General features: G+C 64.9%; 106 protein-coding genes, 1 tRNA gene and 1 riboswitch (1 of these 108 only partly in view). Of the genes, 55 read left to right on the top strand and 52 right to left on the bottom strand.

All coding sequences use genetic code 11. From position 1 onward, the window contains the following. Window positions 1-336, bottom strand: partial view of a carbohydrate ABC transporter permease gene (locus ACSU1G_RS28035; protein ID WP_439283835.1) — the 5' end (the start) only. The gene continues 606 nt to the left of window position 1, outside the view; the window shows 336 of its 942 coding nt (coding positions 1-336); its start codon is at window positions 334-336; its stop codon lies off the left edge, out of view. A gap of 163 nt (window positions 337-499) precedes the next feature. Between ACSU1G_RS28035 and ACSU1G_RS28030 the strand changes: the two genes are divergently transcribed. The 3 genes from ACSU1G_RS28030 (at window position 500) to ACSU1G_RS28020 (ending at window position 4,778) form a co-directional block, all read left to right on the top strand. After that, complete coding sequence (locus tag ACSU1G_RS28030) at window positions 500-1,501, top strand: LacI family DNA-binding transcriptional regulator (protein ID WP_439283833.1); 1,002 nt, start codon at window positions 500-502, stop codon at window positions 1,499-1,501. 249 nt (window positions 1,502-1,750) lie between these two features. Next, window positions 1,751-3,070, top strand: coding sequence for an ABC transporter substrate-binding protein (locus ACSU1G_RS28025; protein ID WP_439283831.1), 1,320 nt, complete (start codon window positions 1,751-1,753; stop codon window positions 3,068-3,070). Between the two features lie 70 nt (window positions 3,071-3,140). After that, window positions 3,141-4,778: an MGH1-like glycoside hydrolase domain-containing protein gene (locus tag ACSU1G_RS28020; protein ID WP_439283829.1), complete on the top strand. Its 1,638-nt coding sequence runs from the start codon at window positions 3,141-3,143 to the stop codon at window positions 4,776-4,778. Here the strand turns inward: ACSU1G_RS28020 and ACSU1G_RS28015 are convergent. From ACSU1G_RS28015 to ACSU1G_RS28005, 3 genes are read right to left on the bottom strand one after another with little or no spacing between them, the layout of a single operon-like run. Continuing rightward, the gene (locus tag ACSU1G_RS28015; protein ID WP_439283827.1) at window positions 4,759-5,643 is read right to left on the bottom strand and encodes a glycoside hydrolase family 43 protein; all 885 of its coding nucleotides are present in this window, start codon (window positions 5,641-5,643) and stop codon (window positions 4,759-4,761) included. The two genes, ACSU1G_RS28020 and ACSU1G_RS28015, sit on opposite strands and share 20 nt — an antisense overlap. 26 nt (window positions 5,644-5,669) lie before the next feature. Further along, window positions 5,670-6,719, bottom strand: coding sequence for a M24 family metallopeptidase (locus ACSU1G_RS28010; protein ID WP_439283823.1), 1,050 nt, complete (start codon window positions 6,717-6,719; stop codon window positions 5,670-5,672). 54 nt (window positions 6,720-6,773) lie between these two features. Continuing rightward, entirely contained in the window at window positions 6,774-7,226 is a 453-nt protein-coding gene (locus ACSU1G_RS28005; protein WP_439283822.1) for a flavodoxin family protein, read from the bottom strand. A gap of 125 nt (window positions 7,227-7,351) precedes the next feature. On the opposite strand from ACSU1G_RS28005, the gene ACSU1G_RS28000 reads away from it, so the two are divergent. Then, a complete protein-coding gene (locus ACSU1G_RS28000; RefSeq protein WP_439284010.1) occupies window positions 7,352-8,677 on the top strand; it encodes a short-chain fatty acid transporter in 1,326 nt (441 codons plus the stop codon). A 64-nt stretch (window positions 8,678-8,741) separates the two neighbouring features. Here ACSU1G_RS28000 and ACSU1G_RS27995 read toward each other — a convergent pair whose 3' ends face one another. The 6 genes from ACSU1G_RS27995 to ACSU1G_RS27970 are packed head-to-tail and all read right to left on the bottom strand — an operon-like array spanning window position 8,742 to window position 15,170. Continuing rightward, entirely contained in the window at window positions 8,742-9,566 is an 825-nt protein-coding gene (locus tag ACSU1G_RS27995; protein WP_439283820.1) for an HpcH/HpaI aldolase family protein, read from the bottom strand. Then, window positions 9,551-10,336: a 2-keto-4-pentenoate hydratase gene (locus ACSU1G_RS27990; RefSeq protein ID WP_439283818.1), complete on the bottom strand. Its 786-nt coding sequence runs from the start codon at window positions 10,334-10,336 to the stop codon at window positions 9,551-9,553. Before ACSU1G_RS27990 ends, ACSU1G_RS27995 begins: the two co-directional genes overlap by 16 nt. Window positions 10,337-10,345: 9 nt before the next feature. Continuing rightward, window positions 10,346-11,503 carry a 3,4-dihydroxyphenylacetate 2,3-dioxygenase gene (gene hpaD / locus ACSU1G_RS27985; RefSeq protein ID WP_439283817.1) on the bottom strand — a complete coding sequence of 386 codons (1,158 nt, stop codon included), beginning with the start codon at window positions 11,501-11,503 and terminating at the stop codon, window positions 10,346-10,348. 22 nt (window positions 11,504-11,525) lie between these two features. Next, the gene (gene hpaE / locus ACSU1G_RS27980; RefSeq protein WP_439283815.1) at window positions 11,526-13,022 is read right to left on the bottom strand and encodes a 5-carboxymethyl-2-hydroxymuconate semialdehyde dehydrogenase; all 1,497 of its coding nucleotides are present in this window, start codon (window positions 13,020-13,022) and stop codon (window positions 11,526-11,528) included. A gap of 13 nt (window positions 13,023-13,035) precedes the next feature. Next, window positions 13,036-13,716: a GntR family transcriptional regulator gene (locus ACSU1G_RS27975; RefSeq protein ID WP_439283813.1), complete on the bottom strand. Its 681-nt coding sequence runs from the start codon at window positions 13,714-13,716 to the stop codon at window positions 13,036-13,038. After that, window positions 13,713-15,170 (bottom strand): fumarylacetoacetate hydrolase family protein, encoded by a 1,458-nt coding sequence (locus ACSU1G_RS27970; protein ID WP_439283811.1) that lies wholly within the window; start codon window positions 15,168-15,170, stop codon window positions 13,713-13,715. The genes ACSU1G_RS27975 and ACSU1G_RS27970 overlap by 4 nt, the downstream gene beginning before the upstream one ends. 127 nt (window positions 15,171-15,297) lie before the next feature. On the opposite strand from ACSU1G_RS27970, the gene ACSU1G_RS27965 reads away from it, so the two are divergent. The 8 genes from ACSU1G_RS27965 to ACSU1G_RS27930 all read left to right on the top strand — a co-directional run bounded on the left by ACSU1G_RS27965 (window position 15,298) and on the right by ACSU1G_RS27930 (window position 24,573). Further along, entirely contained in the window at window positions 15,298-16,671 is a 1,374-nt protein-coding gene (locus tag ACSU1G_RS27965) for an MFS transporter (protein ID WP_439283809.1), read from the top strand. Between the two features lie 63 nt (window positions 16,672-16,734). After that, entirely contained in the window at window positions 16,735-18,588 is a 1,854-nt protein-coding gene (locus tag ACSU1G_RS27960) for an FAD-dependent monooxygenase (RefSeq protein ID WP_439283807.1), read from the top strand. A 118-nt stretch (window positions 18,589-18,706) separates the two neighbouring features. After that, window positions 18,707-19,663: an ABC transporter ATP-binding protein gene (locus tag ACSU1G_RS27955; RefSeq protein WP_439283805.1), complete on the top strand. Its 957-nt coding sequence runs from the start codon at window positions 18,707-18,709 to the stop codon at window positions 19,661-19,663. Between the two features lie 2 nt (window positions 19,664-19,665). Continuing rightward, the gene (locus tag ACSU1G_RS27950; protein WP_439283803.1) at window positions 19,666-20,427 is read left to right on the top strand and encodes an ABC transporter permease; all 762 of its coding nucleotides are present in this window, start codon (window positions 19,666-19,668) and stop codon (window positions 20,425-20,427) included. 10 nt (window positions 20,428-20,437) lie between these two features. Then, on the top strand, window positions 20,438-21,619 hold the full coding sequence (locus ACSU1G_RS27945) for a sensor histidine kinase (RefSeq protein WP_439283801.1): 1,182 nt from the start codon (window positions 20,438-20,440) through the stop codon (window positions 21,617-21,619). Continuing rightward, window positions 21,616-22,236 (top strand): response regulator, encoded by a 621-nt coding sequence (locus ACSU1G_RS27940; RefSeq protein WP_439283799.1) that lies wholly within the window; start codon window positions 21,616-21,618, stop codon window positions 22,234-22,236. Before ACSU1G_RS27945 ends, ACSU1G_RS27940 begins: the two co-directional genes overlap by 4 nt. 80 nt (window positions 22,237-22,316) lie before the next feature. Beyond that, window positions 22,317-22,697: a VOC family protein gene (locus ACSU1G_RS27935; RefSeq protein WP_439283797.1), complete on the top strand. Its 381-nt coding sequence runs from the start codon at window positions 22,317-22,319 to the stop codon at window positions 22,695-22,697. Window positions 22,698-22,812: 115 nt separating this feature from the next. Continuing rightward, on the top strand, window positions 22,813-24,573 hold the full coding sequence (locus ACSU1G_RS27930; protein WP_439283795.1) for a Na+/H+ antiporter: 1,761 nt from the start codon (window positions 22,813-22,815) through the stop codon (window positions 24,571-24,573). Between the two features lie 18 nt (window positions 24,574-24,591). On the opposite strand, the gene ACSU1G_RS27925 is transcribed toward ACSU1G_RS27930, so the two are convergent. Next, window positions 24,592-26,325: a thiamine pyrophosphate-binding protein gene (locus tag ACSU1G_RS27925; RefSeq protein WP_439283793.1), complete on the bottom strand. Its 1,734-nt coding sequence runs from the start codon at window positions 26,323-26,325 to the stop codon at window positions 24,592-24,594. A 151-nt stretch (window positions 26,326-26,476) separates the two neighbouring features. Here ACSU1G_RS27925 and ACSU1G_RS27920 point away from each other — a divergent pair, with 151 nt between their 5' ends. After that, window positions 26,477-26,980: a phosphoribosyltransferase gene (locus ACSU1G_RS27920; RefSeq protein ID WP_439283791.1), complete on the top strand. Its 504-nt coding sequence runs from the start codon at window positions 26,477-26,479 to the stop codon at window positions 26,978-26,980. A 50-nt stretch (window positions 26,981-27,030) separates the two neighbouring features. On the opposite strand, the gene ACSU1G_RS27915 is transcribed toward ACSU1G_RS27920, so the two are convergent. Next, window positions 27,031-27,888 (bottom strand): MurR/RpiR family transcriptional regulator, encoded by an 858-nt coding sequence (locus tag ACSU1G_RS27915; RefSeq protein ID WP_439283789.1) that lies wholly within the window; start codon window positions 27,886-27,888, stop codon window positions 27,031-27,033. A gap of 140 nt (window positions 27,889-28,028) precedes the next feature. Here ACSU1G_RS27915 and ACSU1G_RS27910 point away from each other — a divergent pair, with 140 nt between their 5' ends. Next, on the top strand, window positions 28,029-28,925 hold the full coding sequence (locus ACSU1G_RS27910) for an N-acetylglucosamine kinase (RefSeq protein WP_439283787.1): 897 nt from the start codon (window positions 28,029-28,031) through the stop codon (window positions 28,923-28,925). After that, window positions 28,915-29,850 (top strand): N-acetylmuramic acid 6-phosphate etherase, encoded by a 936-nt coding sequence (gene murQ, locus ACSU1G_RS27905; protein ID WP_439283785.1) that lies wholly within the window; start codon window positions 28,915-28,917, stop codon window positions 29,848-29,850. The genes ACSU1G_RS27910 and murQ overlap by 11 nt, the downstream gene beginning before the upstream one ends. Here murQ and ACSU1G_RS27900 read toward each other — a convergent pair. After that, a complete protein-coding gene (locus tag ACSU1G_RS27900) occupies window positions 29,843-30,496 on the bottom strand; it encodes an HAD-IA family hydrolase (protein ID WP_439283783.1) in 654 nt (217 codons plus the stop codon). The two genes, murQ and ACSU1G_RS27900, sit on opposite strands and share 8 nt — an antisense overlap. Before the next feature lie 126 nt (window positions 30,497-30,622). Here ACSU1G_RS27900 and ACSU1G_RS27895 point away from each other — a divergent pair, with 126 nt between their 5' ends. Both ACSU1G_RS27895 and ACSU1G_RS27890 read left to right on the top strand, forming a co-directional pair. Next, window positions 30,623-32,071, top strand: a complete 1,449-nt coding sequence (locus ACSU1G_RS27895) for a glyceraldehyde-3-phosphate dehydrogenase (RefSeq protein WP_439283781.1) — start codon at window positions 30,623-30,625, stop codon at window positions 32,069-32,071. 42 nt (window positions 32,072-32,113) lie between these two features. Next, a complete protein-coding gene (locus ACSU1G_RS27890) occupies window positions 32,114-33,181 on the top strand; it encodes a winged helix DNA-binding domain-containing protein (RefSeq protein ID WP_439283779.1) in 1,068 nt (355 codons plus the stop codon). 93 nt (window positions 33,182-33,274) lie between these two features. On the opposite strand, the gene ACSU1G_RS27885 is transcribed toward ACSU1G_RS27890, so the two are convergent. Continuing rightward, window positions 33,275-34,717 carry a helix-turn-helix domain-containing protein gene (locus ACSU1G_RS27885; RefSeq protein ID WP_439283777.1) on the bottom strand — a complete coding sequence of 481 codons (1,443 nt, stop codon included), beginning with the start codon at window positions 34,715-34,717 and terminating at the stop codon, window positions 33,275-33,277. A 109-nt stretch (window positions 34,718-34,826) separates the two neighbouring features. Between ACSU1G_RS27885 and ACSU1G_RS27880 the strand changes: the two genes are divergently transcribed. Next, complete coding sequence (locus ACSU1G_RS27880; RefSeq protein ID WP_439283775.1) at window positions 34,827-36,692, top strand: phosphoenolpyruvate carboxykinase (GTP); 1,866 nt, start codon at window positions 34,827-34,829, stop codon at window positions 36,690-36,692. Window positions 36,693-36,899: 207 nt separating this feature from the next. On the opposite strand, the gene ACSU1G_RS27875 is transcribed toward ACSU1G_RS27880, so the two are convergent. From ACSU1G_RS27875 to ACSU1G_RS27855, 5 genes are all read right to left on the bottom strand, one after another. Then, window positions 36,900-38,795, bottom strand: a complete 1,896-nt coding sequence (locus ACSU1G_RS27875; protein WP_439283773.1) for an ABC transporter ATP-binding protein — start codon at window positions 38,793-38,795, stop codon at window positions 36,900-36,902. 101 nt (window positions 38,796-38,896) lie between these two features. Further along, complete coding sequence (locus ACSU1G_RS27870) at window positions 38,897-39,565, bottom strand: NADPH-dependent F420 reductase (protein ID WP_439283771.1); 669 nt, start codon at window positions 39,563-39,565, stop codon at window positions 38,897-38,899. An 88-nt stretch (window positions 39,566-39,653) separates the two neighbouring features. Continuing rightward, window positions 39,654-40,160: a hypothetical protein gene (locus tag ACSU1G_RS27865; RefSeq protein WP_439283769.1), complete on the bottom strand. Its 507-nt coding sequence runs from the start codon at window positions 40,158-40,160 to the stop codon at window positions 39,654-39,656. Further along, window positions 40,160-40,354 (bottom strand): hypothetical protein, encoded by a 195-nt coding sequence (locus ACSU1G_RS27860; protein ID WP_439283767.1) that lies wholly within the window; start codon window positions 40,352-40,354, stop codon window positions 40,160-40,162. The genes ACSU1G_RS27865 and ACSU1G_RS27860 overlap by 1 nt, the downstream gene beginning before the upstream one ends. Window positions 40,355-40,381: 27 nt before the next feature. Next, on the bottom strand, window positions 40,382-40,825 hold the full coding sequence (locus ACSU1G_RS27855) for a VOC family protein (RefSeq protein WP_439283765.1): 444 nt from the start codon (window positions 40,823-40,825) through the stop codon (window positions 40,382-40,384). Between the two features lie 122 nt (window positions 40,826-40,947). Here ACSU1G_RS27855 and ACSU1G_RS27850 point away from each other — a divergent pair, with 122 nt between their 5' ends. Further along, window positions 40,948-41,496 carry a CGNR zinc finger domain-containing protein gene (locus ACSU1G_RS27850; RefSeq protein WP_439283763.1) on the top strand — a complete coding sequence of 183 codons (549 nt, stop codon included), beginning with the start codon at window positions 40,948-40,950 and terminating at the stop codon, window positions 41,494-41,496. A gap of 16 nt (window positions 41,497-41,512) precedes the next feature. Here ACSU1G_RS27850 and ACSU1G_RS27845 read toward each other — a convergent pair whose 3' ends face one another. Continuing rightward, window positions 41,513-41,719 (bottom strand): AsnC family protein, encoded by a 207-nt coding sequence (locus tag ACSU1G_RS27845; protein WP_439283761.1) that lies wholly within the window; start codon window positions 41,717-41,719, stop codon window positions 41,513-41,515. 110 nt (window positions 41,720-41,829) lie between these two features. Between ACSU1G_RS27845 and ACSU1G_RS27840 the strand changes: the two genes are divergently transcribed. Genes ACSU1G_RS27840 through ACSU1G_RS27830 form a run of 3 tightly spaced genes read left to right on the top strand, consistent with a single transcriptional unit; the run spans window position 41,830 to window position 43,536 of the window. Beyond that, entirely contained in the window at window positions 41,830-42,093 is a 264-nt protein-coding gene (locus tag ACSU1G_RS27840) for a FitA-like ribbon-helix-helix domain-containing protein (protein ID WP_439283759.1), read from the top strand. After that, window positions 42,087-42,464, top strand: a complete 378-nt coding sequence (locus ACSU1G_RS27835; protein ID WP_439283757.1) for a type II toxin-antitoxin system VapC family toxin — start codon at window positions 42,087-42,089, stop codon at window positions 42,462-42,464. Before ACSU1G_RS27840 ends, ACSU1G_RS27835 begins: the two co-directional genes overlap by 7 nt. A gap of 43 nt (window positions 42,465-42,507) precedes the next feature. Then, window positions 42,508-43,536, top strand: coding sequence for a S66 family peptidase (locus tag ACSU1G_RS27830; protein WP_439283755.1), 1,029 nt, complete (start codon window positions 42,508-42,510; stop codon window positions 43,534-43,536). 2 nt (window positions 43,537-43,538) lie between these two features. Here the strand turns inward: ACSU1G_RS27830 and ACSU1G_RS27825 are convergent, their stop codons facing one another. From ACSU1G_RS27825 to ACSU1G_RS27770, 12 genes are all read right to left on the bottom strand, one after another. Further along, entirely contained in the window at window positions 43,539-44,762 is a 1,224-nt protein-coding gene (locus ACSU1G_RS27825) for an alpha-hydroxy acid oxidase (protein ID WP_439283753.1), read from the bottom strand. Continuing rightward, window positions 44,759-45,484, bottom strand: coding sequence for an ABC transporter ATP-binding protein (locus ACSU1G_RS27820; protein ID WP_439283752.1), 726 nt, complete (start codon window positions 45,482-45,484; stop codon window positions 44,759-44,761). Before ACSU1G_RS27820 ends, ACSU1G_RS27825 begins: the two co-directional genes overlap by 4 nt. Window positions 45,485-45,486: 2 nt before the next feature. Continuing rightward, on the bottom strand, window positions 45,487-47,229 hold the full coding sequence (locus ACSU1G_RS27815) for a branched-chain amino acid ABC transporter ATP-binding protein/permease (protein WP_439283750.1): 1,743 nt from the start codon (window positions 47,227-47,229) through the stop codon (window positions 45,487-45,489). Beyond that, entirely contained in the window at window positions 47,229-48,104 is an 876-nt protein-coding gene (locus ACSU1G_RS27810; protein WP_439283748.1) for a branched-chain amino acid ABC transporter permease, read from the bottom strand. Before ACSU1G_RS27810 ends, ACSU1G_RS27815 begins: the two co-directional genes overlap by 1 nt. A gap of 27 nt (window positions 48,105-48,131) precedes the next feature. Beyond that, window positions 48,132-49,316: an ABC transporter substrate-binding protein gene (locus tag ACSU1G_RS27805; protein WP_439283746.1), complete on the bottom strand. Its 1,185-nt coding sequence runs from the start codon at window positions 49,314-49,316 to the stop codon at window positions 48,132-48,134. 196 nt (window positions 49,317-49,512) lie between these two features. Beyond that, window positions 49,513-49,863: a Fe-S protein gene (locus ACSU1G_RS27800; protein WP_439284009.1), complete on the bottom strand. Its 351-nt coding sequence runs from the start codon at window positions 49,861-49,863 to the stop codon at window positions 49,513-49,515. Between the two features lie 167 nt (window positions 49,864-50,030). Further along, entirely contained in the window at window positions 50,031-50,507 is a 477-nt protein-coding gene (gene ribH, locus ACSU1G_RS27795) for a 6,7-dimethyl-8-ribityllumazine synthase (protein ID WP_439283744.1), read from the bottom strand. Further along, a complete protein-coding gene (gene ribA / locus ACSU1G_RS27790; RefSeq protein WP_439283742.1) occupies window positions 50,504-51,778 on the bottom strand; it encodes a GTP cyclohydrolase II in 1,275 nt (424 codons plus the stop codon). The genes ribH and ribA overlap by 4 nt, the downstream gene beginning before the upstream one ends. Continuing rightward, window positions 51,775-52,404 carry a riboflavin synthase gene (locus ACSU1G_RS27785; RefSeq protein WP_439283740.1) on the bottom strand — a complete coding sequence of 210 codons (630 nt, stop codon included), beginning with the start codon at window positions 52,402-52,404 and terminating at the stop codon, window positions 51,775-51,777. The genes ribA and ACSU1G_RS27785 overlap by 4 nt, the downstream gene beginning before the upstream one ends. Then, the gene (gene ribD / locus ACSU1G_RS27780; protein WP_439283738.1) at window positions 52,404-53,462 is read right to left on the bottom strand and encodes a bifunctional diaminohydroxyphosphoribosylaminopyrimidine deaminase/5-amino-6-(5-phosphoribosylamino)uracil reductase RibD; all 1,059 of its coding nucleotides are present in this window, start codon (window positions 53,460-53,462) and stop codon (window positions 52,404-52,406) included. The genes ACSU1G_RS27785 and ribD overlap by 1 nt, the downstream gene beginning before the upstream one ends. 54 nt (window positions 53,463-53,516) lie before the next feature. After that, a riboswitch (FMN riboswitch) is annotated at window positions 53,517-53,661 on the bottom strand. Window positions 53,662-53,806: 145 nt separating this feature from the next. Then, window positions 53,807-54,670, bottom strand: coding sequence for an Fpg/Nei family DNA glycosylase (locus ACSU1G_RS27775; protein WP_439283736.1), 864 nt, complete (start codon window positions 54,668-54,670; stop codon window positions 53,807-53,809). Window positions 54,671-54,757: 87 nt separating this feature from the next. Then, window positions 54,758-55,765, bottom strand: coding sequence for a LacI family DNA-binding transcriptional regulator (locus tag ACSU1G_RS27770; protein ID WP_439283734.1), 1,008 nt, complete (start codon window positions 55,763-55,765; stop codon window positions 54,758-54,760). 116 nt (window positions 55,766-55,881) lie between these two features. Here ACSU1G_RS27770 and ACSU1G_RS27765 point away from each other — a divergent pair, with 116 nt between their 5' ends. The 4 genes from ACSU1G_RS27765 (at window position 55,882) to ACSU1G_RS27750 (ending at window position 62,039) form a co-directional block, all read left to right on the top strand. After that, entirely contained in the window at window positions 55,882-56,994 is a 1,113-nt protein-coding gene (locus ACSU1G_RS27765) for a carbohydrate ABC transporter permease (RefSeq protein ID WP_439283732.1), read from the top strand. Beyond that, entirely contained in the window at window positions 56,991-57,878 is an 888-nt protein-coding gene (locus ACSU1G_RS27760; protein ID WP_439283731.1) for a carbohydrate ABC transporter permease, read from the top strand. Before ACSU1G_RS27765 ends, ACSU1G_RS27760 begins: the two co-directional genes overlap by 4 nt. Before the next feature lie 85 nt (window positions 57,879-57,963). Next, on the top strand, window positions 57,964-59,337 hold the full coding sequence (locus tag ACSU1G_RS27755; RefSeq protein ID WP_439283730.1) for an extracellular solute-binding protein: 1,374 nt from the start codon (window positions 57,964-57,966) through the stop codon (window positions 59,335-59,337). 83 nt (window positions 59,338-59,420) lie between these two features. Then, window positions 59,421-62,039: a glycoside hydrolase family 2 protein gene (locus ACSU1G_RS27750; protein ID WP_439283726.1), complete on the top strand. Its 2,619-nt coding sequence runs from the start codon at window positions 59,421-59,423 to the stop codon at window positions 62,037-62,039. 6 nt (window positions 62,040-62,045) lie between these two features. On the opposite strand, the gene ACSU1G_RS27745 is transcribed toward ACSU1G_RS27750, so the two are convergent. Both ACSU1G_RS27745 and ACSU1G_RS27740 read right to left on the bottom strand, forming a co-directional pair. Further along, window positions 62,046-62,660, bottom strand: a complete 615-nt coding sequence (locus ACSU1G_RS27745; protein WP_439283724.1) for a TetR family transcriptional regulator — start codon at window positions 62,658-62,660, stop codon at window positions 62,046-62,048. Window positions 62,661-62,732: 72 nt separating this feature from the next. Continuing rightward, the gene (locus tag ACSU1G_RS27740) at window positions 62,733-63,302 is read right to left on the bottom strand and encodes a GNAT family N-acetyltransferase (protein WP_439283722.1); all 570 of its coding nucleotides are present in this window, start codon (window positions 63,300-63,302) and stop codon (window positions 62,733-62,735) included. Between the two features lie 50 nt (window positions 63,303-63,352). On the opposite strand from ACSU1G_RS27740, the gene mfd reads away from it, so the two are divergent. Continuing rightward, on the top strand, window positions 63,353-66,877 hold the full coding sequence (mfd, locus tag ACSU1G_RS27735; RefSeq protein WP_439283720.1) for a transcription-repair coupling factor: 3,525 nt from the start codon (window positions 63,353-63,355) through the stop codon (window positions 66,875-66,877). 24 nt (window positions 66,878-66,901) lie between these two features. Next, complete coding sequence (locus ACSU1G_RS27730; protein ID WP_439283718.1) at window positions 66,902-67,498, top strand: gamma carbonic anhydrase family protein; 597 nt, start codon at window positions 66,902-66,904, stop codon at window positions 67,496-67,498. A gap of 25 nt (window positions 67,499-67,523) precedes the next feature. Here the strand turns inward: ACSU1G_RS27730 and ACSU1G_RS27725 are convergent, their stop codons facing one another. The 3 genes from ACSU1G_RS27725 to ACSU1G_RS27715 form a co-directional block, all read right to left on the bottom strand. Further along, complete coding sequence (locus ACSU1G_RS27725; RefSeq protein WP_439283716.1) at window positions 67,524-68,564, bottom strand: hypothetical protein; 1,041 nt, start codon at window positions 68,562-68,564, stop codon at window positions 67,524-67,526. 240 nt (window positions 68,565-68,804) lie between these two features. Further along, window positions 68,805-70,172, bottom strand: coding sequence for an NADP-specific glutamate dehydrogenase (gdhA, locus tag ACSU1G_RS27720; RefSeq protein WP_439283714.1), 1,368 nt, complete (start codon window positions 70,170-70,172; stop codon window positions 68,805-68,807). Window positions 70,173-70,315: 143 nt separating this feature from the next. Beyond that, window positions 70,316-72,913: a phosphoenolpyruvate carboxylase gene (locus ACSU1G_RS27715; protein WP_439284007.1), complete on the bottom strand. Its 2,598-nt coding sequence runs from the start codon at window positions 72,911-72,913 to the stop codon at window positions 70,316-70,318. 163 nt (window positions 72,914-73,076) lie between these two features. Between ACSU1G_RS27715 and nhaA the strand changes: the two genes are divergently transcribed. The 4 genes from nhaA to ACSU1G_RS27695 all read left to right on the top strand — a co-directional run bounded on the left by nhaA (window position 73,077) and on the right by ACSU1G_RS27695 (window position 77,197). Continuing rightward, a complete protein-coding gene (gene nhaA / locus ACSU1G_RS27710; protein ID WP_439283712.1) occupies window positions 73,077-74,243 on the top strand; it encodes a Na+/H+ antiporter NhaA in 1,167 nt (388 codons plus the stop codon). Between the two features lie 19 nt (window positions 74,244-74,262). Further along, a complete protein-coding gene (locus ACSU1G_RS27705) occupies window positions 74,263-74,904 on the top strand; it encodes a MazG nucleotide pyrophosphohydrolase domain-containing protein (RefSeq protein WP_439283710.1) in 642 nt (213 codons plus the stop codon). Between the two features lie 79 nt (window positions 74,905-74,983). Continuing rightward, a complete protein-coding gene (gene hisS, locus ACSU1G_RS27700) occupies window positions 74,984-76,243 on the top strand; it encodes a histidine--tRNA ligase (RefSeq protein ID WP_439284005.1) in 1,260 nt (419 codons plus the stop codon). A 144-nt stretch (window positions 76,244-76,387) separates the two neighbouring features. Next, window positions 76,388-77,197, top strand: a complete 810-nt coding sequence (locus ACSU1G_RS27695) for an SGNH/GDSL hydrolase family protein (protein ID WP_439283709.1) — start codon at window positions 76,388-76,390, stop codon at window positions 77,195-77,197. Here the strand turns inward: ACSU1G_RS27695 and ACSU1G_RS27690 are convergent. Further along, entirely contained in the window at window positions 77,142-77,684 is a 543-nt protein-coding gene (locus tag ACSU1G_RS27690) for a VOC family protein (RefSeq protein WP_439283707.1), read from the bottom strand. The two genes, ACSU1G_RS27695 and ACSU1G_RS27690, sit on opposite strands and share 56 nt — an antisense overlap. Before the next feature lie 81 nt (window positions 77,685-77,765). On the opposite strand from ACSU1G_RS27690, the gene ACSU1G_RS27685 reads away from it, so the two are divergent. Beyond that, entirely contained in the window at window positions 77,766-78,539 is a 774-nt protein-coding gene (locus ACSU1G_RS27685) for a helix-turn-helix domain-containing protein (RefSeq protein ID WP_439283705.1), read from the top strand. 132 nt (window positions 78,540-78,671) lie between these two features. Here the strand turns inward: ACSU1G_RS27685 and ACSU1G_RS27680 are convergent, their stop codons facing one another. Together ACSU1G_RS27680 and ACSU1G_RS27675 are read right to left on the bottom strand one after the other, a co-directional pair. Continuing rightward, the gene (locus ACSU1G_RS27680) at window positions 78,672-79,898 is read right to left on the bottom strand and encodes an APC family permease (RefSeq protein WP_439283703.1); all 1,227 of its coding nucleotides are present in this window, start codon (window positions 79,896-79,898) and stop codon (window positions 78,672-78,674) included. A gap of 37 nt (window positions 79,899-79,935) precedes the next feature. Beyond that, window positions 79,936-80,409, bottom strand: a complete 474-nt coding sequence (locus tag ACSU1G_RS27675; protein ID WP_439283702.1) for a DUF4442 domain-containing protein — start codon at window positions 80,407-80,409, stop codon at window positions 79,936-79,938. 107 nt (window positions 80,410-80,516) lie between these two features. On the opposite strand from ACSU1G_RS27675, the gene ACSU1G_RS27670 reads away from it, so the two are divergent. The 6 genes from ACSU1G_RS27670 (at window position 80,517) to ACSU1G_RS27645 (ending at window position 84,775) form a co-directional block, all read left to right on the top strand. Then, a complete protein-coding gene (locus ACSU1G_RS27670; protein WP_439283700.1) occupies window positions 80,517-80,867 on the top strand; it encodes a GntR family transcriptional regulator in 351 nt (116 codons plus the stop codon). After that, the gene (locus ACSU1G_RS27665; protein WP_439283698.1) at window positions 80,864-81,907 is read left to right on the top strand and encodes a DUF1648 domain-containing protein; all 1,044 of its coding nucleotides are present in this window, start codon (window positions 80,864-80,866) and stop codon (window positions 81,905-81,907) included. The genes ACSU1G_RS27670 and ACSU1G_RS27665 overlap by 4 nt, the downstream gene beginning before the upstream one ends. Next, window positions 81,904-82,845, top strand: a complete 942-nt coding sequence (locus ACSU1G_RS27660; protein WP_439283696.1) for a lysostaphin resistance A-like protein — start codon at window positions 81,904-81,906, stop codon at window positions 82,843-82,845. Before ACSU1G_RS27665 ends, ACSU1G_RS27660 begins: the two co-directional genes overlap by 4 nt. 63 nt (window positions 82,846-82,908) lie before the next feature. Continuing rightward, a complete protein-coding gene (locus ACSU1G_RS27655) occupies window positions 82,909-83,763 on the top strand; it encodes a hypothetical protein (protein WP_439283694.1) in 855 nt (284 codons plus the stop codon). Window positions 83,764-83,781: 18 nt separating this feature from the next. After that, entirely contained in the window at window positions 83,782-84,450 is a 669-nt protein-coding gene (locus ACSU1G_RS27650; protein ID WP_439283692.1) for an O-methyltransferase, read from the top strand. A gap of 157 nt (window positions 84,451-84,607) precedes the next feature. Then, on the top strand, window positions 84,608-84,775 hold the full coding sequence (locus ACSU1G_RS27645; protein ID WP_439283690.1) for a hypothetical protein: 168 nt from the start codon (window positions 84,608-84,610) through the stop codon (window positions 84,773-84,775). Here the strand turns inward: ACSU1G_RS27645 and ACSU1G_RS27640 are convergent. The 4 genes from ACSU1G_RS27640 to ACSU1G_RS27625 are packed head-to-tail and all read right to left on the bottom strand — an operon-like array spanning window position 84,766 to window position 89,239. Further along, window positions 84,766-85,710, bottom strand: coding sequence for a hypothetical protein (locus ACSU1G_RS27640; protein WP_439283689.1), 945 nt, complete (start codon window positions 85,708-85,710; stop codon window positions 84,766-84,768). The two genes, ACSU1G_RS27645 and ACSU1G_RS27640, sit on opposite strands and share 10 nt — an antisense overlap. Beyond that, on the bottom strand, window positions 85,707-86,477 hold the full coding sequence (locus tag ACSU1G_RS27635; protein ID WP_439283687.1) for an IclR family transcriptional regulator: 771 nt from the start codon (window positions 86,475-86,477) through the stop codon (window positions 85,707-85,709). Before ACSU1G_RS27635 ends, ACSU1G_RS27640 begins: the two co-directional genes overlap by 4 nt. A 4-nt stretch (window positions 86,478-86,481) precedes the next feature. Continuing rightward, window positions 86,482-87,312, bottom strand: a complete 831-nt coding sequence (locus ACSU1G_RS27630; RefSeq protein ID WP_439283685.1) for an NAD-dependent epimerase/dehydratase family protein — start codon at window positions 87,310-87,312, stop codon at window positions 86,482-86,484. After that, window positions 87,305-89,239 carry a DUF6259 domain-containing protein gene (locus tag ACSU1G_RS27625; protein ID WP_439283683.1) on the bottom strand — a complete coding sequence of 645 codons (1,935 nt, stop codon included), beginning with the start codon at window positions 89,237-89,239 and terminating at the stop codon, window positions 87,305-87,307. The genes ACSU1G_RS27630 and ACSU1G_RS27625 overlap by 8 nt, the downstream gene beginning before the upstream one ends. 144 nt (window positions 89,240-89,383) lie before the next feature. Between ACSU1G_RS27625 and ACSU1G_RS27620 the strand changes: the two genes are divergently transcribed. The 10 genes from ACSU1G_RS27620 (at window position 89,384) to ACSU1G_RS27575 (ending at window position 100,998) form a co-directional block, all read left to right on the top strand. Continuing rightward, window positions 89,384-90,691: an enolase C-terminal domain-like protein gene (locus ACSU1G_RS27620; protein ID WP_439283681.1), complete on the top strand. Its 1,308-nt coding sequence runs from the start codon at window positions 89,384-89,386 to the stop codon at window positions 90,689-90,691. A 47-nt stretch (window positions 90,692-90,738) separates the two neighbouring features. Beyond that, a complete protein-coding gene (locus tag ACSU1G_RS27615) occupies window positions 90,739-92,058 on the top strand; it encodes an ABC transporter substrate-binding protein (protein WP_439283679.1) in 1,320 nt (439 codons plus the stop codon). Next, window positions 92,055-92,978 (top strand): carbohydrate ABC transporter permease, encoded by a 924-nt coding sequence (locus ACSU1G_RS27610; RefSeq protein WP_439283677.1) that lies wholly within the window; start codon window positions 92,055-92,057, stop codon window positions 92,976-92,978. The genes ACSU1G_RS27615 and ACSU1G_RS27610 overlap by 4 nt, the downstream gene beginning before the upstream one ends. Then, window positions 92,975-93,781, top strand: coding sequence for a carbohydrate ABC transporter permease (locus tag ACSU1G_RS27605; protein ID WP_439283676.1), 807 nt, complete (start codon window positions 92,975-92,977; stop codon window positions 93,779-93,781). Before ACSU1G_RS27610 ends, ACSU1G_RS27605 begins: the two co-directional genes overlap by 4 nt. Window positions 93,782-93,784: 3 nt before the next feature. Next, window positions 93,785-95,503 (top strand): CocE/NonD family hydrolase, encoded by a 1,719-nt coding sequence (locus ACSU1G_RS27600; protein WP_439283675.1) that lies wholly within the window; start codon window positions 93,785-93,787, stop codon window positions 95,501-95,503. Window positions 95,504-95,623: 120 nt separating this feature from the next. Beyond that, on the top strand, window positions 95,624-96,904 hold the full coding sequence (gene eno / locus ACSU1G_RS27595) for a phosphopyruvate hydratase (RefSeq protein ID WP_439283673.1): 1,281 nt from the start codon (window positions 95,624-95,626) through the stop codon (window positions 96,902-96,904). Between the two features lie 175 nt (window positions 96,905-97,079). Next, on the top strand, window positions 97,080-97,463 hold the full coding sequence (locus tag ACSU1G_RS27590; protein WP_439283672.1) for an FtsB family cell division protein: 384 nt from the start codon (window positions 97,080-97,082) through the stop codon (window positions 97,461-97,463). Between the two features lie 36 nt (window positions 97,464-97,499). Next, window positions 97,500-98,021 carry a DUF501 domain-containing protein gene (locus tag ACSU1G_RS27585; protein ID WP_439283671.1) on the top strand — a complete coding sequence of 174 codons (522 nt, stop codon included), beginning with the start codon at window positions 97,500-97,502 and terminating at the stop codon, window positions 98,019-98,021. Continuing rightward, window positions 98,018-99,364 (top strand): S8 family serine peptidase, encoded by a 1,347-nt coding sequence (locus tag ACSU1G_RS27580; RefSeq protein ID WP_439283670.1) that lies wholly within the window; start codon window positions 98,018-98,020, stop codon window positions 99,362-99,364. Before ACSU1G_RS27585 ends, ACSU1G_RS27580 begins: the two co-directional genes overlap by 4 nt. Window positions 99,365-99,399: 35 nt before the next feature. Beyond that, window positions 99,400-100,998, top strand: a complete 1,599-nt coding sequence (locus ACSU1G_RS27575; protein ID WP_439284003.1) for an NAD(P)/FAD-dependent oxidoreductase — start codon at window positions 99,400-99,402, stop codon at window positions 100,996-100,998. A 97-nt stretch (window positions 100,999-101,095) separates the two neighbouring features. Here the strand turns inward: ACSU1G_RS27575 and ACSU1G_RS27570 are convergent. Further along, window positions 101,096-101,168 (bottom strand) — tRNA-Leu (locus tag ACSU1G_RS27570). 55 nt (window positions 101,169-101,223) lie between these two features. On the opposite strand from ACSU1G_RS27570, the gene ACSU1G_RS27565 reads away from it, so the two are divergent. The 3 genes from ACSU1G_RS27565 to ACSU1G_RS27555 all read left to right on the top strand — a co-directional run bounded on the left by ACSU1G_RS27565 (window position 101,224) and on the right by ACSU1G_RS27555 (window position 104,402). Then, entirely contained in the window at window positions 101,224-102,453 is a 1,230-nt protein-coding gene (locus ACSU1G_RS27565) for an alanine racemase (RefSeq protein ID WP_439283668.1), read from the top strand. Further along, window positions 102,450-103,763 carry a D-arabinono-1,4-lactone oxidase gene (locus tag ACSU1G_RS27560; protein WP_439283666.1) on the top strand — a complete coding sequence of 438 codons (1,314 nt, stop codon included), beginning with the start codon at window positions 102,450-102,452 and terminating at the stop codon, window positions 103,761-103,763. Before ACSU1G_RS27565 ends, ACSU1G_RS27560 begins: the two co-directional genes overlap by 4 nt. A 72-nt stretch (window positions 103,764-103,835) precedes the next feature. Then, the gene (locus ACSU1G_RS27555) at window positions 103,836-104,402 is read left to right on the top strand and encodes a LemA family protein (protein WP_439283664.1); all 567 of its coding nucleotides are present in this window, start codon (window positions 103,836-103,838) and stop codon (window positions 104,400-104,402) included. A gap of 9 nt (window positions 104,403-104,411) precedes the next feature. On the opposite strand, the gene ACSU1G_RS27550 is transcribed toward ACSU1G_RS27555, so the two are convergent. Both ACSU1G_RS27550 and ACSU1G_RS27545 read right to left on the bottom strand, forming a co-directional pair. Beyond that, window positions 104,412-105,299, bottom strand: a complete 888-nt coding sequence (locus ACSU1G_RS27550; protein WP_439283663.1) for a hypothetical protein — start codon at window positions 105,297-105,299, stop codon at window positions 104,412-104,414. Further along, window positions 105,296-106,555 carry a winged helix-turn-helix domain-containing protein gene (locus tag ACSU1G_RS27545; protein ID WP_439283662.1) on the bottom strand — a complete coding sequence of 420 codons (1,260 nt, stop codon included), beginning with the start codon at window positions 106,553-106,555 and terminating at the stop codon, window positions 105,296-105,298. Before ACSU1G_RS27545 ends, ACSU1G_RS27550 begins: the two co-directional genes overlap by 4 nt. Window positions 106,556-106,637: 82 nt before the next feature. On the opposite strand from ACSU1G_RS27545, the gene ACSU1G_RS27540 reads away from it, so the two are divergent. Beyond that, window positions 106,638-107,831, top strand: coding sequence for an AI-2E family transporter (locus ACSU1G_RS27540; protein WP_439283660.1), 1,194 nt, complete (start codon window positions 106,638-106,640; stop codon window positions 107,829-107,831). Further along, window positions 107,828-109,057, top strand: a complete 1,230-nt coding sequence (ilvA, locus tag ACSU1G_RS27535) for a threonine ammonia-lyase (protein ID WP_439283659.1) — start codon at window positions 107,828-107,830, stop codon at window positions 109,055-109,057. The genes ACSU1G_RS27540 and ilvA overlap by 4 nt, the downstream gene beginning before the upstream one ends. Before the next feature lie 101 nt (window positions 109,058-109,158). Here the strand turns inward: ilvA and greA are convergent, their stop codons facing one another. Together greA and ACSU1G_RS27525 are read right to left on the bottom strand one after the other, a co-directional pair. Continuing rightward, on the bottom strand, window positions 109,159-109,647 hold the full coding sequence (gene greA / locus ACSU1G_RS27530) for a transcription elongation factor GreA (protein ID WP_439283658.1): 489 nt from the start codon (window positions 109,645-109,647) through the stop codon (window positions 109,159-109,161). A 95-nt stretch (window positions 109,648-109,742) separates the two neighbouring features. After that, entirely contained in the window at window positions 109,743-110,129 is a 387-nt protein-coding gene (locus tag ACSU1G_RS27525; protein ID WP_439283657.1) for a DUF4307 domain-containing protein, read from the bottom strand. Between the two features lie 71 nt (window positions 110,130-110,200). Between ACSU1G_RS27525 and ACSU1G_RS27520 the strand changes: the two genes are divergently transcribed. Then, entirely contained in the window at window positions 110,201-110,512 is a 312-nt protein-coding gene (locus ACSU1G_RS27520; protein WP_439283655.1) for a hypothetical protein, read from the top strand. Window positions 110,513-110,519: 7 nt separating this feature from the next. Here the strand turns inward: ACSU1G_RS27520 and ACSU1G_RS27515 are convergent, their stop codons facing one another. From ACSU1G_RS27515 to trhA, 3 genes are all read right to left on the bottom strand, one after another. Further along, complete coding sequence (locus ACSU1G_RS27515) at window positions 110,520-111,287, bottom strand: SDR family NAD(P)-dependent oxidoreductase (RefSeq protein WP_439283653.1); 768 nt, start codon at window positions 111,285-111,287, stop codon at window positions 110,520-110,522. Next, window positions 111,287-111,760 carry an S-ribosylhomocysteine lyase gene (locus ACSU1G_RS27510; RefSeq protein ID WP_439283651.1) on the bottom strand — a complete coding sequence of 158 codons (474 nt, stop codon included), beginning with the start codon at window positions 111,758-111,760 and terminating at the stop codon, window positions 111,287-111,289. The genes ACSU1G_RS27515 and ACSU1G_RS27510 overlap by 1 nt, the downstream gene beginning before the upstream one ends. A 114-nt stretch (window positions 111,761-111,874) precedes the next feature. Further along, the gene (gene trhA, locus ACSU1G_RS27505) at window positions 111,875-112,579 is read right to left on the bottom strand and encodes a PAQR family membrane homeostasis protein TrhA (protein WP_439284001.1); all 705 of its coding nucleotides are present in this window, start codon (window positions 112,577-112,579) and stop codon (window positions 111,875-111,877) included. Window positions 112,580-112,725 lie beyond the last annotated feature (146 nt).

The following is a 112,725-nucleotide window of genomic DNA, read 5'->3' as shown; positions in this document are numbered from 1 at the left end:
CAGCATCGCCAACCCGAGTGCGAGTGCGAGCAGCAGCGGGACGCTGACGAATACGTAGACGACCGTGACTCGGAACGAGTTCCAGAATCGGGCGTCGTTGAACATCTCGACGATGTTGTCGAGCCCTGACCAGATCGGTGGCTGCAGCAGGTTGTAGTCGGTGAATGACAGATACAGCGACGCGATGATCGGGCCGATCGTCAACCCCAGCATGCCGATCAGCCACGGCAACAGGAATATCGCCGCAGCCTTGTTGTCCGGGAATTTCTCTTTGAATCGCGCCCCCGGGGCGCGCTGAGTACGCGTTGCTGTGCGTAGCTCTCCGAGACTGCTCACGTGACCTCCTTGTCATGTCCGGTGCCGTAGGGGGTGCCGACAACCCCACTCGAGAAAGCGGTTTCACGAGTGATTCGATTATTGACGTGTCCGTGCCGATTCGTCAAGCCGACGCGGGTATGGTGGCACTGACCGGGCACCTGTCCTGGGCGGAGGGCAGCGAATGACCGCGCAGCGCGCAAGCGTCACGATCGCAGATGTGGCGCGCCTTGCTGGCGTTTCGCCAGCCACAGTCTCCCGTGTGATGAACGGTAGATTTGCAGGGGAACCCGGCGTTGCCGAGCGCGTGCGAAAGGCCGCAGTGGAGCTCGCCTACGCGCCGAGCCCGCTGGCGCGCAGTCTTGCCCTCGGACGCACTCACGCGGTTGCATTCGTCGTACCGGATCTCGCGAACCCCGCCTTTCAGTCGGTGCTGGCTGGGCTGAGTAAGACCGCGGCCCTGGATGGGTATCGGGTGCTGGTGGCTGACTCGGCCGAGTCTCCTGAGGACGAAGCGGCGCTCGCGCTCGAGATTCGCCGCCGCACGGACGCCATCGTGCTCTGTGCGCCCCGGATGCCGGAGGCAGAGCTGACCGCGCTCGCCGCGCAACTGCATCCGCTGGTGCTGATCAACAGATCTGTGCCGGAGATCACGGCGCCATCGTTGTCAATCGACTACCGCGCCGGAATCGTCGAGCTGGCCGAGCACCTCCACGGACTGGGGCATCGTCGTTTCGCCTATGTCTTCGGCCCGGAGGGCAGCGCATCCAACGCCCGCCGCGAGCTGGGGCTCGATGATTTCCAGCGTGCTCACCCTGATGTGACCATCGCGCGGATTCCCGCTGGCGCGAGCTCGGATGATGGTCGCGAGGCGGCCGCCGCTGTGCGTGACAGTCGAGCCACGGCTGCGCTGGCGTTCAACGATCTCGTTGCGATTGGGCTGATCGGTGGGCTGCGAACGCTCGGTCTGAGCGTGCCCGAAGACATCTCGGTGACCGGCTTCGATGACATTCCGCTGGCGCAGTATCTCGCCCCCGCATTGACGACGGCGTCGGTGTCGCACGCCGATCTGGGTGTGCTCGCATGGGGGCGGATGCACGACCTCATTGAGGGTGGGCAGCCCGGTCAGAACGTGGTGTTCCAGCCTCGTGTCGAGGTGCGCGACTCTTCCGGCATTGCTCCCTGAGCTTCTCGCCGACCTCTTGACGGCGGTTCGAGGCGATGCATTCGTCGACGAGATGACGGCTGCGCTGGAGTGATGTCTCTATTTGTTGTCAACTCCGCATAATCGATTGACACACTTCTCGGCGGATGCTAGCTTCACTCGAGAAAGCGGTTTCTCCAGTGATGGATCATCGAGGCGAAAACGCGCTCTGAAAACCCGACAGACGTTCGGCCGCCATGGCAGCGGCCCCAATCCGAAAGAGGCGCAATGATGCGTACTACGCGTTCCCGCGTGGCCATCGGCTCTGCCGCCGTGGCCACGGCACTTGTACTCACCAGCTGCTCTGCAGGGACAGACACCACCGCCACCGGAGGCGGGTTTGATCCCGACGAGGACATCGAGCTCGAGATCTCCTGGTGGGGAGATGACAACCGCGCCACGCTGTTCGGCGAGGTCATCGATCTGTTCGAAGACGAGTACCCGAACATCACGGTGGTGGAGACGCCAGTCGGTTCACCCGATGACCTGTTCAACCGCCTCGCGACCGATTTCGCAGCAGGCGGTGACACTGCCCCCGACGTGTTCGCACTCGGCGGCGCGAAGCCGCAGGAATACGGCGGCCTCGGCGCTCTGCTCGACCTGGCCACAGTCAGTGAGCAGCTGGAAACCAGCAACTATCCGGACTTCTCGCTCACCAATGCACTGGTCGATGACAAGCTGTACGGGCTGCCCACCGGCGGCAACGCGACGGCAGCCTTCATCAACGCCGACATCTTCGAGCAGGCCGGAGTCGAGGTGCCGGCCGACGGGTGGACCTGGGATGACCTGATCGAGGCGTCGAACGCGATCGGCAGCGCAGGTTTGGTCAACGCAGACGGTAAGCCCATCTACGGCATCGACCTGCGCGTCCAGGACATCTTGGGTACCTACGCCGGGCAGGTCAGCGAAGTTGGCATTTACGACTGGGACGGCCAGCTCGGCGTCGATGTCGACGACATCGCCGGTTGGTTCGAGATCGAAAAGCAATTGCTCGAGGGCGGGGCACTACCTGACCCAACGGTCGTAACCGCAAACTGGGCGCTCCCGCCGGACCAGCAGCCGTTCACGCTCGGTCAGGCCGCGGTCACCTTCGGTTACAGCAACCTGATGGGTGTGTACGCCGGCGGCGGAGAAGACGTGCAGATAATGCTGCCGCCGTCCGACACCGACGTCTCCGGCGTGGCACTGTTGCCTTCGGCGTTCTGGTCGATCAACGCGGCGAGCAAGCACCCCGAGGCTGCGGCTCTGCTCGCGAGCTGGTTCCTGAACGAACCCGCCGCTGCCGAGCTCATCCTTGACACCCGCGGTGTGCCGTTCAACCCCGACACCCTCGCGGTGGTCGCTCCACTGCTGAGCGGGCCCAGCCAGGTCGCGGCGGACTACGTCGACGTTGTGCTGACCGAGGGCGTCGTCGCGCCGCCGCAGCCGGCCGGTGGCTCGATCCTGAACGAGCTCGCGCAGCGCATGGAGTCTGAAGTTCTCTTCGGCCGTGCCACTGCTCAGGAGGCGGCGCAACGCTTCATCGATGAGCTGGGGGCAGCACTGCAGTAATCTGCGAATTATCGGGGCGCGGGTGGTGTCTATGCCGCCCGCGCCCCACTGACGTCTTCAGGAGGCGGACATGACAGCGACTGCGCGGGCCGAGGCCCTGCACCGTCTACGCGCGGCAAACCCGATCGATCGTGCCGGGCTTTCGGGCACCCCTCTGGGGGAGGGACTCGAAGCATCCGGCATCCGCTTCGTCGCGATCGGTGGGCCGCTCGAGCAGCGTTGGCATGACGCACTCGCCGATCTCACGCGCTGCATCCGCCCCATCGACGGACCACCGGTACTGAACGAGGGTGGCGTCTACGACGGATGCTGGCTGGAAAGCACCGGCACCATCAACGTCGAGATCCTCGACCGCTTCGCACCGGGCATCGGCCGCGACACACTGCTGCAGTTCGCAGCCCTGCAGCGTGACGACGGGATGATCCCGTACAAGGTGACGCCTTCGGGCGCCGGATTCAGTCAGATCCAAATCGTCACGCCGCTGGCCAGAGTCGTGTGGCGACACTTTCAGCGCACCGGTGATCGCGGTCTGCTGCGCACGATGTATGACGCGATGGTGCGCTACGACGAATGGCTGGCACGTTACCGCGACACCGCGGGCATCGGCGCAGTTGAAGCGTTCTGTGCGTTCGACACCGGACACGATCTCTCGCCTCGGTTCTGGTTCGCCCCCGATCGCGCGTTCCGGGGTGATGCCCGTCAGGTGGATCCGGCCGCATCGGGTGTGCCATACATCGCCCCGGATCTCACAGCGAACGTCGCATGCCAGCGCGCCTACTTGGCGGTGATCGCCGATGAGTTGGGGGAGGACGGCACGCCATGGCGGGACCGCGCATCCGCATCTCTCGACGCGCTCTGGGAACAGTGCTTCGACGAGGTCGACGGGATGTTTTACGACCGGGATCGTTCAGGACGTTTCGTGCGCATCGCATCAGATGTGTTGCTTCGCGTGCTGGCCTGCGAAGTCGGTGACGAGGCTTTCTTCGCAGAAGCTCTGCGCCGTCACCTGATGAACACCCGGCGATTCCTTGCGCATCACGGCTTCACCACGATCGCGATGGATGACCCTCGCTTCGACCACGATTCATCTCGCAATTCCTGGGGTGGCCCGGTGAACTTTCTCGCACAATTGCGCGCGCCAGAGGCATTCGAGCAGCACGGCCATGTGGCCGAGCTCACGTTGACCGCGGGGCCAGTACTGGCAGCGCTTGCGGTCGCCGACCGGTTCCCGCAGTGCCTGGATCCCTGGTCGGGAGACGCGGGCTTCACCGAGGTGTATTCGCCGTCGATCCTGTGGTTCTTGGATGCCGTGGAGCGATACAGCGGGGTGCTGGAGCGATCTGACGGCACGCTGTGGTTCTCGGGATTCGCACCGACGCGGCTGGAACATGCCGCCGCGGCCGAGGCGGTCGGCTATGCGCGCGTCATCCACGATGTCTCCTGGGAGCTCACGGCAGACGACGACTTGGTGGACGTACTCAAGGACGGGCTGCCGGTATTCTCCTTTCCGCGCGGATGGCGGGTCCAGACCGATGCCGCGGGAGAGGTCACGTCGATCATCGGACTCGCCGCACAGCCGGTCGCAGGCGCGCTCGTACTTCCGGCCGGAACTGTTCAGCTCGAGATCGCGCCGAATGAGCGGGTGACGCTCGCGGGCGGTAACGTCATTGGCCGCTCGTCAGTGGAGTTCATTTCGCCGGTGTTCTGAGCCGCAGACCCTCTGGCGTCTCTTCAAGCGGGAAGAAGCGCGCGCGCTCGTCCGGCGTGCGGTTCGGGGTATGCAGGGTCAGCAGCAGCGTGCCGCCTGCATCCGTGAAAATCATTCCGTGCCCGCCGTCGGCCGGCCACAATGGGAGTTCGGACTGCACCCACGGGCCGGCGATACTGCCGGACGTCGACGTCGCCACGCCCATGGCGTAGCCGGCATCGCCAAAGCTCGACCACAGCATCAGCAGACGGCCGTCTGCGGTGCGGTGCATCGAGGGGCCGTCGGTGACGAAGACCTGCGGGAACTCTGGGCGCGGGATACTGCGCGCCCACGGTGCTTCGGAGGCGCGGAACAGCAGTTGGGGTTCGCCGATCGTGGTGCGCAGATCCTCGGTGAGGCGCACGGAATGGATCTCGCCGTCGCCGACGTCCTTCCACTCGTGGCAGAAAACCAGATAGGGGATGCCATCTTCGACGTGCAGCGTGCCGTCAAGGCATTCCCACTCGCGCGGGGTGACCGGTTCGTTCGACCAGGGTTCATACGGCCCCTCCGGATGAACGGCACGCAGAATCTGGGTGCCGCGGCGATATCCTTCCGCGGTGAAGGTTGCAAGCAGGTAGAACGCGCCCTCGTATGGGTGCACCTCGGGAGCCCAGTACTGGGTATGTGACCAGAAGTCCTCGGCGGGACGGAACGCCGGGATCGGCCCGTGCCAGGTTTCCAGGTCGCTGCTGCGATAGGTGTCAAAACCCGTCGCCGGCCCGTTCCAGATGTTCGTGTCGGTGCTGCCGAACAGCCAGTAGTCGCCGGAGGCCTGGTCGTGCAGGACGAACGGGTCTCGGATCTGGATGTCTTCGAGGCGCATGGTGATCTCCGGCGGTCTCAGGAGGGTCAGGTCAGGTCAAGTGCGACGGGGCGCGGGATGCCGCGTACGTCGACGGTCGGCCACGCGGGGTCGGCGGTCAGCACGGTGGGGCCGGCATCATCGATGATCACGGTGTCTTCGAGCTTGGCATGCGGCACCCAGGGGTTCCAGGCGAACGCGCCACCGGAGACCACGCGACCGGCACTGGTGGGGGAGATCTTCGGATCGCGACCCAGATAGCCGGTAGGGCCGCCCTGGTGGTGCGCGCGCCAGGCTGGTTCTTGCGCGCTCCCGAAGCCGTGGGCTTGGTATGCGGAAGCAATGTCGGTCAGCACATCCGCAAAATCACGCCCGGGCCTGGTGGCCGCGAAGATGTCGGCTTCCACCAGACGGAGCCGGCGTTCCTGGTCGCTCTCATGGCCGCGGAATCGTACCCAGCGACTGAAGCTGGCGTGCAGTCCATGACGGACGGCCGTGACGACGACGAGAGCGTGATCCCCGAGTGACGCACCGGTGGGAAGCGGATGCTGCACACCGCCGCGCGCCGATCCAGCGACGAGGATGACTGCGGGCGTCGCTCCCATCGACAGCACGGCGCGGCCGAGCTCCGCGGCGAGTTCGTGCTCTGTCATGTCGGCTGTGCTCGCTCGCAGCGCCGCTGTGACTGCTACTGCGGCATCCTGACCCAGCTGTGCATAGCGCGTGCGCTCGGCGGGAAGCAGCGCTGCGCGTGCCTGGCGCAGCTCATCGGCGATGTCACTGTCGATCAGTGTTCCCTGCGGGGTATCTGCGAGCGATTCGAACCAGGGGATGCGCTGGAACTCGGCCCCGGCGATCTCCTCGGCCTGTAGTCGCTCTGCCTCATTCTCCAGAGCGGTGACGATGGCGGTGCCGTCGCGATGGATGATCGCCGAGCATACCGCGGCGCCTCCGATCGGCACCTGCACCCTGGCGCCGTCGAAGTACCAGGCGAGGTTCTCCGGCCCGGTCAGCAGCATGCGATCGACACCGTGCGCGTCAAGGATCGACGCGAGACGGGCGTGCTTGTGCGGGCGATCGGCAGTCACGGCAGGCATGATGGCATGCTAGCGGAGAAACCGCTTTCACGGGAGCTGTCGCGCTGTGCGAGATTAGATCGTCAGCGTCCAGGCGACGCTCGCACCCAGCTCTTCGGCACGTGCCAGATGCTCGTCGTCGATGTCGCCGGTGAACACCACAGGTGTGGCGGCGAGTCGGAGGCCGTAGCCGGTCGTGATCGACTGCATCGCCCTCTCGGCGCCGGTGGTGTCGTGGCTGCCGTGGATCCAGTAGGAGAAGGGTCGGCCCTTTGTTTGTGCGTGCGTCTCATTGAAAGTGGTATCGAAGAAGTGCTTGAGAGCGCCGGAGATGTACCCGAAGTTCGCCGTCGTGCCGAAAACGACGGCATCCGCGTTGAGCAGATCCTCGGCACTCGCATCGAGAGCGGCGCTTTCGATGATCTCCACGCCTTCGCTCTCTGCGGTGCGGGCACCGCGTAACACCGCCGCGGAGATGGTTCTGAGCCTCGGCGTCGGAGAGTGGTGCACCACCAGCAGACGGGACATAAATCCACCCTAGTTCGCTCCCACGTTGGGTGGGATCCCGTTGCTAAGGTGAAAGCGTATTCGGCTATTGAACGAAGGAGTTCAACGTGTCACAAATCAAAGAAGAGCACCGTTCTCGGGGTGTCATGCGACCGATCAACCGGTTCTTGGAGCGGTGGATCCCCTCCGCCCTGACCTTCGCGATTGTCTTGACACTCATCGTGGCGGTCCTTGCGATGACGCTCACGCAGACCAGTCCCGTCGACGTGGTGAAGGGGTGGGGTGACGGGCTCTCCGGGCTTTTGGCCTTCATGACACAGATGTGTCTGATTCTGTTGCTCGGCTACATGCTCGCCAACACGCGCCCGGTGCAAAAGCTGCTGCGGTGGCTCGCACGGGTGCCCAGCAACGCCGGCTTCGCATACGTCTTCGTGTTCGTCATCGCCGCGATCGCGAGTCTCATCACCTGGGGTCTGGGACTCATCGTCGGCACGCTGCTTGCCCGTGAGATCGCGGTCGAGGCGCGCAAGCGCGGACTGAAAGTGCACTTCCCGTTGCTGGTGGCCTCCGGATACTCGGGCTTCGTCGTCTGGCACATGGGGTACTCGGGTTCCGGTCCGCTGACGGCCGCCACGCCGGACTCCTTCCTCGCGCCGAGTCTCGGCGGTGAGGTGCTGCCGATCACCGAGACGACGTTCTCGACCTGGAACATGCTCGCTGCCCTCGGCGTCATCGTTGTCGTCGCCTTCTTGATGTTCCTCATCCGGCCGAAGAAGAACGATCCGATCTTCGAGCTTCCCGCGAGTGTCGGCTCTGAGGAGACGGATGAGTATGACGATGAAATCGTCACTCCGGCTGACCGCATCGACGCGTCGCGCATTCTGACGACGATTGTCGGCGTGGGGCTGGTCATCTACCTCATCGTGCACTTCGTAGGGGGAGGCACACTCACCCTCGACATCGTGAACTGGTCGTTCCTGGCACTGATCCTGTTGCTGGTGCGCAACCCGTTCGAGCTCATCCATCTCACCAAGAAAGCGGCATCCAACGTCGGTGAGATTCTCCTGCAGTTCCCGCTGTACGCGGGCATTCTCGGCATCATGGCTTCGTCAGGTTTGATTGCACTGTTCTCCGACGCGTTCGTCTCGATCGCCACGCCGACCACGTTCGGCGTGCTGGCCCTGCTCTCAGCTGGCATCGTCAACTTCTTCGTGCCGTCCGGCGGGGGTCAGTTCGCGGTGCAGGGGCCGATCATGCTGGATGCCGCCAACCAGCTCGGCGTCGATCCGGCAATTGCGGTCATGGCGGTGGCCTACGGCGACCAGTGGACCAACATGATCCAGCCGTTCTGGGCGCTGCCGGTGCTGGCGATCGCAGGACTGAAGATGCGCGACATCCTCGGGTATACCTTCATCACGCTGCTGGGTTCCGGTGTCGTGATGGCGCTCGTCCTGTTCCTCGTCAGCCTCTGATGCACAACCACGCCGAGACTGCGACGATTCGCTGCGGTCTCGGCGTGGTCTTGCATCGTGACGATCAGTAGCTGGCGCGCTCGGTGCTTTTCTGTTCGCTAGCCGTGGCGTCCGGTATCCAGTCGGCTGCGAGCTTCTCGGTCGCACGCGCGAGGATCGATACGTCAGCGGCCACGAGGACGAAGGATGCTCCGGCCTCGAGGTAGCGGCGAGCCGTCGCAGGGGCGAACGCGTTCACGCCGACGGGTTTTCCTGCTTCGCGGACCGTCGCGATGGTCTGCTCTACCGCTGCGACGACGTCAGGATGCTCCTGCTGCCCGAGAAGGCCCATGGATGCGGCCAGATCACTGGGGCCGATGAACACGGCATCCACGCCATCGACCTCGGCGATCGCGCGAGCGTTGCGCACCGCGGCATCCGTCTCGATCTGCACAGTGAGTGAGGTGATTTCGTGTGCACGCTGCAGGTAATTCTCGATGCGGTTGAACTGCCCGGCGCGCGCCAGCGCGCTGCCGACGCCGCGGATGCCGCGGGGCGGATAGCGCGTCGCCGCGACAGCAGCCGACGCTTCGTCGGCGGTGTTCACCATCGGCACCAGCAGGTTCTGCGCACCGAGGTCGAGGAACTGCTTGATCAGCGTCGCGTCTGCCGACGGCACCCGCACCACGGGTGTGATCGGGTACGGCGCGACGGCCTGCAGCAGGGCGAGCGTCGATTCCAGGCCGATCGGGCTGTGCTCGCCGTCGATCAGCGTCCAGTCCAGGCCTGATCCGGCGACGATCTCCGCGGCGATCGGGCTGCCGGAGCAGATCCATGCGCCCACCAGCGGCCGAGAAGCATCCGCGAGTCGATCGCGAAACGACGGCGCGGGTTCTAGATGAATCGGCATGTGATCTTTCCCATCGGTCCGTAGTCGCACAGCACGTCATCGCCCTTGGACACCCACATCGGACGGGTGAACGAACCCGCGAGGATGATCTCCCCGGCCTCGAGCCGCGCACCGTGCTGGTGGAACTTGTTCGCGAGCCACGCGACGCCGGTGGCCGGATGTCCGAGGACGCCGGCGGAGACACCGGTCTCCTCGATCTCACCATTGCGGGAGAGCACACCAGGCACCCAGCGCAGGTCGATCTCGTCCGGCCGCTTGTGCACGTCGCCGAGCACCATCGCGCCGTACGCGGCGTTGTCGCTGATCGTATCGACGATCGTGCGTCCCTCGAGCTCGATGTGCGAGTTCAGTACCTCGAGCGCGGGCACGGCATAGTCGATTGCTGCGAGGGCATCATCGAGTGTGCAGTCAGGACCTTCAAGTGGATGCTTCAACACGAAGGCGAGTTCGACCTCGATCCGTACGTTCGAGAAATCATCGAAGCGGATCTCCGCACCCGACGGATACACGGTGTCGTCGAACATGACGCCGTAGTCGGGTTCAGTGATTCCCGTCGCCTGCTGCATTGCCTTCGAGGTGAGTCCGATTTTGCGACCGATGAGCGTGCGCCCGGCTGCGAGGTTCTTGTCACGCCATATGCCCTGAATGGCATAGGAATCCTCGATTGTGGCATCCGGGAACCGCGCCGTGATCCGGGGGATCACTGCGTTGTTCTGCTCGGCTTCAGCGAACTCATCCGCGATCCGCGCGATCACGTCAGGTGACAGCATTCTCACTCCTTAGAGCTGGTGGCCTAGCTTGTACTCACCCTGTTTGTACTCTGGCATCTCTTCGCCCTTGCGAGTGTACGAGAAGCCGTCGGCGCCGATCGTTACCGCCATCTCGCTCGCATCGGTGCGGGCGATAACGGGCTGGGGACTGCCGTCAAGGTCGAGCACAAGGGACGCGTCGGTGTACCAGCTCGGAACGACGGGGTTGCCCCACCAGTCACGGCGTTGGTTGTCATGGACGTCCCAGGTGATGACGGGGTTGTCCGGGTCGCCGGTGTAATAGTCCTGCGTGTAGATCTCCACGCGGTGCCCATCGGGGTCGCGCAGATACAGGTAGAACGCGTTGCTCACACCGTGGCGACCGGGACCTCGCTCGATCGCATCCGATCGGCGGAGCGCGCCGAGCTTGTCGCAGATCGCGAGAATGTTGTGCTTCTCGTGGGTCGCGAACGCGACGTGGTGCATACGCGGGCCGTCACCGCCGGTCGCGGCGGTGTCGTGGACAGTGGGCTTGCGGCGCATCCACGCGGCGTAGACGGTGCCGTCCTCATCCTGGATGTCCTCCGTGACGCGAAATCCGAGGTCTTGGTAGTGGCGGACAGCGCGCGGCACGTCGGGGGTGACCTGGTTGAAGTGGTCCAGGCGTACGAGTTCGCCCGGCGTGTGCAGGTCGTAGCGCCAGGACAGCCGCTCCACGTGTGTGGTCTCGAAGAAGAACTCGTAGGGGAAGCCGAGCGGATCCTCCACGCGCACCGAATCGCCGATGCCCGTGACAAAGCCGTCCGGGCGCCGCTCGACGCGGCATCCGAGCTCGGTGTAGAACTCGACGGCGCGGTCGAGATCCTCCGCGCTGCGCACGCGATACGAGAACGCGGCGACGGCGGCAATCGGACCCTTGCGCAGCACCAGATTGTGGTGGATGAATTCCTCTGTGGAGCGCAGGTAGATCGCCTCGTCGTCCTCAACGGTGACATACAGTCCGAGCACGTCGACGTAGAACTGGCGGGATGCTGCGAGGTCGGTGACCACGAGCTCCATATACGCGCAGCGCAGGATGTCAGGGGGAGTGCTCGTCGGTGTGGCGACGGGGTTGTCAGAGTGAATCGGCGCCTCCTGCGATACGTAGTATCCCGAGGAGGTGAGGGTCATGTCTTCACGGTTGGTCATGTCAGCGTCCTTGCTGGAAGGGTCAGTTCTTGCCGAAGGTGGGGGAGTGTGACTCAGCGAGTGTGATGTGCACGGACTGCTGGTCGGTATAGAAATCGATCGAACGATAGCCGCCCTCGTGGCCGAGACCGGAGGCCTTCACGCCGCCGAACGGGGTGCGGAGGTCGCGCACGTTGTTGCTGTTCAGCCACACCATGCCCGCCTCGAGGTCGCCCGCGAAGTTGTGCGCGCGCTTGAGGTCATTCGTCCAGATGTACGCGGCCAGGCCGTACCTGGTGTTGTTCGCCAGTGCCAGCGCCTCTTCATCGGAAGCGAATGGCGTGATCGCGACCACGGGGCCGAAGATCTCCTCTTGGAAGATTCGCGCGTCGGGTGAGACATCGGCGAATACGGTCGGGGCGACGTAATTACCCGTTTCGAAGCCCTCCGGGCGCCCACCACCGGCGACCAGGCGCGCCTCGGTCTTGCCGATCTCCACGTAGCTCATGACCTTGTCGTAGTGCTCTGGATGCACGAGTGCGCCGACCTCCGTGGTCGGATCGTTCGGCAGTCCGACTTTGACACGCTTCGCTTGAGCCGCGTATTTCTCCACGAACTCCTCGTATATCGACTGCTCGACGAGGATGCGGGAGCCGGCAGTGCAGCGCTCGCCGTTGAGCGAGAATACCCCGAAGATGGTCGCGTCGATCGCGGCATCCAGGTCGGCATCGGCGAAGACGATTGCGGGGGATTTGCCGCCGAGTTCCATCGAGAGACCTTTGAGGAACGGTGCCGCGTTGGCGAAGATCAACTGCCCGGTGCTGCTTTCACCGGTGAAGGAGATCAGCGGCACATCCGGATGCTTGACCAGGGCGTCGCCGGCATCCTCTCCGAGTCCGTTGACAAGGTTGAAGACGCCCTTTGGCAGTCCTGCCTCCTCGAAGATTCCAGCCCACAGGGATGCGGAAAGCGGCGTGAACTCCGCGGGTTTGAGCACGACGGTGTTGCCGGTCGCGAGAGCCGGTCCGAGCTTCCACGACTCGAGCATGAATGGCGTGTTCCATGGCGTGATGAGGCCAGCGACGCCGATCGGCTTGCGGTTGACGTAGTTGATCTGACGTCCGGGCACTTTGAAGGTGTCATCCGCCTGGGCGACGATCAGATCTGCGAAGAAGCGGAAGTTCTCGGCCGCACGGCGTGCCTGACCGAGCGCCTGTGTGATCGGCAGGCCGGAGTCGAAGCTCTCGAGCTCTGCGAGGCGCTGATCGCGCGATTCGACGATGTCGGCGATGCGGTGCAGCACGCGTGAGCGTTCGCGGGGGAGCATCCGCGGCCATGGACCGTCCTGGAACGCGCGCGTGGCGGCGGCGACGGCGAGGTCGATATCGGCCTTCTTGCCTGCGGATGCTGTGGTGTAGTTTTCGTTGGTCACCGGGTCGAGCACGTCGAAGGTGTCGCCGTCGATCGAGTCGACGAACTCGCCATCGATGTAGTGCTGGATGTGATCGGGGAGCTCTGCGGGGATGCGTGAATCAGTCATGGTTCCTCCGGTGTCAGTGGACGTGCATGCCGACGGCTTCGTCGGGGTGCTTCTTCGTGAGGTAGGCGTCAAGGGTGGCTGCGTGGTGCTGGCGCGCAACGCGTTCGATCTCGATGATCGGGGCGCCGTTCTCGATCAGGGCAACGATGTTCTCGTGCTCACGCACCGACTCATGTGCGCGGCCGGGCACGAAGTTGAATGTTGAATCGCGCAGTCGGTTCAGGCGCGCCATCTCGACTGTCACGAGCTCCTGTAGTCGCGGGTTCGGGCACGCGGCGATGAGCGCCGCGTGGAACTGCTGGTTGAGGCGTGTGAACGACGGTGGGTCGAAGTGATCGAGAGTCTCGATCATCTGAGCATTGATCGCGCGGGCGAACTTCAGATCGTCGGCGCTCAGATGGGGGGCGGACATGGCCGTTGCGCTGCCCTCCAGGATGCTGAGTGCCTCCATGCTGTGCCGATACTGGGCATCGTCGACCATCGCGACTCTGGCGCCGACATTGTGCTCGAAGTGCACGAGCCCTTCGGCTTCGAGTTGACGGATCGCCTCACGCACCGGCACGACGCTCATGTCGAGCTCTCCAGCGATCGCGCCAAGGACGAGCCGGTAGCCGGGGGTGTAGGTCTGGCCCGCGATGCGCTCCTTGATCCAGTGGTACGCGCGCTGCGACTTGCTGATGATGACCTGTGTCATGGGCGGCTGCCTTCGTACTTCGCACGCCATTCGGCGTTCATCGGAAACAACCCGTCCAGGCCGTAGCCTTCAGCGACGCGCGCGGCGATCCAGGCATCCTCTGTCTCCTGGGCGAGTGCGGCGTCGGCGACCTGCTCTGCGAGAGCGGCCGGGATGACGATCACGCCGTCTCCGTCGCCGACGATGATGTCGCCGGGCTCGACGGTGGTTCCTCCGCAGGCGACGGCCACGTCGTACTCCCACGGCACGTGCTTGCGTCCGAGCACCGCCGGATGTGCACCGCGCGAGAACACCGGAAGTCCGATCTCGACGACGGTGTCGTAGTCGCGCACGCCGCCGTCCGTGACGATACCGGCCGCTCCCCGCGCCTGCGCGCGCAGAGCCATGATGTCGCCGAGGGTGCCGGAGCCCGATTCGCCTCGGGCCTCGATCACGATGACCTCGCCCTCACCGACTGTGTCGAACGCGCGCTTTTGCGCGTTGTATCCGCCGCCATGAGTCTTGAACAGATCCTCGCGGCCGGGCACGAACCGCAGCGTTTTTGCGGTGCCAACGAGTGTCATGCCGGGCTGGGCCGCGTGCACACCGTCGATGATGCAGGCGTTGATGCCGAGTTTGCGTAGTTGTGCGGAGAGGCCGGCAGTGGGAGCAGCCTCGAGCTTGGCGCGAAGTTCGGGGGAGAGCACGGTGCCGGTCGGTGCGCTGGGGAGGAGCCCAGCGGCCTCCGCCGAACCCCACGCCTCGGTGCGCTGCACGTCGTCGACGGCTGGCATCGATCCGAGCGTCTCGTCGAACGGCACGTCGCCCTGCGTGACGGTGGTAACCAGTCGGCCGGATGTCGGGGCTCCCGGTGCATCTGGGGCATCCACCTCGATCTCGACGACGTCGCCGGGCACGATCACGGAGGATCCGGCCGGGGTGCCAGTGAGGATGACATCGCCGGTCTCGAGGGTGAAGTGCTGGGAGAGGTCGGCCACGAACTGCGCGAGCGGGAAGATGAGCCCGTCCGAAGTGTCGTCCTGGCGGAGCTCGCCGTTGACCCAGGTGCGAACACGGATGCCGGTCGGGTCGATTGCTCGCGCGTCGATCAGGCGCGGGCCGAGCGGCGTGTAGCCGTCGCCGCCCTTGGAGCGGACGTTGGAACCTTTGTCGTTCGCGCGCAGGTCGTAGAGGCCGAGATCATTCGCGGCGGTGACGGATGCGACGTGCGACCAGGCATCCTCGATGCGGACGTGGCGGGCAGGAGTGCCGATGATCAGCGCGATCTCACCTTCGAAGGCGAGGAGCTCGGTACCGGCCGGCCGTTCGACGGTGCCACCGGACGGTGCGATCGAGCTTGCGACCTTGAAGAAATAGGAAGGATGCGCGGGGCGCCGGCCACGCTGATCAGCACGGGACGCGTAACTGAGGTGGATCGCGATGATCTTGCCGGGGCGGGCAATCGAGTCCGTCACGTTGGGCGCCTCCTTGCGTCTGTACGACGCTCTTGTGCGACGTATTCGAAATCGTATATCATCCTGGCAGTGGGTTGCAAGCATGCATCTGCTGCCCGTGACAACGACGTCATCCAAGGAGCATTCAATGACTGATCAGCCCGGCTTCACGCCGACAGGCACCATCGCCAGCGCGGCGGATCGCCGTCGCGTCGTCTTCGCCACAGTCGTCGGAACCACTGTCGAGTGGTACGACTTCTTCATCTACGCAACAGCGGTTGGCCTGGTCTTCGGGCAGCTGTTCTTCTCGTCTCTCGGCACCGATTCCGTGATCCTCGGCTTTGCGACCGTCGGCATCAGCTTCCTGTTCCGGCCCCTTGGCGCCTTCCTCGCCGGTCACTTCGGCGACAAGCTGGGACGCAAGCGAGTGCTGATGTGGACGCTGATCCTGATGGGGGCCGCGACAGCCCTGATCGGCGTCTTGCCGACAGACGAGGTCATCGGCATCGGTGCCCCCATCCTGCTCGTGATCCTGCGCATTCTGCAGGGCATCTCGGCGGGTGGCGAATGGGGCGGCGCCGTCCTGATGGCCGTCGAGCATGCGCCGAAGAAGCGCCGCGGCATCTTCGGTGCCTCGCCGCAGATCGGCGTGCCGCTGGGACTTCTGCTGGCATCCGGTGTCATGGCGATCATGACCGCGATCGCACCCGGGGAGCAATTCCTCGCGTGGGGCTGGCGCATTCCGTTCCTGCTCAGCGTCGTACTGATCCTGGTCGGCTACTACGTGCGTCGCAACGTCGAGGAGAGCCCGGTATTCCTTGAGCTCGCCGAGCGCAAGGAGAAGGCGAAGATGCCGATCGTGCAGCTGTTCCGCAAGCACACGCCGCTCGTCATCATCGCCGCGCTCGTCTTCGCCGGAAACAACGCGATTGGCTACATGACCACCGGCGGCTTCGTCCAGCGCTACGCGACTGCCGAGGACGGACCGATCGCTCTCGAATTCGGACCCGTGCTCTGGGCGGTTACCGGCTCCGCTGTCACCTGGCTGCTGAGCACGCTTCTCGGCGGATGGATCTCCGACAAGATCGGTCGCCGCAATACCTATATCACCGGCTGGGTCCTGCAGCTGGTGGGTGTCTTCCTCCTGTTCCCGCTCGTGAACACGGCAAACGTCTGGCTGTTGTTCCTCGGTCTTGCGATTCTCACGATCGGGCTCGGCTTCACCTATGGTCCGCAGGCGGCGCTGTACACCGAGTTGTTCCCCGCATCCATTCGGTTCTCTGGGGTCTCGATCTCGTACGCGATCGGCGCGATCGTCGGCGGTGCGTTCGCTCCGACGATCGCCGCGGCGATCGTGAAAGCGACCGGCTCGACCGACATGGTGACCTGGTACCTCGCCGGGATGACGGTGATCGGCCTGATCGCCACGTTGCTGCTGCGTGATCGCAGTGGTATCCCGCTCGGTCCTGACCACGAGGAAGAGCAGGCGAAGAGCCCGATCTACGGCTTCGCGAGGGCCTGAATCTCATCAGGGGCGGATGCCTGTGGCATCCGCCCCGTCTCTCGATTTTCTGAAGGAGTTTCGATGCAGTTCCACCACCACGGCTACGTCTCGCAGGACCCACGCATCGTCGAGGCGTCTGGCACCGGGGTCGATCGCCCTGGCGAACTGCCGGATGAGACGGACGTGCTCATTGTCGGCTCCGGCCCCGCTGGCATGCTGTTGGCTGCACAGATGTCGCAGTTTCCGGACATCACCACCCGGGTCATCGAGAAGCGCGATGGCCGCCTCGTGCTCGGCCAGGCCGACGGCATCCAGCCACGCAGCGTCGAGACGTTCCAAGCCTTCGGCTTCGCAGAGCGGATCACGGCCGAGGCGTACAACATCGCCTACATGAACTTCTGGGGACCTGACCCGGAGAACCCTGGCGACATCATTCGCACCACGCGTACCGAGGACTACGGCCTCAAGATCAGTGAGTTCCCGCACCTGATCGTGAACCAGGCCCGCGTGCTGGACTACTTCGCGGAGGCCGCCGCGCACGGCCCTGGACGGATCATTCCGGACTACGGCGTGGAGTTTCTCGGGCTGACGATCACAGACCAGGGTGAGTCCCCGATCGAGGTGCGCGTGCGGGATGCCGCGGGCGAGCGCACCATCCGAGCCAAGTATGTCGTCGGTAGCGATGGCGCGCGCAGCGGCGTGCGCGAGGCGATCGGACGCACCCACGTCGGAGAGTTCTCCGCGCATGCCTGGGGCGTCATGGACGTGCTCGTGAACACCGACTTCCCGGATTGGCGCACCAAGTGCGCGATCAACGCGCAGGCCGGTAACATCCTGCATATTCCGCGCGAGGGCGGCTATCTCAGCCGGGTCTACGTCGATCTGGGTGAGGTCGCCGAGGACGATAACCACCAGGTGCGCCAGACTCCGATTGAGGCGGTCATCGCCAAGGCCAACGAGATCCTGCATCCGTACTCGCTGGATGTGAAGGAGATCGCCTGGTCGAGCGTGTACGAAGTCGGGCACCGCGTCACTGATGGTTTCGACGATGTCGGCGGCGACGTCGATCGTCACCCGCGTGTCTTCCTTACCGGCGATGCCTGCCACACGCACAGCGCCAAGGCAGGGCAGGGGATGAACGTGTCAATGCAGGACGGATTCAACCTGGGTTGGAAGCTCGGATCGGTGCTCACCGGACGCAGCCCCGAGTCGCTGCTGTCGACGTATTCAGCCGAGCGGCAGCCGGTCGCGCAGCAGTTGATCGACTTCGATCGTGAGTGGTCTTCGCTGATGGCGCGTAAACCGGAGGAGATCTCCGACCCGCAGGAGTTGTCGAATTATTATCTGGCCACGGCCGAGTTCCCGTCCGGTTTCATGACGCACTACACGCCGTCGGCGATTACCGGCTCCGATGAACACCAGGCGCTCGCCGCCGGGTTCCCGATCGGGCGGCGCTTCAAGTCGGCCGAGGTGGTTCGGGTGTGCGACGGGAATATCGTGCATCTCGGCCATCACGCCAGGGCCGACGGGCGTTGGCGTGTGTACGCCTTCGCGGATGCCGCGGGGGAGAAGCTCGCGCCGTGGGCGTCGGCCGTCTCGCCGGTCCTCGCCCGGTACACGCCGGCGGACGCCGATGCGGATGCCGTGTTCGACGTGAAGGCGATTTATCAGCAGGCGTTCGAAGACATCGACATTCTTTCGGTGCCGGCACTGTTGCTGCCGAAGACGGGGCCGCTGGGGCTGACCGACTGGGAGAAGGTCTATACCGCGGCTCCCAATGCGTGGTCGAAGACGGACATCTTCTCTGAGCGCGAGCTGTCACGCGATGGCGTCGTCGTGGTCGTGCGCCCAGACCAGTACGTCGCCGCGGTGCTGCCGCTGGAGGCGACGGACGAGCTGGACGCATTCCTGTCGGGGGTGTTCCTCCCCGCCTGACCCGTGCTCCGCCCGTCGCGCTCGGCTGCGAGAAGTCGGTGAGAACGTGACACGTGTCATGTGAACGACGTGACAGCGCCCTCCGGAATCGAGCGGACGCACCAGCCAGGCTGTAAGCATGAGCACAGCACAGGAAACCCTGGCCTCCCCGCGACTCAGCGCCACCGCATCCGACACCGTCATCGCCATCGAAGGGCTGCAGAAGCACTTCGGCGCTGGCGACCGAGCCGTGAAAGCGGTCGACGGCCTGAATCTCAGCATCCGCCGCGGCGAGGTAGTCGCTTTGCTCGGCCCTAACGGTGCGGGAAAGACGACCACGCTCGACATGCTGCTCGGCCTCGCAGACCCCAGCGGCGGCACCGTTTCGGTCTTCGGTGAGCAACCGGCGAAGGCGGCAAAGTCTGGTGCCATCGCTGCAGTGCTACAGACCGGCGGTCTGCTGTCAGACCTCTCTGTCCGCGAGACGGTCGAGGTCATCGCATCCCTGCACGGCCCTGAGGCGCTCGGCCGCGTACCCGAGGTTCTCGCCGCCACCGACTTGGAGCCGCTGGCTCGCCGCCGGATCGCGAAGTGCTCGGGCGGCGAGCAACAGCGTGTGAAGTTCGCACTCGCGCTGGTCGCCGATCCGGACATCCTCGTCTTGGACGAGCCGACCGCAGGCATGGATGTCACCGCCCGTCGACACTTCTGGGACGTCATGCGCGCGGATGCGGATGCCGGGCGCACCATCATCTTCGCAACGCACTACCTCGAAGAGGCCGAGCAGTTCGCCCGCCGCACCGTGGTCATGCACCACGGCCGCATCGTTGCGGATGCCCCTACCGCTCAACTGCGCGCGAACCTCGGCGGGCGCACACTTGCCGCGAACCTTCCGGCGACCGACGCGGATTACCTGGTGCGGACGCTGAATGAGACCGACGGAATCACGGAAGTGCGCGTCGACGGTGAGCGCGTGAGCCTGCGCGCGACGGACTCGGATGCCGCAGCATCCGTTCTCTTGAATTCTGGGGCGCACGATCTAGAGATCGCCGCCCCCACCCTTGAAACCGCCTTCACAGCCCTGACGGAGAACTGATCATGACCATGTCGATCTCACCCACGATGCTGCGTATCGAAGCACTGCGCCAGATTCGCAACCCCTACACACTCGCATTCACGCTCGGGATGCCGGTGGCGATGTACCTGCTGTTCGGCGCGAGCATGTCCTACGGCTCGACGTCCATGGGGCACGGCAACGTCGCGTTCTACGTGATGGTGTCTATGGCCGCATACGGAGGTGCCGTCGCGATGAGCTCGATCACCTCGCTTGCCGCCTCCGAATCGAAGCAGGGCTGGGGCCGGCAGCTGGCGATGACTCCGCTCGGCACAGTGGGGTACGCACTGACGAAACTGGTGACCGCAGTGGCATTCGCGGCGCTCGCTGTGCTGGCGGTCTTCGCCGCTGGAATGCTGACCGGCGCCGAGAGCACTGACGCCTGGCGCTGGGGAGCATCGGCGGGGATCATCCTCGGGCTCGGGCTGATGTACGGCCTGTACGGACTCGGTGTCGGGCTGTTCTTCAATCCCGACACAGCAGCGGCGCTGGCATCCATCTCGATGACGTTCTTCGCGTTCTTCGGCAACGTCTTCATGCCCCTCGATGGCGTGATGCTCGACATCGCCCGCTTCACCCCGCTGTATGGTTTCGTCTCGCTGAGTCGTTGGCCACTCACCGATGGCGCGCTCACGACCGGTCAGTCCGACCCACTGTGGGCGGTCGTGCTGAACATCATCGTGTGGCTCGCGTTGTTCGCTGTACTCGTGGCGGCTGGCATCAAGCGCTCGCGTTCTCGCCGATAGGGTCGAAACCATGACGGATGATGTGACTCAAGGCGCGCGTGAAGCATCAGCGGCGGCCGCGGCCGGTGTCGCGCCTGCCGCGTGGGCGGCGCCATTCAGCCGTCATGACCGTGCCGGCGCAAGCTCACCCTGGGAGCGGTTCGGTTGGGTTATGGCGGCCGTCTGGCTGGTCTTCCTGGTGTATCCAGTGTTGGCGCTGCTGCGCGCGGATGCCGCGCCGGCCTGGATCGTTACTGGTTGGGTCGCGCTGGGTGCTTTTGTCGTGATCTATGTCGCCGGCTTCATGAACGGGATGAGCTTCGGCGGCGGCGGACTGACATCGCCGCCGAAGCCGATTCAATGGGCAGTTTTCGCGTCACTGATTGTCTGCACGGTTCTGACGGTTCCGGCAGTCGGCGGATCGGCATTGAGTTTTCTCCCATTCATCATGTCGTTCGCCTCATACGGACTTACGCGCATCGCACACTGGGTCACCAGCGGTGCAGGTATCGCGGTCACCGCAGCAGTGGTGTTCCTTACTCCAGACGGGATGACCTATCTGACAGTGCTTGCGATCATGGTGCTGCTCGCCGTAGTCAACACCGTTTCGACGACGCTGATCATCCGCTCTGCCGAGGCCGAGAGCCTGGGACTTGAGCTCGCGACGAGCGAGGGGCGCGAGGCTGTCGCTCGCGATGTGCACGACCTGGTCGGTCATTCGCTGACCGTGGTGAGCTTGAAGGCGCAACTCGTCCGCAAGCTCATCGACAGCGACCCGGAGCGTGCCAAGGCTGAGCTGGCCGATATTGAATCTCTCACGGCAGAGGCCATCGCGGGTGTTCGTGCCACGGTCGCGGGCGTGCGCAGCGCGGCACTGATCGAACAAATGACCTCGTGCGGCGACGCGCTGCAGTCCGCTGACGTGGCGATGGAGGTGGAAGGGGATGCTCGCGTGCTCTCACCCGCGCAGTCGTTGACAGCGAGCTGGATCCTCCGTGAGGCGACAACCAACGTGCTACGGCACGCAGGAGCGCAGACGGTGACGGTGCGCATCAAACCGGGCAGCTTCGCCGTGATCGATGACGGACGCGGCTTCGCCGGCGGCGAGGGCAATGGTGTGCGCGGGATGCGCGAGCGCGCGACGATCGGCGGCGCAACGCTCACCGTGCGTTCGGGCGAGACCGGTGGTACTCACGTGGAGGTGGCCTGGTGACCGACGCGAAGCAGATCAGACTGGTGATCGCGGACGATCAAGCGATGCTGCGCGGCGCGCTCGCCGCGTTGCTGGAGCTTGAGGACGATCTCACTGTCGTGGGTGTCGCCGGAGACGGTGAGGCGGCCGTGGAGCTGGTCGCACAGACGGCGCCGGATGTGTGCCTGATGGACATCCAGATGCCCGGTATGGATGGCATCGCGGCGACGCAGGCCGTGCGTGCTGCCAGTGCGCATACACGCGTCCTCATCGTGACGACGTTCGCCAGGCCCGGCTATCTGCGTGCGGCATTGGACGCCGGTGCCAGCGGCTTCGTGGTGAAAGATGCCCCGGTCGAGCAGCTCGCCGATGCCGTGCGACGTGTGCACGCCGGTCTGCGAGTCGTCGATCCGGCGCTTGCCGAGGCGAGTCTGTTCGAGGGAGCGAATCCGCTCAGCGAGCGCGAGCAGCAGGTGCTGCGGCTCGCCGCCGACGGGCGCAGCGCTGCGGCAATCGCATCCGAAGTATTCCTTTCTGCCGGAACGGTGCGCAACAACCTGTCCGCGGCGATTGGCAAAGTTGGAGCGGCCAACCGCGCGCAGGCCGTGCGGATGGCGCAGGACAAGGGCTGGATCTGACGCTGCATCTGTTCGATGTCGGACCCCGCGCGTAACTTTGATGCTGGTCGGGCGACGACGCTCACCAGAAGGAGAACATCATGGATTGGAAAATAGAACTCATCTTTGTGCCGGTCACTGACGTCGACCGCGCGAAAGACTTCTACCTAAAGATCGGTTTCAACGCTGACCACGATCAAACTCCCGTCGAGGGACTGCGCTTCGTTCAGATGACGCCGCCCGGATCAGCCTGCTCGATCGCGTTCGGGACGGGCCTCGGCAACGATCTCGAGCCGGGACAGCAGAACACGATTCAGGTTGTGGTGCCGAACGCTGATGAGGCATTGGCGCAGCTGCGCGAGGCCGACGTCGCGGCTGAGGGTGTCGACGAGCAGGCGTGGGGCCGTTTCGTCACCTTCGACGACCCTGACGGCAACACCTGGACGCTTCAGGAGCTGCCGGACTACAGCGCCTCGAGCTGACCGTCTCGTCGGCGGAAGGCCTTTCGTCGACGGCGGGGTGGGAATACCGTGAGCATGACGGGTGCTGTGTCCTGAGCACGTTGCGCTCGTCTGCGACGGCAGATCGGGTGGCCGCATGGAAGGTCTTGAGATCACGGTCCTGCTCGGGCTGACAATCCTGGCAGGAACGATGCTCGCGCCGCGGGTGCGCCTTGCGCTCCCGCTTGTGCTGGTCATCTTCGGTCTGCTGCTCGGATTCGTGCCGGCGCTACGCGAAGTGCAGTTGCCGCCGGAGACCGTGCTGCTGCTGTTCCTGCCGGTGATGCTGTTCTGGGAGAGCCTCACGACGTCGCTGCGCTCCATCCGGCGGGACTTCCGCTACATCCTGCCGATGAGCACGCTGCTGGTCGTTGCCTCGGCGTTCGCAGTCGCTGGAGTGGCAGTGCTTTTCGGTCTGCCGTGGGAGATCGCCCTCATCCTCGGGGCGGCCGTGGCACCGCCGGATGCGACGGCCGTCGCAGCCCTCGGTCGATTGCTGCCACAGCGTGCATTCATGAAGCTGAAGGCCGAGAGCCTCACGAACGACGGCACCGCGCTCGTGTTGTACGCGATCGCGATATCCCTCGCGGTCGGCGGCAACGTCACACCGCTCATGGTCACCTGGACGGTCGTGGTCTCCTATCTCGGCGGCATCGCTGTCGGGGTGGTGGCCGCTGCGGCTGCCTGGTTGCTGCTGCGGCGAGTGCGTACGACGATCACGATCAACGTGACCATGCTGCTGTTGCCGTTCACCAGTTTCCTGATCGCCGAGATGATCGGGGCCTCCGGGGTGCTCGCTGTGGTGGTCGCGGGACTGATCGCGGCGTACCTCAGCTCGCAGGTCACCACCGCAGCCTCGCGCCGTCAGGCCGAGGCGGCTTGGCCCTTCGGTGTCTTCATCCTCAACGGCGCGCTCTTTGTGCTGATCGGGCTGGAGGTGCAGTGGGTCGTGCACCAGACCTCCTTCCGTATGATCGGATGGCTGACGCTGGCCACGGTGGCTGCCTGGATCACGCTGCTTGTGGTGCGCTTTCTCTTCCAGCTTCTGGCTGTGCCGTTCCAGCTCATCGGCGGAGGCACGGCGCACCCGAGGGGTCTTCGCACTCGCATGCAGATCGTCAGCACCGTCGCCGGAATGCGTGGCGGCGTCTCTCTGGCGATTGCGCTTTCCGTCCCGCTCGCGATGCCCGACGGCTCCGCACTGGTCGGACGCGACGAGATCCTCTTCGTGACCGCCGGCGTGATTTTACTGAGCCTGCTCGTACAGGGGCCACTGCTTCCTGCGGTGGTGCGCTGGGCCGGGTACCCGGTCGATCATGCCCAAGACGAGGAATTCGAGCTCGCCGAACGTGCGATCTCTGGAGCCGCGATGGCCGCACTCGATCAGCTGGCGTCCGAGCACGGAATCAGCGATGAGGTGCGTGATCGAGTTCGCCGCGACGGGTACGAGATGCTCGAATTGGCGAATGCTCGCTCGATGGCCAGGGAGCGCGCGCTCATCGATGCCGAAGTCGGTGCGATGGAAGACCTGCTCGGCGCACCGGATCCGCTCGTCGGTACGTCCGAGGTGCTGGCTGATTCGAGTGGTGGTGTGGGCGGAGTCGTCGGTGACGACGTCGGAGATGGCACGACGTTGCAGATGATCGCCACCTCGACAGACGTCGATATGGCGCAGCGTTCACCACTCACACATCATGAGGAACTCGTCCGACTCAAGCTTGCGGTGCTCGAGCACGAGCGAGTGGTGTTGCGGGAACTGCGCCGCGCAGGCACAGTCGATGATCTCGTCGTTTATCGGATCTCGGCTCGGCTAGATCTCGAGCAGATCCGCATGGAGGGCATCGAGCAGCTCGATTGATGGCTGACCGCGTGCCGATCAGCTGTTCACGCGGATGATCTCCTGCTGGTACGGGGCGACGACGTCGCCGGAGATCCGCAGATCCAGCAGCAGGAAGCATCGGGTCGCGGCGTCCTCTGCAGCCCACGTGCCCAGACGATCGAGGTCTTCGACCGTGCGCACTACGACGCCTTCTGCTCCGACGGCCGCACCGAACGCCGCGAAGTCGACCTCGGGGATACGCATCGGCGCCTGCGCGAGGCCCTTCAGGCCGTACAGATTGACCTCGGCGCTGTAGGCGGCGTCGTTCCAGATCACCGCGCAGCCGTGCCCGGCGGCGGCGCGAACCGCGGATTCGAGATCGGCGATCGCCATGAGCCCTCCGCCGTCGCCCGAGGTGAGCACCACGGTTGACTCCGGGCGCGCCCTGGTCGCGCCGACGACGCTGGGCCAGCCCTGTCCGATCGCCTGGAACGCGGTGCCGATCATCATCATGCGGTCCGGTGCCGCCACCGGCCAGTACATGTTCGCCCAGCCGATGAAGTGCCCGCCGTCGGAGACCACGACGCGGTCATCCGGCAGCAACTCGGCGATGCGTCGCGCCGCCGAGCGGGGGTCGAGCCGTCCGTCCGCGGCGAGGTCGTCGCCTGGTTCGTATGCCCGAGCTGCTCCAACATCGACCCGTTCGCGCCAGCCCCCGTGCACAACTTCGGAGCTCGCATCCGACACGCCGTCTTCCGGCGTGGCCGACCCGGCGTGTCCTGCGGCAGCTCCGAAGTTGTGCTCGGCGGGGGCGGCGGTGAGACGGGCGACCAGTGCGTCGGCCACGACCCGGGCGTCGCCGCGGACGAAACCGCCGACGTGCGCGTGCGTTGCTGCGGGCGTCACATCGACCTGGAACACCCGCGTACCGGGCGCAAACAGCTCGCCGAAGCGCATCGTGAACTGGTTCAGCGAGGCACCGAAGACGACGGCGACATCGGCCTGGCGCACCAGCTCCATCGCACCCTCCGCCCCGAAACCTCCGGTGACTCCGAGGTCATATTCGGATGCCGGGAAGATTCCGCGACCGAGAGCAGTGGATGCCGTGAGCGCACCCGTCGCGTCGGCCAGTGCGCCGAGCGCGTCTCCCGCACCGGCGAGCCAGGCGCCACGACCGGCGAGCAGGAACGGCCGATCGGCTTCGCGCAGCGCCTCGGCGATGTCATCCAGCATCCCCTCGCTGAACTCGCCCTTCGGAATGAGTGGCGCGGGGACACGGGGCGTGGGAGCTGCGGGAACCGGCCCCGCCTCCAGCGCCGCCACGTCGTACGGAATCGCCAGCACGACCGGGACCCGATACGTGAGGGCGTGCTCGATGGCGATGATCGTGGTGGCCGCGGCATCCGTTCGCCCGACGGTATACGTGCGAGCGCCGACGGCCGATGCGAGCGCGATCTGGTCGACATCCCACGGCCGTGGGCCCGACGTCGGCTCATCTCCGACGACAAGTACGAGCGGAATGTGCGCCTGCACCGACTCGGCAAGAGCGGTCAGCGTGTTGGTGAATCCCGCGCCATAGGTGGTGGTGGCCGCCGCGATGCGGCCGGAGGCGCGGTGATGGGCATCGGCGGCGACCACGGCGCCTTGCTCATGGCGCACCGCCGTGAACTCCGCAGAAGTCTGGCGTTCGAGCGCATCGAGGAAATAGGCGTTCCCATTGCCCATCACGCCGAAGACGGCGTCGATGTGCTGGGCGAGAGTGCGGGCCACATGGGCGGAGACAGAGGGCATGGGAGTGCCTTTCGAGACGGTATCGGTGAGGAATTCCGTATGTGTCTCGCGCGGCGCATCCATGCGTCGTCGACGTCGTGCCCTTTTTTCGAGCACCGGTGGCAAACCGGACGCGTCGATCGTACCGCGTGAAAGGGGAGACAATGGAGACATGACAGCTATCGAGCGGGAAACGCTCACCTGGGACGGATTCGGATCAGCAACACGAGACCTTGCTCGGAGAATTCTCGAGAGCGGTTTCCAGACAGAGGTCGTCGTCGCGATCGCTCGCGGTGGATTGTTGCCTGCGGGAGCAATCGCCTACGGGCTGGGTGCCAAGAACTGCGGCGCGATCAACGTCGAGTTCTACACCGGGATCGGAACGGTTCTGGATGCTCCTGAGGTGCTCCCTCCCGAGCTCGACATGGCGTACCTCGACGGCCGACGAGTGCTGCTCGTCGACGATGTCGCCGACTCCGGTCGCACGCTCGCGCTCGCGGTACAGCTGCTCAAGGACAAGGGCGCCGATGTGCGTTCGGTGACGATCTTCACGAAGCCGTCGACGATCATCCAGCCGGACTTCGCCTGGAAGGACACCGACCTCTGGATTGACTTCCCCTGGTCATTCCAGGGCACTGTTCGTGAAGAAGACCTCGGGCTCGCTCCCTCGGCGTGATCGCTGTCGCCGGCACCGTCACACGACGTGCCGGCGCGGAGGCGCAATTTTCAGTCACGCAGCGCGCGGGTGGCCTCGCGAGTGCGCTGCAGTGCGTCGACGGTTTCCGCGAAGCGGCGTTTGGCAACACCCACGAATAGGCAGTCGATCAGTGCCAACTGGGCGATGCGACTGACCATGGCGCCGGCGCGGAATGATGATTCCCGCACCTCGGTGAACAGCGCGTGATCGGCGCCGAGGGCGAGGCGAGAACCCTTTGCCGAGGTGACGGCGATCGTCGAGGCGCCGTTGACGCCTGCGGTGTGCAGAAAGCGCACTGTTTCGTTGGTCGCACCGGAGTGTGAGAATCCGATGGCGACGGTCGGGCCGGCATTGAGGACAGTTGCGGCGATCGCCTCATGTGGGTCTGTGAGCACGTGCGCGTTCCGGCCGACGCGAAGGAGTTTGTGGGCGAGGTCTTCCGCCACGAACTGGCTGGCGCCGATGCCATAGAGAAGGATGCGCTCAGCGCGGTCGATATCGTCGATCGCCGCTTCCAGCACTTCGAAGTCGAGCTGTCCGATGGTCTCCTCGATGGCGAGCAGCTCGAGGGCCGCGAGCTTTGAGACAGCCTCACGCAGGGAGTCGCCGTCGGAGATTTCCGAACCGGAGGCTCCGCGGGTGGGGAACTGGGCGGCTTCCTTGCCGAGTTCCGTGGCGAGCGCCATCCGCAGGGGGGCGTAGCCGCTGAAGCCGATCGCACGGCAGAATCGCACCACGGAGGCAACCGAGGTGCTGCACTCCAGGGCGAGCTCGTTGATCGTCATGTGGATGACGACGGAAGGACTCTCCCGCAGGACTGCCGCAATGCGGGCGAGGGACGGTGGCAACGTCGAAGCGGCGGCTTCGATCGTGGACTGGATGCTCATCCGTGCTCCTTTGATGGTGTGGGATAACAATAAGCCGCTGCCGAGCAGTCGGCGCGGTAAATTCTTTTCATAAAGTCTAACTTGGCTGTAGAGTCTTTTCGAGAAGTGCTGACCAATGTCGTCGATGTGAGAGTTGAGAGATGCCGATCGTGCAGACCACTGTCGCAGTCGATCTCGGTAAATCCCGCTGCAGGGTTGCCGTGATCAGTGCTGAAGGGCGCACCGTGCGCGCGGGGACGGGCTCGCCTGGCCTCGCGACGGGTGACGGCGTCGAGACGTCTCTCGCTGCGATTCTTTCGGTGCTTCCGCCGCGCGGAAGTATCAGCAGACTCGGCGTCGGCGCCGCAGGTGCGTGGACCGCACCAGAATCGGCGGCCGAGCTCGCCCGAAAACTGGTTGAAGCGACCGGCGCCCGTGTCGCGGTGACCTCTGACGTGGTGGCAGCGCATGCCGGTGCGTTGGAAGGCGCACCGGGAACGCTCCTGATCGCGGGCACTGGAGCGGCGGCGCTCGGCGTTGACGCGGATGGCGTACGACTCGTGGACGGGTGGGGCCCGGAACTCGGCGACCTCGGCAGCGGATCGTGGATCGGGCGCGAAGGAGTCCGCGCGACGTTGCGATTCCGGGACGTGCTCGGGGCCGAGACCGCGCTCACCGATTCCGTACGTGCACACATCTCGCCCGCCACTGACGTCATCACCTGGCTCGCAGGCGACGTGCCGACTGCGCGCCAGTTGGCGACCGTCGCACCTCTCGTACTCGATGCTGCCGAGGCAGGGGACAGCGTGGCATCCGAGATCGTCTGGGAAGCGCTCCGTCTGCTCACCGCATCCGCTGTCGCCGCATCCGATGTGCCCGATGTCATCGTCCACGGTGGCCTCACCGATCACTCCTGGTTCCGCAGCGAACTCACGCGCTCACTCACGACAGCCGGCCGCACCGTCGTGCCCGCCGTCGGCGACGCCTTCTCCGGCGCCGCACTTCTCACTTGCCGCACCGACCTGCCCCACGAAAGGTTCGTCCACCGTGCCGAATGACTCATCCCGCCTTGACGCTCTGCTCGAAGTGCTCGCGCAGCTGGACACCGAGGCTGTGACAAGCGAGCGAGGCGATCTCGACCTGCTCGACACGGCAGAGCTGGTGCGGCGGATGAACGCGGAAGACCAGGGGGTGTCGATCGCTGTCGCCGAGCGCGCCGACGAGATCGCACGCGCGGTCGACGGGATCACGCAGCGTTTCCGCCGCGGCGGTCGACTCATCTACATCGGCGCTGGCACCGCGGGGCGCATCGGCGTACTCGACGCCAGCGAATGCCCGCCCACGTTCGGCACCGATCCGTCGATGGTGGTCGGACTGATCGCCGGCGGCGACACGGCGATTCGATCGGCGGTCGAGGATGCCGAAGACGATGCCGATGCCGCCGAGCAGGAACTTCGTGCACTCGGGCTCACCGAGCGTGACACGGTCGTCGGCATCTCGGCATCCGGTCGCACACCATACGTCGTCGGCGGGCTGAGATACGCCCGTGGCATCGGCGCGCTCACCGCAGCCATCGCTTCGAACCACAACTCCGACATCGGAGCGGCAGCGAAGATCGCGATCGAGATCGTCACTGGGCCCGAGTTCATCTCCGGTTCGACGCGGCTGAAGGCAGGAACCGCGCAGAAGCTCGTCGTCAACATGCTCACGACACTGTCGATGATCAAACTCGGCAAGACCTACCGTGGCGTCATGGTCGATCTGGTCGTCACCAATGAGAAGCTGCATGCCCGATCGATTCGCACCGTGATGCAACTCGCCGGTGTCGGCATCGATGACGCGACGCAGGCGCTGCGCTTAGCAGGCGGATCGGTGAAACTCGCACTGCTGACGCTGGCAACCGGTGCCGACGTCGAACGTGCGACGGCCGCGCTGAGCGCCGCGGACGGCATCCTTCGCGAGGCGATCCTCGCGCTCAGCTGATCTGAATCTCGAATCCGCCGGTGCCAGGTGTCGGCGTGATCGTCACATGCGTGAGGTCATCGACGTGATGCGTCGGCGAGAACCGGGGCGCGTGCGCGCCGACGCCGATCACTGTCATGCCGGCCGCCAGACCCGCCTGAATTCCGGCTCCTGAATCCTCAAAGACGACGCAGTCGGCGGGGGCGATACCCAAGACGGATGCTGCGAGCAGGAAGCCCTCCGGATCCGGCTTGCTCTTGGAGACGCTCTCCGCGGTGATCCGCTGCGCGGGGATGTTCAACCCGGCGAAGCTCATCCGTGCGGTCATTAGAGCGACATCTGCGGAGGTGACGATCGCGTGCGGGAGATGCTCGAGCGATTGCAGCAGCTGGGCAGCACCGGGGATTGCGACGACGCCGTCGACGTCCTCGCTCTCGCGCGCGAGCATCTGCACGTTCTCTTCGAGGTTGACCGCGTGGTCGCGCTCCGGCAGCAGGATCGCCATGCTTTGGTGTCCCTGCCGGCCGTGCACAGTTTCCAGCACCGTGTCCCTGTCGAGCCCGTGCGGGGCCGCCCATTCCCACCACAGTCGTTCGACGACGGCCGTGGAATCAACGAGTGTCCCGTCCATGTCGAGAAGTGCGGCGTGCGCGGTGATCGAAGTCATGGCATCAGGCTATCCCGGTCGGCAGTGGGTCATGCGGGCGACTATTCTGGAAGCATCCCCCGATGTTCCACCGGCAATTTGCGCGCCGGACGATCTTCGGCGCGCTTCACACATGCAAGGATGCAGATGAACGATTTCGCAGCGCACCGCGATGACTGGATGGCCAAGGAAGAACTCGCGGAGCGGATGATCCCGCTGATCGGAGCGCTCCGGCGCGAGCACGAAGTGGTGACTTCGTTGCATGGCCACCGTCTGCTCGGGCTCTCGACCACTGGCGTCATCGAAATGCACGAGCGTGTCGCTCAGCTCGGTCACGGACAGCTCGTTCTGGGCGAGACTCTCGCCGTGCTGCAGGCACTGAGCGAAATCGCACCCGGTGCCTCATCGATCGACGTCGCACGCCTGGTGGAAGGCCATGCCGGCAGCGATCAGCCGCTTGACGCGTATCTCCGTGAAGCGCTCGCGCCGGCGATGGGGGCGACACCTGCCGCTCCCACCGACGTCGTGCTGTACGGATTCGGCCGTATCGGCCGCCTGCTGGCACGCATCCTCATCGCCCACACCGGCGGAGGCAGCGGCCTGCGGTTGCGCGCGATCGTGGTGCGTCGAGGGTCGGACGACGACCTCGTCAAACGCGCATCCTTACTGCTGCGTGACTCGGTGCACGGCAGATTCGCCGGTTCCGTCACGGTTGACGAGGATGCCGAGCAGATCATCGCCAACGGCACGCGCATTCAGGTGATCTATTCGGATGATCCCGCCACTGTCGACTACACCGCCCACGGCATCCACGATGCGATCATCGTCGACAACACCGGGCGCTGGCGAGACGAGGAAGGCCTCAGCCGCCACCTGCAGGCGAAGGGTGTCGCTCGTGTGCTGCTCACCGCCCCAGGCAAGGGCGAGTTGAAGAACATCGTGCACGGGATCAACGATTCGACGATCCTCCCCGACGACCGCATTCTTTCGGCTGCATCGTGCACGACAAACGCCATCACACCGGTGCTGAAGGCGATCGACGAGGCTTATGGCATTGTGCGCGGGCATGTCGAGACGGTGCACTCATTCACCAACGACCAGAACCTGATCGACAACTTCCACAAGGGCGACCGCCGTGGACGCTCAGCGGTGCTGAACATGGTGATCGCCGAGACCGGCGCCGCGAAGGCTGTCGCCCGTGCGCTGCCTGAGCTTGCCGGAAAGCTGACCGGCTCTGCGATCCGCGTGCCCACCCCTGATGTCTCGCTCGCAGTGTTGCACCTGACGCTGGAAAACCCGGCCACCAAGGATGAGCTCAACGACTACCTGCGAAGGGTCTCGTTGCACTCGAAGCTGCGTCAGCAGATCGACTATGTCGAGTCTCCGGAGGTCGTCTCCACGGACTTCGTCGGCTCGCACCGCGCGGGCATCGTCGACGGGCTCGCGACGATCGCGAACGACAGCGACGTCGTGTTGTACGTCTGGTACGACAACGAGTACGGATACTCCTGCCAGGTCATCCGTGTGCTCGAGGTCATGGCGGGATCACATCCGGTCGTGCTTCCTCCTCGGCGTGAGGTGACGCTGCGCGCGTAGCGGCATCGCCGGAATGTCGGCGGCACCCGGCAGGATGGGGTGATGGATCCGCATACTCTTCGTGCTGAGCGCTTGCGATCACACCGACTGACGGCCCCGGCGCGTTCTGTGGCGGATGCTGCGCGTCACATGCTTGCGGTTCAGGCACAGGACTTCTGGGCAGGGCGTTGGGCGCTGGCCGCGCGCACCACGGGCGCCCCGACTCTCCGAACAGTCGACCGGCTCTTCACCAGCGGCGTGCTCGTGCGTGCGTGGACGCAGCGCGGCACGCTGCACATCATTCCGGCGGAAGATCTGGCCTGGGTGCTGAGCGTGACGGGGGAGCGGCAGCTGCGGATGGCGGCGCCGCGCTATCGCGAACTTGGGCTCGGAGCCGAAGAGATCGCCACGGTCGAACGCGTCATCCGCGCGGCACTCGACGGCGGCAATGCTCTGACCCGCAGCGAGCTGTTCGCTGTGCTGGAGCAGGCGGGGATCGACCCGGCCAACCAGCGTGGTCTGCACTCCGTGCAAAACCTCGCCTTCCGAGGCATCATCTGCCAGGGGGCTGTCGTCACTCGGCCGGATGCTGTCTCTCGCGAGCAGCGGTTCGTTCTCAATGAGGAACACATCACTCACTCGGCCCGCCCCGAAGACCCGGCAGTTGAGTTCTTCGTTCGCTACATCATCGGCCACGGCCCCGCCACAGCCGAAGACTTCGCATGGTGGGCAGGGCTGACGCTCGGCGCTGCGCGGGCAGCATCCGTAGCGTCCGCCGATGACGATCGCATTCACCAGGTCGAAGACGGACTGTTCACGGCGCGCACGCGTCCGCGGCGCAGTGCACGCGCGGCATCCGTTCTCGCACTCGGATCATTCGAGGAGTTCTACATCTCCTACACCGACCGCACGATCGCCTGCCCGCCCGAGCATCTGGCTGCGATCGGGCCGAGCAAGAACGGCATGGTGCGTCCGATCATCCTTGCTGACGGCGTCGTGGTCGGTACTTGGCGGCATTCCACGGCCGTCGGTCGTCACACCGACATCCCGGTAGCAGAGGTGTTCGCTCAGGTCGCCCCGCCCGAACTCGCTGCGGCGCTCGACCGCTACGCCGCGTTCATCACTCACTGACCACCCCTTGCGAGTGGCCAGTTGTGGCTGTGTTTCCGGCGTGGAACGAGCCACAACTACCCACTCGCAAGGGGTGGAGTGAGGGTTAGGGGATCACTCGGCGGCGTGCTTGGCCAGGAACGCGTACACCTCGTTCTCGTCGACGCCGGGGAAGGAGCCACGGGGGAGCGGCGAGAACATGTGCGTGTGCACACGGGCGCTCGGCCATGCCTTGCTCGACCACTTGTCGGAAAGATCCGGCGCCGGTCGGCGGCAGCAGGCCTCATCCGGACAGGCCGAGACTGCGCGGTCTGCGGTCTCTCGCCCTCGCCACCAGCGGGCATCGTCGAAGGGCACGCCGACGGTGATGGAGTACTCACCGTCGTTCGCAGTTCCGGTCTGCGTCGCACACCAGAAAGTTCCTGACGGAGTGTCGGTGTATTGGTGGCGCTCGGTCGTACGGTTCTGCTGGGTAAACGCGGCCCGCGCCTGGAACTTGCGGCACACCGGCTGGCCTTCGACGGCTCCGGTGACATCCATGGGCAACGGGAGGCCGTCGTTCTCGTAGACGCGCGTGATCGCTCCGGCGTCATCAACGCGCAGGAAGTGCAGCGACATGCCAAGGTGCTCGGTCATCAGGTTCGTCATCCGCATTCCTGCGGCTTCGTGGGTGACGCCGAATGCATCGCGGAAGTCTTCGACGGCGAGGTTGCGATCCTTCTTCGCCTGCTGCAAGAACGCCACACCGGCCGTCTCAGGGATGAGGCAGCACGCGGCGAAGTAGTTGATCTCCAGGCGCTGCTGCAGGAAGTCGGCGTAGTCGGTCGGCGGTGTGTGGCCAAGCAGACGGTGCGCCATCGCCTGCAGCGCCATGGATCGCAGACCATGCCCACCGGGAATGGATGCTGGAGGAAGGTAGATCCGGCTGTTTTCCAGATCTGTGACTGAGCGCGTGGAGTGCGGCAGGTCATTGGCGTAGATGAGTTCAAAGCCGAGTTTCTCGGCCATGATGATCACGGTGCGGTGAGTGAGTGCGCCGCTGACATGCCCCGCCGCCTTCAGTTGCTTCTCGGCGAGTTTTTCGATGTCGCCGATGTAGTTGCTCTGCGCACGCATCCGCAGACGAAGTTCGGTGTTCGCTCGTCGTGCCTCTTCGGGAGTCGCGATGGCCTCGCGTTCGCGCCGCTGCAGTTCACGGTGCAGTCCGAGAACCGACTCGATCGTCTCGTCTGGCATGCCCTTGGACACGCGCACGGGTGAAATTCCGAGTTGGCGGAAAACCGGGCTCGCTTGTGCGCGCTCCAGTTCGATCTCGAGGGCAGCACGGCGATTCGGCGGCTCTCCGGAGATGAGATCGGAGACGTCGGTGCTGGTGGCGTGGGCGATTGCCTGCAGCAGCGAGAGCTTGGGTTCCCGCTTGCCGTTCTCGATGAGACTGAGTTGGGAGCCTGCGACCCCGACCTTCGCGCCGAGCTCATCGAGCGTGAAGCCCTGTGCCACGCGATGGTGACGAATGCGATGACCAAGAGTCGTGAGATGTATGTCGGAGCCGCTCATTCCTTGAGCATAGCGAAAGAAGTGCGTTTCTTTAGACGTTGTTTCGCTGAAAGTATGTGTGTTGTCCGCTGAGAATAGACATAGTCATCACCTCTTCAAGGGAGCAGAAATGGTTATGGTCGACACCTTCACACCCCACGTTCCTGCCGTCGCACCGGCACGCGCTCTGGGTACGGCTCCCGCGTATGACTCGCCAGCCATGGCGGAGCTGATCGCCTGGGTCGAAGAGATCCGCACGCTCACCCAGCCCGAATCGGTGCACTGGGTCGATGGTTCACCGGCCGAGAACGATGCGCTGCTGAGGGGCCTGGTCTCCGAGGGCAAGCTCATCAAGCTGAACCCGGAGTGGCGGCCGGGATCGTACCTCGCGCGTTCGCATCCCAGCGATGTCGCCCGCACAGAGGCGCGCACCTTCATCTCCTCCGAGCGCGAAGACGATGCCGGACCCACGAATAACTGGGCGCCCCCGGCCGAGATGCGCGAGAAGATGACGGAGATCTTCGCCGGCTCGATGCGCGGTCGCACCATGTTCATCGTGCCCTTCTCGATGGGCGCCGTCGGTGGCCCGCTCTCGCACATCGGTGTGCAGATCACCGACAGTGCCTACGCCGTGACATCCATGAGCATCATGACTCGAGTCGGCGACGCCGTCACCCGGCTGATCGCCGAGGGTGCGCCGTGGGTCAAGACTGTTCACTCCGTCGGTGCGCCGCTCGCTCCCGATGAGCAGGACGTCGAATGGCCCTGCAGCGACGAGAAGTACATCGTGCACTTCCCGGACACATTGGAGGTTTACTCCTACGGCTCCGGATACGGCGGCAACGCCATCCTCGCGAAGAAGTGCTTCGCACTGCGCATCGCCTCGGTGATCGCCCGCGACGAGGGATGGCTCGCTGAGCACATGCTGCTCATCCGCGTCATCGACCCGAAGGGCAAGGCCTACCATGTCGCCGCGGCCTTCCCCTCGGCATGCGGCAAGACGAATCTCGCGATGCTGCGTCCGACCATCCCTGGCTGGAAGGTCGAGACCCTCGGCGACGACATCGCGTGGATCCGCCCCGGCGAGGACGGGCGCATGTGGGCCATCAACCCTGAGGCCGGCTTCTTCGGGGTCGCACCCGGCACCGGCGAATCGACCAATGTCACCGCCGTTGAGACGCTCTGGGGAAACACAATCTTCACCAACGTCGCACTGCGCCCGGACGGAGACGTGTGGTGGGAAGGCCTGACCGACGCCGCGCCTGCGCACCTGATCGATTGGGAGGGCAAGGACTGGACGCCCGACTCCGGCCGCCCGGCCGCGCACCCCAACTCACGCTTCACCGTCTCCGCAGCACAGTGCCCGCAGATCTCGGATGACTGGGAAGAAGCCGTCCCGCTCGATGTCATCCTGTTCGGCGGACGCCGCGCGACGAACGTCCCCCTCGTCGTCGAAGCGACCGACTGGACGCACGGCGTCTTCCTTGGCGCGACGATCTCCTCTGAGCGCACCGCCGCGGCGGAGGGCACGCTCGGTGAACTGCGCCGCGATCCGTTCGCGATGCTCCCGTTCTGCGGCTACAACATGGGCGACTACTTCGCCCACTGGCTCAAGGTCGGCCGCCAGCTACGCTTCGATCGCGCTCCGCGCATCTTCCAGGTCAACTGGTTCCGCCGCGGGGATGACGGCCGCTTCCTCTGGCCTGGATTCGGCGATAACTCGCGGGTCATCGACTGGATCATTCGCCGCATCAGCGGTGAGGTGGGCGCCGTCGATAGCGCGATTGGTCGTCTGCCGATCATCGATGACCTCAACCTTGATGGCCTCGACGTCACGCAGAAGGACCTCGATGAGCTGTTCGCCATTGACCCCGATGCCTGGTTGCAGGAGGCGGACTTGACCGAGGAGTTCTTCGACACCTTCGGCGACAAGCTGCCGGCGGCAATGCGCACAGAGCTCGCGTCGCTGCGGTACCGGCTCGCCCGGGTGCAGTAGCCCGCTCACCAAGACCCGCGACGGCGGGATGGCAAGGACATACCCATGGCTGAGTGGTCCCGCCATCCTGTCGGCGCGTATTTTCGGGCGCCCGCGTGCCCCATATGGCTGGGCCTGTCCCGGTCTGCTGACGTTTCGGGGGAATCAGTCAGCAGATCGGGACAGCGCCCGCAGATCGGGCGCCGGTTTCGGGCAGGGCCCCGGATGCTACGCGAGCAGCTGGTGCCGCGCCAAGTCGCGGTACAGCGGCGTGGTTTCGATGAGCTCGGAGTGCGTGCCCTGGCCGACAACTTCACCGTCTTGCAACACGATGATCAGGTCGCTGTCGACGACTGTGGACAGCCGGTGCGCGATCACGATGAGCGTGCGGTCGGTGGCGACCGCGTCGATGGCCTCGCGCATGCGCTGCTCGTTCACCCCGTCGAGTGAAGACGTCGATTCATCCAACAGCAGGATCGGTGCCTCGGTGAGCAGAGCCCGAGCGATCGCGAGACGCTGACGTTCGCCGCCCGAGAGCATCACGCCATCTTCGCCGACTGGCGTCTCGAGACCCAGCGTGCCTCGCTCGAGGACATCGCCGAGGTTCACTGCGCGCAGCACCCGTGCGCAGTCCTCGTCGGTGGCATCGGGGGAAGCAAGACGCAGATTATCGGCGAGCGTACCAGCGAGCGTGGGGGCATCCTGTTCGACGTAGCCGAAGTGGGCGCGTAGCTCGACGCGCGGGTAGGTGCGGATGTCGTGACCGTCGAGGCGAATGGACCCGCCGGTCGGATCGTAGAACCGCTCGATCAGCGACAGGATCGTGCTCTTTCCTGCACCGCTGGGGCCGACCAACGCGATGCGGGACCCTCGGGGGACCTCGAAGGAGACGCCGCGCAGAACGTCGCGGTCGGTGGGCTTCTCAGCATCCGTTTCGCTGACCTTGCGCTCGAGATGCGCGTCTACGAGGACGGTGTGTGCCTCCGTCTCGGCTGCCTCACGCGCGGCGATGACCACGTCGGGGTAGCGGAAGCGAACATCGTGGAAGGTGAGGGCGGCGCCCGACGAATCGACCGGCTCAGGGACAGTGAGCGACGCGGCGATCGCGGCATCCTCCTGGTCTTCGGTGGGAAGATCCAGCACCTCCTGAATGCGGCCGAGCGCGCCCAGCGCCTGATTGACCGAAGTGATGGCACCGAATGTGGTCGCCAGCGGCATGAGCATCATGAAGAGGAACATGACGAAGGTGATCAGGGATGCCACGGTGATGGCGCCGGCGGCGACACGGAATCCGCCCACGCCCAGCACTGCCAGCAACGACAGTTGCAGGGCGACGCCGGAGATCGGCACCACGAGGGCCGAGACCTTCGCGATCTGGACACCGATTCCGTATGCCTCACCGGCGAGTTTCGACACGGAAGCGGTCTCGCGCTCGGTGGCACCGGAGGCGCGCACGGTGCGGATCGATCCGACGGCTCGTTCCACTGCGGACGCCAGTTCTCCGACCTTGACCTGTTGTGCGCTGGAAGCGGAGCGGATGCGTCCGCTCAGGAGCACGACGACGCCCAATGACACCCCGACGACCGCGACGATGATGAGCAACAGGACCGGGTCGATGATGAGCATCGCGATCAGCGCGCCGAGGAACAAGACGCCGCTGCCGACCGCATCCGCGAGTCCCTGCGTGAGTACGGCGTAGAGCAGCGTCGTATCGGTGCCCACACGTGACACGAGATCGCCGGTGCGTCGGGCGTCGAATTCACGAATCGGCAGGTGCAGGATGCGGGCGATGAGCTGCCGGCGGCTGGAGTACACCACCGCGGTGCCCGTGCGCTGCAGCAGATAGTGCTGGTAGCCGGAGATCACGGATGACACGATCACGAAGCCGACGAGCAGCCACACCAGGATTCCCAGAGATCTGTTGGCTTCCACCGACACGATCAGCTGTCCGACCAGCAGCGGCTGCACGAGCGAGGTCGCTGCGCCAATGACACTGAGGATCGCTACGACGATCAGCGTGCGTTTGTGTTCGAAGAGGAACGGAAGAAGCTGACGGAACGTGGCGCGCGGACCAACCTGCGGTGCGCCGCGTCCGCGTCGGCGGCTGGTCGCCGTGCGGGACATACGAGACCTCGATCTGAGAGAGGGGAGTACTACGACCGTACTTGCTGTCTCGCGTTGTTCCTGACAGGTTCCGCGACGAGCGAAGTCCCACTCTCGTTCGCTTAGTGCTGCGTTGCTGACAGGAGGTTGCGGGCGAGGGCGTCGCGGCTCTGTCCTCCCCGAAGCGAGTGGTGCCACACGGGGGTGCCTGGGCCCGATCGCCAGGATTCACGCAGGGGGCTGTTGTCGACCGTGTCGTATCCGAACTGGTCGTAGAGTCCTGTCACGAGCAAAACGGCGTCGGGGTCATCGCTGGAGACCGACAATGCCAGTCGATCGGGCGAACCTGCGGGGCGGGCGAAGCGGAGCAGTGTGGGAGCTTGAATATGGGTGAACGCCTTGGCGATCTTCGACGCCGGCAGGTGCGCCTGGCGTAGCTCGTGCACAGTCTTCTCGCCAGAATCCACAACGGCGAAGTGCCCGTCACGCCAAGGCATGTAGTTGTTGGTGTCGAGCACAATCTTGCCGGCGAGCTCGTCCACAGGCATGTCGTTGACGAGCGTGAGTGGCACGGCGATGATGGCAAAATCGCTTACCGCGGCGGCATCCGAAGCTGTTGCTGCGCGAGCGGACGGCCCCAACTCTGCGATGAGATCGGCCAGGGTCTCCGGTCCGCGGGAGTTGGCGATGACGACTGTATATCCGCTTGCGATGGCTGCGCGGGCGAGCTGGGACCCGACTTCGCCGGCGCCGATGATCCCGATCGTCGTCATGCTGGTCGATTTGTCCATGTGGCAACTTTAAGTCGGTCCAGAGTGGTTAGGGAGGTCCTGTCAGACCCCAGTCTCAGGAGGGCTCTGAGGAGACCGTCAGTGGTGGTCAGTATCCTTCGTAGTCGAAGGCGTAGGGATCCACGTACTCCACGGCGGGGCGCACCTCCATTCCGTTCGAGCTGTCGCCTGAGAAAGCGGTGGGCAAGAACGCGATGCTGGCGACAAGTGCCACGATCGCCAGCGCTGTCCCAGCCAAGATGACGACGGGAGGCATGTCCTTGGAGAGTTCCCCGAAAAGTCGCTTCATCCATCCGCTCCGACCCGCTTCTGGTGCGACGGTGGGGTGTGCGGTGCCGAGGTCCGGCGCGGGAATCGCAGCCGGACCCTTCTTCGCCGGCGCGGCCTCGTCGATGACTGACGCGGCGAGGACATCCACTTGGCGGGGAGTGAGACGTTCGAATGCGTCGATAAGACGCATGTCCAGCGTTCCGTCTGAGTCGCGCAGCGTCACCAGGTACCGGGCAATGGCAGCCCGGTCGATGTCGGTGAGATCCTGATCACTGCTGGCAATGCCCGCGTCTGCTCCTGGCGACGCATCGTCGTCGCGGCGCATCACGACACCCGCGCGATCGTGTAGCTGGCGGCGGCGAGGGCATCCGCCATGTGCTGGGCGTACCAGTGAGCCCACTCCTCGTGGTGCACGCCGCCGAGCACTTCTGCTTCATACACTCCGTGTGCTGCCGCGGCGCCCGTCAAGAGGCCCAGAAACAGGAGTCGGCGTGCCTCGTGGTCGATGTTCATCATCATCTCGCTCTCAGTTCGCGCCTGCTCGACTCAGCGGCCAGGAGCGCGAGTGACGATCTGCTGCAGGATCCACTCATTGCCGTCGGGGTCATTGAATGACGCGAAGGTCGCGTAGCTGTCACCGGCTGTGCTCACACCAGACACGCGGTGCGCACCATCGGCCCAGTGGAAGATGCCGTCCTCGTCGTGCCAGAGATCGCTGATCGGCGCCCCTGCTGCCAGCAGCTCGCGCCGCGCTTCGGCGATGTCCGAGGTGATCAGATGAAGCCCCCGGGCCGACCCAGGCTCGGCAGTTGTGAGGTTGTCTCCGAAGATGATCGACGCCTCTGAAGCGGGGGGAGTTACCTGTACGACCCGCAGGCCGCGGTCGGTGGCGAAGTCTGCGTCGAGCCTGAACCCGAGTCCTTCGTAGAACGCCTTCGAGCGATCGACATCAGCGACGGGCAGTACGACGATTTCAAGCTTGAGTTCCATGATTTCCTCCGTTTGATTAGTGTTACCTGTTTAGGTAGTAACGACAATGACAGAGGCTACGTTACCTGTCAAGGGGGTAACGAAAGTTTGTTGAAAAAGATGTCACCGTCTAGAGTGGTGACATGATTCATTCCTTCCCCTGCGGCGACCCGGCCCTCGACTTCGTCGGAACCTGGCAAGCGCGCCGCAATGAGTCACCGGCGGAAAAGCTGGGTACGCCCGCTGGTCTCGACGCATGGTTCGTCGAGTCGACGCTGGCGCCCGACGGCACGAGTCCCACGGCAGAGGATCTGGCAGCTGCGATCGAACTGCGAGAAGCGATCTATGCGCTCGTTCTGGCACGGCTCGAACGACACGATCTGCCCGAAGACGACATGACCACCGTGAACACGTACGCCGCGCACCCGCCCCTGCTGCGTGTTCTTCATCAGGATGGTCGTTCCAAGGAAGGCACCAGCGCGGCCGCGCTGTCCGAGATCGCTCGAGGTGCGATTGAACTGGTCGGCGGATCAGAAGCAGGGTTGCTTCGAGAGTGCGCTCGCCCTGAATGTACTCAGGTCTACATTGATCGCTCGCGAGGGCAGCGCCGCGAATGGTGCTCCATGAAGACGTGCGGAAGCCGAGTGAAAGTAGCCGCGTACCGCTCCCGGTTGAAGGCCGCCAACGGGTGAAGGTGTGGGCGGGTCGCTAGCTCCGGCCGAACCGGCGATGAGCCGCCTGTTTGCTCACGCCGAGGGCGCTGGCGACTGCCTGCCACGAGTAGCCCGCGTTGCGGGCGCGACGCACCTGTGCTTCCTCGGCGCGGGAGATTTTGCGGCGAAGCTCAGTGAGGCGATGAAGCTCGGCGAGGGGTTCACCCTCCGGGTCGGCGGTGAGCGCGGTGTGTGTACTCATGAAGTCAATCTATGTTGACGTCGATCATTCGTCAAGCAGTGTTGACGCAGATGCGGGTTATCCACAGAATTAGTCACTCGCGCATGTGATCAGCATGCGATGATGGCATTATGTCTCGCATGCTTCAGGTGAGGAATCTTCCCGACGAGGTGCACGCGCGGCTCAAACAGCGCGCGTCAGCTGAGCGCATGAGTTTGTCGGACTACGTCGCCAGACAGCTCACCGAGCTCGTTCGCTATCGGAGCAACGCAGAGATCATCGCTGCATCACGGGCGCGTGCGGCAGCGAGCGGGGAGGCGCTCACGGCCGAACAGATTCTCGCCGCCCGTGACGAGGCTCGCACAGAGCATGACGAGGACGTCTCTGAATGGTGACAGCGGTAGTGCTGGACGCTTCGGCGGCGATCGATGCGAGTCTCGGACGTGGAACCTGGCCGGTGCCGGATTCACTCCACACACATGCAGGTCTCGACATCGAAGTGATGGCAATGCTGCGGCGCAAAGTTCTGCGCAATGAACTGTCGGCGAGCTTCGCCCGCGAGAGCATCGATGTCTTCGCCTCACTCGATGTGGAGCGCCATCCACTGACGCACCTACTTTCTCGGATATGGGCGCTGCGCCATGACATCTCGGCCTACGATGCTGGGTACGTCGCATTAGCCGAAGCGCTCGGCATCCCCCTGCTGACGCTCGATCGGAACCTCGCGAGAACGGCCCAACGCTACTGCGACGTGATCACTCCGTGAGTGGAGCCCGCGACTGACCGACGTCGTCCGGCAGAATGGATCGATGCCGTCAAAGCTCTTTCCCGGTGACCGCGTCGCCATCCTTTCGCCCGCATTCGCTGCCCCCGCCGTTGCGCCTGAGCTGCATGAGCAAGCGATGCGCCGGCTCAGTGAATTCACCGGGTTGATCCCGGTGGAGTATCCGACCACTCGCCAGCTCGGCGCGAGCCCGGAAGCGCGTGCGGCAGACGTCAATGCCGCCTTCGCTGATCCCACGATCCGGGCAATCCTGGCGACAATCGGGGGTGACGATCAGATTCTCGTCGTCCCGCATCTCGACGCTGCGCTTGCGCAGGCCGACCCGAAGCCGTTCCTCGGGTACAGCGACAACACGAACATCCTGAACTGGCTGTGGCGGCTGGGTATCCCGGGCTACTACGGCGGATCGACTGCTGTGCACCTGGGGCCTGGCCCCGCAGTTGATGAGATCCATCTGCGCTCGCTGCGCGCTGCGCTTCTCGAGGGCGGTTCACTCGAGCTGACGGACCCCGGCGAATCAGAAGACGTCGGCCAGCGTTGGGACGACCCGCGCGCACTCACCGAGTACGGCGCCCGTATGCCTACCGGGCCATGGACGTGGTCAGGGCCTGCGGCACATGTCGAAGGGCGAACCTGGGGCGGATGCCTGGAGGTGATCGATGGCTTGGCGTTCGCGGATCGCCTGCCTGCGGCATCCGAACTCGAAGGATCGATCCTGATTCTGGAGACGAGCGAGGAGCGTCCGCCTGCCAGCTGGGTGGCCCGTTGGCTGCGCGGGTTGGGGGAGCGTGGCATCCTCTCGGCGGCTGCCGGTGTGATCTTCGCACGTCCGCCGGTCAGCGACTTCGAGTTCCACCCTTCGGCGGATGAGGCGCAGGCGCTGCGCGACGCGCAACGTGATGTCGTCACCTCCACGGTCGCGCGTTACAACCCGGATGCCGTGGTCTGTGTCGGAGTGCCGTTCGGGCACACTCGTCCGCAGTGGATCGTTCCGTACGGCGGGCGCATCACGCTGGATGGTGCTGCCCGCGCGGTCACCGCCGACTATCGCTGAGCTCAGGTCAGGCGCACGCGCCCACGCAGCTCCGACACGGTCGACACACCGGTCAGCTGCATCGTGCGCACGGCTTCCGCGCGCATGATCTCCAGCATCCGATCGACGCCACGCTCGCCGCCCGCCATCAGCCCGTACAGGTAGGCACGCCCGACCATGCAGGCATCCGCGCCGAGACCGAGCGCGGCGAGTACATCTGCGCCGGACAGGATGCCGGTGTCGAGGAAAACCTGCGCCTTGCCGTCGACGGCAGCAGCCACCTCAGGCAGCAGTCGCAGGGGAGTGGGAGCACGATCGAGTTGCCGCCCGCCGTGGTTGGAGACGACGAGCGCGTCGGCGCCGGCATCCACCACCTGACGGGCATCCTCGACGGACTGGATGCCCTTGACGACGAGCTTTCCCTCCCACTGCTCACGCAACCAGGCGAGATCGGCGAAGCTCAGTGTGGGGTCGAACATCTTCGCGACCAGCTCTGCGACGGTGCCGTCGAACGATCGCAGGCTCGCGAACTCGATCGGATCGGTGGTGAGTACATTGATCCACCAGTTCGGATGCAGCGCGAAGTCCCACATCGTCTTCAGGTTCAGCGACGGCGGGATGGTCAGTCCGTTTCGGGAATCTCGCAGCCGGTTGCCGGCGACGGGGGTGTCGACCGTGAGCACGAGGGTGTTGAAGCCGGATGCCCGCGCCTCCTCGATCAGCTTCAGCGTGCCGTCGCGGTCCTTCCACAGATAGAGCTGGAACCAGTTGTCACCAGGGGCCTCCTGCTGCAGTGCCCGCGGCGAGGTGGTCCCCATCGTCGACAGGCTGTACGGGATGCCTGCGCGCGCAGCCGCACGAGAGACGGCGATCTCGCCCTCGTGGTGCATCATCCGGGTGAAGCCTGTGGGCGCCAAGATCAGAGGGAACGATGCCGGCCGACCGAGGATGGTGGTGGAGGTGTCGACAGCGCCGACATCGCGCAGCACCCGCGGAGAGAACTCGACCGACGCGAAGGCCGACCGTGCACGTCGCACGCTCAGCTCGTCTTCTGCCGCACCGTGCACATAGTCGAACACCGAACGCGGAGTGCGCTGCCTCGCGACGTGGGCGAGGTCCTTTACCGTCAGCGCCGACCGCAGTCTTCTTTCGACAGGATCGAGCACCGGACGACGAAATCCGAGCAGAGGTGCGATCGCGCCCCACGTGGGAATGCGACGACGGATGCGCCGGCGATTCGCGCTCACTTCGTCGTGCCGCCAGTGCCGAGGTAGGCCTGGATGATGTCGTCATCTGCCAGCAGATCGGATGCCGCGCCGGAGCGCACCACTGCACCATTTTGCAAGATGTGTCCCTCGTCTGCGGCCTGCAGCGCCCGCCGGGCGTTCTGTTCGACCAGCAGCACGGTGGCACCGGTGGCGCGGATCTCGGAGATCACCTTGAACACCTCATTCACAATCTTGGGTGCCAGCCCCATAGATGGCTCGTCCATCAAGACCAGGCGGGGCTGCGCGAGCATCGCTCTGGCGATCGCGAGCATCTGCTGCTCTCCACCGGAGAGGGAGCCGGCCGCCAGAGCACGGCGTTCGCCGAGCACCGGGAACCGCTGGTACATCTCATCAATCGCAGAGCCTGCACCACGGCCCACAAAACGGGCGCCCATCTGCAGGTTCTCCGCGATGGTCATAGTTGCCAGAACCTGGCGGCCCTCCGGCACCTGCACCAGGCCGCGAGGAACCAGTTTGTGCGAGCGCGTGCGCGTGATGTCATCGCCGTCGTAAGTGATGGTCCCCGATGTGGGGCGCACCAGACCGGAGATCGCATTGATGATCGACGACTTCCCGGCGCCGTTGGCGCCGACGAGCGTCACGAGCGAGCCGGGTGCGACGTCGAAGGAGACGCCGCGTACGGCCTCGACGCGCCCGTACGAGACGACAAGGTCCTTCACGCTGAGCAGTGATTCAGCCATGGTCATCGACCTCCGTCGGTGCTCGGGGCTTCGCGGGTGGCGTCCGCCTCCGCGGAGGCATCCGTCTCGGCATCCTCGGTGCTTTCAGCAGAGCCGAGATAGGCCTCGATCACGCGCTCGTCCGCGGCGATCTGCTCGGGCGACCCGTCTGCCAGCACCTCACCGAAGTTCAGCACGATGATGTGATCGCAGGTGCCGAGCACCATGCCGACGTTGTGCTCGATGAAGATGATCGTCAGACCGTCTTCGGCGAGCGAGCGGATGAGCGTCGACAGGCCCTCCGCCTCGACATGGTTCATACCGGCGGCGGGCTCGTCAAGAATCAGCAGCGAGGGGTCAGCGGCAAGAGCGCGGGCGATCTCCAGACGGCGCTGATCGCCGTACGACAGGGCTTTCGCTGTGACATCGGCCTTCTCGAGCAGTCCCACCCGGCGCAGGCACCGTGCGGCGTGCTCGAGTGCCAGACGCTCGTCACGACGTGCAGATGGAAGCCAGAGCAAGCGACGCAGGAACGTCGGCTTGGCGACCAGGTGCGCGCCGATGAGAACGTTCTCGAGTGCGGTCAGGCGATTGAACAGCTTGGAATGCTGGAAGGTGCGCGTCACACCGGCCGCGGCGAACTTGTGCACCGGCGTCTTGCCGATCTGCACGCCGAGCACGGTCGCCGTGCCCGCGGACGGCGGAATCAGGCCGCTGATCATGTTGACCAGAGTGGTCTTGCCCGCCCCATTAGGGCCGATCAGGCCGACGACCTCGCCACTGCGCACGGTGAGATCGACGCCGCGGACGGCATGCACCCCGCCGTACTCCTTCGACAGGCCCTTCAGCTCGGCGATGATCTCGCCCGCCACGGGGTGGCTGCGGCCGGTCGCCGGTGCGTCGATATCGAGTGCGCTGATGTCGATGCGTTGCTTGCGGCGCGGGATCAGGCTCGCGATGCCACCCGGCAGGTACAGGATGACGATGAGCAGCAGCAGACCAGACAGGAACGGACGGATCCAGCCCGCCTCAATTCCGATCATGCGCTGGATCTCGGGAAGCAGCGTCTGGAAGCCGCTGCCGAGGATGGGGCCGAAGAAGTTCGCGGTACCACCGACCACCGCAGTGACCAGGCCATCGATCGCGGTATCGAAGGCGAAGTCCTCCGGTGCGATGAGGCGCATGTAGTACGCCCACATGACGCCGTAAAGTCCGGCCAGCACACCAGCGGAGACGAATGCCGTCAGGCGGTGGCCACCGACGTTGATGCCGATCGAGCGGGCGGCGAGCTCGTCTTCACGGATCGCCTCCAGCGCACGACCGTAACGGGAGCGGGTCTGGCGCCAGAACCAGTAGGAAACGATGATCAGCACGATCCAGGCGATCAATGGCGTCATGATCTTGGGTACCGACATGCCCTGCGCGCCGCCGGTCCACTCGGCGTTCAGGATGAAGATGCGCATCGCCTCGGCGAATCCGAGCGTGGCGATCGCGAGGAACACCCCTCGTAGCTTCATCGTCGGCAGGCCCAGGATGAGCGCGGCCAGGGCGCCGACGACCATGCCGACGAACATCGAGAAAAGCAGCGTCGGGATCGGACCCCACTGGGTGGGCGCAGGGGCGATGCTGGCAGCGACGAACGCTGACAGACCCGCGAATCCGGCCTGGGCAAGGCTGAGCTGCCCGGCGATGAGCACCGCGTAGAACGAGAACGCAAAGACACCGTTCATCGCGATGAAGACGAGCGTCGACTCGGTGAAGAACATCAGACTTCACGCACTTTCCGCTTGCCGAACAGCCCCTGTGGCCTGACCAGCAGGATCAGGAACAGCAGCGCGAATGCGATCAGGTCTCGCCAGCTCGATCCGACGTACTGGATCGTGAAGACCTCGGCGATTCCGAGTATCAGTCCACCGACCAGTGCGCCGGGCAAGGATCCCATGCCGCCGACGACGATGACAGCGAGGCCCTTGAGCTCGATCGCCGTTCCCATCCCGAGTTGTGCGCTGTTGACGTTCAGCGCGAACAGCACACCGGCGACCGCGCCGAGCGCGGTCGAGATCGCGAAGGTCATCGATGTCACCCGGTCAACGTTCACGCCGAGCACGCGGGCGGCGGTGGGGTTCTCCGCCACCGCCCGCATCGAGCGGCCCAGCGACGACCGCTTCACCAGAATCGTGAGCGCGATCATCAGACCGAGCGAGACGGCGAGGATCGCAAGCTGCAGGTAGCTTGCGGTCACGCCGCCGATCTCAACGGAGTCGTCCGACACGGTGCCTGCGGGGAAGCGCCGCGTGTTGGGGCCGAAGAAGGCCTGAAGTAGCGCAATCACCATGCCGCCCAGCGCGATCGACGAGATCAAGCCGGCGAAGTGCGCGTCCGGCCGATCTCTGAGTGGCCGGAAGGCCACGCGCTCGATAAGCAGACCCAGGATCCCGCCGAAGAGGAACACAAGGATCAGTACGACGCCGATCGGGAGGTCGAAGGCATCTGTGAGCCAGATCCCGACGAACGCCGAAGCGGCGAACGCAGATGGGTGTGCCAGGTTCAGCCGATCCAGAATGCCGAACACCAGAGTGAATCCGATGGCGAACAGTGCATAGATCGAACCGAGGAACAGGCCGTTGAGCAGTTGCTGCATGGTGCTACCTCAGGGCTAGGGAGTCGGTCAGTTCATGACCGCGAAAGCGCCATCCTTGACGATCTGTACGACCGCAGGGTGCTCGGCGTCGCGGTCAGCGTTGATGGTCAGCGAGCCCAGCGGGGTCGCGAGGTCCTTCACCTGGGTGAGGCCGTCCTGGACATCGGTGCGCTCACCGGAGCAGTTGATGCGGACCGCGTGGTCGATGACCTTCAGACCTGTGTAGGCCTGGGCCGCGAACTGGTCGGGCGCCGAGCCGTACTTCTCCTCGAATGCCGCCATGAAGTCGGTGTTCTCGGGGCTGTCAGATGCCGAGTTCCAGGCAGCGCCGACGATGACGCCTTCCGCAGCGTCGCCGCCATCCGCCATCAGCTGGGGGTTGTTGAAGCCGTTGCCACCGATGATCGGCTGGTCGATGCCGAGCTCGCGGGCCTGGGTGACCAGCGGGATGGCGGCTTCGATGAGAGCCGAGACGACGATCGCGTCGGGCTTGAGCTCCTTCGCGGCCGTCAGCAGGCTGCGGAAGTCGGTGTCGCTGACCGAGAAGGTCAGAGTGTCGAGGATCTCGACGCCCTGATCTTCGAGAGAGGACACCATGACGTCGTAGCCGGACTCGGTGAATGCGTCGTCGTTGCTGTACATCACGACGACCTTTTCCAGGCCGAGCTTTTCGGTGGCAGCCTCGATCGTCTGCGGGATGACCTGGCCCTCGGTGAGCGAGTCGCGGAAGACGAAGTCGCCCTGGGCGGTGATGCCTGCAGCGGTGTTCGAGATAGCAAGTACCGGAAGGCCGGCCTCCTGAGCAACGGGCTGTGCCTGGAACGCGGTGTTGGACAGGGTCGGTCCGATGACGATGCTGGTGCCGTTCCCGGCGAAGCCCTCGAAGACGCTGATGGCCTGACGCGGGTCGGTGCCATCGTCTTCGATGGTGAGGGCGTAGCTGACGCCCTCTTCGGCGTTGAGTTCCTCGACCGCGAGCTCGAGGCCCTTCTGCTGTGACTCGCCGTAGCTGGCCGCACCGCCAGTCAGGCTGAGGGCCGCGCCGACGGGGATGGCCGTGTCGATAACACAGCTGTCGCCGCTGCCGGATCCCGTCAGCGTACCGGCGTCACCACCGGATTCACCGGCCTCACCGCCGTCACTGGCAGCGCAGCCAGCGAGGACGAGGGCGGAAGCAGAAAGGACGACGGCGGTGCGAAGCAGATAGCGCATGAGATTCTCCGAACGTGAGGCGTGGATGGTTAAGCCGCGGATCGGTTCCGTTCCGACGCGTCGGCGGAGCTTCTCGTGAGTTGCAGCGCCTCAGCCTCTGTGATGGGCGCGCGTTACGGCAACGGGTCGATTATAGGAAAGATACAGCGATGGCTGTGAGCGGCCGCGGCCTGTCGTCACGAGCGATGCGCGACTGTTACCAGAGAACAGCGATGCCCGCGTTGACGAGCGTGAGGATGCCAACGAGCCAGAACAGTGCAGGTGCGACGCTACCGGTCTTCTTCTGCTTTGATGTGCCGATGCCGAGCAGTGCGCCGATGATCAGCAGCACGACGAGCTTGACGCCGATCTTGGCGTAGTTCATTTCGCCTTCGATGCCCCACGGCGCAGCAAGGATCAGACCGGCGACTGCCGCGATGCTCAAGCCGATACTCATGAGCCGCGTGAACTCACGCTTCCCGCCGAATGCCTGCACAGCCCAGGCCCCGAAGAGCGTGGCGAAGCCGATGAGGTGGACGAAAACGACGACGTGGCGCAGGGTCTCCATGCCCTCACAATAGGCCTGGCCGCGGATATTCTCCAGCAAGGGGAGACTCACCTGCCAACATCCACGGCACGCCTGCAGGTCCGATGCACGGATGCACGGCGACACGCCGGCGTTTCGCCATACATCCGTTCGATCGCCCTGCAGGTGTGCGGGGCTGTCGGGCCGGTTCAGCCGCGAAGAGTCTTGATGACCAGGGCCGTGCGCAGCGCGGCATCCGCAGCTTCGGCGCCCTTGTCTTCCTTGGACCCTTCGATGCCTGCGCGATCCAGACCCTGCTGCTCATCGTCGAGGGTGAGCACGCCGAAGCCGACCGGCTTGCCGGCATCCAGCGCCACACGGGTGAGCCCGTCGGTCGTCGCTGCTGACACGTACTCGAAGTGTGGGGTGCCCCCGCGGATGATGACACCGAGCGCGACCACGGCATCCGCACCGCCGGCAAACGCGGCCTGGGCGGCGATCGCCAGCTCGAACGACCCCGGCACGCGTACGAGCCGATGCGTTGCGTGTGCGGCGTTGAGAACCCGCTCGGCCCCGGCGATCAAACCGTCAGTGATGACGTCGTGCCAGGTGCCGGCGATGATGACGACATTCAGTCCCGTCGCGTCGATCTGCTCCGCCGCTGTGGGTGCTCCTGCGCCGCTCATGCGTTGTCCTTTCCGAGGGCGAGCGCCGCGGCCAGCTCGGCTTCGCCGATGATGTGCCCCATGCGGTCGCGCTTGGTCTCGAGGTACTGGTGGTTGTTGGGTCCAACGCCGACGATCAGGGGCACCTGCTCGACGACATCGAGGCCGAGTTCGCGCAGCTGGTTCACCTTGTCGGTGTTGTTGGTGAGCAGACGGATCTTCGCGATGCCCAGATCACTGAGGATGCCGGCGGCAGCCGCGTACTCGCGAGCATCTGCCGGCAAGCCGAGGGCGAGGTTCGCATCGACCGTGTCGAGCCCCTCTTCCTGGAGGCTGTATGCGCGCAGCTTATTGATGAGCCCGATGCCTCGACCCTCGTGGCCGCGCATGTAGATCACGACGCCGCCGTTCTTCTCGATCGCCTTGAGCGCGGCGTCCAGCTGCGGGCCGCACTCGCACTTGAGCGATCCGAAGGCTTCACCGGTCAGGCACTCCGAGTGCACGCGCACGAGAGCCGTGTCGTCCAGCTCGCCTGAGACGACGGCGATGTGATCGGTTCCGGTGACGCGGTCCTTGTAAGCGAGGAACCGGAAGGTACCGTGCGAGGTCGGCACCGTGGCATCCGCTCGCAGACTCACACGACGGCGGCCCTCTCGTGACGAGGTCACCGGCGCATCCAATGGGTCGATCTGGTTGAGATGCGCGATCAGCTGTTCGATCGTGATGACCGGCACATTGTCACGCTCGCCCAGTTCGATGAGGCCAGGCATGCGCATCATGCTTCCGTCTTCGGCGACGACCTCGGCGATCGCGCCGACCGGCTGCAGGCCCGCAAGGCGCATCAGGTCCACGGCGGCCTCGGTGTGTCCGCTGCGTTCGCGCACGCCGCCGTCGACGGCGCGCAGAGGCAGCACATGGCCGGGACGGATGAGGCTCGTCGCAGTCGAGGAAGGGTTCGCGAGCACGTTCAGCGTGTGTGCGCGGTCGTGGGCGCTGATGCCGGTCGTGACGCCTTCTGCGGCATCCACGCTCACGGTGTACGCCGTCGAGCGGGCATCTTCGTTCGTCTCCACCATCGGTGGCAGATTCAGCGTGTCGGCCAGGTCGGCTGGCATCGGTGCGCAGATGAAGCCGGATGACCAGCGCACGGTCCAGGCAACCCATTCCGGGGTGGCGAGTTCGGCCGAGAGGATGACGTCGCCCTCGTTCTCTCGGTTCTCATCGTCGGCGACGAGGACCGGACGGCCCGCACGCAGCGATTCGAGAGCTTCTTCGATGGTGGAAAGGCTCATCGCGAGCCTCCTTCCGAGACAGCCCGGAACGCGAGCAGGCGCTCAACGTGACGGGCGACGATGTCAGTTTCAAGATTTACGTGGTCGCCGACGGTGCGGGATCCGAGGGTAGTTGCGGCAAGCGTCTCTGGGATGAGCGAGATCTCGAACCATGCCTCATCGGCTGTGGCAGCACTCACCGCACTGACCGTGAGCGAGGTACCATCGACCGAGATCGATCCCTTGTCGACGACCAGGGGTGCGAGATCTGCGGGCAGCGAGACGCGCAGCACGCTCCACTCGGCGCCTGGTCGAACGTCGATCACGACACCTGTGCCGTCGACGTGGCCCTGCACGATGTGTCCGCCGAGCCGTGCACCTACCGGCATGGCCTTCTCGATGTTGATCTTCGTGCCGATGGATGCCGTGGCGAGAGCCGACACATCGAGCGTCTGCTTCATGACATCGGCGTCGAAAGTGTCTGTCGTCGAGCCGACAACGGTGAGGCACACGCCAGAGACGGCGATCGACTCGCCGTGCACCGCGTCGTGCGCGGCTTTCGGCGCGCGAACGGTGAGGCGCCAGCCGTCACCTGACGGCGCGATGGCGGTGATCTCGCCGATCTCCTCGATGATTCCGGTGAACATCAGCGGACTCCTTCGTTCAGGTCTGGTTCATTCACGTGTGGGTCGTTCTCGCTCATGCGGGCGACGGCGAGCAGATCAGGGCCGAGCGGTACCCATTCTTCGACGGTGAGCCGAAGTGCGCCGTCGATCGTGGGAACCCCGATATCGGTGAGTGCGAGGCGGTCGCCACCCAGCAGCACCGGTGCGATGTACGCGAGCACGCTGTCGGCGAGTCCGGCCGCGAGGAACGCGCTGGCGAGCGTCGGGCCACCCTCGATGAAGACGCGCTGGATGCCGCGGCTCTGAAGATCCGCGACCACCGCGTGGAGGTCACGTTTGTCGTAGAAGAGCGGCTCATGCGGGTGACGGCGCACCGCGGCATCCGCCGGCGTCGTGCGGGAGCCGATGATCACCGGGATCGGCTGGTGTTCGTACAGGGCGTCGCCGTCGCGTGCCGTCAGTGCTGGGTCATCGGCGAGCACGGTTCCGGTGCCGACGACGATCGCGTCCGCTGCTGCTCGGCGGCGGTGGACATCGGCGCGCGCCAGGGGACCGGTGATCCACTGGCTGGTGCCATCGTTTGCGGCGGCGCGCCCGTCGAGGCTCTGCGCCCACTTTACGGTGATGTGCGGGCGGCCCAAACGATGTGCGGTCAGCCAATCGGCGATCACTGCGCGTGCGGTGTCAGACTGCTCACCTGATTCGACTTCGACCCCGGCATTCCGAAGTCGCTCGGCTCCACCGCCAGAGACGACGCCCGGATCATCGAGCGAGTAGATGACGCGCGAGATTCCGGCATCGATGAGCGCGAGAGCGCAGGGACCTGTGCGGCCGGTGTGGTTGCACGGCTCGAGGGTGACGACAGCGGTCGCGCCGCGCGCGGCGCCTTCAGCAAGCTTCGATAAGGCATCGACCTCGGCATGCGGGGTGCCTGCGCCGTGATGCCAGCCTTCGGCGAGGATCTCGCCCGTGGGGGAGAGGATGACGGCGCCGACCTGCGGATTGATGCCTCTGGGGCCACCCGCGGCGAGTTCGAGCGCACGCGTCATCGCGCGGCGTTCCGTCTCGTGCACTGCCATCCGTCGTCCTTAGTTTTTCAACTCCGGGGATGACAGACGGCGCGCTTTTCGCGCATCGTGCTGCCTCCCTTCCGGACTAGCGAGATTTCTCTCGCATCACCGTCGGTCCCGGAATTTCACCGGATCAGCACTTCGGAAAACCGAGGCACTCGCGGACTGTCACCGCCGGTTCGGATTCACACCGACCCCGGAGCACGTTGATGCTCAGTGTACTCAACGCGGTCGCGCGCATTTCATTCCATGTCGGTTCGATCGGAAAACGGAGACGAGTCGGCGTGTCGACGGAGTGTCCGACTGTGGCGCGCCGCCGACACGCCGGACGGTCTCTGTTTTCCGGATGCCGGTCACTTCAGCAGCCGCGACAACCGCCGATCGGCGAGTGGTTTTCCGCCGGTCTGGCACGTCGGGCAATACTCCAATGACCTGTCCGCGAAGAACACGCTGCGCACGGTGTCGCCGCAGACCGGGCACGCCTCGCCGCGGCGAGCGTGCACCTGCATCCCACGCCGCTTGGCATCCTTGAGGTCGGCTGGTGGCTTTCCGGATGCCTCGGCCACAGCATCCGTCAGCGTCAAACGCATCGCAGTGAACAGCCGATCGATCTCGTCATCGCCCAGCGCTGCGGCGATCGCATACGGTGACATCTTGGCGGCGTGCAGAATTTCATCGGAGTAGGCGTTGCCGATGCCGGCGATCACGGACTGGTCGCGCAGGAGGCCCTTGATCTGCGTGCGGCGCCCATCCAACAGTGCAGCGAAGGCGGTCCGGTCGAACGACTCTTCCAGCGGATCAGGGCCCAGCCGAGCGATGCCGGGCACATCCTGAGGGTCACGCACCACATACACGGCGAGCGACTTCTTCGTCCCCGCCTCGGTGAGATCGAATCCGCTGTCGTCATTGAGCGCGATGCGGAGGGCGATCGGTGACTTGCCCGGCTTGATCAGCGTCGTCGGTAGCATCTCGTACCAGCGCAGCCAACCCGCCTTCGCGAGATGGAACACAAGATGAAGGTCCTCGCCGCAGGAGAGAACGATGAATTTGCCGAGACGAGCGGATGTCGTGATCGTTGCCCCGTGCAGCGCGGTGTTCGGCGGATCGTAGGTCTTCAGCGCCGCGATGGCACCGACGCTCGTGCGTGTGATCGTGCGGCCGACCGCGCGCTCGCCGAGGAACGCGACCAGCCCCTGAACTTCCGGCATCTCCGGCATGGATCCATCATGTCACCGGCATCCGACAGGTGGGAAGACCGGCATCCGACAGGTGGGAAGACCGGCATCCGACAGGTGGGAAGGAGGTCAGTCCCGCCCCGAACTCTCCCGCACGATCAGCTCATATCCGATGTCGATGTTCGTCGGCTCGCGAGTGTCATCGTCGAGCAGCGCGAGCAGTGAATCCACGGCCTGGTCGGCGATCGCCTGCTTGTTCGGCGCGATCGTCGTCAGCGACGGTACCGAGAACTCCGCCTCCTGGACATCGTCGATCGAGGCGATTGCGACATCCTCCGGCACGCGCACACCGAGGTCTGCGAAGGCGCGGATCGCACCGAACGCGAGCAGATCGGTGAAGCACACGAGTGCATCGAAGCGGGTGCCGTCTTTCCACGCCTGGGTGATGCCCTCGAGGCCTGCCTGCCTGCCGAAGCGGTCGGTATAAAGCACAAGCGCAGGGTCGAACGGGATTCCGGCATCCTCGAGCGCCTGGCGGTAGCCGCTCAGTCGCAGCCGCGAGCTGCGGTAAACGTCGGAGTGGTAAGCCCCCAGAGTGGCGATGCGACGGTGTCCACGTTCGAGCAGGTGGCGCGTGATGTCAGCGGTCGCCGACACGTTGTCGATCGCGATGTTCGTGTAGCGGGAGCTCGAGATCTGCTCGCCGATCAGCACAGTCGGCACGTTCGGGGGAGTGAGATACAGCTCCTCCTTCTCCATCGTCATCGGCGAGAAGACCAGTCCATCGACGATGTGCGAGCCGAGATCACGCAGCACGCGCACCTCGTTCTCGCGGATGCCGCCGGTCTGGGCGGCGATCACGGTGTAGCCGCGCTTCTGAGCTGCGATCTCGACGAGCTCGCTGAGTTCTGCGAAGTAGGGCTGGGAGAGCTCAGGAACGGCGAAGCCAAGAATGCGAGTGCGCCCCTGCCGCAACCGCCGCGCAGAGATGTTCGGGCGGTAGCCGACTTCTTCGATCGCGGCGAGCACGCGCTGCCTTGTGGTGTCGCGCACGTGCACGAAGTCATTTACGACGTTCGAGACCGTGCGCGGCGAGACGCCAGCCAGCTTGGCTACGTCGTTGAGGCTCGCGCTCATCCGGATCCTTTCTCGGTCACGGTTCGGTCCCATCCTGTCAGAGTCATTTGACAACTCGTATGCAACGTGGCAAAAATGATCCTATTGCAATTTGCAACGTGGCAAAAGGAGTACGGATGGCGAGCCCCTCGACGGTCGAACGCAACAGTCTTCGCCGCGCATCACAGCGCAGCGGCAGTGGACTCAAGTACGGCATCGCCTTTACCGCACCGTTCCTGGTGCTGTATCTGATCTTCGTCATCTACCCCGTGCTGCAAGCGGTGTGGATGAGTTTCCACGACTGGGATCTGCTCGGTGCCACCCGCGACTTCATTGGTCTCGCCAACTTCGAGCGGATGCTGTGGGGCAACGAGATCACGTGGTCGATGACTCACCTCCCCGTGCCCAGAGTTCTACTGCTCATCGCCGCCATCGCGCTGCTGATCAAGCCGCTGCTGCGTCGTCGACTCACCATCGGTGTGGGCCTCGGCGTCGCGGGAATCCTGGCGATCGTCGTGGCGCTCGGCTTCCACCCCGCCGAGGGTGGGTTCTGGTTCGATCCTGAATTCTGGGTCGCGCTGCAGAACACGTTGCTGTTCACCGCAATCTCGGTGCCGCTCATCGCCGGTCTCGGTCTGGTCATGGCGCTCGCACTGCAGGGCAACCGTCGCGGCACCCGCATCTACCAGATGGTGTTCTTCGTGCCGTACATCCTGCCGGTGTCGGTCGTGACGCTGGTGTGGACATACTTCCTCTCGCCGAACCAGGGACTGCTCTCTGCTCTCCTCGAACCTCTCGGCATCGATCCGATCCCGTGGCTCTCCAACCCGAGCACTGCGATGTTCGCCGTCATCGCCACAACCGTGTGGTGGACCGTTGGCTTCAACCTCGTGCTGTTCGCGGCCGGCCTTCAGGATGTCGATCCCGCGCTCTACGAAGCCGCGTCGCTTGACGGTGCCGGCGCCTGGCGCAAGTTCGTGAACATCACTCTTCCCGGCATCAAACACGTGCTGCTGTTGGTCATGGTCATGCAGGTGATCGCGTCGTTCCAGGTGTTCGGACAGGTCAACATCATGACCGGCGGCGGGCCTGGTACCTCGACCTCGGTGCTGATCCAGCACATCTACGAGGCGGGCTTCCGTGACTTCGAACTCGGCTACGGATCGGCGATGTCGCTGTTCCTCTTCGCGGTGATGCTCGTCGTCTCCGTCATCCAGATGCGGACCCTCGGCAAGGACGACAGCAAATGAGCGTGCAGACGATGGCCATGACCGTTCCCGAAACGACGAATCGACCGCCGCGCATCCGCCGTAGCGGCGTCGTGACCGCCTGGTACCACGCCGCGATGATCGTCGCCGCGGTCGTGTGGCTGATTCCGATGCTCTGGATGCTCTCGCTCTCACTGAGCGACAACCAGGCTCTGACCAAAGAGACACAGACGCTGATCCCGCAGGGCTTCACCCTGGAGAACCTGCTCGGGGTGTTCAGCGTCGGCCTCACCAGCCGATGGTTCATCAACAGCGCGATCGTGACGATCTTCACCACGATCCTCACCGTGCTGCTGTGCGCCATGGCAGGCTACGCGTTCGCGCGCTTCACCTTCCGCGGCAAGACAATTGTCTATGCGAGCGTGCTCGCGGGACTCATGATCCCCAAAGAGGCGATGTTCATCCCGCTGTTCACGATGGTGGCGGATGTGGAGATGCACAATACCTACGCGGCGCTGATCCTGCCTCGTATCGCAGCCCCACTCGGGGTGTTCCTGATGACGCAGTTCTTCTCGCAGGTTCCGGCCGAGGTCGAAGAGGCCGCACGCATCGACGGTGCGGGCCCGTGGCGAACCTTCTTCTCGGTCATGCTGCCGTTGGCTCGACCATCCATGATCGCGTTGGCGATCTTCACCTTCGTGCAGACCTGGAACGACTACCTGTGGCCGTTGGTCTCCGCGACGAAGTCGGAGATGTTCACCATCACCACCGGTCTCGCCTCTCTGCAGGGCAACTTCGCACAGGCAACAGAGCTCGGCAGCCTGATGGCGCGTGGCCTGGTCGGTTCGCTTCCGCTGCTGCTGGTGTTCATCTTCTTCCAGAAGCACCTCATCCGAGGAATCTCCATGGCGTCCGGAAGTAAGTGACGCCACCCAGACTCCGGCCATGACGGCCGAACGGCTGCTGCCCAGCGGCCACGGACAACATCGTCCACCCCACGAGAGGAAAACCATGCGAAAGACCAAAACTGCCGTTGCGGCAGCCTCGCTGACGGCAGCGGCGTTGCTGCTCACTGCCTGCGGCACCGGCGCGGATGCCGGATCGGGCGCAGACAACGGCGACCTGAACGACCAGATCGCCGCCGTCACCGCAGAGGAGCTCGACGGCACCACGATCACCATGTCGCGCATGTTCGGCGACTGTGAGGGAACCACCGAGGGCGTCACCGACCCGGCGTTGGCGACCACGGAGTGTGAGGCGATTCAGATCCTCACCAACAAGTTCAACGCCGAGAACGAGAACGGCATCACCGTCGAGCGGCTGGGCGGTACCGACTGGAACTCGTACTACGACGCGTTCAACGCATCCGTCGCCGGTGGCGAGCCCGCGAACATCGCGAACCTGCACGACTACTCGATGTCGGACTACGCCACGCGCGACCAGCTGCTGGCATTCGATCCAGAGGCGCTCGACATCGATATGACAGATGCCACCGAGCAGGCCCAGAAGTCTGTGATGTGGGACGGCTCCACATATGCCGTGCCCTTCGACGCACACGCGCTCGTGATGCACGTGAACACCGATGTGCTCGCTGAGGCGGGCTACATCGGCGAGGATGGCCGCCCTGTGCTGCCGACCAGCCCCGACGAGCTTCTGCAGATGGGCAAGGACGTCAAAGACAAGACGGGCCTGATGCTGTTCTCCGCCGGCTTCGCCAACGACGACATGGCGTGGCGCTTCTTCTACTCGCTGGTGCGCCAGCAGGGCAGCGATGTGCTCTCCGCCGACGGTAGTGCTGAGGTTGACACCGAAGCTGCCGCTGAGGCACTCAACCTGATCAATGACATGCTCGACGCCGGATACATGCACACCGATGCGGACTACGCCGGTTCGATCGATGAGTGGAAGAGCCAGCAGTCGGCGATCCTGCTCAACGGCGTGTGGGCGATCAACGAGTACGCTTCGACGCTTGACTTCGGCTACACGGTCACCGATCTGCCGACAGTGTTCGACGCGCCGGCAGCATGGGCCTCGTCGCACATGTGGGTGCTCCCGCGTCAGAAGGGCGACGACCCGGTGCAGTACCGTGCTGCGCTCGAGTTCGCGAAGTTCCTCTACGACAACACCGCCTCCTGGTCGATCGCAACCGGGCACATCGCCCCGCGCGTCTCGGTCGTCGATTCCGAGGAGTACCTGGCCGCGCCCGAGCGTGCGAACTACACCGAGACAGCACTGACCGGCATCAGCTTCGTGCCGCAGGTCGAAAACTGGACGTCGATCAAGTCGCTCATCCACGCACAGCTGGACGAGGTCTGGTTCAGTGACAAGGACATCGCGGATGCCCTCAGCGAGGCGCAGGCACGCGTCACGCAGGAACTCAAGTAACACAGGAATTCACGTAACACAGCAGTCCCGAGGGGTGGGGTCGAACCCGATCCCACCCCTCAAACTTTCTGGAAGTAGGCCTCATGTCGACCGCCCACCGCGCCGCCGTCAGTCTCGACGGTGCCTGGATCCTGCACCTTCCCGGCGACATAGAAGCCCGAGAGGTTTCGGTGCCGGGAACCTGGACCACCCAGGTTCCTGGTTACGGCGACTCACACGAAAGTGTGCGCTTCGAGCGCACTTTCGAAGCGGCGCCGCTCCAGGGGCAGCGCGTGATTCTGCGCTTCGGCGCAGTGAATCACACAGCCAACGTGCGGGTGAACGGCATCGAGGTCGGATCTCACTCCGGCGCGTGGGAAGCCTTTGAGTTCGACATCACGGACGCCGTCACCGACGGTCGCAACACCGTCGAGGTGACCGTCTCCTATCCACCCCGCTACGGATCAGATGTCGAAGCTGGTTTCCTCGAGCATCCTGTCGGAAAGCAGTCCTGGTACGGCACGACAGCAGGTATCTGGCAGTCGGTGGTACTCGAGGAGCGGCATCCGGCCCACGTGCGTGCGCTGTCGGTGAGAGCGGATGCCGCCAGCGGTGCCATCGCGATCACCGGCGTACTCGCATCCGACGCCGTGGACGGCGCGACCGCGCGAGTGTTGCGTGCTGGTGAGGTCGTTGAGACGGCCGCACTTGATATCAGCGACGGCGAACTGTCCGGTTCAGTGACGGTGGTGGCTCCCGCACTCTGGGACCTAGACGCCCCGAATTTGTACACGGTCGAAGTTTCACTCCAGCACGCAGGAGAAACCATCGACGCGGTCAGCCGCGAGACTGGTTTCCGAAGCTTCCGCACCGATGCGGGACGCTTCTACCTGAATGACCGCGAGATCTATCTGCGCGCCGTGCTCGACCAGGACTATCACCCCGAAGCCAGCTCCGCTCCGGAGGATTTCGCTGCCTGGGAGGGCATGCTGCGCGAGACCAAGGCGCTCGGCTTCAACATGCTGCGCGTGCACATCAAGCGACCCGATCCTCGCTACTACGAGATCGCCGACCGCATGGGCATGCTGGTGTGGACGGAACTGCCCAGTTGGATGACCTGGACACCCGAGACCGCAGCTGACGGCCACGCACTGTTGCGCCGCCTCATCGATGAGGACGGCCACCACCCCAGCATCGTGATCTGGACGATCATGAACGAGTCGTGGGGAATCGATCTCGCCAGTGCCACGCAGCGCGCCTGGCTGCGCGAGGTCTTCGATGACATCGAGCAGCACGCGGCCGGTTCCCTCGTCGTGGACAACTCTGCCTGCGAGCCGAACTTCCATCTGCGCACGCACATCGACGACTTCCACGTATATCGAGGCATCCCCGAGAGCCGCCCGGTGTGGGACGCGAAGATCGCGGACTTCGCCTCGCGGCCAGAGTGGACCTTCTCGCCGCACGGGGATGCCGAGCGCACCGGCGCGGAGCCGCTTGTTCTCAGTGAGTTCGGCAACTGGGCGCTACCTCATGCACTCGACCAGTACGACGCTGATGGCGGCGAGCCGTGGTGGTTCGCGCTCGGTGCTGACTGGGCGTTCGGCGCGGCCGAAGGCACCGGACTGATGTCGCGTTTCCAGGCACTGGGCTTGGGCGCTGCGTTCGGGTCGTGGGATGAGCTTGTCCGTCAGCTGCACCGTGCGCAGCTTGTCGCCAACCGCTACCAGACCACGAGCATCCGCCTGCATGACGACATCAGCGGGTATGTTCTCACGCAACTCAGCGATGTGCAGTGGGAGGCCAACGGCCTGTTCGACATGAACCGCACGCCCAAGCAGTACACGGCGGAGTTCGCGCTGGCTAACGGCGAACATGCCGTGGCATTGCGAGTCGAGGCCTACAGCGTCTACTCCGGTGAGGACCTTGGCCTCACGGTGACATCGCTTCCTTCGCCGGATGGCCTGCCGGCAGACGCCGTGATCCGCATGCGTGTCAACGGCGAGACTGTCGCCGAATTCGCTGTGCCGACAGAGCGCGAAGAGCAGACAATGCGCATTGCTCTGCCCGCCGAGAACGGGCAGAGCCTCGTCGAAGCTGAGTTGCTCGCCGGGGGAGCGCTGCTCGCCAGAGACGCCGCAGACGTGCTCGTCGTCGACCCGACAGCATGGACCGGCGGCGCGGTGCGCGCCGGAGACCGCGAGGTGACCAATTGGCTCGGCGCGCTCGGTGTGCCAGTGACGCGCGATGGCGAGCTGCTCGTCGTGCGCACCTTCACTGCGGAGGCACAACAACACGCGCGCTCCGGTGGGCGAGTGCTGCTGCTGGCCGAGCAGGCGGATGCGCTCGGAAGCGCCTTCGACTACCTGCCATCTGCCCGGCTCACCTCGCGTGCCGGTGACGGCGACTGGGTGCCGCGCACCGAGTGGCTGGACCGCAGTGGAGCATTCGCTGAAGTTCCCGGCGAAACCGTCCTTGGCATCGCCTTTGAAGATGTGCTCGGCGAGTTCGTCATCAGTGGCATCCCCGGCCCGTTGCGCTCGGCCATCGTGCATTCGGCGATCTTCTCCGGATGGTTGCGAGGCGCGGCCACGAGCACGGCGACGGTGCGCTGGAGTCAGGGATCGGTGACGATCAGCACCATGCGCGTGCGCACGGCGTTGGACAAGGCTCCTATTGCACGCTCGGTCGGCCTCGCATTGCTGCGTGCGGCAAACGGTGGATGACGCGCGTCAGACGGCGCTGTGCAACAGCCGAATGCTCGCGGCCCCTACCCGCGTGACAGCGTCCAGGTCTCCGCGCAGGAACGCGATCAGCGAGTTGAGGAAGATCCCGTCAAACAGCGCGTAGGCGGAGCCGGGGTCGATGCCGGGTACCGTGTTCTCGAGTTCGGCGTACCGCTTGACCACGGCCCAGACCATGTCGGTGAGGAGCTGGTCGATTGCGATGATGGTGTCGCGAAAGCCGCTTTCGAAGAGCGATTGGTTGCGCAGGTCGTACCAAAGCCTGTGCATGTCGGTTTCATCGCGAAGCGTGGCTGACATCTCTGTCCCGAAGCGTTCCGCGAGTTCGTCGCCCGTGCGGGCCGTCTCGACGATCTCGTCGTACCGTCTGGCGCACTCTGACTTGTACTGCCAGATCGCCTGGCCGATCAGATCGTCTTTGTCTTCGAAGTAGTAGTGCAGGATACCGAGGGAGAGGCTCGTGTGTGCGGCGACGTCGCGTAGCCCGGTCTGCGCGAAGCCGCGCATCGCGACCGCGGCAAGGGCTGCGTCGGCGAGTTCGTGTCGACGGCGCGCGAACTTGCCCGCCCCCGAGCGCCCAGTATGCACGACAGAGTCGACCATACTTCCTCCAGGGGGGTAAGGGTGGGGGTAGGCGCGATCTTACCCCTGGACGACGAGAAATTCGAGGGGTCCTCAGCCGAGGGGGATCGGCCAATCGACCGGAACGCGCTCGTCCTCGCGCAAAAGTCCGGCCACCCACCCGTCGTCACGGCCGCGTGGGCTGGTGAGCACCTGCCGCATCGTGCCTTCGTAGCGGAAACCGAGGGCACGGGCCGTGCGGGCCGATGGAATGTTCCCGACGACCGCCCGCCAGTTGAGGCGCGCGAGCTTCAGCTCCGCGAACGCCCAGTCGATCACTGCGCGGGAGGCCTCAACCATGAAGCCCTGGCCGCGCGACTCAGCGGTGGCCCAGTAACCCAGATCGGTCGAACCTCCACTGGAGTGCGGTGCGATGTGATGCAGGCCGACCACTCCGACGAGCACCTCATCATGGAAGACGCCCCAGGCTACCTGGCTGTCGTCGGCCCACCACTGAGCGATCAACCCGACGAAGCCTTCGGCGTGCTCACGCGTGTACGGGCTCGGAACGGTAGTCCAACGGGGGATCTCCGGATCCTGGCATGCCGCCGTGATCGCATCGATATCTGCGGCCGTAGGCGCTCGCAGTTCGAGGCGTTCGGTGTGCAGTGTGACCGGCTCCATCACGGCATCCTATGGGAGCCGCTGTCTGAGGTGCGCATTAGACTCTTCAGGTGACTGTTCCGGGGATTCTGCGCGCCTTGGAAAAGGCGACTCTGTACCACGACGCCCTCACCTGGGCGCAGACCGATGCTGACCTTGGACTCGTCGACGGCCTCGATGCCCCGACGATCGCGGGGTTACTCGAGAAACGCACCGCCGCGGGGCATCCCGCATCCATGCTCGTCATCGCGCCGACCGGGCGCCGGGCGGAGTCTCTCGCGGCGGCGCTCGGCTCCTATGTGCCGGATGCCGAAATCCTGAACTTTCCCGCATGGGAGACGCTGCCGCACGAGCGACTGAGTCCGAGCCCCGACACTGTCGGGCGACGCCTTGAGACGCTCCGCCGCATCACGACCTGGGAGGGCCAGCGTCCGCTCGTCGTCGTCGCCTCGGTGCGCGCCGCTCTGCAGCCGATCGCTGGCAACCTCGGCGACACCGCGCCGCTAGAGCTCGTTCTCGGCGACCGCGACTTCGAACTCGAGGATGCCGTCGAACACCTTGTCGAGCGCGCGTACTCGCGCGTCGACATGGTGTCGCGTCGGGGTGAGTTCGCTGTGCGCGGTGGCATCCTCGATGTGTTCCCTCCGACGAGCGAGCATCCGTATCGCGTCGAGTTCTTCGGCGACGAGATCGATCAGATCCGTGCATTCTCGATTGCAGACCAGCGATCTTTGCCCGGTGATATCGACCGGGTCGACCTGCCCGCGACCCGTGAGCTGTTGCTCACCACCGATGTGCGTGATCGTGCGCGCGCGCTGATCGCTGGTTTCCCCGCGATCGCCGGGATGCTGGAGAAGATGGCCGAGGGCATCCCCGTCGAGGGTATGGAATCGCTGCTGCCTGCGGTCTCCGGCCCGTTGAAGTCGCTCGTCGAGTACTTCCCGCCCGGAACGGCCACCGCTCTGGTTGATCCGGAGCGGTCGAGCGCCAGGGCGCAGAGCCTCGGCGACACGAACCGTGAGTTCCTCGATGCCGCGTGGAGCGCAGCCACATCGGGAGCATCCGCGCCGATCGATCTCGGTGCCGGTGACTTCCTCACCGTCGCACGCCTGCGCGAGATCGTCCGCGAGCGCGACGGCGTCTGGTGGCGGTTCAGCCCATTCGCCACGGACGACACGGATGCCGCGAATATCCACTCGTCGATCATTCCGTCCTTTCATGGCAACGTCGACGGCGCGATCGATTTCGTCGCGTCCCGCCTCAGCGACGGCTGGCGCGTGGTCGTCGTCGCCTCCGGTGCGGGGCTCGTGGACCGCGCCAGGGATGTGCTCTCCGACCGAGGCCTCGCCGCTCGTGTCGTCGACACGCTCATCGACGCCCCTGATCCCGGTGTCGTCTCCCTTGTACTCGGCGCGCTCGAATCCGGATTCCAGGTGCCGGAGGCGAAGCTCGCCGTCCTCACCGACAACGAGTTCTACGGCCGCACGATCGGCGGAGACCAGCGAGTCGTCAAGAAGCTCGCCTCGCGTCGCAAGAACGTCGTCGACCCGCTGCAGCTCAAAAACGGCGACCACGTCGTACATGCCACACACGGCATCGCACGCTTCGTCGAGATGACGAAGCGCGAGGTTTCCTCCGGCGGGCGAAACCCCACGAAGACAACCCGCGACTACCTGGTGTTGGAATACGCGCCGTCCAAGCGCGGATTCCCCGGCGACAAACTCTACGTGCCCACAGATCAGCTCGATCTGCTGTCCAAGTACGTTGGCGGAGAGGCGCCCACGCTCTCGAAGATGGGCGGCAGCGACTGGTCTGCGGCGAAGGGCAAAGCACGCCGCGCCGTACGCGACATCGCCGTCGAACTCGTGAAGCTGTACTCGGCGCGCATGTCGGCGAAGGGCCACGCATTCGGGCCTGACACCCCATGGCAGCGAGAGCTGGAAGAGGCATTCCCGTTCGCGGAGACCCCCGACCAGCTGCAGACGATCGACGAGATCAAGGCCGACATGGAAAAGCCGATCCCGATGGATCGGCTGCTGTCCGGAGACGTCGGCTTCGGCAAGACCGAGGTCGCCGTTCGGGCGGCGTTCAAGGCTATTCAGGACGGCAAGCAGGTCGCCATGCTCGTGCCGACCACGCTGCTGGTCAAGCAGCACATCGAGACGTTCACCGAGCGTTTCGCCGGGTTCCCGGTGAAGGTACGCGCGCTGTCGCGCTTCCAGACCGACAAGGATGCCCGCCTCACGCTCGAGGGGCTGCTCGCCGGCTCGGTCGACATGGTCATCGGCACGCACCGGATCCTCACTGATCAGGTCATGTTCAAAGACCTGGGACTGCTCATCATCGACGAGGAGCAGCGCTTCGGCGTCGAGCACAAGGACAAGCTCAAGAAGCTGAAGACGAACGTCGACATTCTTGCCATGAGTGCCACGCCGATCCCGCGCACGCTCGAGATGGCAGTGACCGGCATCCGCGAGATGTCAACGTTGGCGACGCCGCCCGAGGACAGGCATCCGATCCTTTCCTTCGTGGGCCCCCGTAGTGACAAGCAGATGGCCGCGGCGATCAGGCGCGAGATCCTGCGTGAGGGGCAGATCTTCTTTGTGCACAACCGGGTGCAGTCGATTCAGCGGGTGGCTTCGGAGCTTGCTGAGTTGGTACCGGAAGCGCGAATCGCTGTTGCCCACGGGCAGATGGGCGAGCACCAGCTCGAGCAGGTCGTCGACGACTTCTGGGAGCGCAAGTTCGACGTGCTCGTCTCGACGACAATCGTCGAAACTGGCCTCGATATCTCGAACGCGAACACGATCATCATCGACAAGGCTGACAAGTACGGCCTCAGCCAGCTGCATCAGCTGCGTGGACGCGTCGGTCGAGGCCGTGACCGGGCATACGCGTACTTCCTTTACGACGACTCGAAGCCACTCTCGGAGACCGCGGCAGACCGTCTGCAGACGATCGCGGTAAACAACGAGCTTGGTTCGGGTATGCAGGTGGCACTGAAAGACCTCGAGCTGCGCGGCGCGGGCAACATGCTCGGCGGCGAGCAGGCCGGACACATCGCCGGTGTGGGCTTCGACCTCTATCTGCGGATGGTGGGCGAAGCTGTTGCGACCTTCCGTGGTGAGGACGTCGAGACGGGCAATGAACTGCGGATGGAACTGCCGGTGGATGCGCGCATCCCCGAGACTTACATCGACAGCGAGCGCTTGCGCCTTGAGGCCTACCAGAAGCTCTCTGCCGCGGCGACGGCGACCGCGAAGGACGACGCCATCGACCTCGTGATCGAGGAGCTCACCGACCGCTACGGCGCACCGCCGGAAGAGGTCGCCGGTCTGGTCGCGATCGCACGGCTGCGTCGCCGTGCCGCGCGCGCGGGGCTCACCGACGTCGTGGTGATGGGCTCGAACTTGCGTGTGGCGCCCGCACACCTGGCGGACTCGATGCAGGTTCGGCTGCGGCGGCTGTATCCCACGGCGAAACTGGTCGCTGGGGGAGACGCGCTCGTCGTGCCGCTTCCGACTGATGTGAAGATGCTGGAGTGGGTGGCGCAGCTACTGACGGCGTTGTTCCCCGAGCCGGTCGCCACCGCCTGAAACGAGGGGTAGTAGGGTGGCGGCATGTTGTACGAGCACCTCGGGGCTCGGCCCCGGATACATGACACTGCCGTCATCGCACCCACTGCCGTCATCTCCGGAGACGTGGAGATCGGCGCGCACTGCCAGGTGCTGCACGGCGCCGTGATCACGGCGGAGGGTGGTCCGATCACTCTCGGCGAGCACGTGATCGTCATGGAGAACGCCCTCATCCGTGCGACTGCGGCGAATTCCGTGCACATTGGCGATCACACGCTGCTGGGCACGCTGGCGAGCATCGCCGGCGCGACTGTGGGCGAGGAAGTGTTCTTTGCATCGGGGGCACGCGTCTTCAACGGCGCGATCGTCGGTCCGCGCTGCGAGATCCGCGTGAATGCGATCGTTCATCGCCGTGCCGTGTTGCCGGAAGGCACCGTCGTTCCGATCGGCTGGGTGGCAGTGGGCGACCCGGTGCAGTTGCTCTCACCCGATCGAGAAGCGGAGATCTCCGCAGCACAGCCCGAACTCGACTTTCCCGGTCACGTCTTCGGCGTCGATCGTGATACCCCAGATCTCATGGTGCAGCTGACCGAGCGCTACGGGTCATCCCTCGCGCGGCATGCGGACGATCATCCCGCCTGAGACCCGTGCGTGACTCGACTGATGGTCAGCTGGCGCTGAATGACTCACTGGCGAACATAGCCATCACATTCACGATGAACTCCGCCAGTGCGATCGCGGCAGGGCCCAGAAGGAGAACGCCGATGGTGATCCTGCTGCGCACATCCAACGTGTTTCCGGGCAGATGATTGATCCGCACATACGCAAAATTCCGCCACGCGATGATCACGGCAATCAGCCACAGAACGAGGGCAACGAACTCAAATAATGGTGCGGCGAAGTTCAGCGGATTATGGATCCCGATCACGTTGAAGATCACGGCATTGAGAATCTGGACGGCCAACGCGATCACAGTCGCGACCTGAAGTGCCCATGTGCCCGACTGGGATTCCTCCCGTTCGTTGCCTACCCGTGCGCTATCGCGATGCGCGAGCAGACGGATGAGGCCCCAGATTCCGAGGATGATCGGCAACGCAACCGACATGACGATGTCCTTGGCGCGCGTGCCCAGGAGGTCGAAAGCCATCACGTAGAAGGCCGCTGATCCCTCAAGCTCCTGGCTATCCTGCGTCATCCCGCTCGCACCCGTCGAGGCGAGGCCCAGCATGCCGCTGGCGGCGAGGCTGAAACCTGTGACGAGTAGTGCGATGGCCAACGCGTCACGCTTGAGCAGAACGACCATCAACGCCGGCACCAGCACCATCAGGGAGATGACCAGCGTCGCCACAGCGAGGATGAGCAACACCATCTTGAACGAGCCGTCGATCGAGGCCTGCCGCACCGTGGAGATGGGCGCGTACCCGAAGACGAAACCGATGCCGCTCGCGGCGATGCGCAGCCAGAGCCCGTCATGGTGACTGATTGCGAGGGCCGCACCGATGCCCAGGATGGAAAGGCCAAGGATCAGATGGCCCAGCAGCCCGATGCTGAACATCAGGATCATCACGGCGCCGGCCACGACTAAACCGATGATCCGTAGCACTCGGTGTGGTCTGAACGAATTTCCGATCAAACCGGACAATCCGGCGAGCCCTACAAGGTACACCGGGCCGACAAGGATGAGGTCGAGTGAGACCAGCACCGCCATGCCCACGCCAGTAAGCGCGATGCTCAGCGCGAGAATCTGGCTGAGGCGCAATCGTGTCCGCGTGGATTCCATTTGATCCGTCACCTAACTGTTCGTGGAGAAGTCCGGTTCATTCTGACGCGCCACCGCATAGGGATCCTCGCCCGACACCTGTCCGATGAAACGACGGATGCACGAGGAATCCTGAAGATTCCTCGTGCATCCGTCACACGATCGTGCAGGTGTCATCCCGCGAAGGGGTCAGATGACGCCCTGAGCGAGCATGGCCGTGGCGACACGCTGGAAACCGGCGATGTTGGCACCGGCGACGTAGTCACCGGGAGCGCCGTACTTCTCGGCTGCCGTGAACGCGGCGTCGTGGATGTCGGACATGATCTCGCGCAGCTTGTTCTCGCTGTCGCCGAAGGTCCAACGCTGACGCGAGGCGTTCTGGCTCATCTCCAGCGCAGAGGTGGCCACCCCGCCGGCATTCGCAGCCTTACCCGGCGCGAACAGGACGCCCGCCTGCTGGAATGCCTCGACGGCCTCCGGCACACAGGGCATGTTCGCGCCCTCTGACACGGCACGCACGCCGTTCGCGATCAGTGCTTCAGCGTCGGCGAGGCTGACCTCGTTCTGCGTGGCGGAAGGCACTGCGATGTCGACGGCCACGTCCCAGACGCTGCCCCCTTCGACGAATCGTGCACCAGGACGACGGTTCGCGTACTCGACGATGCGGCCGCGCTCGACCTCCTTGATCTGACGGAGCAGTTCGAGGTCGATACCGGCGTCATCGACGACATACCCAGAAGAGTCGGATGCCGTGACGGCAGTCGCACCGAGCTGAGTGGCCTTCTGGATGGCGTAGATCGCGACGTTACCCGAGCCGGAGATGCCGACGCGCTTGCCTTCCAGCGACTCGTTGTGCACGGCGAGCATTTCCTGCGCGAAGAACACTGCGCCGTAACCGGTGGCTTCGGTGCGCACTTCGGCGCCGCCCCATCCGGTGCCCTTGCCGGTGAACATTCCCGACTCGTGGCGGTTGGTGACCTTGCGGTACTGGCCGAAGAGGTAGCCGATCTCGCGTCCACCGACACCGATGTCTCCTGCGGGAACGTCGGTGTGCTCGCCGAGGTGGCGGTACAGCTCGTTCATGAACGACTGGCAGAAGCGCATGACCTCCGCGTCGGAACGGCCGTGCGGGTCGAAGTCCGATCCGCCCTTGCCGCCGCCGATGCCCTGACCGGTGAGCGCGTTCTTAAAGATCTGCTCGAAGCCGAGGAACTTGATGATCGACAGGTTCACCGAAGGGTGAAAGCGCAATCCGCCCTTGTACGGGCCGAGCACGGAGGAGAACTGGATGCGGTAGCCGCGGTTCACGTGCAGCTTGCCTGCGTCATCCACCCACGGCACACGGAACATGATCTGCCGCTCCGGCTCGACCAGTCGCTCCAGGATGCCGCCTTCGACGTACTCCGGGTGCTGCTCGAGCACCGGCGCGATCGAGTGCAGTACCTCGTGCACGGCCTGGTGAAACTCCGGCTCGTACGGGCTGCGGGCGAGCACGGTATCGAAGATGGGCTGCACAGCGTCGGCGAGCGGGTGGAATTCGGGGTGAGTTGTGGTCACGCGGAATGGCTTTCTGAAGAGTATGGCTGAGGGGCGATCGTGTCGCGTGAAGAAGGCGTGCAGGGTCGGGCACGAGTTCTCACTTTACCCCGCAGGATTCTGGGAGATGACACGCGGTGTTTCGACCGAAGATCGGGTGGCGGTTACCCGGTGTTCTGTAGGCCTGCGGCGACACCGCTGACCGACAGCAGCAGCAGGCGACGCTGTTCGTCTTCGGTGCCGGATCCTGCGGCGGCCGGTCCGGCGGAGCGCAGCTCACGAAGAGCGCGCAGCTGCAGCAACGACAACGCATCCACATAGGGGCTGCGCAGCGTCACTGCTCGCTGCAGGATCGGCTTGTTTTCGAGGAGCCCGTTGCCACCGGTGAGGCGGATGACCCATTCCTTTGTGAGGGTGAGCTCATCGAGAACGAGCTGTGCGAGGTCGTCGCGGTCGCCGAGCGCGAGGTAGCGACGGGCGATACGCTCGTCTGTCTTCGCCAGGCTCATCGCGACGTTGTCGATCATGGTGCGCAGCAGGGGCCAGTCGCGGTAGGCCTGGATGAGGAGAGCCTCGTCCCCGACCGCTTCGAGCGCCGTTCCCAGACCGAACCAGCCGGCCAGGTTGATGCGCGCCTGCGTCCATGCGAATACCCACGGGATGGCACGTAGATCTTCCAACGACTCCACGGAGAGTCCTCGGCGGGCAGGGCGCGAGCCCAGGGCCAGCAGGCCGATCTCCTCCAGCGGGGTCACCGTGGCGAACCAGGGCGCAAATCCTTCTGCTTTCACGAGAGAGAAGAAGCGCTCACGCGAGGAGGCATCCATCACGTTCGCGACGTCAGCGAAGCGTGCGGCAGCACCGCTCGTGCGCTCTTCGACACCAGGGGAGGATGCCAGCAGTGTGGCTGCGGCGACCTGATCAATGTGTCGCATGGCGATCGCTGGCTCGCCGTAGCGGGCGAAGATCGTTTCGCCCTGCTCGGTGAGCTTGAAACGTCCGTCGACGGAGTGCGGCGGCTGCGCGAGGATCGCGGAGTTGGCGGGGCCGCCACCGCGACCGAGAGCACCACCACGACCATGGAACTGGGTCAGCTCGATGTCGGCATCCTTCGCCCACAGGGCGATCTTTTCCTGCGCCTCATAGAGCGCGAGTGTCGCGGCGACGGGTCCGACGTCCTTCGACGAGTCGGAGTAGCCGAGCATGACCTCGAAGCGGTTCCCCGTCTCGGCCAGGCGCGCCTGGAACTCCGGGAACGTGATGACCTCGGCGAGGATCCCGGGGGCTGCCTGCAGGTCGGCGAAGGTCTCGAACAGCGGCACGACGTCGAGAGCCGGAACGTTATCGCCGAGCGCGTAGCGAGCGAGACGGTGCACGTTTGCGAGGTCGGCGGCCGATGTCGTGAACGACACGACATAGCGGCCCGCGGCACGCAGGCCATAGGTGCGTTGGATCTCGGCGACCGCGCGGAAGACCTCGAGGACCTCCTCGGTCCGCTCGCTGAGTTCGCCGCCCGCCTCGAGCTCTGCGAGAGCCTCACGATGCACCTGCGAGTGCTGGCGCACCTCGAGCTCGGTGAGGTGGAAACCGTAGGTCTCAACCTGCCAGATCAGATGCTGGATGCCGCCGAATGCGTGGCGCTTCGCACCGGATGCGGCGAGCGATTCCTGCACGGCGCGCAAATCAGAGAGCAGTTCCTCCGGTGCGCCGTATCCGCCTTCCAATCTGAGGCGGGTCTCGGCGACGCGACGCGCGAGGGCCAGCAGCACTCGACGGTGCGGCTCCTCGGGGGAACGTGCGGCGATCTCCGCAGCGGTGGTTTCGTCGGACGCAGAAAATGCCTCCCAGATCGCGGTGACCGTGCTGCTGGGTGGGGTGCCTTCCGCGTCGAGAGTCAGGCCGCGGCCGATGCGATCGATCGCGCGTTCCAGGCCGCGAAGTACGTGGTCGGAGGCAATCTGTGCGGCTTCGCGAGTGACGGATGCCGTGACGAAGGGGTTGCCGTCGCGGTCACCACCGACCCACGAGCCGATCCGTACGAAGGCAGGAACGACCGGGGCGCTCGCGCCGGACTCTTCGCCGCGGAGGGCATCGTCGATACGACGGTAAACGTGCGGGACGGTGGTGAAGAGAGTCTCATCGAACACCGACATGACCGTACGCACCTCGTCGGTGGGCGAGGGCTTACTCGACCGCAGGGGGGCCGTGCGCCAGAGGGTGTCGACTTCTTCCAGCATCCGGCGGTGTGCGCGGTGCTGCTCGGCTCCGCCTTCGCTGGTCGAGTCGTGCTGGGTCAGCAGCTCCGAAAGGCGACGGATGCTGGCGGATACCGCGCGACGGCGGGCCTCGGTGGGGTGTGCCGTGAAGACCGGCTGGAAGCGCAGGCTTTCGAGTCGGCGCTGTGCTTCTTCGTCGCCGACCTCGCGGCGCAGCTGTGCGTACGCAGTGGCGACCGTGTCAACGGCGTCTTCGCGACCGGGCCGGCCGGCCCGCTCACGGAGGATGCGCACGCGCTGGTGTTCCTCGGCGAGGTTCACGAGATGGAAGTAGGAAGTGAACGCACGAGCGACTTCGTCAGCGCGCTGGACCGTGAACGAGTCCGCGATCTCGGTGGCGCGTTCGAACGCGTGAGTGCTCTCTTCGTCGTATGCCTGGATCGTGGCCAGGCGCAGGCGTTCGACGTCTTCAAACAGGCCTGGGCTGCCGCATTCGCGGAGCACCTGGCCGAGAAGGGCGCCGAGCATGCGGACGTCCGCACGCATCTCGTCGGGAATCCCGCGTCCGGCTTCGAAACGGCCGATAACGCGGATGGCCTCTGTGTTGGTGGGCTCGGGGGTCACCATTCGAGGTTATCCCCGGGCAGAGGGGGCTCCTGACCATGTGAAGGCCCGAAATGGTGTGATCGGCGGGCATAGCATGGGGGAGATGTCTGAATCCAGAAACCTTCTGCGCACCCAACAGTTCCCTGCGGTGCTGCTTCTGCTTGCCGCAGCGCTCGGGCTGCTTCTCGCGAACCTGCCGACTTTCGGCCCGATCGACGCGGTACTCGGATTTCACATTGCGATCCCGGGTGTCGGGATTGACCTGTCCGTCGCGCACTGGATCTCAGACGGCCTGCTCGCGATCTTCTTCTTCGTCGTCGCCATGGAGCTGCAGTACGAGCTGACCCGTGGTGAGTTGAATTCCTTCCACAAGGCGCTGCAACCGGCGATTGCTGCTGCCGGTGGTGTGCTCGTCCCGATCGGCATCTACCTGATGATCGCTGGCGGCGACCAGACGGCATCGGGCTGGCCGATTCCGACGGCGACCGATATCGCCTTCGCTCTCGGAGTGCTCGCGGTGTTCGGTAAGGGGCTGCCGCCGGCCGTGCGTGTCTTCCTGCTCGCGCTTGCGATTCTCGACGACATCATCGGCATCATTTTCATCGCGGTGCTTTTCGCACACGACCTGAACTGGCTGTATCTCTTGCTCGCAGTGGTCGGTGTGGCCGTCTTTGCGGTGCTGTCGAGGACGCTGCCGACCAAGCGATCTTGGATCGTCGTGGCGGCGATGATCGTCGTGGGGGTGTTGGTGTGGGGGCTCGTTCTCCTGTCCGGCATCCATGCCACCATCGCGGGCGTGATGTTGGGGCTCGCCATGGCGCAATCGCCGGCGATGCCCACCCGTCACGTTCTCGAGCCTTGGGTGAATGGCGCGATTCTCCCGATTTTCGCGTTCGCTGCGGCGTTCGTCGTCATTCCGGCTCTCGCACCCACGGAGCTGTCTCCGGCATTCTTCGGCATCGCCGTGGCGCTCCCGGTCGGCAAGATCATCGGAATCACCCTGTTCGGCTGGATTGCGATTCGGATCGGATCCCGAGGTCGCAAATCTGAGCTGCGCGTCTTGGATCTGGTCGCGGCAGGAACCCTGGGCGGTATCGGATTCACGGTCTCGCTGCTGCTGGCGAATCTCGCGTTTGCGAACGATGCGGCCACCAAGGACCAGGCGATTCTCGGTGTTCTCGTCGGATCGCTGATCTCTGTGTTGCTGTCGGCAGTCGTCGTGTCGTCGCGTGCGGCGTGGCATCGTCGGGTGACGGCCGCGAGTTCCTGACGGGTCCTGAGGGGGAACGATGACCGATCATCCTGACGCGCTGCGCGAAGCGGCCGAGACCATGCGGGCTGTGCGCGAACGCTGCGTCTGGTCGCAGCAGATCACGCACCGAGACCTCGTGCCGTATCTGATCGAGGAATCGCACGAGGTGATCGACGCCGTCGAGAACGGCACACGAGAAGACCTGCGTGAAGAACTCGGCGATCTACTCTGGCAGGTGCTGTTCCACGCGGCGATCGCCGCTCAAGATCCGGACGATCCGTTCGACATCGACGACGTCGCAGACACTCTCACCGAGAAGATGGTGCGTCGGCATCCGCATGTGTTCGCTGACGCGGTCGCGAACACCCCGGAAGAGGTGCTGGTGCACTGGAACGCGGCCAAGGCCGCCGAGAAGCGTTCACGACTCAGTGTGCTGGACGGCGTGCCGCGTGGGATGCCGGCGCTCGCGCTCGCCCAGAAGCTCGTGGGGCGCGCCGCTTCCGTGATTCCGGCACCTGAATCTGTCGAAGGGGCCGCACCGGCATCCGAAGCCGAACTCGGCGACGCGCTGCTCGCCCTGGCCTCGCACGCCCGAGCCAACGGCTGGGATGCCGAGCGCGCTCTCCGCGAGCGCCTGCGGCTGCTGGAGGGCGAGGTCCGCGCGGCCGAGGTGGGGTGAGGCGTGTTCGGCACGGAACTCGGGCCGGCTCAAGACCTGGAAAGATAGAGCCGTGGCTACTGTGAACCCGCCGCGCGGCATGCGCGACATCCTCCCCGCCGACAAGGCCCGCCGTGAGCGTGTCCTCTCCGTGATCCGTGGACGCTATCGCGCGCATGGCTTCGACGAGATCGAGACGCCGGCGCTGGAGGAATACTCGCGTCTGCACGCAGGCATCGGCGGCGATAACGAGAAGCTGGCCTACAACGTTCTTCGTCGCGGGATGGATGCCGAGGCGATCCGTGCGGGCGCAGATGATGCCGCCGCGCTTTCCGATCTCGGGCTTCGCTATGACCTCACCGTGCCGCTTGCACGGTTCTACGCGAGCAACCGCGGACAGTTGCCGGGTGTGTTCCGTGCGATTCAGATTGGTCCGGTCTGGCGTGCTGAGCGTCCGCAGAAGGGGCGTTATCGCCAGTTCATGCAGTGCGACATCGACATCATTGGGGATGACTCCGCGCGCGCCGAAGCGGAGTTGATGGTCGCCTCGCTCGACGTCGTCGATGCGCTCGGGCTCGAGGGTGCGACGGTGCGCATCAACGACCGCCGCGTGCTCGATTGGATGCTCGACACGTTCGGCTTCACCGAGGAAGAGCGCCCCGGCGTGCTGATCACGATCGACAAGCTCGACAAGATCGGCCCGGACGGAGTTGCGAAAGAGTTGCGGGAGCGGGGCGCAGTCGCATCCGCTGTCGACGCTTTCGAAGCATTCCTGAACCGCCCGCAGACCGACGAGGTCAATCCATTCGGCGAACGGCAGATCCTTAGTGCGCTGCCGGAGAATGCGCCAGACGAGATCGTCGCGCACCTGGTCGGCATTGGCGAGGCCGTTGCCGTGGGCCGGGCGATCGAGGGGGATATCCCGCTGACATTCGATCCTTTCCTCGTCCGCGGCATGGGCTACTACACCGGCACAATCTTCGAACTTACGCATCCGTCCGTTGATTACTCGCTCGGCGGTGGCGGACGCTACGACGGCATGATCGGTCGATTCCTCGGGCAACAGGTCTCTGCGGTCGGCTTCTCCCTCGGATTCGAGCGACTCGTCGACCTCGTTGCCGAAGAGGCCGGCGACGCTGCGCGGGCCGTTGTGCTCGTACACGATGCCGACGTTCCTGTCTCCGAACTCATCGCACACAAGGCTGCGCTCGTTCAGGATGGCGCCCGTGTGCGCTTGGAGCGTCGGACGAAGAACTTCAAGGCGCTTCTTGAACGTTCGGCAGCCGACGGATACACCGGTTTTGCGGCCATTTCGGCGGGCGCGGCAGTGGGCTCCCTGGAGATCAAGCCACTGAGCTGAGCACTTCCATCAGCCGAGTACACCTGTCGGCGAGAATCACACCTGTCGGTTGAAACCAGGAGTTCTGACAGGCATGCGTGAAAATCCACCGACAGGTGTACCGACGTTCATGCCGTGTTCACGGTCGAGCGATCGAATGGGGCCATGACTCGGGTCCGCGTTGCCCTCGTCGTGGGAGCGGCGTTCGCAGCCATCGCGTTCGGAGGACACGCACTGCTCACCCGTCAAGCAGCGATTGCGCGTCGGCGCATTGGCAAGCCGCTCGGCGAGGATTCTCTCGACGCCGACCGAGTGTGGACGCGTTCGCTGAACGGACAGCCGGTGGAGTTGTTGCTGCTCGGCGACTCACTGGCCGCAGGTCTCGGTGCTGAGCATCGAAAAGAGACGCTCGGCGGGCGCATAGCGAAAGCCACAGCCAAGCGGATGCAGCGGCCGGTGCGCCTGCGAACGGTCGCAGTCGTCGGATCGGAGTCATCGGCGCTCGCCAGTCAGATCGATGCTCTTTCCGACGACTACCGCGCCGACGTCGCTGTGATCGTCGTCGGCGGTAATGACGTCACGCACCTGATTCCGCCCTCCGTCGCGGCCGAGCAACTCGAGCAGGCAATCACCCGGCTTCAGGATGCCGGCACTGCCGTCGTGATCGGCACGTGCCCTGACCTCGGCACCCTGCAGCCGGTGCCGCAGCCGCTGCGCGCGCTGCTGTCGCGGATGTCACGACGCCTCGCGCTCGAACAGACGAGAGTCGCGTGGCGCACGGGTGCGGTGCCGGTCGACCTGCGTGAGGCGGTTGGGCCCGCGTTCCGCGAGCAATCCGAGGAGATGTTCAGCCTTGACCGCTTTCACCCCAGTGCGGCCGGTTATCGCCGTACGGCCGAGGCACTGCTGCCGGCGGTGGTTATGGCGCTGGAGTCTGGGCCGCAGCATCTTCAGAAGGCGTTCCTGCAGCGCTGAACGTGGCGGCCCACTGCTCGACGCGCTTGGCGCTCTCTGCCGGCGACAGGTCCTCGACGCGGCTCATCAGAGACCAGCGCACGCCGAAGGGATCGCGGATGCTCGCGAAACGATCGCCTGAGACGAAATCGGATGCCGGTTCGCGCACGTGAGCGCCCGCCGCGACGGCGCGCTCGACGACAGTGTCGACATCGGTGACATAGAGACCGAGCGAGTAGCAGTCGTCGTCGCCCGTGGGTGGCGGCACGAGCTTGTAATCCGGGGTGGGCTCGCCGATCTGGAGCAACCCGAGCCCGAAATCAAGATCTGCATGGACGACGACTCCACCCATCTCTGTGACGTCGATGACCATTGCGCCGAAGACATCGCGGTAGAACTTGACCGCCTCGGCGGCTCCAGGGATCGCGAGAAAAGGGGTCAGAGAAGTCGCGTTGTTCGGGCGACCGTTCGTGGTGTGAGCGCCGGTGAGGCCTGATGTCGTGTTCATGCCTTCACGCTACGGATCGGGGCCTGTGCTGCGCTTGGAGATTCGCGACACGATGTCGGACGCGATGACTATCGTCAGAGGATGATCGATGCGTGGCGGGGAATTCTGTACCCGGCGCGGCTGCCTCAGTTCCATCGACTGTTGCCGCCGGCAGAGGCCGCGGAACTCGTCGAATGGTTCTGGATTCCGGAGTGGAACATCGAACCCGGGCGCACATCGCGTCAGCACGTCGTCGCGTACCCCGCGCTCAACCTCGTGGTGGACGCGGGCGGCGTCGAGCTCACTGGAGCATCCACCCGCGCATCGCATCGCGATCTCACCGGTCGAGGGTGGGCCGTCGGTGCGCTGCTGAAACCGGCAGCCGTTGCCGCTCTCATCGAGGACCCGTCCGCGCTCCGTGACCGCTCGACACGATTCGATGCCCCTGATCTGCACCGTGCTGTGACCCAGGCGATGGATGAGAGCGGAGCTGTAGGTCGAGAACATGCAGCGACGGCTTTCAGCGCGTGGCTCGTCGAGCGTGTCGGTGAGATCGGGCCTGTCGCGCGCCAGGCCAATGAGATGTCTGCTCTGCTGATGACTGACTCCGCGATCACCCGCGCCGAGGACGCCGCAGCGCGGCTGTCGATGTCTGTGCGCACCCTGCAGCGCCTCGCCCATCGGTACGTGGGGTTTCCTCCGGCGGCAATGATTAGGCGCCGACGGTTGCAGGAAGCGGCTCAGCGAGTGAGGGAGCATCCGGAAACAGACCTGTCGACGATCGCCGCAGAGCTCGGCTATGCCGACCATGCCCATCTGACGAACGACTTCTTGGCTGTGCTGGGCATCGCGCCCAGCGCCTACCGCGCGTCTTGACCTCGGTACCGCGGCCTTGCGTGCCTGCACACCTGCACACCTGCAGGGAGATCGTACGGATGCATGGCCATCCCGCGGCGTGTCGCCCTGCGGGTGTGCATCGGCACTGCAAGTGTGCCGGCGGGCGCCAGGTCAGCGGGCCACGCGCAGCCGCAGCATCCGATACGCGACCCCGATAATCACGACTCCTGTGCCGATGAGCGACGCCAGGACCGGCAGCGTGTTCACCAGCACCAGGCAGCCAAGCGCGCCGATGACCGGGACGAATCGCGGGTAGCGGCGGGCCTGGCCGGATTGCCGGAATGCGGAGGCGTTCGCGATCAGATAGTACAGCAGCACGCCGAAAGATGAGAATCCGATCGCATTCCGCAGATCCGCGACGAGCACGATCCCGATGACGATCAGGGCGATGACGATCTCCGCGCGATATGGCACCTGCCAGCGGGGATGGACGACCGCGAGGAAGCGGGGCAGATCGGACTCCCTGGCCATCGCCAGCGTCGTCCGCCCGATTCCGGTGAGCAATGCCAGCAGGGCTCCGAGGGATGCCGCGGCCGCTGCCACCCGCACGACAGGCGCCAGGGCAGACCAGCCAGCGGCATCCACAACCGCCGCCAGCGGCGCGGTGCTCGTCGCCGCATCAGCGCCGAGCGTGAGGATCACGACGATCGCGATCAGGACGTAGACGATCAGAGCTCCGGTGAGGGCAATCGCGATCGCCCGCGGAATGTTTCGTGCGGGGTTGGTCACCTCTTCGCCCATTGTCGCGATGCGGGCGTAGCCGGCGAACGCGAAAAACAGCAGACCCGCGCCCTGCAGCACGCCGTAGAGGGTGAGATCGGGCAGAGGCGCAGGTACGGCGGAGGGCGCGGCGGTGAATCCCGCGGCTGCCACGATGGCCAGACCCAACAGCGAGGCGACGACCAGGATGCGGGTGAGAAGAGCCGTGCGTGTGACGCCAAAGCAGTTCACGGCGGCGAGCGCACCGACGGCGACGATCGCGACCGGGAGTTCCCAGCCTGCAGGAGCGGCATAGGCGGCGAACGTCATCGCCATTGCGGCGCAGCTCGCGACCTTGCCGATCACGAAACACCAGCCGGCAATGAAACCCCACCAGGGGCCGATCTCTGCGCGGGCATAGGCGTAAGTGCCGCCGGCGACCGGATGCACGGCGGCCAGCTGGGCGGAGGATGCCGCGTTGCAGTATGCGACGACAGCGGCGATCGCGAGTGCGATCAGCAGGCCGGAACCGGCGACCTCGATCGCCGGACCCCACACCGAGAAGACGCCGGCGCCGATCATCGAGCCGAGGCCGATGGCGACGGCATCCGTGAGTGTCAGGCGACGAGCGAGTTCCATGCCGTCATCGTGGCACGTGCAGGTGAACGGTTGGTGCTCATGCCTGGCGAGCCGTAGTGACTCGCTTCTTCTCCCGGATGTACACCTCGCGGCGCACCTTCGCTACGACATCGCCGTCGCGGTCGGTGATCTCGGTCTCGAACCACTCCAGTACCTTCGCGCCGCCCTTGGCGCGCTCTCGGAGTTCGGCGGCTTTCTCTGGCGAGACGTGAAAGTGCGCGGTCAACATGCCGCGCCCTGGTTTGATGAACTCGATTTCGCCGCGAGTGTCCCACACGACGTAATCACGGCCGAGCTGGTGCATCACGAGCATGAAGAAGTACGGGTCGGTCATCGCCGACATCGACCCGCCGAACGCAGTTTTCACGAAGTTGCGGGTGATGAGGTTCACATGCAGCTCGACGGTGGCGTGTGTCCAGTCGTGACTGAATCGGCGGATGCGGATGCCGCTGAAGAAGTTCGGAGCCCACAGGCTCATTCCGGTCGCAAGGCGTCGGGGAGTGATCTTCATCTCGCCAGTGTGGCGGAGAGTGCACGTCGTGACAAAGTCGGTGGAGGGTTGTGACAGTTGTTCTAGTTAAACTAGAATTAGTAGAAGTTCGAATGGAAGGGAGAACGATGCTGATCAAGATCGACGTCGAAAGCTCCCGCCCGCTTTTCGAACAGGTCGCCTCCTCCGTGCGCACAGACATCGTGGCTGGGCGCCTGGCCCCGGGTCATCGGCTTCCCTCCGCCCGCGAGCTCGCTGAGGCACTCGAGATCAACCTGCACACCGTGTTGCGTGCCTACCAGCAGCTGCGCGACGAGGGGCTTGTTGATCTTCGCCGGGGGAGAGGCGCTGTCATCTCGGCATCCGCCGCTCCGCTTGCCGAACTCTCACACGACATCATCGCACTCGTATCCCGCGCTGCGGGACTTGGGATTTCACCGAACACTCTCGCCGCTCTCATCAAGGAGACACCCGTATGACTGACGACGTCCGCAGAGCCCGCGCCGCCTTTCTTTGGGTGGGGGTGATCGTGCCTCTGGCGCTCTTTGTGCTGGCCGCTGCCGTGATCATCGCGTGGATGCCGGAACTGCCGGAGCCCATGGCGATCCACTGGGGCTCGGAAGGCGTTGACGGCTTCGCGTCGCAGTGGGGCTACATTGCAGCGAGTATTGGGATCGGCGCTGGTGTGATCATCTTGCTTGCCGCGATCACGGCATTCGCGCATCGCCTGCCGCAGAGCAGCACCAAGCCGGCCGTCGCGCCGTGGTCGGTGACCGCGCGCTTCATGGGTGCGATCAACCTCGGACTCGGCGCAATGATCGCGTTCATCGCGGTAGCGGGCGCGGCACTGCAGCGCGGTCTGTCGGATGCCGCAGACACTCCAGGTATCGGGATCTGGACACTCGTCGGCTTCGGACTGCTCGTCGGCTTCACAGTGCTGGGTTGGTTCCTGCAGCCGAAGTCGCCTCGCGTCTTCGCCCCGAACGGAGCCGCCGCGGAGCGAATTCCGCTCGCTGCCGGAGAGAAACTCGTCTGGGTCGGCACAGCGAATATGAGCCGTATCGGCGTCGTGGTGCTCCTCGCGGCCGTCGCGTTCCTGGCCATCCGGGCCGCGATGCTGATCGCCGAGGGCGACGCCGGTTGGTGGATCTACGGTGTCGCCACGGTCGTGATCGCTCTACTCGTCAGCAGCACACTGACCTTCCGTGTCCGAGTGAACGCCCGCGGCCTGTCGGCACGCTCCTTGCTCGGCTGGCCCCGCACGCAGATTCCGCTGTCTGACATCGAGCGAGTTGAAACTGTCGAAATCGATCCCTTCCGAGAGTTCGGCGGCTGGGGCTGGCGCCTCAGCATGGATGGCCGCCGAGGCATCGTGCTGCGCACAGGTGAAGCCCTGCAGGTCACACAATCCAGCGGACGCGTGTTCGTCGTCACGCTCGACGGGGCATCAGAGGTTGCCGCAGTACTCGAAACGCTCCGCACCGAACCCACTTCTTCGATGAACAAGGAACGCTCATGACTCGCATCCGCCCGATCGCCACAATCGCCTTCGTCGTCCTTGCACTGGGGCTCGCCTGGCTCGTCGCCCTGCCACTGTGGCTGGACAGCGGGCTCATGAACCCGCTGGCCGGAATTCTCATTCCAGTGATGATGTTCACGCCGGCGCTGGCTGTGGTGATTGTCATGCTCGTCTTGCGCCCAGTGCCGAAGGGGGAGCGGCTGCGTTTCCTTGGGATCTGGCCGCTGCGTCCTGCCAAGCGCGTGGTCTGGATGATGGTGCTCGGCCTGTTCGGCCCCATCGTCGTCGTCGCCGCGAGTGTCGCCGTCGCCGCGCTGTGCGGCTGGGTCACCCTCGATCTCGTGCATTTCTCCGGCTTCGCAGAGCAGCTGGCGGCTGGCCTTCCTGCCGGTGTTGAGGCGCCGCCGGCGATCGTCGTCATCCTCTCCCAGCTGATCGCGATTCCGTTCGCTGCCGCGACGATCAATGCCTTCCTCGCTTTCGGTGAAGAGCTCGGGTGGCGTGGATTCCTGCTGCCCGCGCTGCGTCCACTCGGCACCTGGCCGTCGTTGCTCATCAGCGGCGCGGTGTGGGGATTGTGGCACTCGCCGGTCATCCTGCTCGGCTACAACTTCGGTCTCACCGACATCACCGGCGTTCTGCTCATGACAGCAGGATGCGTGGCGTGGGGCGTGCTGCTCGGCTGGCTGCGACTGCGCTCGGCGTCGCTGTGGCCTGCCGTCTTCGCCCACGGTGCAATGAACGCGGCCGGCGCCATGATCTTGTGGTTCTATGCGGCGGGGACGACTTTCGACATGGCACTTGCGGGCCCACTCGGAGTCGCCGGCTGGATCACCTGCGCGATCGTCGCGGTCGTGCTGGTTCTCACCGGGCAGTTCCGTCGTCAGCCGGAACTGGACGGCGCTGTCGGACGGATGCTCTCGGCACCGCGCCGCTGAGAGGCATTCCGCCCGGACCCGCGGGTGACTAGTTTTGGTGACACCGAACTCCGGGAGGTCGCCATGGCACGCACCGCGTCACGCGCATGGCTCGTCGCCTCTGCGATGGTGTCGTTGATGCTGCTCAGTGCCTGTACGCCGTCGCCCGAGCGTAACGCGCCGGATGGCGTGACTGTCTCGCTCGTCCAGGGACGCACGGACATCGCCAGCGGACTCGTGTCGATGCGGGTGCAGAACGACGGTGACGAGACCGTTCGAGTGCTGACGGCCTCGTATCTCGACCCGCGTTTTGCAACGGGTGCGGAATGGGATCGCGCGACCGACATTCCGGCAGGAGCCGCACGGGCACTTCGCGTCGAGGTGCCACCGCCCGACTGCGACGTGGGCATCGAGTCGGCGTCCGGCACGGCACAGCTGACATTCTCGACATCCGAGGGTGAGACGGTCGCCGCCTATGACGTCACCGACCCGTTCGACTTCGTCTCCCCGTACATCGAGGCTGCGTGCTTCGCGAAGCAGCTCAGCGAGACGGCGACCATTGCGCTGGAGGGTGTGATGGTCGAAGCAAATGGCGAGGGCGCCGTGCTCGAGATGCGCGTCACGGCGAATTCTGAGGATGCTGTGGTGCTCGATTCGGTCGACGGCACGGTGCTGCTGGCGCCCGATGGCGGCGACGAGGCCTGGCATCCGCAGGTCACGGTCACGCCGGGAACGTCCGCGTCGGTCGAACTTCGAGTGGTCCCCACCCGGTGCGATCCCCACGCGGTCGTCGAGGACAAAGTCGGCACGCGCTTCCCCGCGTCCATCACGATTCTTTCGAGTACGCCGCGGACCGGTGTGTTCGTGATCGTCGCCGATGACGCCCAACGCGCCGCGCTGTACGGGTACGTCACGGGGCACTGTGGGAACAGCCCCTGACTGGGTAACGTGGGGCTCATGACTGAACCAACGGTGGAGAACTGGCGCCGCGCTGACGAGTTCCTCTCCGACACGCTCGTCGGACACGACCCGGCGCTAGATGCCGCCCTCGCGGCCCAGCGCGCAGCCGGTCTTCCCGACATCGAAGTCGCCCCAGTCAGCGGCAAGCTGCTGAATCTGATCGCTCGGATCAGCGGCGCACGCCGTGTGCTCGAGATTGGCACACTCGGTGGGTACTCGACCATCTGGCTCGCCCGCGCGGTCGGTGAGGGCGGCACTGTGACCACGATCGAAGCAGAGTCGGGAAACGCGGCGATCGCACGGGCCAGCATTGATGCGGCCGGTATCGGCGATCGAGTCGCGATCCGCATCGGTCGCGCCGCAGACGTGCTGCCCACGCTCGAAGGATCCGAGCCGTTCGATCTTGTCTTCATCGACGCTGACAAAGAATCGAACACCATCTACCTCGACTGGGCTGCACGGCTCGGACGCTCTGGTGCTGTGGTCATACTCGACAACATCGGCCGCGAGGGTGAAATCGTGCGTGAGGACACCACCGATCCGCGCGTCATCGGAACGCGAGACGCACTGCGGATGCTGGGGGAGGACTCGCGCTTTGACGCCACAGCTCTCCAGACAGTCGGCATCAAGGGGTGGGATGGCATCGCCATTGCAGTGCTCACGTGAACTGCGGGTGTATTGACGCTTGACATGGAGTGAAATCCGCTCCGATGTGATGCAACGGCGCTCCTTTGAGCGTCGGTGTTTGCTGAGTGCGTCACCCCGTTAGCGTGACTTCTGATCACGGTTAGGCGTTACGGCGCCGCACGGAAGGACACCAAAGATGGCGAATCTCGCAGCAGTCATGCCCGCCCTGGGAACGATCGAAGTCAAGGTCGCGATCGGCGGTGGAGCCGGCAAGGAACGTGCGGTCAGCGCGGTGCTGCGCTCGGGTATGGCCGACGTCATCATCACCGACGTGCGCTCAGTGCAGCTCGCTCTTCAGGACTGACCCTCAGGATCGCGATTCGTGCGACGCTCGGGTGTTAAGCCGGAATCGAACGAGACGGACCACCATGCACTGCCGACTGCGTCGGGCTCCGGGGTGAGCAGGTCATGGCCGGAGGCGAAGGCGTTCGGCGGGCAGGTCTGCGGCTCCAAGGCCAGACCGCGCCGGCGCATCTCGGGATCCGGCACATCACCCGTGAACACCTGGATCCAGCGGAACGCTTCCGACAGCCGCATATGCAGCGCGGTATCGCCGAAGGATGCCGAAACCTCGGCGACGCCATCCGCATTGCGGGTGAGCCCACCGTACGTTCGGCTGAACACCTCGTCGCCGATGCGGCGCGGCGACGCATAGTCGCGCTCGGCATCGACTCCGCGCGCCTCGAGGGGAAGCTTGTTGTGCGGATCTCCGTCGAGGGCGATCCGCGCAGGTACCTGCAGGACCGTCGCGTCCACCGACAAGGCACCACGGAAGTAGGGGTGGAAGCCGATGCCGAGCGGTGCGAGGCGCGACCCGGTATTGCGCCAGGTTGCTGTGCAAGTCAGACCACGCTCTGCACTGACCGCGTACTCGACGGTCAATGCCACCGCGAACGGGTATCCCGGTTCGTCCACGATTGCCGTCGTCCAGGATGCGCAGGACGGCGCCTCGCGATCGCGACGCCATAGGCGGTCGAAGACGAGCCCGTGAATCGCGTGCCCGAGTGACGGCTCGTTCACAGCGAGCCGGTGCTGTTCTCCCACGAAGGAGTACTCCGCACCGCCGACCCGACCGGGCCATGGAGCCAGGACGGCGCCGTGGTGCCCCAGACGAGGATCGTACGACCCCGGGGTCGCGAGCATCTCGATGCCTCGCCAGCGCAGCGAGCGCAGGGTCGCGCCGCGGTCGTCGACCACGGCGGCGTACTCCCCGTTGTGAAGAACGACCTGCGTGCTCATCCCTGCTCGCCGTGACGCATGCCGGACGCCGCGCGCGCGATTCTCCCCGCAGTCAGCCGGGCTTCGCGTCCGAGGTCGGGGATGCGCCCGTTGAGGCGATACTTCGGTCCGTAGATCGAGACGGCTGCCAGCGGGCTTCCCTTACGGTCACGCACGACCGCTGCGAGCCGCTCCACATCATCGGAGCGGGGGATCCACACGTAACCGCGCGACTGGGCGAGATCGATCTCGCGTGCCCAGCTGGTGCGATCGAGACGCACCTCCGGGTGCTCCACATCGGAGTCGGCCAGTTCGTCGATGATGCGGTGCTGCTCGGAGACGGGGAGTGCGAAAAGGATCGCCCGGCCGGCCGCGGTGGCGTACAGCGGTGCGGAGTTACCGACGTGCGGAACCATGCGGAACGGATGCTCGGGATCCACCTGGTCGACGCTCACCGTGTGATTGCGCTGCCGGATCGTGAGGATCACCGCCTCATCGACCTGGTCGCGCAGTTCGAGCAGGTACGGTCGGGCAATCTCGCTGAGGTTGTATTGCGTCTGGAACCCCTTCGAGATGCCCAGAACGCGACCGGTCAGGACGACCTTGCGGCTTTCCACTCGGGCGACGTAACCGATGTCGGCCAGTGTCGTGACGAGTCGCGAGACGGAACTCTTGTCGATCCCGGTCAGCTCACTGAGTTCGGTGATCGTCGCTCCTCCGCGCGACTCGGCGATGGCCTCGAGCAGGCGCATGCCCCGGCTCAAGGCGCGGTGGCGGCTGTCATCCATAGGCTTACTCCTTCGTCAGCGCCTTGGCACGGGCGATATCCTCCCGCATGCCCGATGGGAAGCTCTGGTCCTCCAGGCCGCCCACCTCCTCACCCGCAGCGCGAAATGCATCGGCGAGCTCGAATGAATCGTAGCGGGGAGCGTAGCCGAGTTCGGTGCGTGCCTTGTCGATGCTCAGCCTGCTGAACCGGTTGCCGCTCACCGCGTTGTAGATCTGGAAGCCCTGCGGCGAACCCACCACACGGTGCAGCAGATCGAGCAGGTCCTCCACGGCGACGAAGTCCAGCAGCATCCAGCCGATATCGGGATCGGCGAGTCGCTCAGGTGGCTGGAACGCCCCGATCCGGAGCGCGGTGAACGACATGCCGGTCGTATCGGCGACGAATGCGCCCAGCGCTTCGCCGAAGCACTTCGATACGCCGTAAAGGTCGGCCGGTCGCACCGGATCCGTCTCACGCAGCTGCCGTCCCGCCGGGTAGCCGCTGATGGCATGCACGGAGGAGGCGTAGACGACGTGCTGCACGTCGGTCGCGGTCGCCGCGGACATCAGGTTATAAGTGCCGATGATGTTCGACGGCAACAGGCTCGACCACGGAGCACCAGGGCGCCGTTCGCCGCCCAGATGAACGACGGTATCGACTCCGACGAGCGCAGGCGCGATCTCGTCCAGGTTCGCCAGATCGCCCTCCACTGTGCGACCGAGGGACCTGTGCTCATCGGTGAGGGCACCGGGCAGATCGAACAGGACGAGATCGTACTCGGCGGTGAAGGCGCGCGCGAACCTCGTCGCGATGTTCCCACCGCCCCCAGTGATCAGCACCGTGCGTTCAGCCATCGATGTCTCCCCGCTCGCGCACGATCACACTGTGAGCACTGACAGACAGGCCTTCAAACGCCGCGTCGTGGTCTGCGCGGTTCCACAGCACCTCCAACGCGCCGTCTGGTGCGACATATCGGGCGATCAGGAGATCGGCGTCCCTGACAAGGACGAATCGGCCAGAGTCGAAGTAGCGGCGATGCTGCGCGCGCAGTGCGCTCAGTTCTCCGACCAGGGCGGCGTAGCGCGGGTAGCTCTCGATGTCTTTGCGGGCGCGGTGGATGGCCACGTCGAAGATGAGGTTGTGCACGAACGCGTAGTTGAGCTGATCTTCCCAGCCTTCGCGCTCGTCCTGAATCAACCGGTTCGAGACGATCGGCTCTGGGAAAGCTGTGCGGAACATCGCGGGGAAGGCCTCATCCGTGTACTGGAAGGCGAACCCCCACCCGTGGTGGTAGTCGAGTTCGGCGATCATGCAGTCCGCCATGCCCTCGGAGCCGAGGCTTCGCGCACCCGCCGCGGCGCGAAGGGCGCGAAGCGTCCGTGCGCGGGACTGCGACTCGATCCCGGTGCGCTCGCCGTGCTCGTGGGAGGCGTCGTAGCAGGGCCAGGCGGCCAGATGGTATGCGGTCTGATCGAAGAAGATGGCGTCTGCTCCGAGCGAGGCCTGGGTGCGTGCGACGTCTTCCATCTGCGCTCGCCAGGCCGGTGCGCCGTGACATGCGATGGTGAAGTAGCCGGGGGAGAAATGACGAAGCGTCTGGGACTCGCGCGCGAACTCGTATCCGACGACGTAGTCGAGCCCGTCCGCATTCTTCTTGGCGACCGCCGCACCGTGGTGAGCGGCGAATGCGCTCGTGCGATCGATGAGGTTGCCGTTGGCGTACAGCGAGATGAACCCGCCGCGCGAGCGGATCTCAGCGATGGCCGAGCTGAGCTCCTCGACACCACCGAGCGCGTCGTCCGGCTCGTAGACCGGATACCCCCGGTCGAAGCCGCCCTTCCACCATCCAAAGAGCAGGATGCCGTTGAGCCCGTAGCGCAGACCCTCTTCGAAGAGTCCCACCAGATCGGCATAGCGGTAATTGATCTGTCCGAACTGGTGTCGCAGAATGATGCGCTGCCAGCCGTTGAGATGCTCGGCTCCCTCGTGCGGCCCGGCGTACCAGCTATCGGCCCACGAACGGTACAGCGCGGCGCCGTTGGCCCAATCTCCGTCGAGGCGGCTCAGGAGCACAGGTCCGGCTACCGCACGCTCGCGTCCTGATGGCGTCACGGCTGTCAGCCACAGCTCGCCTTCGTCGCCGCGGGGCGGCACGCCGGCGCTGAGGAGGACGGAACTGAATTCCGGGTCGTGGCGGCCCATGTAGAGGAAGGATCCGTCACTCTGGACGCCATGCCACGGCATGCTCAGCTCGCCGGGGTAGGCGATCGGGCTCCATACCCCGCTGTCGTCGTCGACCATGTATTCCGTGTGCGTGCTGTACAGGCGAGTGCGAGGAGACGACGTCTTTCGGCCCAGGCCCTCTGCGCGGTACAGGGTCTCGTCTTCGGTGGCTGTGCTCGCATCGAGTTCGACGACCGGCAGCGCGATCTCCCGAATCGCGATCCCCGGAGGGGCTTCCGCGAGGGCACGGAACTCGAGCCCGGCGGCGGACTCGGTGATATCGATGACCAGCGACACCGACAGCTGCGCGCCGTCCGCGGTGCGAACACTGTCGTACGAGAGTCGAAGGCCGTCATCGAGGCGGGCGACTGTGCCGCTCTGCTGCTCCGAATGCACGGGCGCGTCGCGCTGGTCGTCATGCACCAGGCTCATCGTCCACAGGCGGCCGCGTGCGGAGGTGAGAAGGCGATCGGCATGCAGCTCTGCATGGCTTGCTGTGGCGTCGACGCGGAGTGTGAGTCCACCCGCGGTCGTTGCCTCGTAGTGAGGGGAGTCCATGCCTGGATCGTAGGATTACAAATGCCAAGTCAGCAAGTGTGTTGCAAATATGGCATGTATACCCGCCGTGGTGCCGGATGCGCATCAAGTTTGCCGGGAGTGAGAACTTTGTCTACCGTGGCGCCAGATGGAGAGGAGCCACTGATGGTCAGCACCGAGCAACCACGTGATCTCGCCCCCGACGAGAGGGAGCGGATCGCGCCGGGCTATACCCAGCGAGATGTCGTACCCGCCGTGCCGTGGGAGAGCGACGGAGGCATCCGCATCACGGGACTGGATGTGTTCATCGTCGCCCCCGACGGCGTCAACCTCGTCATCGTACGCGTGCGCACGGATGTCGACGGTCTCGTCGGGTACGGGTGTGCAACGTTCACCCAGCGAGCGTTCGTCGTCGCAGAAGCGGTGAAGTCGTATCTGGATCCGCTGCTGACCGGGCGCTTCGTCCACGACATCAGCGACATCTGGCAGTCGACGACGGTCGACAGCTACTGGCGCACCGGTCCCGTGCTCAACAGTGCGCTCTCAGGCGTCGACCAGGCGTTGTGGGACATCAAGGGCAAGGTCGCCGGCCTGCCGGTCTGGCAGCTGCTCGGCGGGCGGGTGCGCACGGCCGTCGACACCTACACGCATGCATCAGGGCGTGACGTCGAGGAGCTCTCGGACCAGGTGGAGCAGTGCCTGACAGCCGGCTATCGATACGTCCGGTGCCAGGTCACCGTTCCCGGTACATCCACCTATGGCGCCGCCCTGCACGCTGCGGGCGACGTGTTCTGGGACCCCGATGCCTACGTGCGGATGATCCCCGGGGTTTTCGAGGAACTCACTTCGCGCTTCGGATCGAAAGTCCGCTTCATTCATGACGTTCACGAGCGACTGGCGCCTGCCGACGCGGTGCGGATCGTCAAGGCACTCGAGCCGCACGATCTCTTCTTCATCGAGGATCCAGTGGCCCCGGAGGACATCGCCTGGCTACGCCGCATCAGGGAGACCAGTTCGGCCCCGATTGCGTTCGGCGAGCTGATCTCCAACCCTGCCCAGTACGTGCCGCTGCTGCAGGATCGCCTCATCGACTTCCTGCGTTGCCACGTGTCCGCTATCGGCGGTCTGACTCCGGCGATCAAGCTCGCTGCGCTGGCGGAGGCGTATGGCGTTCGTACGGCATGGCACGGACCGCGAGACGTCTCGCCCGTCGGGCACGCGGCAAACGTCGCCCTCGACGTTGCCTCCCCTGCTTTCGGCATCCATGAGCACTTCGAGTTCTCGGATGCTGCGAAGGAGATCTTCTTCGGCACCCCAGAGACCGTCGGCGGGGCAATCGCCCCGTCGATGTTCCCGGGCCTGGGGATCGACTTCAGCGAACGCGCGGCATCGGCCAGCCCGCCGGTGTCGGCGACGACCAACTGGCACTACAGCCGCGTTCGTCGACGTGACGGCGCCTCTCAGCGTCCGTGACTCCAAGGGTCTGCGTCGCAGACCATCGTAAGGAAAGGAAAGTCGCAATGAAGCGTCCCTTCGTTGTTTTCACTGCAGTCGCAGCCACTGCAGTTCTGCTCGCCGGATGCGGTACCGGCGGTGCAACCGTCACGCCGCAGGATACGGCGGATATCAACACAGACATCGCTGGCGAAGACGTCACCATCACCCTCGCATACGCCAGTGATCCGCCTGCATCTGCTCTGGTGGAGGGCTTCCAGGAGAAGTTCCCCAATGTCACGGTGGACATGGTGCAGACTCCATTCGCCGACTATCAGACCAGTCTGAAGCTGGCGATGGCCTCGGATGACTCGCCAGACCTCGTGCAATACAGTCCTGGGCCGATGCGTTCGATCGTGCCCGCAGGGCTCGTCGAGAAGCTTGAGCCGTACGCAGAGGCTTACGGCTGGCGCGACAAGGTCGCTCCTGGTCTGCTCGGCATGCTCACTTCCAACGAGTCCGCGACCGAGTACGGCTCCGGAAACCTCTACGCCATGCCCGGCGCGATCCAGATGATCGGCGTGTTCTACAACAAGCAGCTCACCGAGGCCGCGGGCGTGACCGACACACCTGAGACGCTTGTAGAGTTCGAGGAGGACCTCGCCGCCGTGCAGAAAAGTGGCGTCGCCAAGAGCGTGGCGGCGATGCCGGCGCTCGGCATCGGCGGCTTCCAGCTCTGGGGCGTGCTCGCGAACGTGCTCGGCGACGTCGAGACCTTCAACGACTGGGTGTACGGCAAGGAGGGAACCTCGTTGCTGAGCGACGAGGGCTTTACCGAGGCGGCAGCAGTCATGGCGCAATGGTCCGAGGCGGGGTACTTCCCGACCGGTGCCGCAGCGATCGACGATGCCACGGCGATCGCCAGCTTCGAGGCCGGGGAGAACGCGTACTACGTCACCGGCAACTGGAACACCGAGGTGTTCGAGTCGGCTCTGGGCGATGACCTCGGCTTCTTCCTCATGCCCGGCACCACCGCCGATGCCCCCGCCGTCGCCACGGCGTCAGGCACGCCGTACGCGATGTCGGCGAAGTCCCAGCACAAGGACGTCGCTGCGGCGTTCCTCGACTACATCTCCAGCGTCGACGCAGCGCCGTACCAACTCAAGGCCGGGCTGCTGCCCGTGACGCCGGACGCCGCACTGGAGCTCAGCCCTGCGGTCGCGGCCATTCAGGAGGGCTACCTCGCCGTCAGTGCCGACAACGGCAGTGCACCGTTCTCGAACTGGGCATCCAGTTCGATGATCGACACGCTCACCTCGGGCTCACAGGGTGTGCTCAACGGCGCCGTCACCCCGCAGGCGTTCGTCGAGTCACTGCAGGCAGACTGGGAGTCGAACCGGCCGTGATCGTCGTACCGAAGGCGGAGGGGCGCGGTCTCGCATCGCGCCCCTCCCGCCGGAGGCCCTCCTCGAGGAGTCTCCGGGCTTATCTCTACATCCTCCCCGCCGCGATCGTCTACATAGGGTTCAGTCTCTGGCCGGCTCTGAACACTGTCTACTACTCACTGCTGAGATGGGACGGCCTCAACGCCGGAGTCTGGATCGGCGCCGACAATTACGTCAATGTCTTCACCGACCCGAAGCTGCTCGGATCCGTGCTGCACAGCTGCGTACTGATCGTCTTCTTCGCATTCATCCCGATCACCATCGGGCTGCTGCTGACCGGGCTTCTGATGGGCAAGGGCACCAAGGGGATGACCGCCTTCCGCGTCATCTACTTCCTCCCACAAGTGGTCCCGCTGGTCGCCGTGGGCGTCACATGGCGGTGGATCTTCTCGGACGAGGGGATCATCAACACCGTGCTTCGCGCCATCGGGCTCGGTGCGCTCGCGCAGCCGTGGCTGGCTGAACCCAGCACGGCCCTCATCGCGATCGGCGTCGTCGGCTCGTGGTGCATGACGGGTCTGTGCATGATGCTCTTCATCTCGGGCGCCCAGAAGATCGACTCGTCGCTGCTCGAGGCAGCCGCGATGGACGGAGCCGGCCCTATGCGCCGTTTCATGGCCGTCGTGCTTCCCGGTCTGCGCGGAGAGATCTCGATCGCGGCAGTGCTGACGACCATCGCCGCACTCGCCAGCTTCGATCTCATCTACGTCACCACGGGCGGCGGTCCCCAGGATGCGACCACAGTTCCCGGTTTGCTCGTGTTCCGACTCGCCTTCAGCTACAACCAGGTCGGCCAGGCTGCCGCGCTCGCCATCGTCCTCACTGTCTTGATCCTCATATTCGTGACCGTCATCCGTCGACTGACAAGGGAGAAGGCATGAAACCCCGCCCCATCGTGCTGGTCTCCCGGCACGTCGTCCTCGTTCTGTTCGCCGTGGCGTTCCTGATTCCCTTCGTCGGCATCGTGATGGCGGCGGTCACCAGCAGCGACCCGGCTGACCCCGGATACACCTTCGAGAACTTCCTCCTGGCCTGGGAGGAAGGCCGATTCTCGCAGCTGTTGGTATCAAGCCTCATCATCGAAGCGCTCGTCGTCCCGGCGACGATCGTGCTGGCGGTGCTGGGCGGATACGGCCTCGCGGTGCTCCTTCCGCCGGGGAACAAATGGATCACAGGCGCATTCGTGATCGGTCTCACGCTCCCGACAGAGCTCGTCGTGATCGCGCTCTACTACAACCTGAGCGCCGCGGGCCTGACCAATAACTACCTCGGCATCGCGTTCGCCGAGATGGCTCTGTTCCTCCCGTTCGGTATCTATTGGATGCACACGCACTTCTCCGGCCTTCCGCGTGAACTCGTCGAATCCGGGCGTATGGATGGTGCCAGCGATCTGAAGGTGCTCACGAGGCTGCTGCTGCCGATCTCGCTCCCGGCGCTGACGACGCTCGCCGTGCTCTTCTTCGTGTGGGCGTGGAACCAGTTTCTCATCGTGCTTGTGCTGATGCAGAGCCCCACCAAACGCACGGCGACGGCGGGCCTCGGCTTCTTCGTCGGCGAGTACTCAACGGACGTGGCGCTGCTCTCCGCGGCATCGCTGATCGTGATCGCTCCTGTCGTGATCGTCTACCTGGTCTTCCAGCGCAGCTTCGTCGAAGGCGTGACCCAGGGCGCAGTGAAGGGATAGGGAATGGGCCAGGCGGGGGAGCAGGAAGCGTTCGCGTTCGGGCGTCACCGATTCGCGTTGCGTGACGGCGTCGAGCTCGACGCTCTCGTCTTCCGCCGCATAGACGACGCAGCGCCGACCCTCGTTCTGCGAACACCCTACGGCGTTGACAATCTCAATGCGATGCCCTCTCCGGACTACCTGTCGCTGCTGCGCGAGGGGTACAACATCGCGTGGGTGGGGTGCCGAGGAACGTTCGGTTCTGACGGTGATTTCGCGGGGATCGCGCTTGAGCAGGAGGACGGGTGGGACACGATCGAGTGGATCGTGTCCCACCCGTGGTCCGACGGGCGCGTGGGCACATTCGGCGGGAGCTACACCGGCTACACGCAGTGGGCCGTTGCCGCCTCCGGGCACCCCGCTGTGCGGGCCATGGCCATTCGCGTCAGCTCGACGGACTGGTATCGCGCACCGTGGTACCACGAAGGTGGGGTACTCAACCACGAGATGGCGACCAAATGGCACTTGACGATGCGTGCCGCCGAGCATCAGCGTGCGCACGAGCGCGACCCAGCGGCTGGGCCGACTCCGGCTGCTGTGCAGGCACAAGTCTCGCGCCTGCTCGATCTTCCTGAAAGTGTGGCCTTGCGCGATCATCCTCTTGTCGCGTCGGACTCTCGCCTGCTCACGGTCATCGATCATCCGCAGCGCGACGATCACTGGCGCACGCTCGACTGCTCGAACGCGTTCGGGCGGATGACGCAACCGGTGCTGATGATCGCCGGATGGTTCGACCATTTCCTCACCGGTCAGCTGGCCGACTTCAGGCGCTACCGCGCGCTGGCCGGATCACCCGAAGCCCGTCGCGGCACCAGGCTCATCATCGGCCCATGGACGCACGGCCCGTTCGAGAACAATTTTCCCGCCGTCGACTTCGGCTCTCACGCAGGATCGGCCGGCGCCGACCTCACGGGCGAGCATGTTCGGCACTTCCGACAATCACTCCCCATCGGCGCATCGATCAGCGGGCCAGAGCAGCCGGTGAAGATCTTCGTGATGGGCATCAATCAGTGGCGGGAGGAGCAGGATTGGCCGCTCCCGGACGCCGTCGACTCGCCCTGGCATCTGTCGCTGGACGGCTCACTCTCGCATGAGCAGTCGAGAGGAGAGGGCGAGCTCGCATTCGATTACGACCCGGGCCGCCCTGTGCCGACTCTCGGGGGCAACTCGACAGGCTCGTACCGGTGGGACGGACCAGTGGACCAGCGCCCGCTTCTGGACCGCGACGACGTGCTCGTGTTCAGCTCAGCACCACTGGAGGTGCCCGTGGAAGTCACCGGACACGTGCGCGCCACTCTGTTCGTGAGTTCGTCAGCTGTCGACACGGACATCACGGTCAAGCTCACCGACATCCACCCTGACGGGCGGGTGCTCAGCGTGTGCGACGGCATCCTGCGTCTGCGACATCGCCATGGCGTCGAGGCGTCCACTCTGCTCGCGCCCGGTGAAGTCTACGAGGTGACCGTCGACATGTCTGCCACCTCACTCGTCTTCCTCGCCGGTCACCGCATCGGCCTGATGATCTCCAGCAGCGATTACCCCCGTTACCAGCGCAATACGAACACCGGCGGCGTCATCGCCGCGGAACCGATCGCTGCGTCGGTCCGCGCTCGTAACAGCATCCACATCGGGCCAAGCAAACGCTCCCGCGTGATTCTGCCCATCGTCCCACCGAGGTCGTGAGGCTTGAGGGGTCGTTCTTCAGGACTGACCCGGCATGTGAACGGTGGATGCCGCGCACTAGACTGGCCGTGGATCGACGACGCTCCACAACCACCTTTTCTCTGAGCAAGGAGCACATACGTGGCACTCATTGAGGCTGTAGGCGCACGCGAGATTCTGGATTCACGCGGCAACCCAACCGTCGAGGTGGAGGTGCTCCTCGACGACGGCATCGTTCAGCGCGCAGCCGTCCCCTCCGGAGCATCCACTGGCGCATTCGAGGCGTACGAGCTTCGCGATGGAGACAAGAGCCGTTACGGCGGCAAGGGTGTCCTGAAGGCAGTCGAGGCTGTCATCGACGAGCTCGGCCCGGCTATCGAGGGTGTTGAAGCCAGCGAACAGCGCATCATCGACGGGATCCTCAACGAGACCGACGGTACCGAGAACAAGCAGCGCACCGGGGCAAACGCCATCCTCGGCGTCAGCCTCGCTGTCGCCAAGGCCGCCGCTGACAGCGCCGACCTGCCGCTGTACCGCTACCTCGGTGGCCCGAACGCGCACGTTCTGCCTGTGCCGCTGTTCAACGTCATCAACGGTGGCGAGCACGCCGACAATGGCATCGACATGCAGGAGTTCTTCATCGCACCGATCGGCGCGGAGAGCTACTCCGAGTCGCTGCGCTGGGGCGTGGAGACCTACCACGTACTGCGTGGCGAGCTGAAGGCTGCCGGCTACGCCACTGGCCTCGGCGACGAGGGTGGCTTCGCTCCCGACCTGCCCAGCAACCGTGAAGGTCTCGAGTTCCTGATCAAAGCAATCGAGAAGGCTGGCTTCACCCCGGGCAAGGACATCGCCCTCGGCCTGGACGTCGCGGCGACCGAGTTCTTCAAGGATGGTGTCTACCGCCTTGACAACAAGAACTGGTCAGGCCCCGAGCTGATCGAGTACTACGTCGGCCTGGTCAACGACTTCCCGATCGTCACGATCGAGGACGCGCTCGCCGAGGACGACTGGGACAACTGGAAGCTCCTCACCGATGCCCTCGGCTCGAAGGTGCAGCTCGTTGGCGATGACCTGTTCGTCACCAACCCGACACGTCTGGCCGACGGCATCAAGCGAGGCGTTGCCAACTCGCTGCTGGTCAAGGTCAACCAGATCGGTACGCTCACCGAGACGTTCGACGCTGTCAGCCTTGCCCAGCGCTCGGGCTACACGGCGATGCTCTCGCACCGTTCAGGCGAGACCGAAGACACCACGATCGCCGACCTTGCTGTCGCAACGAACGCTGGCCAGATCAAGACAGGTGCGCCCGCCCGCAGCGAGCGCGTCGCGAAGTACAACCAGCTTCTGCGCATCGAGGAAGACCTCGCTGAGGCCGCGGTGTTCGCCGGCCGCTCGGCGTTCCCCCGTTTCCAGGGCTGAACACTGACTGCGCAGAGCGACTGAAGAACTGAGACGAGAAGGGGGAGCCATGACGAGACGTCCGGCTTCCCCTTCTCGATCACAGGCTTCTCGAACACAGGCCTCTCGATCACAGGCTTCTCGACCTCAGGTTGACGTTCGGGAATGGGCCTCCGGCATCCGGCTGTCGGGATTCATGGTCATCATGCTCTCGCTCGTCGTGTTGGGTGCATGGGTACTTGTGCCGACGCTGGGCACCTACATCGATCAGCGTCAGAAGATCGCGGCGCTCGAAGCGTCCGTGCAGGTGAGTGCTGGCGAGATCAAGGCGCTCGAGCAGGAGCGCGAGCGCTGGGAAGATCCGGCGTACATCACCACTCAAGCGCGCGAACGCCTGTACTACGTCAAACCGGGGGAAGTGGTCTACCTCGTTGACAATGACCTCGATCCGGCGGCCCTGCCTCAAGAGCAGGCTCCGGTGAGCGATGAGCTCACGCAGACGCCGGCCGATTGGATGCCGCAGCTTCTGCGCACGATCGCAGGCGCAGGTCTCGCCCAGACCGCCAGCGAAGCGCCGTAGGGGTTTCCACAGGATCATCTCCCGTAGGCTTGGATCGTGACGACACCGCCTTTCGACCCTCCCACACCTGCCGAGATCGACGTCGTATCGGCGCAGCTCGGTAGGCAGGCGCGCGGTGTGATCGGTATCGCTGCGCGGTGCGTCTGCGGCAACCCCACGGTCGTCGCCACGAGCCCGCGTCTGCCAGACGGCTCGCCGTTTCCGACGTTCTATTACCTGACTCACCCGGCAGCGACTGCCGCGATGTCGACGCTTGAGGCCACCCTGGTGATGCCTGAGCTCGCAGCCCTCCTTGTAGAGGATGAGACGGTCGCGGCCGCGTATCACGCCGCGCATAAGGCGTACCAGGCAGACCGCGCGCAGTTCGGTGAAGTGCCCGAAATTGACGGCATCTCCGCCGGTGGCATGCCCACACGCGTGAAGTGCCTGCACGCACTTGCCGGCCATGCACTCGCGGCCGGTCCCGGAGTGAACCCGATCGGCGATGCCGCGCTCGAGCGTTCCTCGTGGTCTCCCGAGCGCTGCCAGTGCGATGAGCCAGGGGCAGCGATCGCATGACGCTGATGCGGACGCTGCGTGGCACCGTCGCGATTGCGGCAGTGGCGGCATCCGTCTTGCTCACTGGTGCTGCCGGCACACCTACGCCCGAGCCGTCTCCCACGCCGACACCGACACCGACAGTGGCACCACCACCCGTCGCTGACGACCCGTCCGACCCAGTGCGCGCGAAGGAGTACTGGCTCGACGGCGCTGGTTTCCGCGACGCCTGGTACACGACGCGCGGCAAGGGTGTGACGATCGCGATCATCGACACCGGCGTCGGCAAGGTACCGCTCACCTTCGGTGAAGCTGTCACCGGGGGCATAGACGTCTCCGGAAGCGGCACGCCAGATGGGCGCTCGGCCGTCGGCGCCGTAGACCCCGACCACGGATCCTGGGTCGCCTCGCTCGCGGCAGGCCGAGGCAAAGCCGACGGCACCGGAATGATCGGCGTTGCACCCGAGGCGAATCTGCTCTCGATCTCGGTGGGCTTCGGCGACGCAGCTGTCGTGCCGTTCGTCGAACAGGTGGCAACCGGCATCCGCTGGGCTGTCGACAACGGTGCAGACGTCATCAACATGTCGTTCACGACGAACACGTTGGACTGGGACCAGAGCTGGGACGAGGCGTTCATGTATGCCTACGAGCACGACGTCGTCGTCGTGGTCGCGGCAGGCAACCGCGGTAGCGGCACCTCGGTCGTCGGCGCCCCCGCCACCATTCCCGGTGTGCTCACCGTTGGCGGTGTCGACCAGACCGGCACGGCAAGTCGTGAGGCTTCCACCCAGGGCATCACGATCGGCATCTCGGCACCCAGCGAGGGACTGCTCGGCATCTCCGCTGACGGCACTCTGAAGCCGTGGTGGGACGGCACGAGTGGTGCCGCCCCGATCGTGGCGGGTGCGGCCGCGTTGGTCCGGGCTGCGCACCCAGAGTTGGATGCTGCGAACGTGATCAACCGCATCATCAAGACGGCGATCCAGGTGGAAGAGATCACGGAAGTTCCGGACCCGAACTACGGCTATGGACTTCTGGACGCCTCTGCTGCGGTGTCAGCATCCGTTCCCCTCGTGGACGCGAACCCGATGGGGGATCTCGCGGAGTGGATCCGGCTGTTCCGCCGCGCGGACGCAGAACCGCAGCCAGACCCCGAGATCACACCTGTCGAAGTCGAGGCGCTTCCGGCGGCTGAGCCGCCCACAGAGCCGGGTTCGCCGCTGCTTCCGAGCGCTGAATCTTTGCGATACGGTACCCTGCCGCTCATTGCACTCACTGTGCCTGGTATTCTTGTGGGGCTAGGCGTCACCGCAGCTGCCCGGCTCATCCGATCGGCGCGCAGTAAACGCACGCCAGCAGCCTGACTAGGAGTTATCCCTCTGTGCCTGAGAACAGCACTGTGCCCAAGATTCTGATCGTCGGTGGCGGCTACGCGGGTTTCTATACAGCGTGGAAGCTCGAAAAGCAGCTCCGCAAGCGTGAAGCCGAAGTCACCATGGTCGACCCGCTTCCGTATATGACTTACCTGCCCTTCCTCCCGGAGGTTGCAGCAGGATCGATCGAACCACGGCACGCGGTGGTTGCTACTCGTCGTCACCTCAAGCGTACGAATGTGGTCGCCGCGAAGGTTACCAAGATCGACCACGCGAACAAGGTTGCCACCATCACCCCGGCTGAGGGCGCGGCATACGAGTTCGAGTACGACCAGATCGTCGTCACCGCAGGGTCTGTCTCTCGTACCTTCCCGATCCCCGGCATCGCCGACAACGCGATCGGCATGAAGTCGATCGAAGAGGCCGTCTGGGTTCGTGACAAATTGCTGTCGAACTTCGACAAGGCAGCTGCAATGCCTGCTGGCCCCGAGCGCGAACGACTGCTGACAGTCGTGGTCGTCGGTGGTGGCTTTGCTGGCATCGAGACTTTTGCCGAGCTGCGATCCTTCGCTTCTGCTCTCCTCAAGCGCTACCCGCAGCTCTCCTTCGAGGAGACGCACTTCCACCTCATCGAGGCCATGGGGCGCATCATGCCCGAGGTTTCGCAGCAGACCAGCGAATGGGTCCTCAAGGACCTCGCCAAGCGCGGCGCCAATGTGCATTTGGACACTCAGGTGACCGGAGCTGTCAACGGCGACGTGCAGATCTCCACCGGCGAAGTCATCCCGAGCGACATCATCGTGTGGACGGCCGGAGTCATGGCCAACCCGCAGGTGGTACGTGCCGGCGATCTGCCCACAGAAGAACGCGGTCGCATCCGTGCCGAGGCCACGCTGCGCGTCATCGACGCTGACGGCAAGGTCGTTGAAGGCGCGTGGACCGCGGGTGATGTTTCGGCTGTTCCCGACCTGACCGGCGGCGGCGTCGGCGGCTTCTGCGTTCCGAACGCACAGCACGCCGTGCGCCAGGCCAAGCGTCTCGCCAAGAACCTCATCGCTGTGCTTCGCGGCGAAGAGCCGGTGAACTACGTGCACAAGAACCTCGGCGCTGTCGCAGGCCTCGGCCTCGGTACCGGTGTCTTCCAGTCTGGGAAGTTCGCGCTCAAGGGCTTCCTCGCCTGGATCGCACACCGTGGCTACCACGGGCTGGCCATGCCGACGTGGGAGCGCAAGTTCCGCGTGCTGTGGGGCTGGTGGAACAACCTGTGGCTCGATCGCGACATCGTGAACCTTGAGAAGGTTCAGGAACCGCGTGCGTTCTTCGAGGAGTTCGCTTCGCGTCCGCGCCCGGCATCGGATGCCTCGGCACCTGCGAAGCCTGCTGAGGCCAAGCCTGCGGCCGCGAAGCCCGCTCAGGCCAAGACTGCTGCGGTGAAGGCCGACGAGAAGCCTGCCGAGAAGAAGCCGGTAGCTAAGAAGCCTGCCGCGAAGAAGGCCCCCGCCAAGAAGGTTGTGGCTGACAACGCCGCGGCATCTACGGCGGAGAAGGTCGCACCGGCGAAGAAGGCTCCTGCAAAGAAGGCTCCTGCAAAGAAGCCCGCTGCGAAGACAGCCGCCGCAGAGTAACTTCCAAAACACGCAATCCGCCCTTCCCTGCACACGGGAAGGGCGGATTTTGCGTTCTCGGCGGCGTAAGCCGGTGTAGAGCGGTGTAAGACTGCGGTGCCCCCACTGGGACTCGAACCCAGACTGAAGCGATTTTAAGTCGCCTTCCTCTGCCATTGGGATATGGGGGCGTGCATTCACCAGCCTATCTGCGCAGGAGATCCTGTGACGTCGTAGGGTGGGGGAGTGATCGAGCTCACCGCGACATCGACGTCCGCAGACACCCGTTCCTGGGAGCATCCTGGCCGCTGGTGGCCGCGACTGACGGATGCCACCTCTCATCTTGCGGCGCCCGTCGCCGTCATCGATCTTGATGCGCTTCGGCACAACGCAATGGATCTGCTGGTGCGCTCCGGAGGCATCCCGATCCGCGTCGCATCAAAATCGGTGCGTGTTCGCGGGGTGCTCGACGCGGTGCTGAGGATCCCCGGATACCAGGGCATCCTCTCCTTCTCACTCGCCGAGGCGCTCTGGCTCTGTGAGGCCCACGATGACATCGTGCTCGGCTATCCGACGGTCGATCGCGCGGGCCTTGAGCGACTTGTTCATGACGAGGTCGCGGCGTCACGGATCACGCTGATGGTCGACGACGTGGCGCACCTCGATTTCATCGACAGCATCGCCGCTGCGGGCCAGCGTGAAACGATTCGCGTCGCCATTGATGCTGATGCGTCATGGCGATCGGCGGCGCTCGGGCACATCGGTGTGCGCCGTTCGCCCCTGTTCACCGCTGCCGAGGTCGCCCGCTTCGCTCGGATGATCACGCGGCGTCCCGGCTTTCAGCTGGTCGGTCTGCAGATGTACGAGGCTCAGATCGCCGGTCAGGGCGATAACGGTCCGGACGCGCCGCTCATTCGGATGGTGCAGGCTCGCTCCCGCAGTGAGCTGCGCACGCGCCGCGCCGAGATCGCAGATGCGCTCACCGAGATCGCGCCGCTGGAATTTCTCAACGGCGGTGGTACCGGCTCGCTGGAGTTCACCGGCAGCGATGAGTCGGTCACCGAGGCATCCGCTGGCAGCGGCCTGCTCGGCGGGCATCTGTTCGATGGTTACCGCTCGTTTCGGCCAGCGCCGGCGACCGCGTTCGCCTTTGACGTTGTGCGCCGTCCGACAGAAGACATCGCCACGGTGCTCGGCGGAGGGTGGATTGCCTCCGGCCCCGCCGTCGCCTCGCGACAGCCGTTGGCAGTATGGCCCGAGGGTCTGCGCGCACTGCCCAGAGAAGCGGCGGGCGAAGTGCAGACGCCGTTGCAGGGCGCCGCAGCACGCCATCTGAAGATCGGCGACCGAGTCTGGTTCCGGCACGCCAAGAGTGGTGAGCCCGCCGAGCATATTAATGCGTACCACCTCGTCTCCGGCGCCGAGGTGATCGACGAGCTGCCCACCTATCGCGGCGAAGGAAAGGCTTTTCTGTGACACGACCCGGCGGTACCTGGCAGAACTGGGCCCGCTCGGCCCGCGTCCGACCTGCTCGCATAGAACGTCCGCGCTCACCAGAAGGCGTGCAGCGCGCCGTGCACGCGGCGATCGCGCACAAGCTGCCGATCAAGGCTGTCGGCGCGGGTCACAGCTTCACCGGCATCGCAGTGGCACCCGGTGTGCTGCTGGAGCTTGATGACATGCAGGGACTGGTGTCTGTCGACTCCCCGCGCGCGCGTGTGAAGATGCTCGCCGGCACTCGACTGCATCGAATCCCCGGACTGCTCGCTCCGCATGGGCTCGCGATGCAGAATCTCGGAGACATCGATCGCCAGTCGATATCGGGTGCGATCTCCACGGGAACGCACGGCACGGGTGCGAGGTTCGGGGGACTTGCCACACAGGTGGTCGCGGTGACCCTGATCACAGCCGACGGTGAGTTCCTAGAGATCAACGAGGAGGAGAACGCGGAGCTGCTGCCTGCCGTGGCGCTCGGGCTCGGAGCCCTCGGCATCCTCGTCGATGTCACGCTGCAATGTGTACCGGCGTTCGTGATGCACTCGATCGACGAGCCCGCGCCCATCGAGGATGTGCTGGCGACGTTGGATGAGCGTGTCGCAGCGTCCGATCATTTCGAGTTCTACTGGTTCCCGCACACCGATGTCGCGCTGACGAAGCGGCAGACACGCCTGCCGGAATCGGCCCCGCGCCATCCGCTGCCGCGCGTCGGACGCTGGATCGATGAGACTCTGCTGTCCAACGGCGTGTACCGGGTGGTGTGCGCGGCCGGGCACGTGGTTCCGGCGATCACGCCGCCATTCAGCAGGCTGGCAGTGACGCTCACCGGAGATCGCGATTACACCGACCGTTCACATACGGTGCTGACGCAGAGTCGCACTGTACGGTTCCGTGAGATGGAATACGCCCTGCCTGCGGAGAACGTCGTTCCGGCGTTTCGCGCAGTGCAGAAGCTGATTGCCCAGCGTGGATGGAAGATCGAGTTCCCGATCGAGGTGCGCTTCGCCGCTGCGGATGATCGATGGTTGTCCACTGCGTATGGTCGTGCCAGCGGCTACCTCGCTGTGCACAGATACTGGCGCGCTGACCCGACGGAATATTTTGAGGCCGTCGAGCAGATCTGTCTCGAACACGGTGGGCGCCCGCACTGGGGCAAGCTGCACACGCTGAACGCGGAGCAGTTGCGCGAGCGCTATCCGCGCTTCGATGACTTCGTGACGCTGCGCGACCGGATGGACCCCGAACGCCGGTTTGCGAACCGATATCTCGATCGAATTCTGGGTGCGTGACGCGTCACCCAGTTCACATGCAGACTGCGTGGATAGTATGAAAAGAAATTCGGCTCTAGGGGGTTACGCGCCATGGAATGGCTCATTCCGGTTCTGATTGTCGTTGCAGTACTGGTGCTCATCGGCATCTACTTCTGGGCGACGTATAACTCCCTCGTGCAGCTGAACGTCCGTGTCGACGAGGCCTGGAGCGGCATCACGGTGCAGCTCAAAAGACGAGCCGACCTCATCCCGAACCTCATTGAGACGGTCAAGGGATATGCCTCGCACGAGAAGGCCGTATTCGAGAACGTTACGCGCGCCCGTGCAGAGACCCTGTCCGCGGGCAGCCCCGGTGAGGCAGGCATCGCCGAAGGCCACCTGCAGCAGGCGCTCAAGAGTCTGTTCGCAGTTGCCGAGGCATACCCGCAGCTGCAAGCCAGTCAGAACTTCCTTCAGGTGCAGCATGCCCTCGTCGACACCGAAGACAAGATCCAGGCGGCTCGCCGCTTCTACAACGGCGGCGTGCGCGAGTTGAACACGAAGATCAAGGTCTTCCCGAACAACCTGTTCGCCAGGGGCCTCGGCTTCAACGAGCGGGAATTCTTCGAGGTTGCAGACAGCGCAACGATCGCCGAGCCGCCGCGCGTACAGTTCTAGTTCCGCCCGTCACCACACCGACAGCACGATGTCGTCAGCGGTGAAAGTCACGTCACCGCGCAGCGCCCACGTCAGGGTGCGGTAGGTCAGCGACTTCGCCGAGCCATCGAGCGCTGTGCCGGTGACCGTCGCGACGAGTGCGCCGCCATCTGCGTGGAATGAAGTCGGTGTGAGCGCAATGGCCGGTGTGTGGTCGATGCGGTAACTGATCTCGCTCACCGCACTGAAGTCTGCAGCCCAGGGGATGACCATGCCGCAGGATGCGGGAACGTGTGCAGCGGTTTCCGTGCAGATTTTCAGATAGTCGTCGAGCTGCGCTTGCGCCAGTTCAGTGGCCTCGGGTCGAAGAGTTGCGTGCAGCTCGATCTCCTGTGTGCTCCCGGGCAGAATCTGGAGCGCGGCGTGTGCGTCCAAGAAAGCGGCAGGAACCGCGACGACCGCATACTCGGCCGGTAACAGCGGCACCGCAGAATCGGCCGTCAACGCGGCATCACCGATGCTGACCGGCACGTTGAACTGCACGGTGCCCAGCGCGGACGCGGCATCCGGCACCCATCTGCCGGCCTGGTTGATCATCGTGATCTCGGTGGTGAACTGCTCGTCACCCAGCACGTACGAGACCGTGACGAGCGTCGAGGATTCTTCCTCGGCCGAGGATTCGACGGTGGCCTCGCTGAGATGCGCGCTGGCGGCGACGAAAGCGGATGCGGCCTGCTCTGACGTCTCGACACCGGCGGCCTGCACGGCCTCCAGATCGCCGTCTGCGAGCGCGTGGAAGTATGCCAGGGCCTGGTCCTCAGCGCTGCTGCCGCGCGGCAGCAGAAACCAGACCAGCGCCGCTAGTGCCACGACAGCCGCCGCCGCAGCTGCGACGATCCAGACCGTGCGCCGCTTCATGCGGACTCCCGTGCGTGTACATGGCGTTGCACGCCGCCGCGTGCAACGCGCAAGGCTGCTGCCACGGCCTCCGCCGCGTCTCCCCACCCAGATACCGACACATTCTCCAAGCCCTGCCACGTCGCCGCGAGCGTGAGCTCACGCGCGATCGGCTCGGCGTCGCCGGGGCGAGCCTGCGGCTCCCACCAGGCGGACTGCACCTGCAGCGTGGACGACGCCCGATCAGCCTTGAGATCGACTCGTGCGACGATGCGATCGCCGACGAGTACCGGCAAGGAGTAGTAGCCGTAACGGCGTTTGTGCGCCGGTACGTAGATCTCGATGCGGTAGTCGAGAGCGAATGCGCGCAGCGCCCTCTCCCGGAACCAGACGACAGGGTCGAACGGGGTAAGGATCGCGACGGCATCCACTTGGCGGGGGAGCACAGCGTCTCGGTGCAGCCATGCGGGAACTGGTCGACCGCCTCGCTCCCACCCGCGCACATCCACCGGTTGAAGGTCCCCACTGTCGACGAGCTCGTCGACAGCCTGTCGAACGGCCTTGCGATCGCGGATGCGATAGTAGTCGGCGAGATCGGATTCGGTGGCGACGCCGGTGGATCGTGCCGCGCGGTGCACGAGTTCGCGGATCGCGTCGTCGCGGGGAACCACTCGCTCGCGGGCTTCATCGGGGATTACCTGCTCCTCGAGTGCGTACTGCCGCTCGAACCCGCGGCGGCCGCTGATGGCGACGTCTCCGGTACGCCAGAGGTGCTCGAGCGCGAGCTTCACGTCATCCCAGTCCCACCAGGTGCCACGCTCGCGAGGTGCGTCTGCCCTCAGCTGCGCCGGACGCAACGGCCCACGACCACGCAGCTCGTCCTTGACCCATGCGAGTGTGCGGGCGTTCCGACTCATCCACGACTCCGGATCGGCTTCCCAACGGGAGCGGAACGCGTCCATTCGGAATCGCCAGAGCGCCCAGTCATCGACCGGCACGAAAGTTGCCTCATGGGCGAGGTACTCCACGTAATGGGTGGTGCGAGCCAGGAAGACGCGGTCGAGAAGTGCCGGATCATAGCTGCCAAGGCGCGAGAACAACGGGAGGTAATGGCTGCGTGCGAAGACGTTCACCGAGTCGATCTGCAACACGCCGAGCCGCTCCATCGCCCGGTGCATATGACGCGCCGCCACCGCGGTCGCCGGACGGCGTCGGGTGAATCCCTGGGCAGCAAGAGCAACACGACGAGCCTGTGCGGCGCTGAGGGTATCGGACACCTGGTCAGCGTATCGCCCGGTCCGGACAACGCGACTGCCAGCAGTCACAGCGAGCACTCAGCACCGCCATTAGACTGACGACATGACGGATGAGCAGCGCCCTCGCAAGCGCGATCTTCTGTGGGGTCGTATGCCGACCGAGCGCACGGTCTCGACAGAAGCCGACAACGCTGTGCCTCTCGCTTTGCGGATCACCGCGAGCTACGCCTGGCGACTGCTCCTGGTCGCGGCGGCGGCAGGGGTGATCATCTGGCTGGTCATTCAGCTGAAGCTCCTCGTGATCCCGATACTGATCGGCATCCTCATCACAGCGCTGCTGTGGCCGGCCTTCGATCTGATGTTGCGTAAGCGCTTCCCCCGCTGGCTCGCGATCGTCATCGCCCTGCTCGGAACACTCGCAATCGTGGCCGGGCTGCTCTGGCTTGTCGGTTGGCAGGTCGCTCGCGAATGGCCCTCGGTGCAGGAGAGCACCTTGCGAGCCGTCGACGAGTTCCGGCAATATCTGATGAGCGGCCCGCTGCACCTTTCGGCAGATCAGATTCAGCAGTACATCGACCAGGGCTTCGCGCTGATCCAGCAGCAGGCCGAGCTGCTGTGGTCCGGTGCGCTCGCGATCGGCTCTACGGCCGGGCATGTGGTTATCGGTACTCTGCTGACCGCCTTCGTCCTGATCTGCCTGCTCGCAGACGGCGGTGGCATCTGGCGTTGGACGACGAAGCTGTTCCCGCGCGACGCGCGACCGGCGGTCGACGCCGCGGCACGCAATGGCTGGCGGACGGTTGTCAACTACGCGAAGACTCAGCTGCTGGTCGCCACAATCGACTCGATTGGCATCGGACTCGGTGCGTTTCTCCTCGGCGTCCCCCTGGCGATTCCCGTGGCAGTGCTGGTCTTCCTTGGTGCGTTCATTCCGATCGTTGGTGCGGTGGCCACTGGTGCGGTGGCGGTATTCCTCGCGCTCGTCTACAACGACCCATGGAACGCCTTGTGGATGCTCGTCGTCGTGATCGGCGTGCAGCAACTCGAGGGTCACGTTCTGCAGCCGATCCTGATGGGATCCGCGGTGAAGGTGCATCCGCTCGCCGTGGTTCTGGTAGTCGCCGGCGGTTCGATGGTCGCAGGCATCCCCGGCGCGCTGTTCGCCGTGCCGCTGGCCGCGTTCGTCAACGTTGTTGCCGTCACGATCAGCAGCGGTTCATGGAAGACCGGCAGGCAACCTGCCGGTGATCTGATCTGGAGTACAGTGCCGCGGGAGCGGCGACGGAGGAATACATGAGTGCAGTCCCCAGTCTGGCCGAGTTCGAGGAAGCCGCACGGGGGCTGGCGGGCGTGATCTCCCATACGCCGACGCTGCCGTCCAGGGCGCTGTCTGACATTCTCGGTGAAACCGTCGTACTCAAGATGGAGAACCTTCAGCGCACCGGCTCGTTCAAGATTCGCGGGGCTGCGTACCGACTGTCGCAGCTCACCGAAGAAGAACGCTCCCGGGGTGTGGTCGCGGCATCAGCCGGCAACCACGCCCAGGGCGTGGCACTCGCGGCGCAGGCGCTCGGGATCGCGGCGACGATCTTCATGCCGTTGGGCGTACCCGTACCGAAACTGCTCGCGACTCGTGGCTACGGCGCCGAGGTCGTGCTGGAGGGCGAGACCGTCGCGACGTCTCTGCGACTCGCCGCGGAGTTCGCCGAACGCACTGGCGCGGTGATGATCCATCCCTTCGACCATCGCGACATCGTGATCGGGCAAGGTACGCTCGGCCTCGAGCTGATCGAGGATGCTCCTGATGTCGACACGATCCTCGTCGGCATCGGCGGGGGAGGCCTCATCGCCGGGGTTGCTGCGGCGGTGAAGGCTGCGGCGGCGAAGATCGGCCGCACGGTGCGGATCATCGGTGTGCAGGCAGAGAACGCCGCCGCGATGCCGTTGTCGCTTGCAGCGGGGCATCCGATCGAGATCGTGACGCAGCCGACCATCGCCGATGGCATCCTGGTCTCTCGGCCCGGCGACGTGCCCTTCGAGATCATCAAGGAGCTCGTCGACGAAGTCGTCACAGTGACCGACGATGACATCGCACGGGCGATTCTCATCCTGCTCGAGCAGGCCAAGGTCGTCGCTGAGCCCGCAGGGGCGGTCGGCGTCGCCGCGATCCTCGCCGGGAAGATCTCCGGCACCGGAAAGACCATGGCAGTGCTCTCGGGAGGCAATATCGACCCGCTGCTGCTGCAACGTGTCGTGTCACACGGGCTGGCAGCATCCGGTCGTTATCTGACCATCCGCATCCCGCTGCCTGACCGCCCCGGTCAGCTGGCACGCGTCTCTGAGCTCGTCTCGCAGGCAGGTGCCAACGTGATGGAGGTCATGCACACCAGGCACGGGCAGGGCCTGCAGATCAGCCAGGTGAGCCTGCAGTTGAGTATTGAGACAAGAGGGGCGGAGCACACCGAGCTGACGCTCGACACGCTCCGCCACGCCGGTTACAACCCGGAGGTCATCCCGGATTAATCCCCACGCCCACTCCAGACATCGCTACGCGCTGCCTGGAGCCTCTGGGCGCGTGGCCCCTCTCCGGGCAGACGTGTCGTGTTCGATCCTGGTGCGGGGTGTCAGCCGGAGAAGGTGTCGACCTTCACAACCTCTACCGCGATCGGCTTTCCGCTGGGAGCCTCGTAGCTGGTCTTTGCGCCGACCTTCAGGCCGAGAATGGCCTGGCCCAGGGGGCTGGCTTCGCTGTAGACATCCAGGTCAGTGCCACCGGCGATCTCGCGGCTGCCGAGCAAGAAGGTCTCTTCGCCTCCGGCGACGATAGCCGTGACGACGGTTCCCGGCTCGACGATGCCACGGCTCGCGGGCGCGACGCCGACCTTAGCGGTCTTGAGGAGCTGCTCCAGAGTGCGGATGCGGGCTTCCTGCTTGCCCTGCTCATCCTTTGCAGCGTGGTAGCCGCCGTTCTCCTTGAGGTCGCCTTCTTCGCGAGCCGCTTCAATGCGTTTCGCAATCTCGTCGCGACCGAGCGTGGAGCGCTGCTCGAGCTCGGCGACGAGTCGATCGTAGGCTTCCTGCGTGAGGAACGGTACCTGAGCGTCTGTGGACACAGCGTGCTCCTTTTGTGCGAACGCCCTTCAGGGCGGTGGGGGATATGCCAAGACGCCCCGGCAATGGGCCAGGGCGTCGGTCGTCTTAGGGGATTCTACGCGATCCAGCAGGTGTTCACCAAACCTGTGGTCGCCTCTGACACAGTCGGAACGGTGGTGCTGAGCTGCTGCGTATGGCTGTCGCCGCCTGGGATCTCCACGACCTTCCAGCCGACAACGCCGAACTCCTCATCCAGTGCCTCGACCGCGCAGACGACGTCTTTTCCCTGCGTCGCGCTGACCTGGAAATGCACTGTCACGCTGTGCTCGTCGACCACTTCGTAGCCGAGATCGTTGGCGCCGACGGAGTTCATCGATTGGCTGACGGTCATCCACCCGGCGATGACGACCACGGCCAGTGCGATTACTCCGCCGATGATCCACGGCATTCGCCGTTTGCGGCCGCGACCGTATCGCTTGTCGAGTTCGAGTGCGGTCGTCACGTGGTGGGTCTTTCGGTCGTTAGGCTGGTAGTTCCAGGGTACGCGACCTGCGAATGAGAGGTGGACACTTGATGGTGATCTTCGCTGCAGAGACTCCGATTCCGACGCCGTCGATGACCGTCGACCCGAACTCGGTCACTCCAGGGCCTGCCGGGTTCGCTGTCATCATCATCGTGCTGATTGCCGTCATCTTGCTCATCTGGGACATGAACCGCCGTATCCGCCGTGTGCGTTACCGCGAAGAGGTGCGCGAAGAGCTGGATGCCGAAGAAGCAGCCAACGCCGCCGCGCAGGGCACGGATGCTGTCGCATCCGATGACGCGGCATCCGAAGATGCGGCATCCGATGCCGCGGCATCCGATGAAGGAAAGCCGCCCGCCTGAGTCAGGCTCAGTGCATTGTCATGCCGCCGGTGACGTTGAGTCCCTGGCCGGTCATGTAGCTGGCCAGATCACTGGCGAGGAAGAGGGCAACACCCGCGACGTCCTCGGTCGTACCGGTGCGCCCAAGCGGCACCTGCGAACGATCCTCCGCGGCGACCTCCTCAGCGGTCATGCCGCGAAGCGCACCGCCTTCGACGCGTTCACGGTGCTTCATCGGCGTCTCGATGATGCCAGGGCAGATCGCGTTCACCGTGATGCCGCGGGGTGCGAGCTCGGTAGCCATCGTCTTCGTCACGCCCATCACCGCGTGCTTCGACGCGACATAGGCGGTCATCCCGCGGTAGCCGTTCTTTCCGGCCTGCGATGAGATGAAGATGATGCGTCCGGTGCGGCTCTCGGCGATGAGCCGGCTCGCCACGCCTCTGGCGACAAGAAACGACCCCTTCGCGTTGACGTCGAGATTGCGGTCCCAATCCGCCCCTGTGGTTTCCGTCGCGAATCCCATGGTCGAGGTGCCGGCCGCCGTCACCGCGATATCGATCGTGCCTACGGCCTCGGAGACAGCATCCAAAACGCCCTCCACGGCAGCCTCATCGCTGACATCGAGACGTACCGACCAGTGGCGCTCTCCTGACTGCTGTAAGCCTTCAGGCACGCTCAGATCGGCGCAGACGACCGTTGCACCCTCGGCGAGGAAAGCGTCGACGATGCCCGCCCCGATTCCGCTGTTGCCTCCGGTGACAAAGACGATGCGGCTGTGAAGTTCGTCGAACATCACACACCCACGCGTGTGAACGCGTCGAGGCTGATGCCCTGCTCGAGGATGCGCTTGGACCACTCGCGGGCGCTGTGCAGGCTGTGGTCGCGGTAGTTGCCGCAGCTGATCGCGTCGACACCTGGCACATCGTCCCAGGTGATGTCCTCGGCGATTGCGGTGAGTCCGGCGCGGACGGCGGCGACCACATCGGCGACGCTCGGCTCGCCCCAGACGATGAGGTGGAAACCGGTGCGGCAACCGAACGGAGAGATGTCGATGACACCATCCAGCTGATCGCGCAGCCGGCTGGCGAGCACATGCTCGATGGTGTGCAGGCCTGCGGTCGGGATCTCGCCCTCGTTGGGTTGCACGAAGCGCACGTCGAAGTTGGAGATCGCGTCACCCTTGGGGCCAGATTCCACCGCAATGCGGCGAACGTAGGGGGCGTGAACTGCAGTGTGGTCGAGTGCGAAGCTTTCGACGTCAGCCATGGTGTTCTCCTTCGGCGTTGCTCACTGGGGTGCAGAGAGAACTTATCCGCGGATGTGTCCGAACATCACATCCTGTTACGCACCATTGCTCAGCGGTTGGACTCGTGTGCCAGATCAGCCCGGCAAACCGAGCGAAGGCGAGTACGGCGCGAGGGAAATTAGCAGACACGCAGTCCAGTGGCACAGGAATGCGAGGACAGTGCACAGATGGAAGATCTCGTGAAAACCGAAGTGGCCGGGCCACGGGTTCGGCTTCTTCATCGCGTAGACGATCGCGCCGCCGGTGTAGAGCAGACCGCCCACGCAGACCAGCACCATCATCGCCACGTTCGCCTGCAGCAGGTCGGCCATGTACATCACTGCAGCCCAGCCGAGCACGAGGTACAACGCGACGTACAGCCAGCGCGGTGCGTTGATCCAGAACACCCGGAACAGGATGCCGAGCGCTGTACCGCTCCAGACCAGGATGAGCAGCAGCGTCCCCTTGTCGGGGAGCAGCGCGTTCACGGCAAGAGGCGTGTAGGTGCCGGCGATGAGCAGAAAGATGTTCGCGTGGTCAATGCGTTTGAGGGTCAGCTTTGTCTTCGGACTCCAGTTGAAGCGGTGGTACAGCGCAGAGATGCCGAACAGCAGGAGCGAGCTCGCCATGAACACGGCAGCGGCCCACTTGGCGGGCGCGCCCTCAGCGAGCAGGATGAGCACGATGCCGGCAACGATCGCGATGGGGAACGTCCCCGCATGCAGCCAGCCCCGCCACGTCGGCTTGATCTCGACCTGGGCATCAGCCTGCGCAGCCTTCAGCAGCGGCAGTTCTGGCACGGGAGTGGCGTTTGCGTCGGGTGTGCTCACGTGCTCACTCTAATGGGGGTGCATCGGCTTGATCCGTGGGTCAGGCTGGTGGTTGAGTCCGTTGGTGGGTGAGCACTCTTTCACTCAGGCCTTTGAGGTCTAGATCTAGATCGTGC

The organism is Microbacterium sp. A93 (assembly GCF_051842835.1).
This window is presented reverse-complemented; position numbering and strand designations above follow the sequence as displayed.

What these genes read in the sequence shown, in the direction of transcription:
- ACSU1G_RS28030 (WP_439283833.1), top strand. Translation starts at nt 500, where the DNA reads ATGACCGCGCAGCGCGCAAGCGTCACGATCGCAGATGTGGCGCGCCTT.
- ACSU1G_RS28025 (WP_439283831.1), top strand. Translation starts at nt 1,751, where the DNA reads ATGCGTACTACGCGTTCCCGCGTGGCCATCGGCTCTGCCGCCGTGGCC.
- ACSU1G_RS28020 (WP_439283829.1), top strand. Translation starts at nt 3,141, where the DNA reads ATGACAGCGACTGCGCGGGCCGAGGCCCTGCACCGTCTACGCGCGGCA.
- ACSU1G_RS28015 (WP_439283827.1), bottom strand. Translation starts at nt 5,643, where the DNA reads ATGCGCCTCGAAGACATCCAGATCCGAGACCCGTTCGTCCTGCACGAC.
- ACSU1G_RS28010 (WP_439283823.1), bottom strand. Translation starts at nt 6,719, where the DNA reads ATGCCTGCCGTGACTGCCGATCGCCCGCACAAGCACGCCCGTCTCGCG.
- ACSU1G_RS28005 (WP_439283822.1), bottom strand. Translation starts at nt 7,226, where the DNA reads ATGTCCCGTCTGCTGGTGGTGCACCACTCTCCGACGCCGAGGCTCAGA.
- ACSU1G_RS28000 (WP_439284010.1), top strand. Translation starts at nt 7,352, where the DNA reads ATGCGACCGATCAACCGGTTCTTGGAGCGGTGGATCCCCTCCGCCCTG.
- ACSU1G_RS27995 (WP_439283820.1), bottom strand. Translation starts at nt 9,566, where the DNA reads ATGCCGATTCATCTAGAACCCGCGCCGTCGTTTCGCGATCGACTCGCG.
- ACSU1G_RS27990 (WP_439283818.1), bottom strand. Translation starts at nt 10,336, where the DNA reads ATGCTGTCACCTGACGTGATCGCGCGGATCGCGGATGAGTTCGCTGAA.
- hpaD (WP_439283817.1), bottom strand. Translation starts at nt 11,503, where the DNA reads ATGACCAACCGTGAAGACATGACCCTCACCTCCTCGGGATACTACGTA.
- hpaE (WP_439283815.1), bottom strand. Translation starts at nt 13,022, where the DNA reads ATGACTGATTCACGCATCCCCGCAGAGCTCCCCGATCACATCCAGCAC.
- ACSU1G_RS27975 (WP_439283813.1), bottom strand. Translation starts at nt 13,716, where the DNA reads ATGACACAGGTCATCATCAGCAAGTCGCAGCGCGCGTACCACTGGATC.
- ACSU1G_RS27965 (WP_439283809.1), top strand. Translation starts at nt 15,298, where the DNA reads ATGACTGATCAGCCCGGCTTCACGCCGACAGGCACCATCGCCAGCGCG.
- ACSU1G_RS27960 (WP_439283807.1), top strand. Translation starts at nt 16,735, where the DNA reads ATGCAGTTCCACCACCACGGCTACGTCTCGCAGGACCCACGCATCGTC.
- ACSU1G_RS27955 (WP_439283805.1), top strand. Translation starts at nt 18,707, where the DNA reads ATGAGCACAGCACAGGAAACCCTGGCCTCCCCGCGACTCAGCGCCACC.
- ACSU1G_RS27950 (WP_439283803.1), top strand. Translation starts at nt 19,666, where the DNA reads ATGACCATGTCGATCTCACCCACGATGCTGCGTATCGAAGCACTGCGC.
- ACSU1G_RS27945 (WP_439283801.1), top strand. Translation starts at nt 20,438, where the DNA reads ATGACGGATGATGTGACTCAAGGCGCGCGTGAAGCATCAGCGGCGGCC.
- ACSU1G_RS27935 (WP_439283797.1), top strand. Translation starts at nt 22,317, where the DNA reads ATGGATTGGAAAATAGAACTCATCTTTGTGCCGGTCACTGACGTCGAC.
- ACSU1G_RS27930 (WP_439283795.1), top strand. Translation starts at nt 22,813, where the DNA reads ATGGAAGGTCTTGAGATCACGGTCCTGCTCGGGCTGACAATCCTGGCA.
- ACSU1G_RS27925 (WP_439283793.1), bottom strand. Translation starts at nt 26,325, where the DNA reads ATGCCCTCTGTCTCCGCCCATGTGGCCCGCACTCTCGCCCAGCACATC.
- ACSU1G_RS27920 (WP_439283791.1), top strand. Translation starts at nt 26,477, where the DNA reads ATGACAGCTATCGAGCGGGAAACGCTCACCTGGGACGGATTCGGATCA.
- ACSU1G_RS27915 (WP_439283789.1), bottom strand. Translation starts at nt 27,888, where the DNA reads ATGAGCATCCAGTCCACGATCGAAGCCGCCGCTTCGACGTTGCCACCG.
- ACSU1G_RS27910 (WP_439283787.1), top strand. Translation starts at nt 28,029, where the DNA reads ATGCCGATCGTGCAGACCACTGTCGCAGTCGATCTCGGTAAATCCCGC.
- ACSU1G_RS27900 (WP_439283783.1), bottom strand. Translation starts at nt 30,496, where the DNA reads ATGACTTCGATCACCGCGCACGCCGCACTTCTCGACATGGACGGGACA.
- ACSU1G_RS27895 (WP_439283781.1), top strand. Translation starts at nt 30,623, where the DNA reads ATGAACGATTTCGCAGCGCACCGCGATGACTGGATGGCCAAGGAAGAA.
- ACSU1G_RS27890 (WP_439283779.1), top strand. Translation starts at nt 32,114, where the DNA reads ATGGATCCGCATACTCTTCGTGCTGAGCGCTTGCGATCACACCGACTG.
- ACSU1G_RS27885 (WP_439283777.1), bottom strand. Translation starts at nt 34,717, where the DNA reads ATGAGCGGCTCCGACATACATCTCACGACTCTTGGTCATCGCATTCGT.
- ACSU1G_RS27880 (WP_439283775.1), top strand. Translation starts at nt 34,827, where the DNA reads ATGGTTATGGTCGACACCTTCACACCCCACGTTCCTGCCGTCGCACCG.
- ACSU1G_RS27875 (WP_439283773.1), bottom strand. Translation starts at nt 38,795, where the DNA reads ATGTCCCGCACGGCGACCAGCCGCCGACGCGGACGCGGCGCACCGCAG.
- ACSU1G_RS27870 (WP_439283771.1), bottom strand. Translation starts at nt 39,565, where the DNA reads ATGGACAAATCGACCAGCATGACGACGATCGGGATCATCGGCGCCGGC.
- ACSU1G_RS27865 (WP_439283769.1), bottom strand. Translation starts at nt 40,160, where the DNA reads ATGCGCCGCGACGACGATGCGTCGCCAGGAGCAGACGCGGGCATTGCC.
- ACSU1G_RS27860 (WP_439283767.1), bottom strand. Translation starts at nt 40,354, where the DNA reads ATGATGATGAACATCGACCACGAGGCACGCCGACTCCTGTTTCTGGGC.
- ACSU1G_RS27855 (WP_439283765.1), bottom strand. Translation starts at nt 40,825, where the DNA reads ATGGAACTCAAGCTTGAAATCGTCGTACTGCCCGTCGCTGATGTCGAT.
- ACSU1G_RS27850 (WP_439283763.1), top strand. Translation starts at nt 40,948, where the DNA reads ATGATTCATTCCTTCCCCTGCGGCGACCCGGCCCTCGACTTCGTCGGA.
- ACSU1G_RS27845 (WP_439283761.1), bottom strand. Translation starts at nt 41,719, where the DNA reads ATGAGTACACACACCGCGCTCACCGCCGACCCGGAGGGTGAACCCCTC.
- ACSU1G_RS27840 (WP_439283759.1), top strand. Translation starts at nt 41,830, where the DNA reads ATGTCTCGCATGCTTCAGGTGAGGAATCTTCCCGACGAGGTGCACGCG.
- ACSU1G_RS27835 (WP_439283757.1), top strand. Translation starts at nt 42,087, where the DNA reads ATGGTGACAGCGGTAGTGCTGGACGCTTCGGCGGCGATCGATGCGAGT.
- ACSU1G_RS27830 (WP_439283755.1), top strand. Translation starts at nt 42,508, where the DNA reads ATGCCGTCAAAGCTCTTTCCCGGTGACCGCGTCGCCATCCTTTCGCCC.
- ACSU1G_RS27820 (WP_439283752.1), bottom strand. Translation starts at nt 45,484, where the DNA reads ATGGCTGAATCACTGCTCAGCGTGAAGGACCTTGTCGTCTCGTACGGG.
- ACSU1G_RS27815 (WP_439283750.1), bottom strand. Translation starts at nt 47,229, where the DNA reads ATGTTCTTCACCGAGTCGACGCTCGTCTTCATCGCGATGAACGGTGTC.
- ACSU1G_RS27810 (WP_439283748.1), bottom strand. Translation starts at nt 48,104, where the DNA reads ATGCAGCAACTGCTCAACGGCCTGTTCCTCGGTTCGATCTATGCACTG.
- ACSU1G_RS27805 (WP_439283746.1), bottom strand. Translation starts at nt 49,316, where the DNA reads ATGCGCTATCTGCTTCGCACCGCCGTCGTCCTTTCTGCTTCCGCCCTC.
- ACSU1G_RS27800 (WP_439284009.1), bottom strand. Translation starts at nt 49,863, where the DNA reads ATGGAGACCCTGCGCCACGTCGTCGTTTTCGTCCACCTCATCGGCTTC.
- ribH (WP_439283744.1), bottom strand. Translation starts at nt 50,507, where the DNA reads ATGAGCGGCGCAGGAGCACCCACAGCGGCGGAGCAGATCGACGCGACG.
- ribA (WP_439283742.1), bottom strand. Translation starts at nt 51,778, where the DNA reads ATGAGCCTTTCCACCATCGAAGAAGCTCTCGAATCGCTGCGTGCGGGC.
- ACSU1G_RS27785 (WP_439283740.1), bottom strand. Translation starts at nt 52,404, where the DNA reads ATGTTCACCGGAATCATCGAGGAGATCGGCGAGATCACCGCCATCGCG.
- ribD (WP_439283738.1), bottom strand. Translation starts at nt 53,462, where the DNA reads ATGGCAGTGCACGAGACGGAACGCCGCGCGATGACGCGTGCGCTCGAA.
- ACSU1G_RS27775 (WP_439283736.1), bottom strand. Translation starts at nt 54,670, where the DNA reads ATGCCGGAGATGCCGGAAGTTCAGGGGCTGGTCGCGTTCCTCGGCGAG.
- ACSU1G_RS27770 (WP_439283734.1), bottom strand. Translation starts at nt 55,765, where the DNA reads ATGAGCGCGAGCCTCAACGACGTAGCCAAGCTGGCTGGCGTCTCGCCG.
- ACSU1G_RS27765 (WP_439283732.1), top strand. Translation starts at nt 55,882, where the DNA reads ATGGCGAGCCCCTCGACGGTCGAACGCAACAGTCTTCGCCGCGCATCA.
- ACSU1G_RS27760 (WP_439283731.1), top strand. Translation starts at nt 56,991, where the DNA reads ATGAGCGTGCAGACGATGGCCATGACCGTTCCCGAAACGACGAATCGA.
- ACSU1G_RS27755 (WP_439283730.1), top strand. Translation starts at nt 57,964, where the DNA reads ATGCGAAAGACCAAAACTGCCGTTGCGGCAGCCTCGCTGACGGCAGCG.
- ACSU1G_RS27750 (WP_439283726.1), top strand. Translation starts at nt 59,421, where the DNA reads ATGTCGACCGCCCACCGCGCCGCCGTCAGTCTCGACGGTGCCTGGATC.
- ACSU1G_RS27745 (WP_439283724.1), bottom strand. Translation starts at nt 62,660, where the DNA reads ATGGTCGACTCTGTCGTGCATACTGGGCGCTCGGGGGCGGGCAAGTTC.
- ACSU1G_RS27740 (WP_439283722.1), bottom strand. Translation starts at nt 63,302, where the DNA reads ATGGAGCCGGTCACACTGCACACCGAACGCCTCGAACTGCGAGCGCCT.
- ACSU1G_RS27730 (WP_439283718.1), top strand. Translation starts at nt 66,902, where the DNA reads ATGTTGTACGAGCACCTCGGGGCTCGGCCCCGGATACATGACACTGCC.
- ACSU1G_RS27725 (WP_439283716.1), bottom strand. Translation starts at nt 68,564, where the DNA reads ATGGCGGTGCTGGTCTCACTCGACCTCATCCTTGTCGGCCCGGTGTAC.
- ACSU1G_RS27715 (WP_439284007.1), bottom strand. Translation starts at nt 72,913, where the DNA reads ATGCGTGCGGACGTCCGCATGCTCGGCGCCCTTCTCGGCCAGGTGCTC.
- nhaA (WP_439283712.1), top strand. Translation starts at nt 73,077, where the DNA reads ATGTCTGAATCCAGAAACCTTCTGCGCACCCAACAGTTCCCTGCGGTG.
- ACSU1G_RS27705 (WP_439283710.1), top strand. Translation starts at nt 74,263, where the DNA reads ATGACCGATCATCCTGACGCGCTGCGCGAAGCGGCCGAGACCATGCGG.
- hisS (WP_439284005.1), top strand. Translation starts at nt 74,984, where the DNA reads ATGCGCGACATCCTCCCCGCCGACAAGGCCCGCCGTGAGCGTGTCCTC.
- ACSU1G_RS27695 (WP_439283709.1), top strand. Translation starts at nt 76,388, where the DNA reads ATGACTCGGGTCCGCGTTGCCCTCGTCGTGGGAGCGGCGTTCGCAGCC.
- ACSU1G_RS27690 (WP_439283707.1), bottom strand. Translation starts at nt 77,684, where the DNA reads ATGAACACGACATCAGGCCTCACCGGCGCTCACACCACGAACGGTCGC.
- ACSU1G_RS27685 (WP_439283705.1), top strand. Translation starts at nt 77,766, where the DNA reads ATGATCGATGCGTGGCGGGGAATTCTGTACCCGGCGCGGCTGCCTCAG.
- ACSU1G_RS27680 (WP_439283703.1), bottom strand. Translation starts at nt 79,898, where the DNA reads ATGGAACTCGCTCGTCGCCTGACACTCACGGATGCCGTCGCCATCGGC.
- ACSU1G_RS27675 (WP_439283702.1), bottom strand. Translation starts at nt 80,409, where the DNA reads ATGAAGATCACTCCCCGACGCCTTGCGACCGGAATGAGCCTGTGGGCT.
- ACSU1G_RS27670 (WP_439283700.1), top strand. Translation starts at nt 80,517, where the DNA reads ATGCTGATCAAGATCGACGTCGAAAGCTCCCGCCCGCTTTTCGAACAG.
- ACSU1G_RS27665 (WP_439283698.1), top strand. Translation starts at nt 80,864, where the DNA reads ATGACTGACGACGTCCGCAGAGCCCGCGCCGCCTTTCTTTGGGTGGGG.
- ACSU1G_RS27660 (WP_439283696.1), top strand. Translation starts at nt 81,904, where the DNA reads ATGACTCGCATCCGCCCGATCGCCACAATCGCCTTCGTCGTCCTTGCA.
- ACSU1G_RS27655 (WP_439283694.1), top strand. Translation starts at nt 82,909, where the DNA reads ATGGCACGCACCGCGTCACGCGCATGGCTCGTCGCCTCTGCGATGGTG.
- ACSU1G_RS27650 (WP_439283692.1), top strand. Translation starts at nt 83,782, where the DNA reads ATGACTGAACCAACGGTGGAGAACTGGCGCCGCGCTGACGAGTTCCTC.
- ACSU1G_RS27645 (WP_439283690.1), top strand. Translation starts at nt 84,608, where the DNA reads ATGGCGAATCTCGCAGCAGTCATGCCCGCCCTGGGAACGATCGAAGTC.
- ACSU1G_RS27640 (WP_439283689.1), bottom strand. Translation starts at nt 85,710, where the DNA reads ATGAGCACGCAGGTCGTTCTTCACAACGGGGAGTACGCCGCCGTGGTC.
- ACSU1G_RS27635 (WP_439283687.1), bottom strand. Translation starts at nt 86,477, where the DNA reads ATGGATGACAGCCGCCACCGCGCCTTGAGCCGGGGCATGCGCCTGCTC.
- ACSU1G_RS27630 (WP_439283685.1), bottom strand. Translation starts at nt 87,312, where the DNA reads ATGGCTGAACGCACGGTGCTGATCACTGGGGGCGGTGGGAACATCGCG.
- ACSU1G_RS27625 (WP_439283683.1), bottom strand. Translation starts at nt 89,239, where the DNA reads ATGGACTCCCCTCACTACGAGGCAACGACCGCGGGTGGACTCACACTC.
- ACSU1G_RS27620 (WP_439283681.1), top strand. Translation starts at nt 89,384, where the DNA reads ATGGTCAGCACCGAGCAACCACGTGATCTCGCCCCCGACGAGAGGGAG.
- ACSU1G_RS27615 (WP_439283679.1), top strand. Translation starts at nt 90,739, where the DNA reads ATGAAGCGTCCCTTCGTTGTTTTCACTGCAGTCGCAGCCACTGCAGTT.
- ACSU1G_RS27605 (WP_439283676.1), top strand. Translation starts at nt 92,975, where the DNA reads ATGAAACCCCGCCCCATCGTGCTGGTCTCCCGGCACGTCGTCCTCGTT.
- ACSU1G_RS27600 (WP_439283675.1), top strand. Translation starts at nt 93,785, where the DNA reads ATGGGCCAGGCGGGGGAGCAGGAAGCGTTCGCGTTCGGGCGTCACCGA.
- ACSU1G_RS27590 (WP_439283672.1), top strand. Translation starts at nt 97,080, where the DNA reads ATGGTCATCATGCTCTCGCTCGTCGTGTTGGGTGCATGGGTACTTGTG.
- ACSU1G_RS27580 (WP_439283670.1), top strand. Translation starts at nt 98,018, where the DNA reads ATGACGCTGATGCGGACGCTGCGTGGCACCGTCGCGATTGCGGCAGTG.
- ACSU1G_RS27555 (WP_439283664.1), top strand. Translation starts at nt 103,836, where the DNA reads ATGGAATGGCTCATTCCGGTTCTGATTGTCGTTGCAGTACTGGTGCTC.
- ACSU1G_RS27550 (WP_439283663.1), bottom strand. Translation starts at nt 105,299, where the DNA reads ATGAAGCGGCGCACGGTCTGGATCGTCGCAGCTGCGGCGGCGGCTGTC.
- ACSU1G_RS27540 (WP_439283660.1), top strand. Translation starts at nt 106,638, where the DNA reads ATGACGGATGAGCAGCGCCCTCGCAAGCGCGATCTTCTGTGGGGTCGT.
- ilvA (WP_439283659.1), top strand. Translation starts at nt 107,828, where the DNA reads ATGAGTGCAGTCCCCAGTCTGGCCGAGTTCGAGGAAGCCGCACGGGGG.
- ACSU1G_RS27520 (WP_439283655.1), top strand. Translation starts at nt 110,201, where the DNA reads ATGGTGATCTTCGCTGCAGAGACTCCGATTCCGACGCCGTCGATGACC.
- ACSU1G_RS27515 (WP_439283653.1), bottom strand. Translation starts at nt 111,287, where the DNA reads ATGTTCGACGAACTTCACAGCCGCATCGTCTTTGTCACCGGAGGCAAC.
- ACSU1G_RS27510 (WP_439283651.1), bottom strand. Translation starts at nt 111,760, where the DNA reads ATGGCTGACGTCGAAAGCTTCGCACTCGACCACACTGCAGTTCACGCC.